The 115,343-nt window shown below is 43.8% G+C and carries 96 protein-coding genes and 1 pseudogene (2 of these 97 cut by a window edge); 46 read left to right on the top strand and 51 right to left on the bottom strand.

Annotated features, from left to right (window positions below; translation table 11 throughout):
• Nucleotides 1-466 carry the 3' portion of a conjugal transfer protein TraF gene (locus OH459_RS12160; RefSeq protein ID WP_005446848.1) on the top strand. The gene continues 662 nt to the left of window position 1, outside the view, so only the last 466 of its 1,128 coding nucleotides appear in the window; its start codon lies beyond the left edge, outside the window; its stop codon occupies nt 464-466.
• A gap of 42 nt (nt 467-508) precedes the next feature.
• Nucleotides 509-664, top strand: coding sequence for a YoaH family protein (locus OH459_RS12165; protein WP_005446846.1), 156 nt, complete (start codon nt 509-511; stop codon nt 662-664).
• A 1,032-nt stretch (nt 665-1,696) separates the two neighbouring features.
• Here the strand turns inward: OH459_RS12165 and OH459_RS12170 are convergent.
• A complete protein-coding gene (locus tag OH459_RS12170) occupies nt 1,697-2,011 on the bottom strand; it encodes a hypothetical protein (RefSeq protein WP_005451803.1) in 315 nt (104 codons plus the stop codon).
• Nucleotides 2,012-2,941: 930 nt separating this feature from the next.
• A pseudogene (locus OH459_RS12175) lies at nt 2,942-3,546 on the bottom strand (ISNCY family transposase); the annotation flags it as partial.
• Nucleotides 3,547-3,993: 447 nt separating this feature from the next.
• Between OH459_RS12175 and OH459_RS12180 the strand changes: the two are divergent.
• Entirely contained in the window at nt 3,994-5,070 is a 1,077-nt protein-coding gene (locus OH459_RS12180; RefSeq protein ID WP_269986960.1) for an acyltransferase family protein, read from the top strand.
• Here the strand turns inward: OH459_RS12180 and yciH are convergent.
• From yciH to OH459_RS12200, 4 genes are all read right to left on the bottom strand, one after another.
• Complete coding sequence (gene yciH, locus OH459_RS12185; protein ID WP_017189053.1) at nt 5,056-5,367, bottom strand: stress response translation initiation inhibitor YciH; 312 nt, start codon at nt 5,365-5,367, stop codon at nt 5,056-5,058. The genes OH459_RS12180 and yciH overlap by 15 nt on opposite strands.
• 4 nt (nt 5,368-5,371) lie before the next feature.
• A complete protein-coding gene (locus OH459_RS12190) occupies nt 5,372-5,755 on the bottom strand; it encodes a DUF3319 domain-containing protein (protein ID WP_005451794.1) in 384 nt (127 codons plus the stop codon).
• 128 nt (nt 5,756-5,883) lie between these two features.
• Nucleotides 5,884-6,873: a D-alanine--D-alanine ligase gene (locus OH459_RS12195; protein WP_269986961.1), complete on the bottom strand. Its 990-nt coding sequence runs from the start codon at nt 6,871-6,873 to the stop codon at nt 5,884-5,886.
• A gap of 149 nt (nt 6,874-7,022) precedes the next feature.
• Nucleotides 7,023-7,592, bottom strand: a complete 570-nt coding sequence (locus tag OH459_RS12200) for an SPOR domain-containing protein (RefSeq protein ID WP_005451792.1) — start codon at nt 7,590-7,592, stop codon at nt 7,023-7,025.
• A gap of 236 nt (nt 7,593-7,828) precedes the next feature.
• Between OH459_RS12200 and OH459_RS12205 the strand changes: the two genes are divergently transcribed.
• Nucleotides 7,829-10,468: a bifunctional acetate--CoA ligase family protein/GNAT family N-acetyltransferase gene (locus tag OH459_RS12205; protein WP_269986962.1), complete on the top strand. Its 2,640-nt coding sequence runs from the start codon at nt 7,829-7,831 to the stop codon at nt 10,466-10,468.
• Between the two features lie 437 nt (nt 10,469-10,905).
• The gene (locus OH459_RS12210; RefSeq protein ID WP_269986963.1) at nt 10,906-12,987 is read left to right on the top strand and encodes a TonB-dependent hemoglobin/transferrin/lactoferrin family receptor; all 2,082 of its coding nucleotides are present in this window, start codon (nt 10,906-10,908) and stop codon (nt 12,985-12,987) included.
• A gap of 52 nt (nt 12,988-13,039) precedes the next feature.
• Here OH459_RS12210 and OH459_RS12215 read toward each other — a convergent pair whose 3' ends face one another.
• Nucleotides 13,040-13,927, bottom strand: a complete 888-nt coding sequence (locus OH459_RS12215) for a LysR family transcriptional regulator (RefSeq protein ID WP_017819613.1) — start codon at nt 13,925-13,927, stop codon at nt 13,040-13,042.
• Between the two features lie 236 nt (nt 13,928-14,163).
• Here OH459_RS12215 and OH459_RS12220 point away from each other — a divergent pair, with 236 nt between their 5' ends.
• Nucleotides 14,164-16,335, top strand: coding sequence for a TonB-dependent hemoglobin/transferrin/lactoferrin family receptor (locus OH459_RS12220; RefSeq protein ID WP_269986964.1), 2,172 nt, complete (start codon nt 14,164-14,166; stop codon nt 16,333-16,335).
• Nucleotides 16,336-16,813: 478 nt separating this feature from the next.
• Here the strand turns inward: OH459_RS12220 and galE are convergent, their stop codons facing one another.
• Nucleotides 16,814-17,830, bottom strand: coding sequence for a UDP-glucose 4-epimerase GalE (gene galE / locus OH459_RS12225; protein WP_049537356.1), 1,017 nt, complete (start codon nt 17,828-17,830; stop codon nt 16,814-16,816).
• Nucleotides 17,831-17,884: 54 nt separating this feature from the next.
• Complete coding sequence (locus OH459_RS12230) at nt 17,885-19,843, bottom strand: diguanylate cyclase domain-containing protein (RefSeq protein ID WP_269986965.1); 1,959 nt, start codon at nt 19,841-19,843, stop codon at nt 17,885-17,887.
• 290 nt (nt 19,844-20,133) lie between these two features.
• Here OH459_RS12230 and OH459_RS12235 point away from each other — a divergent pair, with 290 nt between their 5' ends.
• The 3 genes from OH459_RS12235 to OH459_RS12245 are packed head-to-tail and all read left to right on the top strand — an operon-like array spanning nt 20,134 to nt 22,504.
• Nucleotides 20,134-20,889: a 5-oxoprolinase subunit PxpA gene (locus OH459_RS12235; protein WP_269986966.1), complete on the top strand. Its 756-nt coding sequence runs from the start codon at nt 20,134-20,136 to the stop codon at nt 20,887-20,889.
• Nucleotides 20,889-21,572, top strand: a complete 684-nt coding sequence (locus OH459_RS12240; protein WP_269986967.1) for a 5-oxoprolinase subunit B family protein — start codon at nt 20,889-20,891, stop codon at nt 21,570-21,572. The genes OH459_RS12235 and OH459_RS12240 overlap by 1 nt, the downstream gene beginning before the upstream one ends.
• Complete coding sequence (locus tag OH459_RS12245) at nt 21,569-22,504, top strand: biotin-dependent carboxyltransferase family protein (RefSeq protein WP_269986968.1); 936 nt, start codon at nt 21,569-21,571, stop codon at nt 22,502-22,504. Before OH459_RS12240 ends, OH459_RS12245 begins: the two co-directional genes overlap by 4 nt.
• Nucleotides 22,505-22,537: 33 nt before the next feature.
• Here OH459_RS12245 and OH459_RS12250 read toward each other — a convergent pair whose 3' ends face one another.
• From OH459_RS12250 to OH459_RS12260, 3 genes are all read right to left on the bottom strand, one after another.
• Entirely contained in the window at nt 22,538-23,971 is a 1,434-nt protein-coding gene (locus OH459_RS12250; RefSeq protein WP_047515778.1) for an FAD-dependent oxidoreductase, read from the bottom strand.
• Nucleotides 23,972-24,325: 354 nt separating this feature from the next.
• Nucleotides 24,326-26,782 (bottom strand): ABC transporter permease, encoded by a 2,457-nt coding sequence (locus OH459_RS12255; protein WP_017819606.1) that lies wholly within the window; start codon nt 26,780-26,782, stop codon nt 24,326-24,328.
• Complete coding sequence (locus tag OH459_RS12260) at nt 26,773-27,474, bottom strand: ABC transporter ATP-binding protein (protein WP_005451774.1); 702 nt, start codon at nt 27,472-27,474, stop codon at nt 26,773-26,775. The genes OH459_RS12255 and OH459_RS12260 overlap by 10 nt, the downstream gene beginning before the upstream one ends.
• Here OH459_RS12260 and tesA point away from each other — a divergent pair.
• The 4 genes from tesA to OH459_RS12280 all read left to right on the top strand — a co-directional run bounded on the left by tesA (nt 27,473) and on the right by OH459_RS12280 (nt 33,215).
• Entirely contained in the window at nt 27,473-28,075 is a 603-nt protein-coding gene (gene tesA, locus OH459_RS12265) for a multifunctional acyl-CoA thioesterase I/protease I/lysophospholipase L1 (protein WP_005451772.1), read from the top strand. The genes OH459_RS12260 and tesA overlap by 2 nt on opposite strands.
• Nucleotides 28,076-28,158: 83 nt before the next feature.
• Nucleotides 28,159-29,358, top strand: coding sequence for an enoyl-ACP reductase FabV (fabV, locus tag OH459_RS12270; RefSeq protein ID WP_269986969.1), 1,200 nt, complete (start codon nt 28,159-28,161; stop codon nt 29,356-29,358).
• A 218-nt stretch (nt 29,359-29,576) separates the two neighbouring features.
• Entirely contained in the window at nt 29,577-31,487 is a 1,911-nt protein-coding gene (locus OH459_RS12275) for a bifunctional diguanylate cyclase/phosphodiesterase (RefSeq protein ID WP_009696688.1), read from the top strand.
• A gap of 72 nt (nt 31,488-31,559) precedes the next feature.
• A complete protein-coding gene (locus OH459_RS12280; protein ID WP_269986970.1) occupies nt 31,560-33,215 on the top strand; it encodes an ABC-ATPase domain-containing protein in 1,656 nt (551 codons plus the stop codon).
• A 103-nt stretch (nt 33,216-33,318) separates the two neighbouring features.
• Here OH459_RS12280 and OH459_RS12285 read toward each other — a convergent pair whose 3' ends face one another.
• On the bottom strand, nt 33,319-33,939 hold the full coding sequence (locus tag OH459_RS12285) for a DNA-J related domain-containing protein (RefSeq protein ID WP_017819603.1): 621 nt from the start codon (nt 33,937-33,939) through the stop codon (nt 33,319-33,321).
• A 113-nt stretch (nt 33,940-34,052) separates the two neighbouring features.
• Nucleotides 34,053-34,892: an isopenicillin N synthase family dioxygenase gene (locus OH459_RS12290; protein WP_005451765.1), complete on the bottom strand. Its 840-nt coding sequence runs from the start codon at nt 34,890-34,892 to the stop codon at nt 34,053-34,055.
• Between the two features lie 222 nt (nt 34,893-35,114).
• Here OH459_RS12290 and OH459_RS12295 point away from each other — a divergent pair, with 222 nt between their 5' ends.
• Complete coding sequence (locus tag OH459_RS12295) at nt 35,115-35,711, top strand: DUF2238 domain-containing protein (RefSeq protein ID WP_005451764.1); 597 nt, start codon at nt 35,115-35,117, stop codon at nt 35,709-35,711.
• Here the strand turns inward: OH459_RS12295 and cutA are convergent.
• The 5 genes from cutA to OH459_RS12320 all read right to left on the bottom strand — a co-directional run bounded on the left by cutA (nt 35,673) and on the right by OH459_RS12320 (nt 38,720).
• Nucleotides 35,673-36,005, bottom strand: a complete 333-nt coding sequence (gene cutA / locus OH459_RS12300) for a divalent-cation tolerance protein CutA (RefSeq protein ID WP_017189039.1) — start codon at nt 36,003-36,005, stop codon at nt 35,673-35,675. The two genes, OH459_RS12295 and cutA, sit on opposite strands and share 39 nt — an antisense overlap.
• A gap of 9 nt (nt 36,006-36,014) precedes the next feature.
• The gene (locus tag OH459_RS12305) at nt 36,015-36,266 is read right to left on the bottom strand and encodes a hypothetical protein (protein ID WP_017189038.1); all 252 of its coding nucleotides are present in this window, start codon (nt 36,264-36,266) and stop codon (nt 36,015-36,017) included.
• The gene (locus OH459_RS12310) at nt 36,250-37,956 is read right to left on the bottom strand and encodes an SgrR family transcriptional regulator (RefSeq protein WP_269986971.1); all 1,707 of its coding nucleotides are present in this window, start codon (nt 37,954-37,956) and stop codon (nt 36,250-36,252) included. Before OH459_RS12310 ends, OH459_RS12305 begins: the two co-directional genes overlap by 17 nt.
• Before the next feature lie 79 nt (nt 37,957-38,035).
• Complete coding sequence (locus OH459_RS12315; RefSeq protein WP_009701825.1) at nt 38,036-38,269, bottom strand: DUF3389 domain-containing protein; 234 nt, start codon at nt 38,267-38,269, stop codon at nt 38,036-38,038.
• A 16-nt stretch (nt 38,270-38,285) separates the two neighbouring features.
• Nucleotides 38,286-38,720, bottom strand: a complete 435-nt coding sequence (locus OH459_RS12320) for a hotdog fold thioesterase (protein ID WP_009701824.1) — start codon at nt 38,718-38,720, stop codon at nt 38,286-38,288.
• A 227-nt stretch (nt 38,721-38,947) separates the two neighbouring features.
• Between OH459_RS12320 and OH459_RS12325 the strand changes: the two genes are divergently transcribed.
• Nucleotides 38,948-39,733: a M48 family metallopeptidase gene (locus tag OH459_RS12325; RefSeq protein ID WP_005451756.1), complete on the top strand. Its 786-nt coding sequence runs from the start codon at nt 38,948-38,950 to the stop codon at nt 39,731-39,733.
• A gap of 133 nt (nt 39,734-39,866) precedes the next feature.
• Here OH459_RS12325 and OH459_RS12330 read toward each other — a convergent pair whose 3' ends face one another.
• Nucleotides 39,867-40,949, bottom strand: coding sequence for a site-2 protease family protein (locus tag OH459_RS12330; RefSeq protein WP_422485082.1), 1,083 nt, complete (start codon nt 40,947-40,949; stop codon nt 39,867-39,869).
• A 358-nt stretch (nt 40,950-41,307) separates the two neighbouring features.
• On the opposite strand from OH459_RS12330, the gene OH459_RS12335 reads away from it, so the two are divergent.
• The 5 genes from OH459_RS12335 to OH459_RS12355 all read left to right on the top strand — a co-directional run bounded on the left by OH459_RS12335 (nt 41,308) and on the right by OH459_RS12355 (nt 47,296).
• Nucleotides 41,308-42,558 carry an outer membrane protein transport protein gene (locus OH459_RS12335; protein WP_005451753.1) on the top strand — a complete coding sequence of 417 codons (1,251 nt, stop codon included), beginning with the start codon at nt 41,308-41,310 and terminating at the stop codon, nt 42,556-42,558.
• A gap of 22 nt (nt 42,559-42,580) precedes the next feature.
• Entirely contained in the window at nt 42,581-45,025 is a 2,445-nt protein-coding gene (locus OH459_RS12340; RefSeq protein ID WP_009701341.1) for a VolA/Pla-1 family phospholipase, read from the top strand.
• A 135-nt stretch (nt 45,026-45,160) separates the two neighbouring features.
• Nucleotides 45,161-45,370: a YgdI/YgdR family lipoprotein gene (locus tag OH459_RS12345; RefSeq protein WP_005451749.1), complete on the top strand. Its 210-nt coding sequence runs from the start codon at nt 45,161-45,163 to the stop codon at nt 45,368-45,370.
• 268 nt (nt 45,371-45,638) lie between these two features.
• Nucleotides 45,639-46,196: a PhnA domain-containing protein gene (locus OH459_RS12350; protein ID WP_005451748.1), complete on the top strand. Its 558-nt coding sequence runs from the start codon at nt 45,639-45,641 to the stop codon at nt 46,194-46,196.
• 194 nt (nt 46,197-46,390) lie between these two features.
• Entirely contained in the window at nt 46,391-47,296 is a 906-nt protein-coding gene (locus tag OH459_RS12355; protein ID WP_269986972.1) for a homocysteine S-methyltransferase family protein, read from the top strand.
• Between the two features lie 5 nt (nt 47,297-47,301).
• On the opposite strand, the gene OH459_RS12360 is transcribed toward OH459_RS12355, so the two are convergent.
• The 4 genes from OH459_RS12360 to OH459_RS12375 all read right to left on the bottom strand — a co-directional run bounded on the left by OH459_RS12360 (nt 47,302) and on the right by OH459_RS12375 (nt 51,900).
• On the bottom strand, nt 47,302-48,000 hold the full coding sequence (locus OH459_RS12360) for a DUF1223 domain-containing protein (RefSeq protein WP_049537330.1): 699 nt from the start codon (nt 47,998-48,000) through the stop codon (nt 47,302-47,304).
• A 137-nt stretch (nt 48,001-48,137) separates the two neighbouring features.
• Nucleotides 48,138-48,329 (bottom strand): hypothetical protein, encoded by a 192-nt coding sequence (locus OH459_RS12365; RefSeq protein ID WP_005451745.1) that lies wholly within the window; start codon nt 48,327-48,329, stop codon nt 48,138-48,140.
• 279 nt (nt 48,330-48,608) lie between these two features.
• Nucleotides 48,609-49,628 carry a TerC family protein gene (locus OH459_RS12370; protein WP_017819595.1) on the bottom strand — a complete coding sequence of 340 codons (1,020 nt, stop codon included), beginning with the start codon at nt 49,626-49,628 and terminating at the stop codon, nt 48,609-48,611.
• A gap of 529 nt (nt 49,629-50,157) precedes the next feature.
• Nucleotides 50,158-51,900 carry a bifunctional metallophosphatase/5'-nucleotidase gene (locus OH459_RS12375; protein ID WP_269986973.1) on the bottom strand — a complete coding sequence of 581 codons (1,743 nt, stop codon included), beginning with the start codon at nt 51,898-51,900 and terminating at the stop codon, nt 50,158-50,160.
• Between the two features lie 537 nt (nt 51,901-52,437).
• On the opposite strand from OH459_RS12375, the gene OH459_RS12380 reads away from it, so the two are divergent.
• The gene (locus OH459_RS12380; RefSeq protein ID WP_199449450.1) at nt 52,438-54,072 is read left to right on the top strand and encodes a DUF2813 domain-containing protein; all 1,635 of its coding nucleotides are present in this window, start codon (nt 52,438-52,440) and stop codon (nt 54,070-54,072) included.
• A 127-nt stretch (nt 54,073-54,199) separates the two neighbouring features.
• On the opposite strand, the gene OH459_RS12385 is transcribed toward OH459_RS12380, so the two are convergent.
• Complete coding sequence (locus OH459_RS12385; protein WP_005451739.1) at nt 54,200-54,679, bottom strand: DUF1097 domain-containing protein; 480 nt, start codon at nt 54,677-54,679, stop codon at nt 54,200-54,202.
• 297 nt (nt 54,680-54,976) lie between these two features.
• Nucleotides 54,977-55,882 carry a LysR substrate-binding domain-containing protein gene (locus OH459_RS12390; protein ID WP_005441888.1) on the bottom strand — a complete coding sequence of 302 codons (906 nt, stop codon included), beginning with the start codon at nt 55,880-55,882 and terminating at the stop codon, nt 54,977-54,979.
• A gap of 286 nt (nt 55,883-56,168) precedes the next feature.
• On the opposite strand from OH459_RS12390, the gene focA reads away from it, so the two are divergent.
• A complete protein-coding gene (gene focA, locus OH459_RS12395) occupies nt 56,169-57,620 on the top strand; it encodes a formate transporter FocA (protein ID WP_005451736.1) in 1,452 nt (483 codons plus the stop codon).
• Between the two features lie 97 nt (nt 57,621-57,717).
• On the opposite strand, the gene OH459_RS12400 is transcribed toward focA, so the two are convergent.
• The 3 genes from OH459_RS12400 to OH459_RS12410 form a co-directional block, all read right to left on the bottom strand.
• Nucleotides 57,718-58,287 (bottom strand): YceI family protein, encoded by a 570-nt coding sequence (locus tag OH459_RS12400; protein ID WP_005451734.1) that lies wholly within the window; start codon nt 58,285-58,287, stop codon nt 57,718-57,720.
• Nucleotides 58,284-58,823 (bottom strand): cytochrome b, encoded by a 540-nt coding sequence (locus tag OH459_RS12405; RefSeq protein ID WP_053052789.1) that lies wholly within the window; start codon nt 58,821-58,823, stop codon nt 58,284-58,286. Before OH459_RS12405 ends, OH459_RS12400 begins: the two co-directional genes overlap by 4 nt.
• A 174-nt stretch (nt 58,824-58,997) precedes the next feature.
• On the bottom strand, nt 58,998-59,240 hold the full coding sequence (locus OH459_RS12410; protein ID WP_009696700.1) for a DUF2164 domain-containing protein: 243 nt from the start codon (nt 59,238-59,240) through the stop codon (nt 58,998-59,000).
• A 130-nt stretch (nt 59,241-59,370) separates the two neighbouring features.
• On the opposite strand from OH459_RS12410, the gene OH459_RS12415 reads away from it, so the two are divergent.
• Nucleotides 59,371-60,003, top strand: coding sequence for a hypothetical protein (locus OH459_RS12415; RefSeq protein WP_005451726.1), 633 nt, complete (start codon nt 59,371-59,373; stop codon nt 60,001-60,003).
• A gap of 197 nt (nt 60,004-60,200) precedes the next feature.
• On the top strand, nt 60,201-60,989 hold the full coding sequence (locus OH459_RS12420; RefSeq protein ID WP_009696701.1) for an EAL domain-containing protein: 789 nt from the start codon (nt 60,201-60,203) through the stop codon (nt 60,987-60,989).
• A gap of 36 nt (nt 60,990-61,025) precedes the next feature.
• Here OH459_RS12420 and OH459_RS12425 read toward each other — a convergent pair whose 3' ends face one another.
• Together OH459_RS12425 and OH459_RS12430 are read right to left on the bottom strand one after the other, a co-directional pair.
• Nucleotides 61,026-62,276: a DEAD/DEAH box helicase gene (locus OH459_RS12425; RefSeq protein WP_269986974.1), complete on the bottom strand. Its 1,251-nt coding sequence runs from the start codon at nt 62,274-62,276 to the stop codon at nt 61,026-61,028.
• A 75-nt stretch (nt 62,277-62,351) separates the two neighbouring features.
• The gene (locus OH459_RS12430) at nt 62,352-62,948 is read right to left on the bottom strand and encodes an acyl carrier protein phosphodiesterase (RefSeq protein ID WP_009696702.1); all 597 of its coding nucleotides are present in this window, start codon (nt 62,946-62,948) and stop codon (nt 62,352-62,354) included.
• Nucleotides 62,949-63,557: 609 nt separating this feature from the next.
• On the opposite strand from OH459_RS12430, the gene OH459_RS12435 reads away from it, so the two are divergent.
• The gene (locus OH459_RS12435; RefSeq protein ID WP_269986975.1) at nt 63,558-64,988 is read left to right on the top strand and encodes a methyl-accepting chemotaxis protein; all 1,431 of its coding nucleotides are present in this window, start codon (nt 63,558-63,560) and stop codon (nt 64,986-64,988) included.
• Between the two features lie 550 nt (nt 64,989-65,538).
• On the opposite strand, the gene OH459_RS12445 is transcribed toward OH459_RS12435, so the two are convergent.
• From OH459_RS12445 to OH459_RS12455, 3 genes are all read right to left on the bottom strand, one after another.
• Entirely contained in the window at nt 65,539-66,207 is a 669-nt protein-coding gene (locus OH459_RS12445) for an HAD-IA family hydrolase (RefSeq protein WP_026000203.1), read from the bottom strand.
• Nucleotides 66,208-66,447: 240 nt separating this feature from the next.
• Entirely contained in the window at nt 66,448-68,202 is a 1,755-nt protein-coding gene (locus tag OH459_RS12450) for an HD domain-containing phosphohydrolase (RefSeq protein ID WP_199479568.1), read from the bottom strand.
• 72 nt (nt 68,203-68,274) lie between these two features.
• Nucleotides 68,275-68,784 (bottom strand): hypothetical protein, encoded by a 510-nt coding sequence (locus OH459_RS12455; RefSeq protein ID WP_009696706.1) that lies wholly within the window; start codon nt 68,782-68,784, stop codon nt 68,275-68,277.
• 213 nt (nt 68,785-68,997) lie between these two features.
• On the opposite strand from OH459_RS12455, the gene OH459_RS12460 reads away from it, so the two are divergent.
• The 4 genes from OH459_RS12460 (at nt 68,998) to glgC (ending at nt 74,494) form a co-directional block, all read left to right on the top strand.
• On the top strand, nt 68,998-69,471 hold the full coding sequence (locus OH459_RS12460) for a CreA family protein (protein ID WP_005451711.1): 474 nt from the start codon (nt 68,998-69,000) through the stop codon (nt 69,469-69,471).
• Nucleotides 69,472-69,601: 130 nt separating this feature from the next.
• Complete coding sequence (locus OH459_RS12465) at nt 69,602-70,906, top strand: inosine/guanosine kinase (protein WP_009700365.1); 1,305 nt, start codon at nt 69,602-69,604, stop codon at nt 70,904-70,906.
• Between the two features lie 237 nt (nt 70,907-71,143).
• Nucleotides 71,144-72,892, top strand: a complete 1,749-nt coding sequence (locus tag OH459_RS12470) for a formate--tetrahydrofolate ligase (protein WP_050937805.1) — start codon at nt 71,144-71,146, stop codon at nt 72,890-72,892.
• A 387-nt stretch (nt 72,893-73,279) separates the two neighbouring features.
• Entirely contained in the window at nt 73,280-74,494 is a 1,215-nt protein-coding gene (glgC, locus tag OH459_RS12475) for a glucose-1-phosphate adenylyltransferase (protein WP_005451706.1), read from the top strand.
• A 102-nt stretch (nt 74,495-74,596) separates the two neighbouring features.
• Here glgC and OH459_RS12480 read toward each other — a convergent pair whose 3' ends face one another.
• Both OH459_RS12480 and OH459_RS12485 read right to left on the bottom strand, forming a co-directional pair.
• Nucleotides 74,597-77,761 carry a chitinase C-terminal domain-containing protein gene (locus OH459_RS12480; RefSeq protein WP_269986976.1) on the bottom strand — a complete coding sequence of 1,055 codons (3,165 nt, stop codon included), beginning with the start codon at nt 77,759-77,761 and terminating at the stop codon, nt 74,597-74,599.
• Nucleotides 77,762-78,038: 277 nt separating this feature from the next.
• Entirely contained in the window at nt 78,039-78,920 is an 882-nt protein-coding gene (locus OH459_RS12485) for an AraC family transcriptional regulator (protein ID WP_005451701.1), read from the bottom strand.
• 181 nt (nt 78,921-79,101) lie between these two features.
• On the opposite strand from OH459_RS12485, the gene OH459_RS12490 reads away from it, so the two are divergent.
• The 7 genes from OH459_RS12490 (at nt 79,102) to OH459_RS12520 (ending at nt 85,565) form a co-directional block, all read left to right on the top strand.
• Nucleotides 79,102-80,250, top strand: a complete 1,149-nt coding sequence (locus tag OH459_RS12490; protein ID WP_269986977.1) for an iron-containing alcohol dehydrogenase — start codon at nt 79,102-79,104, stop codon at nt 80,248-80,250.
• Between the two features lie 266 nt (nt 80,251-80,516).
• Nucleotides 80,517-81,155: a lysoplasmalogenase gene (locus tag OH459_RS12495; protein WP_005451697.1), complete on the top strand. Its 639-nt coding sequence runs from the start codon at nt 80,517-80,519 to the stop codon at nt 81,153-81,155.
• A gap of 135 nt (nt 81,156-81,290) precedes the next feature.
• A complete protein-coding gene (locus OH459_RS12500) occupies nt 81,291-82,025 on the top strand; it encodes an amino acid ABC transporter ATP-binding protein (RefSeq protein ID WP_005451695.1) in 735 nt (244 codons plus the stop codon).
• Between the two features lie 3 nt (nt 82,026-82,028).
• Nucleotides 82,029-82,826 (top strand): amino acid ABC transporter permease, encoded by a 798-nt coding sequence (locus tag OH459_RS12505; protein ID WP_009703114.1) that lies wholly within the window; start codon nt 82,029-82,031, stop codon nt 82,824-82,826.
• Between the two features lie 9 nt (nt 82,827-82,835).
• Nucleotides 82,836-83,654 (top strand): transporter substrate-binding domain-containing protein, encoded by an 819-nt coding sequence (locus OH459_RS12510; RefSeq protein WP_005451692.1) that lies wholly within the window; start codon nt 82,836-82,838, stop codon nt 83,652-83,654.
• 78 nt (nt 83,655-83,732) lie between these two features.
• Entirely contained in the window at nt 83,733-84,653 is a 921-nt protein-coding gene (locus OH459_RS12515) for an amino acid ABC transporter permease (RefSeq protein ID WP_269986978.1), read from the top strand.
• Between the two features lie 93 nt (nt 84,654-84,746).
• Nucleotides 84,747-85,565, top strand: a complete 819-nt coding sequence (locus OH459_RS12520; RefSeq protein ID WP_269986979.1) for an EAL domain-containing protein — start codon at nt 84,747-84,749, stop codon at nt 85,563-85,565.
• A 115-nt stretch (nt 85,566-85,680) separates the two neighbouring features.
• Here OH459_RS12520 and OH459_RS12525 read toward each other — a convergent pair whose 3' ends face one another.
• Nucleotides 85,681-86,217 carry an RNA-binding S4 domain-containing protein gene (locus OH459_RS12525; protein WP_050908757.1) on the bottom strand — a complete coding sequence of 179 codons (537 nt, stop codon included), beginning with the start codon at nt 86,215-86,217 and terminating at the stop codon, nt 85,681-85,683.
• A 126-nt stretch (nt 86,218-86,343) separates the two neighbouring features.
• Between OH459_RS12525 and OH459_RS12530 the strand changes: the two genes are divergently transcribed.
• Nucleotides 86,344-87,297 (top strand): endonuclease/exonuclease/phosphatase family protein, encoded by a 954-nt coding sequence (locus OH459_RS12530; protein WP_269986980.1) that lies wholly within the window; start codon nt 86,344-86,346, stop codon nt 87,295-87,297.
• On the opposite strand, the gene cra is transcribed toward OH459_RS12530, so the two are convergent.
• Nucleotides 87,287-88,282 (bottom strand): catabolite repressor/activator, encoded by a 996-nt coding sequence (gene cra / locus OH459_RS12535; protein WP_005451680.1) that lies wholly within the window; start codon nt 88,280-88,282, stop codon nt 87,287-87,289. The two genes, OH459_RS12530 and cra, sit on opposite strands and share 11 nt — an antisense overlap.
• 418 nt (nt 88,283-88,700) lie before the next feature.
• Here cra and fruB point away from each other — a divergent pair, with 418 nt between their 5' ends.
• The 3 genes from fruB to fruA are packed head-to-tail and all read left to right on the top strand — an operon-like array spanning nt 88,701 to nt 92,588.
• On the top strand, nt 88,701-89,834 hold the full coding sequence (gene fruB, locus OH459_RS12540) for a fused PTS fructose transporter subunit IIA/HPr protein (RefSeq protein WP_050936418.1): 1,134 nt from the start codon (nt 88,701-88,703) through the stop codon (nt 89,832-89,834).
• Nucleotides 89,835-89,845: 11 nt separating this feature from the next.
• On the top strand, nt 89,846-90,835 hold the full coding sequence (gene pfkB / locus OH459_RS12545) for a 1-phosphofructokinase (protein WP_269986981.1): 990 nt from the start codon (nt 89,846-89,848) through the stop codon (nt 90,833-90,835).
• Between the two features lie 19 nt (nt 90,836-90,854).
• A complete protein-coding gene (gene fruA / locus OH459_RS12550) occupies nt 90,855-92,588 on the top strand; it encodes a PTS fructose transporter subunit IIBC (protein ID WP_269986982.1) in 1,734 nt (577 codons plus the stop codon).
• A 175-nt stretch (nt 92,589-92,763) separates the two neighbouring features.
• Here the strand turns inward: fruA and OH459_RS12555 are convergent, their stop codons facing one another.
• Nucleotides 92,764-93,258: a hypothetical protein gene (locus OH459_RS12555; RefSeq protein ID WP_050925465.1), complete on the bottom strand. Its 495-nt coding sequence runs from the start codon at nt 93,256-93,258 to the stop codon at nt 92,764-92,766.
• Nucleotides 93,249-94,061 carry a winged helix-turn-helix domain-containing protein gene (locus OH459_RS12560; protein WP_269986983.1) on the bottom strand — a complete coding sequence of 271 codons (813 nt, stop codon included), beginning with the start codon at nt 94,059-94,061 and terminating at the stop codon, nt 93,249-93,251. The genes OH459_RS12555 and OH459_RS12560 overlap by 10 nt, the downstream gene beginning before the upstream one ends.
• 321 nt (nt 94,062-94,382) lie before the next feature.
• On the opposite strand from OH459_RS12560, the gene OH459_RS12565 reads away from it, so the two are divergent.
• The gene (locus OH459_RS12565) at nt 94,383-94,946 is read left to right on the top strand and encodes a porin family protein (RefSeq protein WP_005451662.1); all 564 of its coding nucleotides are present in this window, start codon (nt 94,383-94,385) and stop codon (nt 94,944-94,946) included.
• 126 nt (nt 94,947-95,072) lie between these two features.
• Here OH459_RS12565 and OH459_RS12570 read toward each other — a convergent pair whose 3' ends face one another.
• The 4 genes from OH459_RS12570 to OH459_RS12585 all read right to left on the bottom strand — a co-directional run bounded on the left by OH459_RS12570 (nt 95,073) and on the right by OH459_RS12585 (nt 101,222).
• Nucleotides 95,073-95,789: a hypothetical protein gene (locus OH459_RS12570; RefSeq protein ID WP_269986984.1), complete on the bottom strand. Its 717-nt coding sequence runs from the start codon at nt 95,787-95,789 to the stop codon at nt 95,073-95,075.
• A gap of 239 nt (nt 95,790-96,028) precedes the next feature.
• Nucleotides 96,029-99,088: a multidrug efflux RND transporter permease subunit VmeV gene (gene vmeV, locus OH459_RS12575; RefSeq protein ID WP_269986985.1), complete on the bottom strand. Its 3,060-nt coding sequence runs from the start codon at nt 99,086-99,088 to the stop codon at nt 96,029-96,031.
• Nucleotides 99,088-100,149, bottom strand: coding sequence for an efflux RND transporter periplasmic adaptor subunit (locus OH459_RS12580; RefSeq protein ID WP_009702013.1), 1,062 nt, complete (start codon nt 100,147-100,149; stop codon nt 99,088-99,090). Before OH459_RS12580 ends, vmeV begins: the two co-directional genes overlap by 1 nt.
• The gene (locus tag OH459_RS12585; RefSeq protein ID WP_017189012.1) at nt 100,149-101,222 is read right to left on the bottom strand and encodes an efflux RND transporter periplasmic adaptor subunit; all 1,074 of its coding nucleotides are present in this window, start codon (nt 101,220-101,222) and stop codon (nt 100,149-100,151) included. Before OH459_RS12585 ends, OH459_RS12580 begins: the two co-directional genes overlap by 1 nt.
• 163 nt (nt 101,223-101,385) lie before the next feature.
• Between OH459_RS12585 and OH459_RS12590 the strand changes: the two genes are divergently transcribed.
• Nucleotides 101,386-102,111: a TetR/AcrR family transcriptional regulator gene (locus OH459_RS12590; protein ID WP_005451652.1), complete on the top strand. Its 726-nt coding sequence runs from the start codon at nt 101,386-101,388 to the stop codon at nt 102,109-102,111.
• A gap of 194 nt (nt 102,112-102,305) precedes the next feature.
• Here OH459_RS12590 and gcvT read toward each other — a convergent pair whose 3' ends face one another.
• Nucleotides 102,306-103,424: a glycine cleavage system aminomethyltransferase GcvT gene (gcvT, locus tag OH459_RS12595; protein ID WP_009696728.1), complete on the bottom strand. Its 1,119-nt coding sequence runs from the start codon at nt 103,422-103,424 to the stop codon at nt 102,306-102,308.
• 260 nt (nt 103,425-103,684) lie between these two features.
• Nucleotides 103,685-104,308 carry a helix-turn-helix domain-containing protein gene (locus OH459_RS12600; protein WP_005431308.1) on the bottom strand — a complete coding sequence of 208 codons (624 nt, stop codon included), beginning with the start codon at nt 104,306-104,308 and terminating at the stop codon, nt 103,685-103,687.
• Nucleotides 104,309-104,687: 379 nt separating this feature from the next.
• Between OH459_RS12600 and OH459_RS12605 the strand changes: the two genes are divergently transcribed.
• From OH459_RS12605 to gcvP, 3 genes are all read left to right on the top strand, one after another.
• Entirely contained in the window at nt 104,688-105,983 is a 1,296-nt protein-coding gene (locus OH459_RS12605; RefSeq protein WP_005451650.1) for a serine hydroxymethyltransferase, read from the top strand.
• Nucleotides 105,984-106,034: 51 nt separating this feature from the next.
• Nucleotides 106,035-106,415 (top strand): glycine cleavage system protein GcvH, encoded by a 381-nt coding sequence (gcvH, locus tag OH459_RS12610; RefSeq protein WP_005451648.1) that lies wholly within the window; start codon nt 106,035-106,037, stop codon nt 106,413-106,415.
• 129 nt (nt 106,416-106,544) lie between these two features.
• Nucleotides 106,545-109,409, top strand: coding sequence for an aminomethyl-transferring glycine dehydrogenase (gcvP, locus tag OH459_RS12615; protein ID WP_269986986.1), 2,865 nt, complete (start codon nt 106,545-106,547; stop codon nt 109,407-109,409).
• 209 nt (nt 109,410-109,618) lie between these two features.
• Here gcvP and OH459_RS12620 read toward each other — a convergent pair whose 3' ends face one another.
• From OH459_RS12620 to OH459_RS12640, 5 genes are all read right to left on the bottom strand, one after another.
• On the bottom strand, nt 109,619-110,689 hold the full coding sequence (locus tag OH459_RS12620) for a hypothetical protein (RefSeq protein WP_199479581.1): 1,071 nt from the start codon (nt 110,687-110,689) through the stop codon (nt 109,619-109,621).
• The gene (locus OH459_RS12625; protein ID WP_199479582.1) at nt 110,676-111,119 is read right to left on the bottom strand and encodes a hypothetical protein; all 444 of its coding nucleotides are present in this window, start codon (nt 111,117-111,119) and stop codon (nt 110,676-110,678) included. The genes OH459_RS12620 and OH459_RS12625 overlap by 14 nt, the downstream gene beginning before the upstream one ends.
• A 297-nt stretch (nt 111,120-111,416) precedes the next feature.
• The gene (locus OH459_RS12630; protein WP_114092231.1) at nt 111,417-113,897 is read right to left on the bottom strand and encodes a DEAD/DEAH box helicase family protein; all 2,481 of its coding nucleotides are present in this window, start codon (nt 113,895-113,897) and stop codon (nt 111,417-111,419) included.
• A 98-nt stretch (nt 113,898-113,995) separates the two neighbouring features.
• A complete protein-coding gene (locus OH459_RS12635) occupies nt 113,996-114,220 on the bottom strand; it encodes a hypothetical protein (protein ID WP_269986987.1) in 225 nt (74 codons plus the stop codon).
• A gap of 285 nt (nt 114,221-114,505) precedes the next feature.
• A complete protein-coding gene (locus OH459_RS12640) occupies nt 114,506-114,649 on the bottom strand; it encodes a hypothetical protein (RefSeq protein ID WP_244663332.1) in 144 nt (47 codons plus the stop codon).
• Nucleotides 114,650-115,118: 469 nt separating this feature from the next.
• Between OH459_RS12640 and OH459_RS12645 the strand changes: the two genes are divergently transcribed.
• On the top strand, nt 115,119-115,343 hold part of the coding region annotated (locus OH459_RS12645; RefSeq protein WP_269986988.1) for a hypothetical protein (this coding region is incomplete at its 3' end). Its footprint extends 201 nt past the window's final position; 225 of 426 annotated nt are visible.

A 115,343-nucleotide genomic window follows, 5' to 3' on the forward strand; every position in this document is an offset into this window, starting at 1 on the left:
AGATGCCGGTGCATTGTGGTTCTTCGGTCCTTACCGATTAGGTATTTCAGCTAAAAACTTGATTGGTCGTGATGTGAAAACAAAAGCGTTTACGTTCACTCAGGGCGGGAATAATTACAACATCAATTCATATGAGTACAGCATGCGTCCGCTTTACACTGTGGGTGCAGGCTACGTAGCGGACTACTTTAGCTTCAGCGTTGACTACGATTTGAATGAAGAGAAAAAGTTCTCTACGTTCGATGACAACACTCAAATGATTCGTGCCGGTTTCGAAATCGATGTACTGCGTCAACTAGCTCTGCGTGGCGGTTACATGAAAAACCTAGCGCGTTCAGATGACGAAGGCACAATTACTGCAGGTATCGGACTGTCACCGTTAAATCTAATCGAAGTAGATATCGCCGCACAGTACACTAACGAAGACGCAATGGGGGCTTCAATTAATTTCCTTGCGACCTACTAAGTGAATCGTTATAGTCAGCTCCTCACAATGAGGAGCTTTTTTATGTTTGACGATTTACCACCTCTGTCCCACGAAGAACAACAACAAGCTGTTGAGCGCATCCAAGAATTGATGACGAAAGGGACGAGCACAGCAGAAGCAATCAAGATTGTTGCAGAGCAGATTCGAGCCGAATACGCAGCAAAGCAACAAAGCTAAGAAAATTCCAAAGAGCAGGGCAATGACCCTGCTTTTTTGTATCTATCGAAAATCAAATCCTCCCGCAGCAATAGTCCCGCCAATCAATTAAGATTAGACGTTACCACGTCACTAAAAACAAGCGCAAAACAACTGTTACCACTAGAGTAATGAGTTGGTAAAATTTTACTAATTTATATTAACCATCACGCGCCCAGGTTGGGGTAAATGTATAGCAATTACATAAAAATAAAGCAAATAGTTTGTATTTCAATGAGTTACGAAAGAATAATTCCCCACGACGAACAATACCAAACAACCATTGTGTAATTTAATTACAGACCAATTATTTGTGAATAATTTGGGTAGTGATTTATGCTGTAAAAATCTAAAAGAGACAGCGTCACAACAAATTTGCAGAGATTAGCTTTTGAATACCGGTCGATTAGAGAACAGTAGGCGCTTGCGAACAAAATTTGGTCGAGACACAAATTCCCGCCTTGAAATAAGGCGACATCAAAAAACAATCGGATTAGGGGTATGAAGAAATAAAATCTAAAGCAGTAGAATCAATGTAAATGATCTTCAAGTTACATCTATGCGTGTCTATGGAGGGGTAAGCGTTTTACTAAGTAGTTACCGCGTCACAGCGAAAGACTGGAACAGAGCCAAGTGTAGATTCACGTTCTCGTTCAAATCGCCGTAGTAGGCTACTACCATCTCTAAATGGTCACACGGAGCAGTGAAAAAAAGAACCAGGAAGAAACGAGACTAAGAAGTTTGAATTACATTATTTCGAGAAAGGAATGTATTACCCGTCTAAGCATCATGTACAAACATTAAGCCAAAAACTTAAACCTTGCGACGAGCTTCAGACCTACACTAATGATGATTTACATACTGGCAATCGACTCGCTACCTTTGTCATGTCTATTGACCTAGACAGGCTTCAAGAAAGTTAAGTTTTACGTACCAATGATCAGTGAGAAGCCTATTAAAAAGCCGAACCCTTGGCGATGGGGTTCGGCTTTTTTGCATGAAGCAGAGAGAAAGTTAGAAGTTGTATTGCGAAATTTGAGTTGGGGTACCAATGTCAGTCATTGGTTGTGATGCTTTAATCGTGTTGATCTTCATTTGACCACGGTTGAACCAAAATTCAACTCGTTCACCATTAGTTAGCTTTAAGCGATAACGGGTCTCTAAGCGCTGAAAAGAGCCATTGCATTCAAAGTCCTCATATTGGATGTCTAACCCAACAACCTGATCTTGCTGATGACCATTGTTAAAATAGAAATGGTTGGTTTTGAAATCTGCCTGTTTTAATAAATCCAGCATCAATGCTAGCGAATCCGCTGTGAAAATAACCATACGATGGTTCTCCTACCTGTCTTGTCTTATTTATATTGTTTTATTTAGAGCTGCGAAAGAATATATAGGAGAGACTTATTGATGTATGTAAGGAATAGTAAGGAGCAGTAATCCTAAACGTACCTTTGTTAACAGTGCGTTAGATGGGTAGGGAGTCAGCTTCAATTGGTTGCTTAGTCTTTTCGCTCAGTGTCAAAGAGGATTCCAACAACGGGCAGGGAGCCAATACATTTGGCAGGTTGATTGACTTCGGCTGGCTTCCTGTTCATTTGCGATTCACTTTCGAATCAGAGTTTGAGTCAACTAACGATTATAAATACAAGAGTAGTCTTGGCAAGCCATATAGTGCACTTTTAGAGAGCCAAGGTTGGAAGTTAGATGGACTATTTAGAAACTCTATACGCAGTAAGGTAGTCACTTTAACACTCTTATATCCGGTGTTTATGTTGAGTGATACCGTTCGCCGCAGCTCGAATAAGCGAAACGTCTGAGGGTGAAGAAGCGGAACATCTTTGGTACGTTCACACAAGGCTTCAACGTTAAGTGTTGTTGACTTGATATGTAAGCTTACTTACACTTGATTTGAATTTGGACTTTTTTGGTCCACAACCTCTGAAGTGAGTGTGATCACCTCAAAGGTTTGGAGGTTTAGCGCTTGCTCTTAAGCGCAAGGATTAGTGTTCCTAGTGAACCAATAATAGCTGCAACACCTTGGAGCGTATCCGGATCCATAAGTTCTCCTTATTGTGAAAAATGAAAGCCCTGAGTTGCCGCTCGGGGCTTTTTTACGAGATAAGAATCTCGTCGTTTTCAATCATCTCACTGGAATAGCGACTCCGGCAAGACCGCCCAAAATTTAATTTATTAACTTGATTTTGAGATGTTATCTAACGGGGAACTTAAAAGGTTTTTTCACTTTTCCTGATTCCCCCGAAAAATCGAATGCTTATCGCTGTAGAACGCTACGGGTTTGTCGTGTTTATTAAGATATTGTCTCGTTGTTAGCACGTAATCAAAGACCGATTCGGTTTCGCTGAACCTTAAGTTCATCAGACGGCCAGTCGCATCATCGATGAAGACCAGTAATCAACATTTATCAGCGCATCCTTCAAACCAATCGTGGTGAGAGCCATCAATTTGAACGAGCTCGCCTAAACAATCACGTCGGTAGCGAGGTTGGTAAACTTTAGGCTTGCGTTGCGAATGCGGTGTCCATAAACCATCTGCAATCATCCAACTTCGTAAGGTCTCGTTAGATACTGGAAGACTATGTAACTCCGTTAGTTTTTCTCTGGCAAGTGTTTAAGTGATCACGAATCAGTTTTAAAACTGTGTCTCGGTAGTCACTGGGATAGCGGTTATTACTTGGCTTACCTCAAGCTTGGTGAGTTAATCCTACAGCACCGAATTCTCTCAGGCGATTCGTAAGCCTCTGAACTTGGCAAACACTCAAATCAGGGATGTCTGCCGCGTCGACTCCTACGATCGCAAACATCTTGGATTACTTTAAAACGATTGATATCAAAATCATTCATAGTAACTAGCATCTTAAACGCATCCTTAGCTGGTTGTAAGCAAAGCTTAGTGACTACGAACTAAAGAGACATTTTAACTTTGGTAAATAGTGACATTACAACTTTGCGCCTACAAATTCAGTGCGCATTATATGTGTTATGTTAAATGGAATATCAACGTACGCCAATTCTTTCTTCGTTTGGGCTCCTATCCCTCTCAGATTTTAAAATATGAGGCTTTTTATGAGTGTCATTAAACATAACCGCGATTTACCATAAAATAGCTAATATGGATCTATCAATCTGCGATTGCTTGCTCTGCTATTAGCACACTCTTTGATTTTTAGAAAAGTATGAGTTCTAGTCAGTATTCAATATTGATTATCTACTGAGATTGCATCCATCTAGTACAATCGTTTGGCTGACAGTGTTAGTTTGCGCTTTTAAGTATAATCACGCGGGAACATTATGCGTCAGCATTTACAATCTATCGAAAACTATCGAGGGTTCGCCATTATTTGTATTGTCGCAGTACATTGCTTTCATTATGGCATGAGCACTACTTCTGGACCTTGGTTGGCTTTTCAGAGCTTTTTCTATGGCTCAACTTCCTTGTTTGTATTTATTTCGGGATACATGTTTCATCATGTCTTTTACCAACGTGGGACAAAAACAACTGACTTTTATTTGAATAAGTTCAAGGCAGTTGTTTTGCCTTATTTATTCTTGGGCTCTCTAGCGACCATGTTATTGTTCGCTACAAAAACAGGATATTTCGAACCTGGCGTAGAAATTGATTCACGGATGCTCTTCAGTTCTGACGATTCTGTGTTCGCAACCGCAGTTAAGTACATTTTGACAGGACGTATGTTAACGGCTTACTGGTACATTCCTTTTGCTGTATTGCTATTTGCGTCTGCGCCTTTACATACTAAGTTCCTCAGACTTAAAGCGTACCAGCAAGTATCGATACTCGTTTTACTATGTTTAGCGTCTCTGTTTATTCATCGTTCATACGAAAACACGAACCCACTTCAAATGTTTATTTATTTCACGCCAATCTATCTCATTGGTTGTAGTGTTTCTCAACATAGAAGTTCATTGCTAGTAAATGCTAAATCTAAGCTCCTGATTTTAGGAATAATAGTGCTCTGCTTATGTATTTATGAAGCATCTGTTGGTCATCGAGGAAATTACATTAAGGAAATGCTGGTTTATGGCGGGGTTGATACAATGTTCTTACAAAAACTATGTCTCGTGATCGCGTTATTTTACTTCTTCGAAGCCTTTCAGTTCAAATCACACTTGTTATCTCTGTTGGCAAAAACAAGTTTTGGCGTGTTCTTCATTCACCCATGGGTGCTTACTGTACTTAAAAGAACGCCGCTTTACCAATATGCAGAAACTCAAGATACCGACCTCCTACTCTTTCTGTTGACTCTTGGCTTTACACTCCGGGAAAAAACGATATTCCCAATACATTACTGGATATTAAAAAAAAGAAGCCCTCAAAGGGCTTCTTTTTTACTATTAACCGCCGGCTAACTTGACTGTCATGCCTTTCTTTTCAAGGTACGCTTTAATCTTATCACGCGCATCTCCTTGAATTTCAATGCTTCCATCTTTCACTGAGCCACCACAGCCGCAAACTTTTTTCAGTTCAGCTGCCAGTAGCTTTAATGGCGCGTCATCCAAATCTAAACCAGTTACGATACAAACGCCTTTGCCTTTACGACCTTTAGTTTGGCGTTGAATGCGAACAATACCATCACCTTTAGGACGTTCGATCTTCTCTTCTTCAGGTTTGATTCGACCAGTTTCTGTTGAATATACGAGTGTCATATTCTTATTTCTTTTGTTGTTGAGCTTGTAGCGCTTTCTGTTTTGCAACTAAATACGCTTCGATATGGCGCTGAATCGCAGCTTTGCCGCCTTTGATTAGTTTGCCATTGAACATACAATACCAAGCGTTTGGCTCGCCAGTGTCGTTCTTTATCGTGTAGCCGTTAAATATTTCAGTTTGTGGACTGTTAGTGCTTTGTGCGCGTTGACCTAAAGTTGCAAACTCTTTTGGATCAATAATAGACGCGGTATCGCACCACCAATCTATGCTCTTTTTTACCGCCGTCAAACTGCCTTGTAAAACGTGGTTTTTGATTTTTACCTTCCAAACGCTACCATCAGGTCCGCCTGATTGCAGGTTAAAACCTCTATAATTTGAAATTGCCATACCACTGAGCCATCTATTTAGTGCTTTTTTACAATCATAATTACAACTGAGCAATAATCAAACATTAATGTTGTTATATCGCTCAGTTATGCCTATTTCTACCACAAAACAAACGACGGTAACGTTATTTAGATTGCAGTATTAATACAATCTGCTAAAAACTCGTGGAACTTGTGACCGTTGTTCTGCAGCATTTTAGGGAACATAGAGATTGGAGTCATACCTGGGAAGGTGTTGACTTCATTCAGATAAATCTCATCATCTTCTGTTAAGAAGAAGTCAATGCGAGATAAGTGACGCAGATTCATCTGTTTAAAGACGGTTTCAGAAGCAATTTGAATCGCTTCAACTTGTTCTGCTGTTAAGTTCTTTGCTTCAACCTCTGTCAAAGAGTGGCTTGAGCTGCTGTACTTCTCATCATAAGAATAAAACGCGCCATCTGGAGCAATGACCTCTCCGGGCTTAGTAATGAACAGTTGACCATTCATTTCGTACGCTGCGACTTCTAGCTCACGCGGCTTCACAGACTTTTCAACTAAAACTTGCTCAGAGTAGCCAAATGCATCGTTAACGGCTTGAATTACACCATCCCTTTCAGTGACACTGTAACAGCCGACAGATGAACCTTGTCGTGCAGCTTTGACAAAAACTTTACCCCATTTATCAAACGCTTGTAATGCTTGCGCATGAGCTTGCTCGTCGTTACGAGTCAAGAATAAGTAAGGTGTATTTGGGATGCCAATCGCGTCGTACCATAGTTTCGAAGTAATTTTGTTGAAGCTGTTACTGCTTGCTTCTGGTCCACAACCTAAATATGGAATGCCTGCGATTTCGAACATAGACTGGATATCACCGGTTTCGCCAGGAAAACCATGGATACAAGGGACAATGAAATCGACTTCTAAGCTTAAGTTGTCAGAACACAATTTTTTGGTGTTGAGATCTAAGTAAACCAACTCACCTTGGTTAGTCACCCAACCTTCATTTTTAATTTCTACACGCGTAACGTTCACGTTTTCGATGAGGTTTAGCTGCTGCTCAACAAAATTAGCAGATAACAGTGAAATTTCGTGCTCAGAAGAGCCGCCACCGCATAGTAAAAGGATATTTTTAATCATGAATCAATCTTTCCGTGATCTCCAAAAGATACTATTCAGTATGATAAACCTTTGAGTAGTAACGTACAGTTATTTTACTGTGAGGAATGCTGTTCGAATAGGATTTGACCAAAAAAGAAGGGAGCATTTCGCTCCCTTCTCTTCGTAAATTAATTTAGCTTATTAAGCGTAGGATATGCCGAGTTCTTAATGGCATCGATACTCTTCACAAATGGCTTAAGCTGTTGAAAATGACCAGGCAGAGAAGAAATTGCCTGCTTTGCTTCTGCACTTGTTGCGTAGTCACCGTAAAGTACCGAGAACCACTTAGTACCGTTCACTACTTTGTAGTTTTCCCAAATTGGCTGACCATTTTGAGGAAGCTGGCGAGCGAACTGATCCACTTTAGCTTGGCTTCCAACCGCGACAACTTGAATGGTATAACCAAAACGCTGGATACCCGCTTGTTTCTTGCTTGGCGGAACGATCTTAACTGGTTTTACCTGCTCTTTCGGTGTCAGCTTAACTACCTTTTTCTCTTCAGGCTTCGCAGTCATTTTAACAACTGTTGGTTCTACGTCTTTCTCTACTACAGCGCTTTCAGACGACATAATAGGTTTTGAAACTGAAGGAGTTTGGTAGTCCTCACGGTAGCTTTCTGAGGTTACATCTGTGATGTAAGTTTCCGAAGCACAAGCAGAAAGCAGTACTGATAAGCCGATGATTGCGATTTTTTTCATGGAGTAACAAACGCTCTAAATAAATATTACGATAAATCATGCCGATAGCAGGTCATTTTATCAAGCACCAAACACAATAAACTGTGATTTTCATGTGATGAGTGACACAAACTCTGTACGCTTGGCTCACTTTTGAGCCAATGTCTGCTTTGTCCATATTTAAAGAGATGCTTATTCGTTTATGATTGTATGAGGAGTGACCAACCGTTCTAGGCGTAAGAGGCCAAGGAGAAAGAATGAATAAATTACAAAAACTCTTCAAACCTAATTCTGTTGCGGTAATCGGCGCCTCTCAAAAAGAGTTACGCGCAGGGCAAATAGTAATGCGGAATCTTCTTCAAAGCGGGTTCGGTGGTGCAATCATGCCCGTGACACCGAAATATAAGTCTGTATCTGGTGTTATCGCATACCCTAACGTCGCCTCCCTGCCCTATACCCCAGATATCGCCATTCTTTGTACCAATGTGTCACGCAATAAACAACTGCTTGTTGAATTAGATCAGCGCGGCACGGAGTTTGCCATCGTCATTTCAGATGACGTTGAAAGTATCGATTTCTCTGATCTAAACATAAGAGTCTTAGGACCAAATAGCCTCGGGATAATTCTTCCTTGGCATAACTTCAACTGCTCCTTTTCTCCCGTGGCAGCGCAACCGGGTAAAATTGCGTTCATCTCTCAATCCGCTGCAGTGTGTACCACGGTTCTTGATTGGGCAAACGACAAGAATATTGGTTTTTCTTCTTTTATCTCAATCGGTCAAGGGCAAGACATCGACTTTGCAGAACTGCTTGATTATTTGAGCATGGATGCAAAGACCGAAGCCATTCTTCTCTATGTTGATTCAATTAAAGATGCTCGACGCTTTATGTCGGCAGCACGTGCAGCGTCACGAAACCGTCGTATCTTGGTTCTCAAAGCAGGTAGATCATCACAAGCTCGCCCATTTAGCGATGGCAACACTGATTCATTGGATGTTATCTACGATTCTGCGATAAGAAGAACGGGTATGCTGCGTGTGGGTAATACGCACGAGTTATTTGCGGCAGTAGAAACGTTGACACATTCGGTTCCGCTTCGAGGCGAACGCCTAGCTATCGTAACCAATGGCGGCGGTCCTGCAATCATGGCCGTCGATACTCTATTTGAAAGAGGCGGCAAGCTCGCAACATTAAATGAAGAGTCTGTCCAACAACTAAAGTCCGCATTGCCTGTTAGTTGGCGTGGTGTTAACCCTATTGATCTTGCAGGAGATGCAACAAAGAAACGTTATGTCGATACCATAAACGCGCTGATGAACGGAGACTGCGCTGATGCCATCTTAATAATGCATAGCCCTTCAGCGGTGTCGGATTCATTAGAAACCGCGAACGCTGTGATTGAAGCAATTCAAGCTCATCCCCGACATAAGCATTTCAATATATTAACCAATTGGTCTGGTGAGCAGACATCAAGAGAGGCTCGGCTAACCTTTACACGTGCGGGCATTCCAACTTATAGAACACCTGAAAGTGCTGTCGTTGCTTACATGCATTTGGTCGAATACCGACGAAATCAAAAACAATTGATGGAAACTCCAACAACCGCTGAACCTTTACACTCCGGTAGCGTGAGTTCAGCTCGTGAATGGGTAAACGAACAATTACTAGACAAAAAAACAGTAATGCTGGATACGCATCAAACCAGCCCTTTGTTTGAACAGTTTGGCTTTAATATTCTTCCGACTTGGATCGCTTCCGAAGTTACTGAAGCGGTCCATATGGCGGAAAATATTGGCTACCCGGTCGCGGTAAAGCTTCGCTCTCCCGATATTCCTCATAAGTCTGATGTACATGGTGTTGCACTCAATTTGCGTAATAGCCAAGAGGTATCTAGCGCCGCGCAAGCCATTCTCGACACCGCAAAGCTGAGCTATCCAGCGGCGAACCTACAAGGGTTGCTGGTCCAAGGAATGGCGAAACTAGGTAGCGCTGAGGAGCTCAGAATTAGCATCGCGGTTGATAAAGTATTCGGTCCAGTGATTTTGCTCGGGCAAGGAGGCTCAGATTGGAACATCACTCAAGATGCGGTTGCGGCATTGCCACCACTGAATATGAACCTAGCTCGTTATTTAGTGGTAATTGCGTTGAAATCAGGGAAAGTTCGCTTGCAAAAGCATAAAGACGCGATTGATGTGAACGAACTGTCAAAGTTTCTGGTTCGCATATCTCAAATGGCGGTTGAACTACCAGAAATAGAAAGCCTGGATATACATCCAGTATTGGTGTCAGGTAGTGAATTAACCATAATCGACGCAGACGTGACACTCAAAAAGTATCAAGGAGATGCGCAGGAACGCTTAGCTATTCGTCCTTTCCCCGCAGAGTTTGTTGAGACAGTGACATTACGTGACGGGCAACCTATTCTGTTGCGCCCAATTCTTCCTGAGGATGAGCCAATTCACGCTCAATTTATAAATAGCGTATCTAAAGAAGATCTCTACAATCGGTTTTTCTCCGATGTTGGGGAGTTCAATCATGAGGCACTCGCAAATTTAACCCAAATTGATTACGACCGTGAAATGGCATTTGTTGCTGTTGCCTTTGATGACAATGGACCTTCCATTATTGGTGTATCTCGTGCTCTTATAACACCGGATAATAGTGATGCAGAGTTTGCGATTTTGGTCCGATCAGATTTAAAAGGTAAAGGTCTGGGCAAAGTACTGATGCAAAAAATCATTAGTTACTGCCAAGCAAAAGGCACCAAGCAGATTTCCGGAATGACAATGCCAACCAATCGAGGCATGCTGTCACTCGCACAAAGTTTAGGATTTGAGTTGGACGTACAATTTGCAGATGGCACTGCAGATATGGTGTTACCACTCAAACGAAAATGATATCTGATAAAGCAAAGATTTGGGCTGTAAGTTTTCAGCCCTACCTATTCTCCTAACTTCAGACTTTGTTGGATAACCTGAGTAAACATTTCATAAAATAATAAACCAATCGCAAATCATGCATAACTACCGCCATAACCCATACACCACAACAATACGTAAACACCAATAAATCACACTGGCACATGCCTACTTTTTCATCAAACTGCAATTTACGTGACCGACATCTCATTTGCTAATTTTATAGAACTTATCGTCGAGCTTATGTCATAAAAAGCTATCTTGTTGAATTTTATGTGCTAAATACAAAAAGGTCATTTCTCTTACATACCTAACCACCACTTTAGTGATAACAATAATGATAGTAATTATCATTTGCGTGAAATAATATATCGCCCGTTGTTATTGCCTATCATGGATATAAGGTGTTAGAACCAATGTATAAAAAATCAATTCTGTCAGCATCAATTTTATTAGCTCTAGCTCACGGTGCACAAGCAGAAGAACACTCAACTTTTAACGAAGTCGTTGTTACTGCGACACGTACAAATAGCCAACTCGAGGATACTGCAGCGTCAGTTGCAGTCGTCACAGACCAAGACATCGAAGATGGCATGATTACCGGTCTTGATGATCTATTTAAATACACGCCAGGAGTTACCGTCGAGACGAATGCCCGACAAGGTGTTCAAAGTATCAACATTCGTGGTATCGAAGGCAACCGAATTAAAGTTCTAGTTGATGGTGTTGCTCAAGGTAACCAGTTCGATTCAGGCAATAACTTTATTAACTCTTCTCGTGTTGAAGTTGACACCGATCTTGTTAAAGCAGTGGAAATCGTAAAAGGTGCAGCATCATCTTTGCATGGTTCTGACGCAATTGGTGGCATTGTAGCTTTCGAAACGAAAGACCCTTCGGACTTCTTAAAGGGTCGTGATTTTGGTGGTCATGCGAAATTTAATTACTCTTCAGAAGACAATACATTCAGCGAATCGGTAGCACTTGCAAACAAAACCGGGGACCTTGAGTCTTTAGTTGCTTACACTCGCCGTGATGGTAGCGAGCTTGATAACTTTGGTGATTTAGCGGATGCCGATACCTCTGCCAATAACCTTTTAGTGAAATTACAATATCAGTTAAACGAAGCACATAGACTTGAATTTAGCGGTAACTACATTCGCAATGAAGGTGATGGCATTCAATCATATGATGGCTACACGGATGGACGAAGCGAAGATACAACTGAACAATATCAAGTCGGTATTAAGCATATTTGGGATGCTCAAGCATCAATTGCTGACACATTAACGTGGCAACTAGATTACTTAAGTAAAGACGAAACTGGCATAACACATCGTGTCAAAGGCTTGAACAATCAACGCAAAGATTACACCTACAGCGATGAAGGCTTCCAGTTCGACGTGCAGTTAGATAAGTACCTAACGCTTGGTAGCACTGAACATTACATCGTTTATGGTGCGTCTTACTTAGATAAAGACATTAAGAACATAAACAAAGAGTTCAATAGCGCTGGGACGGATAAAGAGATCTTCTACATCCCATCGGCAAGTGAACGTCGTTACGGAGTCTTCCTACAAGACGAGATTACCGTCGGCAACTTCATCATCACTCCTGGTGTTCGTTACGACTCATTCGAAACCGATCCTGGCAACGCTAGCGACAACCCAAGTGGTAACCCTGATAACGAATACAAAAAGTTCTCTGACTCCGCGTTTACTGCTCGTTTAGGCACGATCTACAAACTAAACGAACAACACCGTTTGTTTGCCCAGATAAGCCAAGGTTTCCGCGCACCTGATTTTCAAGAGCTGTATTACTCGTTTGGTAACCCGATGCACGGTTACATAAACAAACCAAACCCAGACTTGAAAGCAGAAGAAAGCATTTCTTACGAGTTTGGCTGGCGCCACAACAACGATATTTCAAGCAGTGAAGTCGCGGTATTCTACAGTGACTACGATAACTTTATCGAGCGACAACAAGTTTCAGGCAGCTTCATTCCAGGTATCGACCCTGCGGTTTACCAATCCGTGAACATTGGTAAAGCAACAATCAAAGGTATTGAATTTTCCAACCAACTGTCTTGGGATAAATTCATGCCAGTAAAAGGCTTTAGTTCTCGAGTTGCTGCAGCCTATACTGAAGGTGAAGACGGAAACAACGATCCATTAAACAGTGTTAACCCATGGAATCTAGTTGCTGGCTTCAACTACGACTCTGAACAAAACTGGGGTTCTTCACTAACGGTTAACTACACTGCGTCGAAAGACAGCAGTGATATCAATGGTGATGACATCCTACCAATTTCTTCAGCAACTGTTGTTGACGTAACTGCATACTACAAGCCAATTAAAGATCTCACCCTGCGAGCGGGAGTATTTAATGTGGCAGACGAAGAATACTACAGTTGGAATGATGTAAGCGGAATGAAAACTGAGAATAAAGACCTAACACAAGCCGGTCGTAACTGGGCTATTACAGCGAAGTACGAATTTTAGTTATCAACACACTTCTTAACGAAAAATCCCAGCATCATATGCTGGGATTTTTTTATTTGAGACGCCAATTTTTCTTAAGGTATTGTACGCACCAAGATTTGGCTTCGCCCATCGTATTTCTGCGCCACGCTAAAATAATATCAATTGGCTGTTCTTCCGTACCTTCAATGCGTTTAAGAACGCCACTCTCAATTAAAGGTTCCGCGATTTGACTTGGTAGCGTCCCAATACCTAACCCGGAAGTTAGTGCTTCAACTTTGGCAGGGAAATTGGTCACTGTGAGTCTTGGCTGTTTTTGCATTACATTGATTGATAGCGCTGGCTGCTCTCTTGCCGTATCAGCAATCGCAATAACGCGATATTTTTCTCGGGCATTGTCATCAAACTCCCCACTTCGCTTATGCACATAATGATCAGAAGCGGCGACCCAAACCATACTCATTTTACCAATTTTTTCGGACTTAACATCTTGCGGAAGTGTATCGAGAGCCGGACATATCAATAAGTCTGCCCTTCCGGTATTTAGCGACTCCCAACTTCCCGCAAGAATCTCTTCTTGTAACCTCACCCTTGTACTACTCACGTTAGATAGCGCATCTACCATTGGGAAGAAATTTGAAATAGGAATAATTCCATCAAAAGCCACCGTAATATCAAGTTCCCAACCATTGGCCAGGAGCGTTGCATCATTAACAAGCTTCTCACTAGCTTGCAGAATTGCCCTACCACGCTCAAGAATTAACTTCCCGGCTTCTGTGAAATGTGCTTTGTGACCTGAACGATCGAAAATGATGATATCGAGATCTTGTTCCAGTTTCTGAATTTGATAGCTAAGCGAAGAAGGCGCGCGATCTAATTCGTTCGCAGCAGCAGCAAAACTTCCTCTTCTATCAATAGCATCCAAGATATGAAGTGCTTCTAAAGTGATTGGGCTCTGCACTATAGCTCCCTATTTGCGTGATTTAAATCACAGTAGTGGTATTTAAAAATTTATACTAGAAAATGACTTTAAACAATATAACAGATTGATAAATAAAGACTAGGTTGCGCATAGCACAAATTTCCATTGACAAAAATAACACTAAATAACAATAGTAATGATAGTAATTACCATTTGTATAAACTAAGATACCGCACGTTGTTATTGCCTATTATGGATTTAAGGTATTGAAGCCAATGTATAAAAAATCAATTTTGTCAGCCTCTATTCTCATTGCCCTATCACAAGGTGCATACGCAGAAGAAAGCTCAACTTTCAATGAAGTTGTCGTCTCTGCAACTCGTACCGAACAAAACGTTAATGATGTTTCAGCTTCAGTTGAGACCGTATCGTCAAAAGATATTGACCGCACACTTTCAAAGAACCTTTATGATGCCGTTCAATATACCCCTGGAGTGGAAGCAACGACTTCCGGTCGTTTTGGCATTTCGGGCTTTAACATTCGCGGCATGGAAGGCGACCGCGTGAAAGTTGTGATTGATGGCGTTCAGCAAGCTACTCCTTTCAATCCAGGTGGCGGTGCGGTTCAAGCAATTTATCCGAACGCGATTGAACTCGACACACTGACCAGTATAGAGATTAACAAGGGTCCATCCTCTACCCTATATGGCTCTGATGCAATGGGTGGCGTTGTTGTTCTTAAGACAAAAGATCCTTCAGACGTTCTAAAAACTGACGGTGACGAGACTCGTTTTGGCATTAAATCGAGCTACTTCTCTGCAGACGAACAATTCAAGAACACGTTAACTTGGGCAATGCGCCGTGGCAAGTTTGAAACACTATTGATGGGAACTTACTCTACCGGCAGCGAGCTTGAAACCTACGGTGATGGTTCCGACATTGATGGTTCAGCACGTGGTCTTGAGAACCCAGCAGACAAAGATCTAAATAACATTTTGGCAAAAGCTTATTACAACATTAACGATGTCAACAAACTCGGCTTTGTCTTCGAACGCTATAACTACAACTACGATGAAAACGATCGTCGTGGCAACTACACACTTAATTTTGGTCCAAGACCTGGCGTTACTTATGCTAACGCAAAAGCTAGTGATGAAATGACACGTACGCGTTATGGCGTAAACTACGAACTCACTAAAGCAAATGCAGCTTTCGACTCAATGAAATTAGACCTTAATTATCAGGTCACAGAGAGCGAAAACTCTAACTTCGCTAATGTCACTGACCATTTAGGTTACATTGGCTATAACGGGGATCGCACTCGCCTACGTCAAGCTGAAGACGAGTCACTTCAGTTTGATGCTCAGTTCGACAAGGTAATCACAACCGGAAATGCAATTCACGAACTGACCTACGGTCTAAATTCTGTGGTGACAGATTTTAGTCTAACGAATGTGGATATTTACCACGACAATGGGACTAGTAAACCTGGCTCAACGACAATCCCTGATGCCACCGTCACCGAATGGGGTATTTTCCTTCAAGACAATGCATTCTTACTTAACGATACACTAGTACTAAATGCGGGCATCCGTTACGATTCATTTGAAGCGGATCCAACATCTGACGCAGGCTTTACTACCGAACGAGGTAAGAACAGTAATGACGCATTTACTGGGAAACTGGGCGCGGTTTACCACCTTAACGACAAACTAAGTACTTTTGCCCAAATCAGTCAGGGCTTTAAGGCACCTACAGTTGAGCAGCTTTACTATGAATACGACACTGGTGCTGAATTCGTTCCTAACCCAGATTTAGAAGCCGAGAAAAGCCTTTCTTACGAAATTGGCTTCCGTGGTCAAAACGACTTTGCGCAGTTTGAACTTACAGGCTTTATCACTCAGTACAAAGACTTTATCGACTCAGAAGAACTACCAAAAATCGATCCAAATAAAGACCGATTCACGATCGTAAACCGAGATGAAGTCGATATTTCTGGTGTTGAATTTAGTTCTACACTTTTGCTAGATGAAGCTTTTGACGCCCCTAAAGGTATGTACACGAAAGTATCTGTGACATACCTAGATGGTGAAGATAAAACAACAGGTAAAGCACTAGATAGTGTCGCTCCTTTGTCTTCTGTACTTGGTTTAGGTTACGACAACGTCGAGCATCATTTTGGTGGTCTTGCGTCTCTTAAGCTTGCAGCTAAGAAAGACGACTGGTCTAGTGATGACCAAATTGATTCGGCAGGTTACGGTGTAATGGACTTAACCGCATATTACATGCCTATCAAAGACCTAACGCTGACAGCAGGCTTGTTCAATGCATTTGATAAGAAATACTGGACATACCAAGATGTTCGCGGTCTCGAAAGTACGGACAACAAAGACTTCCATAGCTTACCGGGTCGTAACTGGGCAATTTCTGTAGATTACCAATTCTAAGCGACATCAATTTATAAAACTGTTCGTAAAGCACCCGCTTAGTTGGGTGCTTTTTTGTTTTTCCACTTTCAAGCAAAGCTAACTATCTGCAGCGACATCGCGAAAATGAGTGATAAATGAGTCATAAACGAAGAACTTGCGCTACAAAAACAAAAAAGCCAGCAATATGCTGACTTTTTTACGCGTTTTCATTTCAAAAATGTTAAGAAAAGAATGAAAAATGAAAACTTACTGCTTTGCCATCTCTTTTTTCACCATGATTGCTGCTGCCACGATGAAAGCGATGATTAGACCAAGTTCCATGAACTACCCCGATAGTCTTAAGAAAATTTACGACCTAAATTAAGAGTCGGACATAGTTTAGCAGTTCTATTTATCTAAGCTACCTTTTAACCAGTAATTTACGAATTTTTCCGATTTAGATCAAAAAAGGCGCAGAAGTGCGCCTTTATGTTATTAATATGTAAAACTTGATTTTTTAAGCGTCAGGGTAACCTTGAGGGTTATTTGCCTGCCAACGCCAAGTATCACCTGTCATTTCTTCTAACGTCCGCTCAGCCTTCCAACCAAGTTCGTTTGCAGCTTTTGAAGGGTCAGCCCAACATTCCGCGATATCACCAGGGCGGCGATCAACTAACTTAAACGGCACTTCTTTGCCAGATGCGTTTTCAAATGCTTTAACCATTTCAAGAACGCTATAACCATTACCGGTACCCAGGTTGTAAATATGCAGACCAGCTTTATTGCCAACTTTTTCAAGAGCGGCTACATGACCATCAGATAGATCCATTACATGGATGTAGTCACGCACACCAGTACCGTCTTTTGTTGGGTAGTCACTACCAAACACAGATAAAAACTCACGACGACCTACTGCGACTTGCGAGACAAAAGGCATTAGGTTGTTTGGGATGCCTTGAGGATCTTCACCTAGCTCACCCGTTGGATGAGAACCAACAGGGTTGAAGTAGCGGAGAAGCGTAATACTCCAATCTGGGTTCGCTTTTTGGAAGTCTGTTAGACACTCTTCAACCATTAACTTACTACGACCGTAAGGGTTAGTTGCGCTAGTTGGGAAGTCTTCAGTGATAGGCACAGATGCAGGATCACCATATACTGTCGCTGAAGAACTAAATACGATGGATTTAACTCCTGCTTCACGCATAGCATCAACAAGCACTAGCGTACCATTAACGTTGTTATCGTAGTACTCAAGCGGTTTTTCTACCGACTCGCCCACTGCTTTTAAACCGGCGAAGTGAATAACAGCTTCAATGTTGTGCGCTCTCATTGCTTCAACAAGCGCGGCTTTGTCGCGGATGTCCGCTTCAATAAACTCAGGTCTTGCACCACAAACCTTTTCAATGCGCTCAAGCACTGTAGGTTTGCTGTTGTATAGGTTATCAAGGATCACTGGCGTCATACCAGCTTCGATCATTTGAATACAAGTGTGGCTGCCAATGTAGCCCATACCACCCGTAACAAGTACTTTCATGTTATATATCCTTCTGACGCGAATCGGGCTAGTCTAAAGGTTTTTAGCCCACAGTTAAACAGTCTCTGGGGATTCGCAACCCATTAAAATTGCTTGACCTTTACCTGCTTTCTTAGCTTGGTACATTGCTGTATCGGCACTCTTAAGAATACGCGTCGCGTCACGCTCGTTAACGCCAACCAGTTTCACACCAATGCTCACGCCAACTTTAAGCAGGGATCCTCGGTATTCAATTGGAGAGCAAACCGTTTCAAGTAACTGTTCTGCAATCCTTGTTACGACCTTCTGATTTGCTGGGTTGACCAACATGACAAATTCATCTCCCGATAAACGAGCAATCAAATCGCTATGTCGAGTTGCCGCAGCCATCCGGTCTGCCACTTGTTTGAGCACTTCGTCACCTGCATCATGACCATAAGTGTCATTGATATTCTTAAAGCCATCTAAATCCAAGTAAAGTACCGCGAATTCGTCGCGCAAATAGCCTGATCTTTGTACCAATTCTTCGAGCTCTAGGTGGAACTTAGAACGATTTGCCAACCCGGTTAAGGCGTCGTGATGTGCAAGATACTCCAAACGCTCCATCTCTTTTGCACTTGATAGGTCGGTTAGAATGATGACCATGTCATAAGTGTTTTGGTCATCGCTCTTGTTAATGCAATTAACCTTTGCAAACATTGGTACGAGTTGACCTAGATGGTTCTTCTCAATCACTTCTCCTTGCCACATACCATAGTTTTCAATAGATTCTTGAATGCTCGGCATCATAGCTTGTAGCTTTCTCCAGCGAATTGATTTGATGAGCGGCTTACCCACTAATTGGTCAGCTTCTACACCGACCAGCTTCGTCACTGCTGGATTAACCATGGTAATAATACCTTGGTGGTTCAACACCACTAAGCCATCTTGACTGCTTTCAAATACACGACCTGCTACTCTTTGGCGATTCATTGCTTCTTCAATCTCTGTGATGTCCTGAATTACGAAAAGCATATAGCCGTTTTTCGCTAAGCGTCGGCTGGTTAAACTTAGCTGTTGCTTCCCTTCACCACTTTCCAGGTGGATATCATCACATTCAAGCCCTCGGCTTAGTATTTGTCCAAGCTCGTTTGGCGTCTTGGTCTGGATTAGATCGCAAATGTTTGCCGTTTCTATCCCTTGGTAAGTATGTTCAAAAATACGTTGCGTAGCAGTATTACAATGAATCACTCTCCCTAAGTTGTCCGTTACTATTAACGAATCCTGAATAGAATCAATCACTTCTTCGGCGAACACCTTACGGCGCTCTAGCACTTCCAAGCTATGTTTGCGCTGCTTTTCAAGTCGCTGCTGTTTTTCAACCATAAAGTTGAAAGAAGCGACCAATGCACCGACCTCGTCTTTTGATTTATGGTGAATCCTTCCACTAAGGTGATGCCCGTTAGCTAAATCTTGCAACGCTCGATTGACTTCCTCTATGGGACGAAGAACTCGTCGTTCAACCCCAAAGTAGAACATAACTCCACCAGCTAAAAGAATGACTAAGAACAGACCACCGTCTTGTAGCAATGCATCTCGTACTTCGAACAATGGAATTCGTGACAACGTCACCCTAATCGATCCGATGACTTGTCCTTCGTGAATAATAGGCTCAAAAACGTACAGAAAGTGTGCAGATAGTGCGTATCCTACTTCATGCAGACGACTTCGCTCTTTAACTGTCGGCGAAGGTGCAGCAAAGCCATCCAAAGCAAATACAGCGAATGGATTATTGTCTTTGTCGTAAAGCTTTACGCGTGATACGTTTGGCTTCTTAAGCAGATCAGCCAAAATGGTTTGCGCTTTTGGCTTGTTCTTTGTTGCAAGCGCATCTTTAATTGAGTGAGAAGCATCATTGATCAGAACTTTGGTCTGTTCGACCAATTCATGTTTGGCGGACTGATAAGTGTTATATGACGTGTAACTTTGAGATGTAACAAAGATGACCGTGATGAAAGCGAGAATCGGCCATATTAGCTTTGCTCGTAATGACATATATATTCCTGTCGCAGAAAGCAATCAAAATAACGAAAGGATTGCTATGCAAACTATCACACAAAAAAGAAGAGCCAAGACTAACACGACAAATCTTGAAATGAAGCCGTAAATCTCAATTATTAGACTGATTAGTCATGATTTTCTTAAAATTTCGGATCATTTCAAAGAACACGACGATCTTTTCACCACTTCATTTGATAATCTTCTTCTTGAAGAATGAAGTTAGTCACTGAACTTAAACGTAATTTCCTGCATTTTTAAAGCACACTTTGGACTTTTATAAACGTATGACATTGAATAACCAGCAACTGACACTGAATTGCGACATGGGCGAAAGCTATGGCGCGTGGAAAATGGGTGCCGATGAGAGCGTAATGCCTCACATTGACATGGCGAACATCGCTTGTGGATTTCACGCATCTGATCCTAATGTCATGCACGATACGGTTACTCTCGCTAACCAACACGACGTTGAAATTGGTGCTCATCCTGGTTATCCCGACCTACAAGGCTTTGGTCGTCGGAGCTTAAAAATGACCAATGATGAAATTACCAACATGGTGATTTATCAAGTTGGCGCGTTACAAGCTTTGTGCAAAGCGCAGTATACCGACATAGGATATATCAAACCCCATGGTGCGCTTTATAACGATATGATGCAAAGCGATGGCGTTTTTCTCGCCGTAGTGAAAGCAGCGGCACTTTTTAAAGTTCCACTAATGATCCTCGCCTCTCAAGAAAATGAAAAGTATCTCGAAATAGCAGATGATTTTGATGTACCTCTGTTATTTGAAGCCTTTGCGGACCGTCTGTATCAAGATGATGGAATGCTCACACCCAGAACACAACCTAATGCGGTCTTAAACAGCGAACACGCTATATTAGAACAAGTCAAAATGCTTGCTGAATCAGGAAGAGTCAAAACGGCATCGGGTCAATATATTTTGTTAGAAGCTGACACAATTTGTGTCCACGGAGATAATGACGAATCCATCGCATTGATTAAAAAGATTCGCCAAAGTCTCTACACCGGAGGAAATTAATGAATCAAGGGCAGTTTTCAATCTCTCCTATCTCTGAATGCAGTATTCTGATTCGCTTTCATGAAGCGGTGACCGTCGAACACATTGGTGAGTTAGCACATCAGATTGCCGATAAACTTAACCTCATAATCATGAATGTTGTTCCGTCATACCGAACTATTTTGATCGATTACCTGCCCTTTAGAATTAACGAATCCATCATCCTCAAAGAATTGAACCAACTCGTTACTCGTTTTGATGTCCGCTCGATGGATAATAAGCAACCTAACTACATTTCCATTCCGGTTTACTACTCAGAAGAGACCGCGCTCGATTTAGAACGATTCAACGATGCTGGTTTGCCGTTGGCTGAATTGATCGAGCTGCATACCAAAACGGTTTACACGGTATCAGCAATCGGCTTTGCGCCAGGCTTCGCGTTTCTTTCAGACTTACCAAAGGCATTACACATGCCACGACACAATACCCCCCGCACTCACGTTCCAGCCGGCAGCGTCGCGATAGCGGACAGTAAAACCGCTGTCTACCCTTCAGATAGCCCTGGAGGCTGGAACATCATAGGTCGAACACCCATCTCGTTGTTCACTGATACGCTTCCTTTTATTCCTTTTGAAGTTGGTGACAAGGTCACTTTTGGTTCAATCACAAGACAGGAATACATCAATTTAGGGGGCAAATTATGAGTTTTTCAGGTTTAATCGTAGAGAAACCAGGTCCACTCTCATTGATTCAAGATTTCGGTCGTTTTGGGCTCGCTCATATTGGTATTACGCAAGGCGGTCCGGTTGATGATTACGCTTACAGTTGGGCAAATCATCTATTAAAGAATCCTGTAAATTGCTCAGTCATTGAAATTACGCTTGGGAATGCCAGCTTCAAAGCACTAGAAGACTGTCACCTTTCTATTTGTGGGGGCGATTTAAACGCTTCTATTGACGGAATAGCACTCACCAATTGGTCTGACTTTTCGTTAAAAAAAGGACAAACACTTAAGTTTGGAATGCCACGCAATGGTCTTCGAGCTTACTTAGCCGTGAAAGGCGGTTTTAATGTCGAGAAACATTTAGGGAGTTCATCAACAGTATTAAGAGAATCCTTAGGAGGCATCGAACAAAATGGCTTGGCATTGAAAGCTGGAGACATCTTAAGTTTCAACCCACACGCACTCCCTAGCCGAAAGTCCAAGCAAATGACTTTTCGTTTTAAGCCTGATTATAACCTTCCTATCAAGCTTCGCGTTATTGAGGGTTATCAATACAACGACTTCTCTCAAGAAGCGATCGACCGTTTCTATTCCACGATATTTGAAATATCGCCAAACTCGAATCGCATGGGTTATCGCCTAGAAGGTGAAACTATCACTCCTCCTTACGATGGCATTTTATCTGAGGGTATTGCGCTTGGGTCTATCCAAATACCAAACGACGGGAAACCAATCATTTTGTTAAATGATCATCAGACTATTGGGGGGTATCCTAAGTTTGGCTGCGTCGCTAGGATTGATTTGCCGCGCTTGGCTCAGGCAAAACCGGGACAATCCGTGAGCTTTACACGAGGAGATAGACAAGGTCTACAAGATGTATGGTGTCAGTGGGCTCAATTTTTTGGTTATTGAGCCCTTCTAGTAGTTTAGTATCAAGCGCGGATGTTACATACCGTAGCGCTCTGCTAATGCTTGCGGATAACCACGCTCATAGGTCAGTTTGATCGCACAATCCTCTACTTCTTGATCAGTCCAATGGACAGTCACAGGATGCTGCTGCTCGACGTTATCGCTAGGTTCAATATCAAACCAATATTGCGCCATTTTCTGCGCAGCGAGTAATGTAGACGACGCTTTAACCACTTCGATACGCGCGTAGTTATTTTCTTCAAACGTGACGTCCGCGGCTCGCAGTACTGGATCTGTCCCTGGGATCTGCTGAGCACCAAATAACGCCTTACCACCTCTTACTGCCGTGTGATAATCTGGAATGAACTGAGCCATGTGTGCTATCGCATTGTCGGTACGTTCATCAAGTATCTCTTGACGCCAACCATGACGTATTTTCGACAACAAACTTGTCGGTAGTTCTGGCTGCGCAGAAGCCTGTGAACTTTCGACTAAGCCATCGTCAAACAACGTAATACCTTTGGTCATCCCATGTAGTTGAAAATAACCATCGCCATAAGGTGTTAATTGAGCCATGCCCTTATCAGTACCACGAGGACCATGGAAAATAACCTCTGGCCATTGTTGAGTACATTCGTTCCAACGAGTGACGTATGCTGCCTTAAACTCAACAAGACGTTCACGCCGGACACCTACCTTGTCGTCCACGACTCCGGTTTCAAAACCGCACGCATTCACTAAGAAGTCGCAGTTCAACGCATGTTCAGAACCATCTTTTGTATAAGCCAAAGTCCAAGCAGAACCATTCCAATGAGACTCCACCAATTCCGCTTGTGTAATTACATCGACGTTTGGCATCTGCTCTAAAGTCATGTTCGCGATTGCAGCAAGACGGAATACGCTCCAACCATACTCTTGAACCGCCACAACCGGGTATTTAAGCTCATCTAGATCGGCATGCTGAGCAAATGGGATGCACCATTCATCAATGCTTTGAGGCTGTTCTGGTTGAGCTTGGCTCGCAAGTTGTAGTAACGCTTCCTTCGAGTAGAGTTTGTAGTACTCATCAGGTTCACCTAGAACTTGGTTTCGAGAGTCTTGGGCAACCAGCGTTTGGTAAGCACGTTTAATCACTTCCAGTCGTGGTAACAAAGTTTCTGGATCACCACCGTCTGAATACGGAACAGCAATAATAGTCGGACGAATATTCAGTGAATGGGGATACAAGCGAATCGTCTCAATAGACTGGCTTAGAAGATCTAAACATTGTTGTTCAGAAATCTCTCGATACAGGTTGCCGCCGGCATGCAAATGGCATATTGGGGGACCATTCACCAACGATACCCCTTTTTCGATTACGGACACTTTAAAACCTAACTCGGCAAAGTGAATCGCAGCAGTTGAACCTGCTACGCCACCACCAACGATAGCGATGTGTTTATCTTTACGATTTGGAAACTCAGACTTCATTGCTTCACTGAAAATTTTATAAGGAGAAATCTTTACTTAGTGTCGATTCTACTCGGGTTTGAGTATGATTAAAATCACAAAAAGTTCATGGGTTTGCGTTTGTTAACGGTATACGTCAAAAGTTACTTTTGAGAGCAAAAAATTTCCGAAAAAAGTGCTTGACGAGGTTGTTAGGAAAGCGTGTTTTTGACCCTGTGTGAATAATATTTTTACGCTAACACCCATGGCATAAAGCCTGCGGAAACACCCCACTTTACTAACGACTCAGTTATCCCAAAAGTTATCCACCGTTTTTGTGGATAACTAAAATAAAACTGTCATGGAGTGCATCCGCGGTAGTTAAACGGAGGCTAATTAAGTGTTTACTGGCGTTAACAATCTTTTCAAAAGGCTCATTACCACTAAAGCAAGAACAACAAACGTAGCGAAAGGTAAAGCTATCCACAATTCAGGGTGGATCTGCGCATTAAGCTCAAAGCCATATTTCATCACAGCAGCGACACAGACCTCTGCTGCAAACACTGCAACGCCACTCGCCACCATTGCCATAATGCCGTATTCAGCCCATAACGTAGTGTTGATACGCTTCTTACTTGACCCCAATGTTCGATAGAGTCGAATTTCCTGCTGGCGTTGAGACAAACTCAAACGAAGCAATGTAAATATCAGCAAAAGACCAGCCACTACACCAAGCAATGCCAATATGGTGATTGCCGATACAATTTGTTGGATAAGTGTTTGGATTTTGTCACCCATGGTTCGAATATCGAGTACGGAGACCGTCGGATGTGCACGTGACATCGACGTCAACAATGCATTGTTATCATCGTCGATACGATAACTGATCAAATAAGAGCCTGGTAAGCTTGCCATCACGTCAGACGAAAAGATGAAATAGAAGTTAGGCTTCATATCACGCCACTCAACATGACGAATGCTATCAACAGTGGCATCGAAGTTTTGGCTGTTAATAACAAACCGCAATTTGTCACCAAGTTCGATACCCAGTTCATCTGCAACCTGTGCTTCTACCGATACACTGGCTTTGTTTTTCCACTCACCAGATATGACATCGTTGTACTCAGGAAGTGTCTCCCCCCAAGTGAGGTTAAGTTCACGACTCACGGCATCTGAGCCTTGCCCCTCTGATTTAATCTCTTTAACGCTTACATCATTAATTTCTGCTAATCGACCACGAATGATTGGGAAAGCTCGTGACCGCGTCACGTTGTTTTTGTCCAATGTTTCTAGATAACTGTCTAGTTCGTAATCAGCGATATTCAAAGCAAATACGTTAGGTGCGTCCGCAGGAAGTGTTCTCGACCAATCAGCAAGAATATCGCTACGCACTAACCAAATTATCGAAAGTAACATCAGAGAAAGCGATAAAGCACCAAACTGCAAACCACTGGTAACTGGTGTGCGATTGATTCGACTGAGTGCAAGCTTCATTGCTGGTCGAGTAGAAACTCGAGCAAATAACTTAGTGAGCGCAACGCTCGTTGCCGCAAGCACGACAAATAACATCGCAATGCCCGCAAGTACAATCCAAACCAGAGTGTTGTTTGCATAAAGGATAAGCAAAGGCACGACGGGCACTAAGATAAGCCACATGCGTTTCCAAGAGCGTTTGCCAGAACCTTGTTGAAGAACTTCTAGAGCAGGTGTTTTGATTAATCCGAGTAAGGGAATCCCAAGCGCTGGAACAGTAATAAGAACCGCTGATACAACTGAAATCAAGATAGGAGTGACACCGTAACTAGGCAGTGGATTAGGCAACAAATCCCTGAGGGGAATTCGCAACAAATATTCCAAACCACTACCTAATAGCAGACCAACAATACTGGCACTAAGCAGCAAAATGGTGACTTGAATCAAAAGCCACTTTTCAATCCAGCGGCGACTCGCCCCCAAGCTTTTCAACATTGCGATGGTTTGCGTTCGGCTGTTCACGTAGCTTTGGCAAGTCAAAACCAACGTCGTTGCCGCCATGATGATAACAATAGCAACCGTCAAAGACAGGTATTGAGTTGTTCGTTCGAAGACTTCGTTACTTCGACTTGCAGTATCTTGCGTTCTCCAGCGATCACTTGGTGACAATTCAGTACTGTCTTGCAGTTGCGTTAATGTTGCATCGTCGCCTTTTAAAAACAAACGATATTGAACACGGCTCCCCAACTGGATTGCCCCTGTTTTTTCAACATCGCTTTGATGAATATAGGCTGAAGGCATTTGTTGGAATGGGTTAAAGCTCAAACCTGGTTCCATCAAAACTGCACCTGAAACGATAAAGTCCGCATCGCCAATGGTGACAGCGTCACCCTTTTTAACATCAAGCTGCGCCATGATGCGTTCATCAAGCCATAGCTGGTTTTCTTTGACGTGGCCGGCTGAGTTATTGTCCAAGACTAATTCACCCATCAGAGGGTACTGCTCATCAACGGCACGAACAGAGATAAGCTGCATGCCAGTATCACTGAATGCCATGGTAGCGAATCGTGTCATGGTAGAGCGTGGCATCTCGTCGGTAGCAGCCAACAAAGTATTTGGTATAGGATTAGCAGACACAAAAACAGCATCTGCTGTTAACGCATCTTTACCTTGCTTAACGATCACCTGCTCCATTCTTTCTGCCAGAGCCGAGAGCGCAAAGATACTGGCAATCACGAGAATTAAGGCAACACTGATCGGCCATAAATTTCCTTGACGGATTTCACCGAAACTCCAACGTACTAAGCTTTTGTTTGGCGATTGTTTAGCCTGCTTAGGCATCTGAGTTGAGTCTTGCTCACTTGAAGAGATCACGGACATATCACCTCCTCCTGCAACTCGCCTGCTTCCATTCGATATACACGGTCACAACGACTGGCTAAATGACTGTCGTGAGTAACCAGTATTAACGTTGTGCCATGCTGTTCATTCAAATCAAACAGAAGCTCGATGACTCTTTCGGCGGTTTGATGGTCGAGGTTTCCCGTTGGTTCATCGGCAAACAGCAGTTCTGGCTGAGTCATAAATGCCCGTGCAAGAGCGACACGCTGTTGTTCTCCCCCCGATAATTGACTTGGTAAGTGGTCGAGACGCTTTTCCAGCCCAACCGCTGTCAGCAATGCTTTTGCTCTTGCATCATCTTCAGCTTCACCACGTAGAAGACAAGGTAACGTGACATTTCGTAATGCGCTCAAACTTGGAATGAGAAGAAAGCTTTGAAATACGAAACCCAACGAGTCCGCACGAATTTTTGCACGAGCTTCATCGTCTAACTTTGAAAGCTCATGCCCTAATAAGGTGATTTCGCCTGAGGTTGGTGTATCTAATCCAGCGAGCAGTGTCATCAATGTAGACTTGCCCGCGCCAGAGGTACCAACGATGGCAATCTTCTCACCCTTTCGAATGTCAACATTTACATTTTTAAGGATTGTTAAATGTTCTTGATTAGTAGAGACTTGTTTAGAAACTAAATTAGCTTGAACAATAGGTGCTTTAAGTACAGGTGTTTGCATGATTCGTATACTTTCCTTAGTTCTTTTTTTCTGTCTTTCCGTTTCTGCGCAGGCGAACGAAAAGTTGCTTGTTTTGGGTGACAGCCTAAGCGCTGGCTATCAAATGCCAATCGAAGAGAGTTGGCCTAGCTTACTTCCTGATGCGTTACTAGAACATGGTCAAGATGTAAAAGTTGTAAATGGCAGTATCTCAGGGGACACCACAGGTAACGGTCTTGCGCGTTTGCCAGCTCTCCTTGAGCAGCACACTCCTGACGTCGTCCTTATTGAACTCGGTGCCAACGATGGTCTTCGTGGATTCCCACCTAAACTTATTACGTCGAACTTATCGAAAATGATTACCATGATCAAAGATTCTGGTGCGGATGTTGTGATGATGCAAATCCGTGTGCCACCAAACTACGGTAAGCGCTATAGCGATATGTTCTACGATATTTACCCTAAGCTTGCTGAACACCAAAAAGTGGCTCTGATGCCCTTCTTCTTAGAGCACGTCATCATTAAACCTGAATGGATGATGGATGATGGTCTGCACCCAAAACCAGAAGCTCAGCCTTTTATCGCAGACTTCGTTGCGCAAGAATTGGTTAAACATCTCTAATTTTGATGGTCTAGCTCAATAAGTTTTACCAAACTTTACGTTACTCTACTCGGCATCTTATTCACCAAGGTTAGATAATAACAATGCAAATAGAACCGTTAATTCAAGGTGTTGTAGCTCGATCGGCACATCCGTATGGGTGCCGCACTTCCATCAAAGAGCAAATTAATTACGTAAAACAAGCTCCGCAGATCCAAAATGGTCCCAAACGGGTTTTGATCATCGGTGCGTCTTCCGGCTTCGGATTGGCTGCTCGCATCGCCCTCACCTTTGGCGGCGCTGAGGCCGACACGATCGGCGTTTCATTCGAGCGTGGACCATCTGATAAGGGCGTTGGTAGTGCTGGTTGGTACAACAACATTTACTTTAAAGAAGAAGCGACTCATCACGGTCGAACAGCAGTAAACATCGTGGGCGATGCTTTTTCTGATTCTGTGCGCAACCAAGTAATCGAAGCTATCGAAACTCACTTTGAAGGTGAAGTAGATTTAGTCATTTACAGCTTGGCGACTGGTGTTCGTCCGAAGGCAGAATCTGACGAGTTTTGGCGCAGTGTCATCAAACCTATTGGTGAATCTGTCACTGGTGCATCGATTATGCTGGAAAACGATCAGTGGATAGACTCCACTCTTGCTCCAGCATCAGAGGAAGAAGCTGAAGCAACAATTAAGGTGATGGGCGGAGAAGATTGGGAAAGCTGGATCGATACGCTGATCAACTCTGAATCGGTGGCAAAAGGCTGCAAAACGATCGCCTTCTCTTACATGGGACCCGAAGTCACACACCCAATTTATCTTGATGGCACGCTAGGTCGTGCAAAAGTAGATTTACACCAAACCAGTCATGCATTGAACATAAAGATGGCAAACTTTGGTGGTGGCGCTTACGCGACCGTGTGTAAAGCGCTTGTCACAAAAGCGAGTGTGTTTATTCCTGCTCTCAGTCCTTACCTACTCGCTCTGTATCGTGTGATGAAGGAAAAAGGCACCCACGAACGTTGTATCGAGCAAATGCAACGTCTGTTCACGACGAAGTTGTACGACCAAGAAAAAGTACCTGTCGATGGTGAACGTTTGATTCGAATCGATGATCTGGAGTTAGATCCCCAAGTTCAGAAAGAAGTCAGTGAACTTCTTTTACAAATGAACGCAGATAACTTCAAACAAGTGGGTGACTATGCTGGATTCAAAGACGAATTTATGAAGCTAAATGGCTTCAACTTTGAAGGTGTCGATTACTCTCAAGATATATCGATGAAAGCACTCAAGGCGCTCAAGCCATAGGCTTGCACTTGGATTCTAGCGTCTCACTACTGAGATAGTGCCAAGTATTTCAAAGTCCTGAAAGGTTTTCAGGACTTTTTTTTGTTTCGGGTTCTGCCGCCCCTATACTTAAACTAAACGAATGGTTAAATAACTACTCAACAACAAGAATAAGCTCACATAAAAATTACAACGACTTTCATTCACAGGACGTGAACTTACGGGAAAGGATTACCTTTATGGGCACATTGCAAACCTTGGATTATGAGATCCCCGATTCAATGCGGAGAAGTTGGCAAAACATCGTCAACTTGTTAGCCCGCATTGCGGATGTTCCCACTACGCTTATCATGCGTGTGCATCCAGAGCATATCGAAGTCAATACCTCTAGCGAAACGGAAAATAACCCCTATAAAGTGGGTGACAAAGAAGCCCTTGGACATGGTCTGTATTGTGAACATGTCATTCAACACAAGCGCGAACTCCTGGTCTCGAATGCACTCAAAGACCAGGAATGGAAAGACAACCCGGATATCAAACTTGGTATGATCTCCTATTGTGGGCTGCCTTTGTACTGGCCGAACGGTGAAACCTTCGGTACCATCTGTATGCTAGATACTAAAGAGAACCAATACAGCGATACCTACCGTGAGTTATTAAGTTCTTTCAAAGAATCTATCGAGGCACAACTTGCGGTTGTATTCCAGCAACACAAATTAGTAAGGCTAAATAGCGAACTAAAAAACAGAGTCGAAACGCGCACTACCGACCTTGCGCAACTCAGTTATTCATTGACGAAAGAGATCGACAGACGCAAAGCTGCCGAGAAACAAGTCAACTATCAACAAACTCATGACCAAGGCACTGGCTTTCTTAACCGCGCTGCTTTAGAAGAACAACTAGACGAAGTCATTGAGTCCATCAACCATGACGAGCAATCTTTGGTCGTGATTAACATTGGATTCAGTAACGCCCGTAGCATCCAAACCAAATACGGATTCGAAGCTTTCGACGAAGTGTTGAAGGAGTTTCGCTTTCGTCTTGGTCACAGTGAATCCAGTTATTTTGTCACAGGGCGACCAAGCTCCAACGATCTTGTGCTCATTGTTTCAGGCGAAGATATCGAGCCGAAAGTCCAACATTTACTCGACGAAATTACTCATGTGAGCGTTGGCAATTTTTATATCGATGACAATGAAGTGCATCTTCATTCTTACATTGGTGTCGTCCAAGCTCATCGAAACAGCCATGCCAAGCAACTGCTGCAAAATGCTTGCTATGCAATGTTGTTGTGCAAAGAGTCTGGCGAGTCATACAATTATTTCTGCGAAAGTCATACGCAAGATCTCAACAACCACAATCAATTAGAAAGCTATCTTCTACAGGCAGTTCGTAATGATGACCTGATGTTGTACTTCCAACCTAAGGTGCTTCCCCACACGCACAAATGGATAGGTGCAGAAGCGCTGTTACGTTGGCGTCATCCTGTCTTGGGTGATGTCTCAAATGAAGCGCTAATTCATATGGCAGAGCAAAATGGCTTGATCTTTGAGGTGGGTTCATTCGTTTTACGCACAGCCATAGACAAAGCCAAACAATGGTCTGAGTTAGTAGATAACTTCAAAATTGCCGTTAATGTTTCACCTATACAATTGCAAAACGTTAACTTTGCCGAACAGATAGAACATCTACTTGAAACCTTCCATCTACCAGCACACTTCCTTGAGCTAGAAGTGACTGAGAGCGCTTTAATCGCAGATGAAGTCGTTGCACGTAACACATTGAATAAACTACACAAGCTTGGCGTTACACTGTCACTAGATGACTTTGGGACAGGCTATGCCTCTTTCAGTTACTTGAAGAAATACCCTTTTGACGCGATTAAAATTGATAAAAGCTTTGTTCAGCAGATGGAAAAATCTGACGATGACAGAGCCATCATTTGTTCCATTATCCATATTGCTAAAAAGCTTGATCTCCAAGTTGTCATTGAAGGTATTGAATCCAGCCAACAAGAGCAGTTTCTAATTGGTGAAGGCTGCGATATCGGACAAGGTTTTTTGTATGGTAAGCCAATGCCTTGTAATGAATTCGAACAAAGTTTGTTTAATCAAAACCTATTAGGTGGCCAATACACCTATTCTTCCTAAGCATTTCCTTTACTCTGTTGGCGGTGGTTTCTATAATCGCCGCCCGCTTCCAATAAAAAGGCCATTATCTTCATGGATCAGTTGACTGCCACGCTTAAGAAAATCGAAAAGCAGAACTACCGCGCATACCAACAAATCAAAGGTCAATACGACTTCGGTGATTTCGACTTGTACATCGACTACGTACAAGGTGACCCGTACGCATCTGCTTCTCGCCTACGTGCAACTCGCGCGTGGTCTTTGACCGGTCTCGAATGGCTAAAAGATGAATCTCCAGCATTCCAGCGTGCAGCTCGTGACTTCATTGCGCGTAGCTTTGATGAGTTTGCAAAGCAAGAGAATACCGTAGCTATCTCACTTAGCGGTCAAACCGTTTTGGACAATACGGCAGTACTTTTCACTGAAGAAGGTATTGAGCTTCGCTTCCGTGTTAACCTGCCTGCCGAAGGTCGCTCTGTTCTTGGCAAAAAAGCGAATAACATTCTGACTTTCTACTTGCCGAAGTTTATTCGTCGCGCAACATTAGAGCGCGAGCTGAACAAAGACGCATTGATTGAGCACTGTAAAGTGGTTGAGGACCAAGCATCTCTGCGCGAGCAACTTGAAGCAAACAACCTAGTCGCTTTTGTGGCGAATGGCAGCATCCTTCCGCGTATTGCAGGTAACTGTGACTTGCCGATGAAAGACGCGGTTGAATTTAAAGCGCCAGAGTCACTTCAAGTAACTTTGCATGCGCCAAACAAAGGTTACGTAACAGGTTTGGGTATTCCAAAAGGCATCACATTGATTGTTGGTGGTGGCTTCCATGGTAAATCAACGTTGCTAAATGCGATTGAACGCTCTATTTACGATCACATTCCTGGTGATGGTCGCGAATACATCGTCACTGATGCGAACGCGATGAAGATTCGTGCAGAAGATGGTCGCTGTGTTCATCACTTGAATTTATCTAACTACATCAACCATTTACCAATGGGTAAAGATACGGCAGATTTCTCTACGCAAGACACTTCTGGTTCAACCTCTCAAGCCGCTTGGTTGCAAGAATCTATCGAGGCCGGCGCTAGTTCACTGCTTATTGATGAAGATACGTCAGCAACTAACTTTATGATTCGTGATGAACGTATGCAGGCATTGGTTGCCAAAGGCGACGAGCCTATCACACCTTTGGTAGATCGCATCGGACAATTGCGTGATGAGCTTGAAATCTCGACCATCATCGTTATGGGTGGCTCAGGTGACTACCTAGACGTTGCAGATACCGTTATCCAAATGCACGATTACCAAGCAGTTGATGTAACAGAAAAAGCGAAGCAAGTTATTGCACAGCATCCGACTCAGCGCCACAACGAGTCAGAAGAAAGCTTGCAAACATTCCGCCCTCGTGCGTTAAACCGTGTAGCGCTAATGAACATCCTGACAGACGGCAAGTTCCGTGTGAATGCAAAAGGCAAAGATTCTCTTCGCTTCGGTAAAGAATTCGCAGATCTAAGTGCGCTTGAGCAACTTGAGTCAGCGGATGAAGTAAACACGATTGGTTGGTTGTGGTTCCAAATTGCTCAACTTCCGGGTTGGTGTAACCACCCTGCAAAAGAAATCGAAGACATGCTTACTGGTGAATGGTACGCGACCTTGCCTAAACAAGGCGACTTAGCGAAACCTCGTACATTGGACGTAATGGCAGCGCTGAACCGTATGCGTAAGTCTCAGTTCAAACCTTCTCGTTAATACCCAACGAGCAGCTAACAAAAGGCAGCGATAAACACTGCCTTTTTAATCTTGTACGAATCATGACGTTCATCACGTGACAATGTAACTTAAAATGAATTCATTATCCGTTTCGAAGTACGTTCCAAGCATTGCATAGCACTCTAAACCTATCTGCATTACCGTTCTCTCGGTCTGGGTGCCAACGTAATGCCAGCTTACGCCATTGTCGGCGAATCTCAGTTCGGGTTGCGTCTGCATCTAGCTCAAATAAATGTAGTGCTTTACTTCGGTCTAGGTCATCAGAGACATTTCCCCCGATGTAACGTTGATATCGACTCCAGAAATCATTAAGTAGTCGGCGCACCTCGCCTTCGTCCGCTTCGTAGTTCTTCCAATCAAGGTAATACTCTCTTAGAGGATCATTGGTATCAACGCTGTGGCGAGAGGCTTCTATGGAGGACATAAGCACAATATTCATTGCTTCGACTTGCAACCAACCATCGGGATAAAGCGTTTCTTGCAATTGATAGAGCGCGTTCATTAATAAGAAATTTCGCTTGAAAAGATCTTTATCCGGAGATTCATCTAACTGTTGTATGTAGCCCTTTTGGCTGAGCTCATGAGCTAAAGTATGCACCTTCCAATTTGAAGGCTGCTTTCTGAGGATGTCTAAAATGGGCCACAATAATGGGTTTTCCATGTATTGCTGACTGTTTTGGCAAACATTGAGTTGTTCGTCCATGTATCCCCTAACCGTTTAAGTACCTGTTATATAAAGCTAGTCAATTTGTACCATAAACACAAAAAGGCTGACAGTCATAAACCATCAGCCTTTTGAAGCAAGATCTCGTTAACTTAAATAACGCCTAATTCTCTTAAACGTTCCATCAGGTAGCTGTGCGCAGTGTAACGCTCTGAAAGTACCGTATCTGGTTTCGGGTGCAAGAAAAGCGGAAGCGAAATACGTGACTTTTCTTGGCGACCGCCGGTTGGGTTAATCACGCGGTGCGTTGTTGACGGGAAGTAGCCACCAGACGCCTCTTGCAGCATATCACCGATGTTAATGATCAAGTTACCGAAGTCACATGGCACATCTAACCAGTCACCTTCTTTGCTCATTACTTGCAGACCAGGTTCGTTTGCTGCTGGCAGAACCGTTAGTAAGTTAATGTCTTCGTGCGCGGCAGCACGAATTGCGCCAGGCTCTTCTTCACCCGTCATTGGTGGATAGTGAAGAACACGAAGTAGCGTTTTATCGCTGTTGTTAATCATCTCTGACAGCGCAATTGAGAATTTCTCTTGAACGTCTTTTGGTGCGTATTCTTCTACCCAACCAAGCAGTTCTTGAGCGAATGCATTAGCGCGCTCGTAGTACTCTAGAATCTCTTCTCTTAGCTGTTCTGGCATCTGACCCCAAGGGTACACGTGAAAGTACTCTTTGATGTCTTTGACTGAATGACCTTTCGCAACTTCAGAAACTGATGGTGGAAAATATCCGTCTTGTGTTTCAACATTGAAGTGGAAATCGTTCTTTTGCTCTGAGCAGAAAAACTCGTACCAGTTTTTGTAAATAGATTCGACCAGCTCTTGAGGAATTGGATGGTTCTTAAGAACACCAAAACCCGTTTCGCGCAGTGAGGTGACGAACTGTTGAGCAGCATCGTCAGCAAGATAATCGACAGTTTCCAGTTTCATGACTTTACTTCTTTTTTATTAGACTGAACGGTGAATTCTATGGATGGGTATGTTGTAAATCAAACTTTAATGAAATGTTTACGCGCAAACGTTTTATTGTTGAGCAGTTTGGCAATATATCAACATAAAAAGTAATCATCTCCTTGTTAAATTTATTAATTGCACACCGTTCAATTAAGTGTAATCATAGAGCCAGTATTTAATTGAAGGATCAATTTCTGTATGAAAAGCACTTCTACCCTGTTGGGTTTGACCATTTTCTACGCCATCGTTTTTCTATATTCTGCTCTCGAGCCAAGTTCACGCGCAGTTTGGTTCGCGGAAATCGTACCAGCTATAGGTATTCTTATTGCCATTTGGGCACTGTCTATTCGCTATCAGTTTAGTAACACAGCCTATGTACTGATGTTTATTTGGTTATGCCTTCATACGATCGGCGCAAAATATACCTTCGCAGAAGTCCCATTTGATTGGTTTAATAACTTAATTGGCTCTGAGCGTAATAACTTTGACCGCGTCGCTCACTTTTCTATCGGCTTGTATGCCTATCCTATTGCTGAATATCTAATTAACAAGAAAAGGATCAGTTCCGGATTTGCATCTTGGTTTGCGTTGTTTGCGATTATGTCACTCGCAGCTGGTTACGAAATCATTGAATGGTGGTATGCGGCAATAGCTGGTGGTGATGAGGGTATTGCCTTTCTGGGTTCACAGGGTGATATATGGGATGCCCAGAAAGACATGTTGTGCGACACCATGGGAGCAATTGTGTCGTTACTTTTACTGACAACTCAGCGTCGACTGGCGAAGCCATTCTAAATACGGGTTAAAACCTTCGACAATTGGGACCTGTACGATTTGAGCGACCTCATACTCGTGCAGGTCTTTTATTTTATCTTCTACTAATGCATAGAGATCTTTGCGTGTCTTGATGATCAACAACCATTCATTGTCGCTGCAGACTTCACCTTTCCACACATAATGACTCTCTATTGCCATCGTCTGAATGCAAGCGGCTAACTGCCCTTCCAGTAGCCCTTTGATGATTTCGTCCCGGTTCTTCTCTGTACCAGAAGTACTCAAGACCATACAGTATTCGTGTTGTTCGCTCATAACTTACTCTTACTTCATCGTAACCTTACCACCAATCATCTTGTAGGCAGGCGTTCCTCTTACTAAGGTGTCTCTTGCAAACTCTTGTTCACAACCAGGGCAAATGCAAGGCGTGCTGGTAAAGTCTTCGACAATACGTTCCTTAAAACATTTAACGAGGGCACCTTTGCCGCCCTTGCGGTACTTGAACAGCTGCGCTTTACATTTGGCGCAATATATCTCGACGGTTTTAGTCGGTTGCTTCTTATTCGGTTTCGCCATCTTTCTTTATTTTTGGTTTTACCCATACGTTGCTGAAATCGAACCACCCTAGCGCGTTGCATTTGGCGTTTTGTAGCGCACCACTATGGTCTTTGTTTACGCCTAGCCAACAATGGAACATAGGGATCACTTGGCAGCTCTTCACAAGTTGCCTACCTAACTCACGAGCCGGGAAATCGCTGTGTTGACCAGCACGCCATTGATCCACCAGCCCTGCCCAACCAGAGAAATCATATCCAGCACTGAATTTGTCAATGTCACTGTAATCTAACAACCATCCTGCGAGCGCATCGTTACGGTTGGTGGCGATCCCCATTGCTTTGATCCAAATATCCACTTCTTCTGGTGACGGTGGTTGCGTGTCATAACGGATGAACTCAACCTCAACACCATGTGGCTTTAGCAAGGTTTTGATCGCTTTAGCAATAACAGGAAACATTGGGTGCTTCTTTTGGTAAGCGACGCAAATGACTTTATCTTTCTGAGGTACTCCCCCCGCAGCACTTGGTCTCAGATCGATCCAGCCCGGCTTCAAACCAAAGGCTTGTAACACACCCAGCTCTATGATTTTGTCTTGAGGTACATGAGCATACACCTGGTAACTGTTTAATGTTTGACTAAGAAACTCAGCCCAACGTGGGTTTTTTGCAACACCTGTATTTTTATTCAGTAGTAAGAAGGTGCAACCGGGATCCAGCTCAACCTCGTCAGTAGAGGCTTGTTTATCCATTTGGGGTTTGGTCAAACTTGGGTAAACCATTGACGAATAGGCTTCATCGATCACCCACACCTCTACTTGGTCTAACAGAGGACGTAACCCAAAGTAGCCATCAAACGCAGTCAAAATTAAGCGCTTGTCGTCATTTACTTTAACTTGGAATGGTCCAGTCCCTACTGGCTTTCTATCGAATTCTTCCGAACGCAGCGTGCTCGGTAAGAGTACTTTTGCTTGGGATTCACTCAGAGCAAGTGGTAAGTATTTATCTGGACGAACAAGATGAATATCCACCGTCCAAGGCTCTGGCGACATTACATTTTCGATATGAGAGAAAAGATTCAACTCGCTTAACGCACTAATACTCTCAATGACACAGTCGGTGGTCAGTAGTTCACCGTTATGAAAACGAACACCTCGACGTAAATAGAAACGCCAATGAGTGTCTGAAAGCGCTTCCCAATAATGCGCCAAATCCGGTTGGAGGTGTTCATTATCATCCAGTCTAGTTAATCCACTGAATACCTGACGTGCGATATGCTGCTCAGAACGGCGCATCGGCTTTTGAGGGTTCAACATCGCAAGTGGTCGGTAGTACGGCAAACGCACAACTTGCTCACCTTGACGATGTTGGAGACCAAGATAACCTTGAATAACTTGGGTAAGCTTGGCGGCGTCATTATCTAGCGCCTCCAACGCTTGACCAATTTTACCTTCATCTAGATAACGGCGTGCGAGGTTCTCGCTAACATCACTGCGATTACGTTTAAAAATGAGTGTAGAAAGCTTTCCTCGACCAGCGGCAGGATGCCATTCAATCCACCCTTCTTCCTCTAATTTATTGAGGACGATTCGAGCGTTTCGGCGAGTACAGAAAAGTGCTTCGGTAATATCTTCGAGTTGAACTTCCGTGTTATTACCAGAGAATTTTTCAAACAGTGTTTCGAATTGAACACGTAAACGAGGGCTACTCATAAAGAGGAAATTTTAGTTTTCATAACGATAAACTAAGTTTCCTCATTTTTTGCAAAAAGTGCAAACCTAGACATGCAAATTATTGAATGTCGATACCAATTTCTTGCGCTAGTTGGCGTAATTGATCTTCATCATCGAGTTTGATCGACCATTTTGTTTCTGCACCATGTGCCAAAACAACGTTTGCACCACGACCAAGTAACTGAATCGCATCAACTTGTGCTTGCATTGTAACCATGCCGTTACCATTGAGTTTAATAACGACTTCTCGCTGCGTTGCGATGATTTTACCAAGAGAAAATTCAATAACCATGTTCGTCTTCTACTCGTTAATGTGACTTTTCTTTTTGGTGTTTCACGGCGATCGTCAGTCGACTGGTGCAAACTAATCGACCTCGTTCATCAGCGATGTCGATTTGCCACACCTGAGTTGAGACGCCGAGATGAACGGGCTTTGCAGTGCCAATGACATAGCCGCTGCGCATTGCACGGACGTGGTTAGCATTAATATCTAATCCAACGCAATAACTGCCTTCTCCAACACAAAAGTTTGCAGCGAGCGAGCCTAAAGTCTCTGCCAAGACGACAGACGCACCACCATGAAGCATACCCAGTGGCTGATGTGTAAAACTGCAAACAGGCATGGTTGCTGATAACGAATCATCAGTAAAATCGGTGTAAACGATTTGCAGGTGTTCCATCATGGTATTTTTTGATGTGGCGTTAAGAATGTCCAAGTCGATTGGCTTTTTCCAGATACTCATTTGTTCGCTCTTATCTCATCCAGTATTGCACTGGTGTTCAGTCTTTAAAAGTGCGTCTAGCATAGACCTGAATGCATCGTTACTTCAAGGCGCAACGCATCACATAATGTGATTTATGTATTCCCAAATAACCTAGAGATACGTCGTTAAGCGAGAATGGCTTAAAGTTTCTTTACTAAGCGTTATACTATTGGTACAAAACAGAAAAAATACTTATGGACCCCATTATGAGAACATGGATTAAAGCCTCAATTCTTATGACCGTTGCTGGCTTAACAGCATGTAGCGCTTCACCGACAGGTCGAAACCAAATCTTGATGTTTTCCGACCAAGAGATGTCTTCTCTCGGTGCCAAATCTTTCGAGCAAATGAAGAAAGAAATACCGATTAGCAAAGACAAAAAGACCAACGCTTATGTTCAATGCGTGGCGAAGCAAATCACAGACACTATCCCTCCTCAGCCGGGCTTTAAAGATTGGGAAGTGGTGGTTTTTGATAGTGACCAAGTCAACGCCTTCGCCCTTCCTGGAGGGAAGATTGGTGTATACACGGGCTTATTGAAAGTGGCGAAGAACCAAGATCAGCTAGCGACCGTAATTGGTCACGAGGTTGCACACGTACTTGCTGACCACAGTAATGAGCGTCTGTCTCAAAGCCAATTAGCAAATGCTGGATTGTCTCTAGCCAATGTCGCAATTGGTGCATCTGAATATAAACAATACCAACAAATGACAATGGCAGCGCTTGGTGTTGGCGTGCAATATGGGGTAATTTTACCTTACGGTCGTACGCAAGAGTCCGAAGCAGATATCGTGGGTTTAGGGTACATGGCGAAAGCAGGTTTCGATCCAAATCAAAGCGTCGATCTTTGGAAAAATATGAGCGCGGCTGGTGGCGCCCAACCGCCAGAATTTTTCTCTACTCACCCATCACACAGCACACGTATTCGTGATTTGCAGGCGACGATTAAAACGCTGCCTGCTTCAAACGTAAAAGCACCGAAATGTGGTTAAATTGCTTAGCCAATCTAGTGTAAGCAACCTACTACTCTCTAGCTCGCTTTCTCAAACGAGTTAAACGAGCAAATAGAAGTCAAAAAGAAAGCTCCATTGGGAGCTTTCTTTTTATTTAATTCGCATTAGCTCTTTACGTACCAAGGATTTGCAGTGGCAGGCTTAACAGGCTGTCGCCAAGACCCGCAAAATACCAAATGATAGCAATGAAGCCTCCAATGGACACTAGATACCAAGCGAAAGAGAAAAGCTGCCCATATCGAGTTAAAGGCAACAAATGACTATGGTGTCTTGTGCGCCACTCCACCACAACTTCCAACATCCCCATGATGAGCAAGAATCCCAACAACGTTAAACCGAATGCGTAGCTAATATAGATACCCAATGCTGCAGTCGCGACGCTACCGGCTAGACCAATCCATGAGTTCATGGAGAAAGTAATACTCTTCAGTACATGTCCACCGTCTAGAGGTAAAATCGGCAATAGGTTAAAGAGGTTTAGTAAGGCGTTAAATACCGCAAGGCCGGCAAAGATCATCTCTCCCGTCACCCAGTACAAAATTGTAAATACAATACTCAACACCAATCCAAAGAAAGGTCCCATGATCGAGATAACAACGTCTTGCCAGCGTGTATTGATCTTTTCATCGCTTAGCGCCAACCCGCCCAAAAAAGGAATGAGATATATCCCCTTCGTTTTCATACCGAAGTATTTCATTGCACGGATGTGCCCGTATTCGTGGAAGACCAGGCATGCAACGAGAGCAAGCGCAAACTCTATCGAGAACAGCCATGAGTAGGCAGCTAAACTCGCAGACGCTAACGCAACCTTAATCACTTTCGCACTCTTAAGCGCTTTCATTCCCAGCGACACAAGACCAATGATGCTAAAGCGCTTTTCTGTTGGTGGCGGCTCAACTGGAACTTGTTGCTCAATATCCTTTTCATTGCGAGTTCCTTCAGCCACAAGAGCCTCATTAACCGTAGCTTGATATTTGAAGTCAAAAGGTTGCCAATTTAACTCACAGCTCAGTTGGCAGTTCAATACCTGCTCTCCAGAAGAAAGTTTGAATTGATGTTGCGTCTTGCCGGAATCATCATCACTAGCATCAATTTGTGATACCAGAGTGTTATCCCAAAACAGTTGTTGCCAACCCGCCATAGAACCTTTCAGCCTAAGCGATTTCCCCAAAAATTCGATGTGTAGTAATTCCAACGCGATTTCCAATGCGATAAACACAAAGTGGGAATTATGCCTGTAATGGAATAGAACGCAAAGCATGTTAACAACAGGTGTTTGGTTAGCGATTAACCATAAGATTTACAAAACAAGTCTGGTCGTACCATTTACTATAAAAATATCACCATAATACATGACCTTATTAATTGCTGTTTGACCTATGCATCAAATTTAAAACGCAATATACGTCTAATCTTTGACAAGATAATAAATATACAATTAACATTATATTTACATTGCAGTTGTAATTCTAACCGACAGCAACTGGTGTAAAAGGCATACAACAAATACAAAGACTTCGGTCTAACATAATGACACCCTAGGAGGGTCAAGGATGAACAAGAAGCACTGCTCTCTGCTTACAATTTCAATATTGTTTGCGTGTAATGCCCAATCTGCGGGCTTTCAGGTTGCTGAACACTCGGCATCTGGTCTTGGTAGAGCATTTTCAGGTGAAGGCGCGGTTGCGGATAACGCAAGCGTTTTAGCGCGTAACCCGGCTGCGATGACACTTTTTAAAGAAGCTCAGTTTTCAGGTGCGCTATCCATCGTCGATCCTGAAGTTAACGTCTACGACACTTACCATAAAGAACATGCAAAAGACGTAGCTCCGCTGCAAATCGTTCCTGCTGGCTACTACATTAGCCCTATTAACGATCAATGGGCTTGGGGTCTTGGTATGTTCACAACCTACGGTGTTGCCACTGACTACCCGAATGATATCTCTGCCGGTGATATGGCAGGCGATACTTCTTTGCTGTCTGTAAATATCAACCCAAACATTGCTTACCGCATCAATGAACAATTCAGTGTTGGTGGTGGTATTAACCTTGTCTACGCGCAAGCGGAATTGACTCGTCATAAAGGTGCCCTAGCTCCCCTATTTGGTCCTGGTAGTAAAAAGTCTGACAACCTAATTGGTATGGAAGGCGATACGTTTGCCTGGGGCTGGAACATCGGTGCGCTATATGAGTACAACGAAAATAACCGCTTTGGTTTCGGCTATCGCTCTAAAGTGGATTTAGACTTCGACAATGGTGAGTTCAGTAGCTATGACTCTGGCATCGCAACAGCACCAAAAGTCGATGGTCGACTACAAATTTCGCTTCCTTCTATCATCGAACTCTCAGCATTCCACCAGCTAAACGACAAGTGGGCTATCCACTACGGTTGGCAGCAAACAGATTGGAGCACATTTAAAGAACTAAAAGCGACGAGCCCACAATGTAACGACGGCACCGCTGGTCAATGTTTCTTTAAACCTGAGAAATACGAAGACAATAACCGCTACTCTTTCGGTGGTACATATACTCTGAACAATCAATGGACATTACGCGCTGGTATCGCATTTGACGAACAAGCGGGTAAAGCGACGTTGAGTATTCCTGATAGCGACCGTTTCTGGTACAGCGCGGGGGTGACTTATGTAATGCAAGAAAACTTAAGCTTCGATGCTGGTTTTGCCTTTGTTAAGAGTAAGTCTGGCTCGTTCACTGAAACAAACGCAGCAGATCAAGAGATCACATTTGATTCAGAAGGTACGGCTTACATCAGTGCTGTACAGATGAACTACACCTTCAAATAATCAGGATTAACGGAGTAAACCAATGAAACATACGTTTAAATTATCACTGCTTTGTTCTGCAATCCTACTTGCAGGTTGTGGTGACGACACTTCTAGCTCAGGCACTTCAGATACCGCAACGTTTGAACCTGCGGTTCAGGCACTACTTGACCGTAACACGTCGGTTAGTTTCACGGTTCAAGGTTCGAATGCTGATGTACCAGCGCCTTCTTACTTGCTAATGGATAAAACAGATGGCACGCTCGGTCTGCCGACTGGTGGTGATGATGCGCTAACCAACCCTCGCGCCGCCATGAACACCATGGATGGTTGGTCAACATCAATGCCAATCGTTCTGAATTTCAACGGTGCAGGATTCGCTGATGGTTTAGTAACGTCGGGTATTAGCGTTATTAAGCTAAATCAACGCATCACCGATTGGGATGGTAAGACAAACCCAATCGAAAAAGTTTTAAAGATCCAAGATGGCGCAACTGCTGATGCAGACTTCCAAGTCGTATCAAGTGGTAAGAGTCTTTACATCCAATTCGCAGACTCATTCGATGAATCAAGCGAATACATTTTTGCAGTGACTCAAGCAGTAAAAGATGTAAATGGTGACGCAATCGGTACATCCGGTAGTTACGCGACGGCAAAATCGAAAGAAGTCGTATACGAATCTGGTGATCTTGCTTCTCTACAAGCTGCAACAACGGCGGTTGAAGGAATCTTTGGTCTTGCTACTCAATCTGGCTTACTAAACGTTGTACCTTCAGACATCATCTACTCATCATGGTTTAGCACACAGTCGGTAGGTGACACACTTGCAGCAGTGAAAGGCGTAACCGCAACCGGTTTTGCTACCGGAGCAAACACGCTCAACACGGTTTACAAGAATGACACTAACCCAGGTTCGGTCGACCTTGCGACTGCATACACGATGTCATTGGGTGCGACTCAAGACTTCATTACTGCGTTAGACGCAGATGAAGACTTCAACAAATACATCAGTGACTTAGACTCAACAAAGACCGCAATAAAAGGGCTTTACACGAATGCCGGTGTTTCAGTCAACGTAACTCAGGGTGTGGTGAGACTACCTTACTATCTAGAGAAAGGTGCTGACTGGAACATGCAGCCAATGGTTTCAGCAATGCCAAGCCTTGTGAAACTGCAAGCCGCTTTATCAAACAAAGATGAACAAGCAGGCATAATTCAGCAGTTGTCTAGTGGTGAATTTGCAAATGACCCTGTTGATGTGAGCAAGCTCGCTACTGATCCTACAGAGCAGCTAAAACTTGTTGGCGCCAATCTAAAACTATCTGACGGCACTCCACTGGATAGTGACCGAGTGATCACTCGATACTCACCAGTGCCAGCGGTTAAGTCTCTAGAAGATGTCGAGTTCCTGTTGTTCACTCCAGAAACTGGCACGCCGACCAACGTTGTGATTTATCAACATGGTATTACTTCAGCAAAAGAAAATGCTTACGCTTTTGCCTTTAACATGGTTAAAGCTGGCGTAGCGGTGATCGCTATCGACTTACCAATTCATGGCACTCGTAGCTTGGATGACCAACGTTCTGCGAATTCAAACGTGTTAGCATATTTGAACTTGTCTAACTTGGCAGTAGCGCGTGATAACCTTCGCCAAAGTGTCCTTGACGTATTAGGCCTTCGCGCAAGTCTTGTGGTTTCTGCTCAAGCGGGTCTTCTTGCGAATAGCCCACTTAAAGGGTTTAACCCAGCAACTGGCTCAAAAGTTAAGATGCTTGGTCACTCATTAGGAGGCATCGTTGGTACGTCAGCCGTTGCAGCGGCAAACAACTCTCTGGGCTCAGTATCAGCAGATGCGTTGTACAACTTCAGTAGTGCATCTATCCAAAACTCTGGTGGTCAAATCGGTAACTTACTGCTTGGCTCTTCCAACTTTGGTCCGCAAATCAAACATAACCTAGCGTACGCAGCGTCCGCAGACTATGCGAGTTATGCAGATGCATCTTGTGCAGAACTTAGCGACAAAGTGTGTTACGAAACGTTTGAGAAAGGCGCAAGCCCTGAAGCTCTGGCTCAATTAAACGCTGGTTTCTCTAGCTTTATCTATGCTGCGCAAACAACACTTGATACCGTTGACCCGTTCACAAATGCTGCTGACCTTATGAAGACTGGTTCGTTATCAACACCATTCTTCATGACAGAAGTAGATGGTGATGCAACCGTTCCAAACAACGTACCTAATGCGCCATTTGCAGGTACCGAGCCACTTGCGAAGAAGCTAGGCTTGAAAACGGTTAACAGCTCAGACACTGCTGTGAATGCAACAGCAAGCTTTGTCCAATTTAACGCAACGGCATCACACAGCACGTTTGCCTCTCCGGCAGGTACGTTGGCAGACCTTCCTCACCACGCAGAAATGCAGGCTGAGAATGCTGATTTTGTAGTGGATGATGCACTAAGCAAAGTAAGTAATGCGACAGTACTAAAATAATCTTGTACATCCCCTCAAAGCCCAGTTTCTACTGGGCTTTTTTGTTTCTATGCCTTTCAGATCCACTCATAGTTTCCTCTGCTATAGTTAAAACGATGTCTTTGTCTAACTCACTTGTTTGAAAAGGAAAACTCTATGCGCGTATTGACCGTGATTGCCACTGCACTACTTCTTGCCGCTTGCGGCAGCAGCCAATATCTTATGTCAACGAATGAAGGGAAAATCATCACCTCGTATGGCAAACCAGATCTCAATGAAGATACTGGCATGTACGAGTATGAAGACGTGGATGGCAAAGAAATGAGTATCTCACAAGACCAAATCGTACAAATTATCGAACGTTAGATCCTTTGCCTCCTGTCAAGTCAGGGGGCATTTTCAATCAATCTCCCTACCATCGATAACATTCATCAATGCAACTGATTCATCATTCAAAACAATCAACACCCTTATTTATATTCTAGATATTATTTGTTTAGCCAATATTTTACATCTTCACTCCTTTCAGGTTGGAATATTGTAAAATCTCGCCTTTAATTCTCTAACACCCTTTTATTTCTCAGGATAAAGTGGATAATACCGCCACCAAAAAACATTACTAAGGTGAGTCCTTATGTCTATCGAAGCTACTCTGCTTGCTCGCTGCGAGTCAAAATGTGAACTGTGTTCTTCTGAAACTCAACTAACTGCTTACGCTGTGCCACCACACGGCAACGTAACGGTTGATACTGCTATCATGGTTTGTGATAAGTGTCATGGTGAGATCGAAGACCCTAAAGACATTAACCACTGGCGCTGCTTGAACGACAGCATGTGGAGTCAGGTTCCTGCAGTACAAGTAACTGCATGGCGCCAACTTACTCGCCTAAACACAGAAAGCTGGGCTCAAGATGCTCTTGACATGATGTACATGGAAGAAGAGCAAATGAACTGGGCAATGAAAGGTATGTCTGCTGACGATAAAACTGTTGACTGCAACGGCACTGAACTTAAGAAAGGTGACGATGTAACAGTAATCAAAGACCTACCAGTTAAAGGTACAAACCAAGTAATCAAACAAGGTACTGTTATTCGCGGTATCAGCCTTGGTGATGATCCTAAACTTGTTTCAGGTAAGGCAAACGGTGGTCAGTCAATGTACGTGATCGCTGAGTACTGCCGTAAGAAGTAATCCCAACATTACTTTCGAATTGAACGGGGTTCCAGTTGGAACCCCGTTTTCGTTTCTGCAGTCCGCACCTTTTGTCTTATCTAGCTCACGACTAATCTACCCACCTACACGACCTATCCTTTTCCGCTCGTCACTTTCGCTCATAGCCATTTTCATTTAAGGTTCAACAAGGAAGAATTAAGATGGACTGTAGTATGAAAAAGTTAACCATCCTTGATGGCGGTATGGGAAGAGAGCTGAAACGCATGGGAGCCCCATTCTCTCAACCACTTTGGAGCGCACAAACACTGATTGAATCGCCAGAATTCGTTTACCAAGCGCATAACAACTTTATCCACGCTGGCGCAGAGATCATCATTGCCAACAGCTATGCTTGTGTACCATTCCATCTGGGACAAGAACTTTACGAACAACAAGGTAGTGAACTAGCACGCTTTGCAGCCCAAATTGCTCGTGAATGTGCAGATAAGTCACCGGAACGCGTTCTAGTAGCTGGTTGTATTCCACCAGCGTTTGGTAGTTATCGACCAGATCTGTTCGAACCCAAATTAGGTGAAATCATTTCCAAGACTTTGTTTGAAGCTCAAGAAGATTATGTAGACCTTTGGCTAGCGGAGACCATATGCAGTTTAGAGGAGCTAAAGTGTTTACAAAGAGTCTTCACAAGCAGCACCAAACCTACTGCGTATGCCTTTTCTTTAAGTGATGACTCATTGGAAACCGCGTTGTTGCGCTCTGGGGAAACCGTTATCCAAGCCATTGAGCATATTGCACAAAGTGCGGACAACACCAATACCATCAGCGTTTACTTTAACTGCTCGGTACCTGAAGTAATGGCAAAAGCGGTCAGTGATACCAAAGCAGTTTTAGACCAACACAAGCTAGATATTGAAATTGGGGTTTACGCGAACAACTTCACCGCAATCAAATCTAATCACGAAGCCAACAGCGCATTACAAGCGATGCGAGAACTCTCACCAAAAGAGTACTTAACTTTTGCACAAAAATGGCATCGGTGCGGGGCAACCATTATAGGTGGGTGCTGCGGTATTGGACCAGAACACATCAAAGCGCTTTCGGATTGGAAGGCATCCCTTTAGTTCATTTATCGAATCTCACCCGCGACAGTCTGCACACGATTAAAAGTCCCTGGCTCAGTCACCCACGCCGCAACAGCATCAATGTTGTTGATGGGCTGATTGAGCTTAAACGTCCACTCTCCACTCTTTGAGCGACCTTGTTGTTTCTCCAATGCAACGAAGTCATGCTCTAGTACTTTCCCTCGGTTTTCACCGCGCTTAACCGGTGTGGTTTCATTACTTGAGAGAAACACAATCGTTGCATCATACGAGCCTTTCTCTTCAAACCGTAAAGAGAATTGGTTGCCAGAGCGCTCTAGTGTCAATGATTGGGCTTTTACGTTGTCGTTGCTGGGTAATACGCGCTTGCGCCAATTAAAAAAGCCACGCCATTCTTCACTATCAACGACAAATGCTGGAGTATAGACACTCCCTACCGCGCCATAAGCGCGATACAAACGTTGCAGCTGAGAGAATTCAGGCTTTGCAAATTTGTCTTTCCAACCAAGATAGTCCCAATAATCAACGTGGTATGCGACAGGAATGTACTTTTCCCACAAATCAGGGCTGGATTGAAACGTAGAAAGGTATTTGTCTGCAGGTGGGCAACTTGAACAGCCTTCTGAAGTAAATAGCTCTATCACTTGTGCGGGCTGTCCTTCATGAACCCAACTTTGTGATGCAGAAAGACTGGTAATAGCAGCAAGTGCAATCGCGTTAATCATAGGCAGCTCCTTTTCTTTGATACTGACTATGACCGTACGAGCAAGAGATAGCTTTCAATGCGGTCTTAGGTGTAGCGATTTCAGATACAAAAATGCCGGCGATTAAGCCGGCATTTCGAATTCGCTTTCCATTCAGATTAACGGTACATACCGATGTCTTTCTGAATGTGTGCAGATAGGTCTTCTGCGTAGTAGCTGCGAGGTGCAGAGTTATCTACGAAAAGAATATCCAGTAAGTGAGCAATCAATCCTTTGAAGTTAACCGCGTAGGTCTTCTTATCCATAGAGGTTGGTAAAGCTACATTTGTCATTTGCATTGCTTGTGCCATGATTGCCTCTCTTTAAAAGCAGTAAATTGTTTTGTTGGTCGTATATTAGTCATTTTTTCTCTGAGCAAAAAATGACAAAATTTGGTTATTCAGATTAGTTTTTCTTATAAAACAATTCCGTTACAAACCATAAGAATACAAAATCCAACTAACCGCATACTTATTCAACAAAGCGAATCTTTAGTTGAATAACTTGGATTTACACAGGTAAACCCAAGTTTATTTGCAACATTTAATTAACCAAATATTCTTTTAAAGGATTTTGAATTTACAAAATACTTAAGAGTTTTGATTAGTAATTTTAACGCTAGAGCTATTGGTTTCTTTGTTCTTATAGATAGAAGCAATAACCGCTGTCGTCATCACTGTCACTAGGAAAGTTAATGACCAAACCGTTGGGATTTCGTATTGCGTGCCAACCAGTAGCATCTTCACACCAATGAACATCATGATCACTGACAGCGCTGGTTTTAGGTACACAAACTTGTCCAACATTGCTTGCAGTACAAAGTACAGAGAACGTAAACCAAGCAGAGCAAACACGTTAGCCGCTAATACTAAGAACGGTTCACGCGTTACTGCAAAGATTGCAGGGATAGAATCCAGTGCGAACATCACGTCCATCACTGCTATCACACCAACAACGATCAGCATTGGCGTTGCAACCCACTTACCTGCTTGTTTCAAGATCAAGTGGTTACCTTGATACTCTTCTGTCACTGGTAAGAATTTACGAATGAACTGCTCAGGGTATGGGTTCACCTCTTCTTCTTCGCCTTTATCTCGCGCCAGTTTAATACCCGTCCAAATTAGGAACGCAGCGAACAGATAAAGTACCCAGTGGTACTGAGCAAGCAATTGAGCCCCCACAGCAATCATGATTGCACGTAAAACCAATGCACCAATCACACCCCACAATAGAGCGCGTGGACGCAAATGCTCAGGCACCTTGTATTGCGCAAAGATGATTGCAAACACAAACAAGTTATCGACACTTAACGATTTCTCAAGCAAGTAACCAGTTAAGAATGATATGGTCGCTTTTTCGTGAGTATAAACGCTATGAGGCGCGTAATAATCCCAAAAGAAATAGATAGAGCCTGCAAAGACAAACGCTAATAAGAACCAGAATACGCTCCAACCAATTGCTTTTTTCATGGTAATCACGCCGCCACGAGTCTGATAGATATCGAGAGCGACTAAAACCAAAGTAAATAGGCCGAATGCACCGTACATTGTCAGTGATTCTTGTAGTGGAACAGACTGGGATAATTGGGTGGTATTTTCGATAAGAGACATGCTTCCTCCCACGCGGAAGGACATTATTCGGGCTGACCTTCCGCAAACAATACAAACCAGCAGTCACATTACCCATGTGTCTGCTAGCCAATGAATGCGTTGGTCTCGTTGAAGTGATCACGTGATGAATCAAGTGACACCTTTATTTACCGGATAAGCTGATGCTTAACGAGATGACGATAAATAAACTTGCGCTAACTACTCCCCAAACGCCGCCATCATACCCCTGCTTGCGTCGATCTCCAACAAAAAATCGTTATCGATAAAAACAAAGTATTTTGTGAAGAATGTTTATCAACATCATGAATTCAAGCCGGTTCAGATACAAAAAAGGAGCACTTATGCGCCCCTCATTTGTTGAATAGTCGATCTTTAAAAACCAGTTAGCGGTACAAAGTAAACCAGTGTTGACCAAACTGCGACCCAAGCAACGACAACCGCTGCGTCAGCCCAATCTTTTTTCCACATACTCTCTTCCCTCTTCATCGCATGTGCATTAGGGAGTGAGCAAAAAAGATACCAATAACGGTTATTGACTCTTCTGCGAGTAAAGTTTGTGACTTTGGTTCAAACAGTTTGGTTCGTCCGTTAGTAGTTCAACAAAGCAATCTGCCATGGAAAGATTACTGACAAAGCCTTCACCTTTCATATCCAGCAACGCTTCATAACCTTCTTTACCTTTCATAGTATAAGCAGACGAAGTACCACGGTACCAAAGCTCTTCTTCCATCTCACACCAACGCTTACCATCAAAAATTTCTAGGTTTTTAATGCGTTGTCCTTTTGGCGCATCGGCTTGATATTCAAAGTTCAAATTATGTGTGTATGGGTAGCTACCAGAACCAGTGCCTTCAACACCATTGTTAAGTGCATTATTGATCGCGCCTTCCAATGCTAAACGAACAACTTTGCCTTGTACGTCATAAAAACCGATAGGAACGGCAAATGGCAACAATCGTCCGGCAACGTCTGCCACGGTAATATTTCCCGGATTGAGAGAAGTACGCACACCTCCCGCATTATGAATGGCAAATTGAACCTTGTGCCCACGCTTGTTAAGCACATACAAGAATGAATGCGCTACTGCTGGAGCAAGTTCGCTTCCGCCAAATTCGTCAGGAATACGTACATGGCGCTTCTTCTCTGCCACATTTGCAATTACTTGTGATTGAAGCTTACGCACTCTTGGGATGTACTTATCATTTAAGATCGCTTGTGTCTCTGGGTGCTTTTTACAAACAACTACGTTTGGTTGACCATGAATAAAGTCACACGCTTCTTCAAATACACCTTGGTCAAGCTGCTCATTTAGTGTCGAATCCCAGAAAATGCGTCTTCCGAGTAGCAATTCATTTTGACCACTTAACATGGTCGCGGTGCCATTTTCATCAAATTCAAGAACACAATGGCCCATGGTTAATGCGTGGTAACCAGCTTGAACGACATAAGTATCGTTTACCTTGACGCCATATGGGTCATCTTCGCCTAAGCCAATAGCGGCAAAGTTACCTTGTAACCTATGACTGTGACCACCAACTATGATGCCAATGCCATCCACTTGAGCTGCAAGCTCGAGATCCCCTTCATAACCTAAGTGGCTTAAAAGGATGATGTTTTTAATACCTGCTTGGTGGATGTTTTCAACAGTATGTTTTGCTGTTTCTATTGCAGAGATAAATGGTGTGTCGGCATCTGGGTTGGCAATATCGCTCATCTTGTCGATAGACAAGCCAAAGATGGCAACTTTCTCTCCGTGAAATTCTTTCACCAGATATTGCGCGCTTTGAGTCTCAGTGTCGAAGCTCAATACGTTATCGCAATCGCCCATGCGGTGATCTTTAGTTGGCAATTCATTGGATAAGTCCCAGTTACCTGCAAGCAACGGGAAGTTGGTACGCTGACAAAACAAAGCAACCGGTTCATTACCCATATCAAGTTCATGATTGCCCAGAGCCATCGCATCGATGTTAAGCGCGTTTAATAGGTCGGCGTTTGCTTTGCCTTTGAATAACGAGAAGTACAGAGTGCCCTGAAAACAGTCGCCAGCGTGTAAAAACAACATGCCTTGACCTTGACGTTGGGCATCATCACGAAGCTGTTCTACGCGTGTTGCGATACGTGAAAACCCACCAGCGCTCACGTAAGGCTCTAGTGTGCGTTCGTTATCAATATTGAGTTTTAGCTGTAATGACGTTGGCTCAAAGTAGGAATGAGTGTCATTGATGTGTGCCAGTTTGATTCTGACTGGCTTATGATTTTTATTCATTGTCATCTTCTCTCTTTTCATTCCGAAATGCCCAAGTGACCTCAAGACGCAGTATTCAGAGCGATGTCACTGATTTAAGTTCAAGGACAACGATGCAGCGTAATAGTCATCTATTTCCCAATTGTTTGACAAAGAAATTGAATCAGTGACACGCTCCCTTCGGGCGAGTTGACTTGGTTTGTATACGTTGTTAACGCTTTTTAACTTAGGGTCACTAGGTTTTCAAATCGTTGCCTAGTCTACAAACCAAGTCATTCTCGCTGAACTAAGCATCTCGAGGTTACTTGGACATTATTATTAGAACTGAATCATGACAGAATCATGAATTTTATGAAACAGAGAAATTGTCATTTCATTTTTACGTGATCAAGATTCATTTTGCGTACAAGTTTGAAAGTGACTTTACGCCTAAACGGTCTCTATTCATAGGATGAATGCTCTTAAATTTGTGAACTGAGCTTAACTTGCCATGATCAATTTCATATATGCTTATGAGGAGCAAAAGAACTCTCGATAATTCAAATAATTGCAAGGAGGAGTGAGATGAGACTAGAACGCATCGAAATCTCTGGGTTTAGAGGCATTAAACGCCTTTCACTCTCTTTTGACGAACTGACGACCTTAATCGGTGAGAACACTTGGGGTAAATCCTCCCTACTCGACGCCCTGTCTCTCGCCTTACCTGCAGATGGCTCTCTCTATCAATTTGAAATGACGGACTTCCACGTCGACTATTCCATCTCGCACCCACAAACACAGCATCTTCAAATCGTACTCTGTTTTAAATCTCAAGATAAACAAGAAGTGAATGCTGGACGTTATCGTCGCATTAAGCCTACATGGTGCATCAACGAAGACAACGAACACGTCATTTATTACCGTTTAAGTGCCAGTAGAGATGGCCATCACATCACAACCAAGTACGCATTCTTGGACTGTGATGGCGAAGCGAAGCAACTGCATCATGCAGAGAAACTCGCAATTGAACTGATGACCCTTCACCCAGTAATCCGATTACGCGACTCACGCCGTTTCCCCGAACCCAATCACATTAATGGTGACAACAAAAATGCTCGTATAGAAAAACGCATTAACAATACCTGCCGTCGCCTGTTTGCTATGCCTGGTCATGTGAACAAAGGTGAAGTTCGCAGCAGTCTTGATTCAATGCACACGTTAGTCGAGCACTATTTTGCATTTCGAAGCGTGAAGAAAGGTCACCCGAGAAAACCGCGAGACGGTCTGTTCTATGCCAGCCCTTCTGCTGAAAAAGGGTTATCGCAGTTTTTGAAAGAGACGAATAACAAGCAAACTCGCTTACTACTTATGGGATTGTTAAACGCGTACCTACAAGCCAAAGGCCCGACAGATTTAAGACGTTGTGCACGTCCCATCTTGATCATTGAAGATCCAGAGGGTCGTTTACATCCTACTCATCTATCCCGCGCTTGGAGCTTGTTGCAACTGCTTCCGATGCAGAAGATTCTCACCACAAACAGTGCCCGTTTACTCGGCTCTGTACCGTTGGCATCGATTCGTCGATTAGTTCGTTTGTCAGATCGAACCATTGCAAAGTCACTCAACACAAGCCGCTTTAGTGTCGACCAACTCCGTCGGATTGGCTTCCACATTCGTTTTCATCGTGCTGGTGCCCTATTTGCTCGTTGCTGGCTATTGGTTGAGGGTGAAACAGAAGTTTGGTTATTTAACGAACTGGCACGTCAATGCGGGTATGACTTAGCGGCAGAAGGCGTACAAATCGTTGAATTTGCCCAGTCTGGGTTGAAGTCTCTGATCAAAGTCGCCAAAGAATTTGGGATAGATTGGCACGTCGTCACTGACGGAGATCCTGCGGGTAAGAAATACGCTCATACAGTAAGAGCGCATTTGGATAACGACCAAGAACGCCATCGCTTAACGGAATTACCTGACAGAGACATCGAGCATTTTCTCTATAACAATGGTTTCGAACTTTTCTTTAAGGACATTATCAAAGTTCCTCATGAGCACCCAATCCCAGCAAAGAAAGTCGTAAATCGCGTTCTGAAGAAACAAGCAAAACCCGATCTCGCCTTAGCGATTGTCGCTCATTGTGAGGAACGAGGTGTAGATTGCATCCCTGTGCTACTGCGCTGGACGTTGAAACGTGTCGTTACCATGGCAAACGGAAACACCTAACAAGCGTATAAATAAAAAAAAGCACACCAACCTGGTGTGCTTGTATCAAGAATCAGTAATTTTGATTAACTGTATTGAGCGGGATAAGTCTCAACACACAGCGGATACAAATAAGATCGGGGGTTCACTACTGTACTTGCTCAGCGAGCGAAGAAGTAGCGGCTGATTTCGCATGTAACCAAAGTCCTGTTGCTTTCATTAAGTAGCCAAACACGCCACCTAAAATCAGCGATGGCACTACAAGTTGCCAATTGCCGTCTGCAGCAAAAGTGGCGCATGAGCCAATGAAAGTGCCAGGGATGTACGCTAGCCAAGCTTGTTTCGCTTGAATACACATAAAGAACGCAACTACAGCAGTAATTACATAACCGATAATCTCTACACCTACGTAAGTTGAACCGTAAATGATTACCAACGCCCAAAATACGCCTGTCATATTGGTGATCAAACTTTCTGCTAGCCCTTTTAAGCCACTTGTCGGGGATGCAAAGTAACTTGTACAGCCAAGAAAGCCTGCCCAAGACAACAGACCAAGGGAGATAGCGATCCAGCCCCATACGCCAGAGAGAATGCCAGTTGTAATTGAAATTGCTAAAAGTGTGGTCATGGTATTCTTACCCGCTTGACTAGTTTCGTACCACTTGGTTCGAAAACTGCCTTCATACATTGAAATCAGGCAGTCAATACTAGGCACATCCCTCATTGACTTCGGTGATCAAGATCGCATTAACATCCAATAACGTTGCATGTTTTACACGTTAAATTTGACGCAACCGATAAATCAACAGATTTCGAAAATAACAAAATCACAATAAATTGGGCGAAATAAGCAATAGATGACAAAAAAGGCCCTGCACAATGCAGAGCCTTTACTAAGATGCGATCATTTTGTTTCGAATATCGCTTAAAGCACTGAAGGTTTGCCTTTCATCATGCGTAAGCCTTCACGTTTGATGCAGTCAACCAATGGGTTTTCCGCCATATCAGCACGCCATATAAACGATAATGTTCGATCCATCTTCAGATCAGGTACGTTCAGCGCAACCAAATCACCAGCTTCAATGTAACGTTCTACATCAAGATAAGGCAGACACGTCAAATACTGGCCATTGGATACCAAGCTTCTTAGAACGGGAACGTGCTCGTATTCACGCCACACGTCCAAATCTTCAATAAGATGGTGAATCGAACTATCAAAAATCTTGCGAGTACCAGAACCATGTTCTCGCAACACCCATTTCGCTTGTTCAAGTTGAGCTAAGCTCACTGATGAGTTACGCGCAAATGGATGGTGGGACGCTGCGACTACAGTAAGATGGTCTCGACACCAAATCTCTTGGTGTAAACGGTTATCGTCACAGCGACCTTCAATCACGCCCAGATCGTATTTGTAATCCAAGACACCATCGATGACGGCCTGAGTACTCTGTACGCCTAAGGAGATACGCATCTCTGGAAAATCATTATCAATGATACTGATAAGGTCAGGAACTAGGTGTTCTGCAGGTGTTTGACTCGCGCCTAATCGAATGTGCCCACTCAACAAGTGTTGCTCGTAAAAACCCATTTCAATTTGTAGCGCGTCTTGCAGTAAACGCTTTGCTTTTGGTCTTAACCACATCCCCCAATGTGTTAAAGCCATTTGTTTGCCTTGCCTTTCAAATAAAGGTCTACCAAGCATTTTTTCCAACTGAGCAAGCGACATGCTCGTCGCCGATTGTGTCAGAGCCAGTTTATCCGCGGCCTGGCTTACACTGCCGGTATCTGCAACAGCGTCAAAAACCGCTAATTGCTTAAGTGAGTAGCGCAAAGTGTCCTCCCTAATTGGCGAGTATTCCCCATACTCTCGCAACCCAAAAATACATGCGTCAATACGCAATGAGGTTCATTTTACCTGCCTTTAAGAACTTATCAAATAATTTGATGAGGATTCTAAATATTATCAATTTTACCTGTAGCCCTGACCTGCTTAACCTGGATATGCGGTTCGGGAACACCGCAACAAAAAACAATAACACCTTCTCTTTCGAGTACAGAAAACGTCTCGATTTCATTAACCAAGGAGTTCATATGAAACCACAGACTAAGGAGTCATTATGGCGGTGACCAGCTCTCAAAATATCCAGTATTTCTCTCCAAAAGAAATGATGGCTGAAGCTGAGAAGTTTGCACTTAGTAAAGCAAACAAAACCAGCGGCATGACACTGGGTTTGGCAATTATGGCAGGCGCATTCATCGGTTTAGCATTCTTGTTCTACATCACAGTGACAACAGGTAGTGCGGATGCAGGTTGGGGGCTTAGCCGTCTTGCTGGTGGTTTAGCATTCAGTATGGGTTTGATACTCATCGTCATTTGCGGTGGTGAGTTGTTTACCAGCTCAGTGCTTTCGAGCATCTCATGGGCAAACAAACAAATCTCATTCGGCAAAATGTTGTCGATTTGGGGCAAGGTTTATGTAGGTAACTTCATCGGTGCAATGTTTTTACTTGCATTGGTAAGTGCGGCGGGCTTGTACCAAATGGATGCAGGTCAATGGGGCTTAAACGCACTCAACATCGCACAGCACAAACTACACCATACATTGGTACAAGCTTTTGCATTAGGCATTTTATGTAACTTATTGGTTTGTCTTGCAATCTGGCTGACATTCAGCTCGGCAAACGCTATGACAAAAGCAGCAATGACCATCATGCCAGTAGCGATGTTCGTTAGCAGTGGTTTTGAACACTGTGTGGCAAACATGTTCATGGTACCGCTAGGTATCGTTATCGCAAACTTCGCACCGGAATCTTTCTGGACTGCGGTTGGTGTACCAGCTTCTCAATATGCAGATTTGAATGTCGGTCACTTCATCACTGCAAACCTAATTCCAGTGACTCTAGGCAATATCGTTGGTGGTGCAGTATTGGTTGGTTTAGCTAACTGGTGCATTTACCGTCGACCAGAACTTAAAGCAGCAAAAGTTGCATCAATTACAAACACTACAACACTCACGTCAGTTAAGGAACGCACTATGAAAAACGCATCGATTGTAAAAGAGATCATGAACCCGAGCCCAGTTACTCTGAGCGTAGAAATGCCAGTATCAACTGCACTAGATACCCTGTTGGACAACAATCTAATCAGTGCTCCTGTTGTTGACATTGAAAACCGTTTGGTTGGTTTCTTCTCAGCACACGACGTAATGGTTGAATTATGGTGCCAAGATTACATCCCAGCTCAAGAACAAAAAGTTGTCGATTTGATGAGCCGTGACGTAGTAGCAATTGATGCAAATGACCGCTTAGTCGACGTTGTTGAGTTCTTATGTATCGATAAAGAACAACTTTACCCAACGACGAGCATGGGCATGGCGACTCGCTTTACTTCTCTTTCTTTAGAAGAACGCGCGAAAAGTATCAAAGTAAGCAAGCCTCAAGTGCTGCCTGTACTAGAAAACGGTCTGATGGTTGGCGTGGTGACACGTAGTGAAGTTCTTAAAGCTCTTCGTCCGGTATATGGCGAGCGTCTAAACCTAGTTGAAGATAACGTTCTAGAAACAGCATAAAACTATTACAACTAACAACTAACAACAAAAGTTGGCACCAATAAAAAAGCGCTCTATTTAGAGCGCTTTCTTTATTTATACGCACAAGAGCAAGAAATTACTTCTTAATACCTTCGATGTGCAATTCCATATCAACGTAGCTCGATGAGCCCATTACAGGGATTTCGAAATCAGCAAGCTCAAGACGGGTTTGACCAATGAAGCCCGCACGCTCACCACCCCATGGGTCGTTACCCGCGCCAACAAACTCTGCTTCGATTGTGATTGGCTTAGTGACACCGTGAAGAGTGAGGTCACCTGTTACATCTAGCTTACCGTTGCCTTTGTCTACAACTTTTGTACTCTTAAACGTCGCTTCGCTGTATTTACCTGCATCGATGAAATCACCGCTACGGATGTGTTTATCACGCTCTGCATGGTTTGAATCAAGGCTAGTTGTATCAACCACTACGTTTACTTTCGAATCAGCAATGTTGTTTTCATCAAAAGAAAAGTCACCAGAAAATGTATTAAAACGACCTTTGATGAAACTGTAACCTAAGTGGCTTACTTTAAAGTTAATAGATGCGTGAGCGCCTTTCGTATCGATAACGTAATCTGCAGCGTTAGCACCAAACGGTAGTGCCATAGCGATTGCTAGTCCTGTAGCGAAAAGTGACTTTTTCATTTTGAAGCTCCTAACATTTTTCTTAATGTGTTGTCTTTATCGATAAAGTGATGTTTTAGTGCAGCAGCAGCATGCAAACCAGCCATTAGGATTACAGCCCAAGCTGCATAGAAGTGAATTTCACCCGCAATATCTGATTGACCAGGAAATAACTCCCCTGCGCCTGGTACCGTAAACCAATTAAAGACTTCGATACCGCGACCATCAGATGTTGAGATGAGGTAACCTGAAATAAAGATAGTGATGAGCAATAAGTACATCACACCATGTGCCGCCTTTGCTGCAGCTACTTCATAAGGTTTACCTTCTACTTTTGGTGACGCCGTCACATGTTTCCACACGATGCGAGCCAAAGTAAGTACTGCCAATAGAATGCCCACAGAGCGGTGATAATGTGGCGCCGTACGATACCATTCGCTGTAGTAGCTAAGGTCGACCATCCACAAACCCACAGCAAACAAACCGATGATGCAAAGTGCTGATAACCAATGCATAAATCGTGCAGGTAGGTTGTAGTTCTTTACCAGTGTTTCCATCTCACGTTCCTAGATATGTTCCTAAGTTGATGTTGAGCAAGAAACACAACATTAACTTATTTACCTTGTATGAAACAGATTATTTACCATCATTTACATCTAACCAATATTGCTTGTTAAAACATCTTGTTCGAAAAATTTGAAGGAACTTAAAATCGTTTGTAAAACGTAAACCTAGATCTGAACTTCTTGTTCTATTTCATACAGTTCATCGCTCATTTCTAACATACGCCGTTCAATTACTGTTTTTGCATCTTCAATCCCTTTGTTGTAATAGATCGGTGCGAGTTTTTCTGTGATGAAATCAATCAAAAATTCGCTGTCAAATTGCCCGATTTCAAGACTCAGTTCGTCCTGCATGTAATCTTGAATGGCTGTCGCCAATGTTTCTTTTTGCGCTCTTTCTAGTTTGATCATATTTTACCTACGGAACTCTATTCTCAATTTTGATGTTTAGATCAAGAAGTTGCCTATCTAAATTAGTCTATCCTAAAAGGACTATGCTAACCTTTCGCCGTTCATATTGTTAACCGTTAAGGGATATTCTTTGCTACTCGACTTAGTCATTCAAAGTGTCAATGATTTTCAGGACGATTGTCTCAAACTGTGTGAGAAGCATTATCCTGCGGTACATAACCAAGGTATGAGTGAACACCATCTCGGTCTTGCATTTGCACGACGTATGGAGCACACATTTCGTCACTTTGGTTACAGTAGTATCATCAAACCAATTGAAGTACTTGATGCCCCAGATTTACCTCACCATTATCGCATCTCATCTGAAATTGGTACGGTCTGGGTATTAAGCCATCATATGGTCAGTGCAGGCAATTCATGCCGCGAAAACCTACTTTCTTCTATCACTGAATGGCAAAGTGAGTACGGCTATGCATTGCAGCCGAATGACTTACTATTTTTGGTGAGCGATCATTGGATCAGCCGTAGTAAAACCAGTCGAGAGTTATTACATTGGTGGATGGGTGAGCTACCTGAGCCAATTAATGAATATACCGAGCAAGGCATCACATTGTTTACCAGCGAGTCACAGCTTACCCATTCCCTGGATACGCGCTTTGGTATCAGCCCTTGCTACATTAAATTTGGACATCCTTTGCGCCGCTCAAACAAGCAACAACTGGTCAGAAAGTACCTTCAACTGTACGCGGTTTTACAGTGGTAACATCAAATTGCAACAGGTAGATTATCAGCCTATTCATCTATTTGTTTGAGGCTGATCGATATTTCCATTCAATACAAGCTAACTCTCTTGCCTTGACCCCTTCAGCACAATTAGATTCGACTTACTGAAGTAAAACTAGATGCACAACAATCAGTTAGGCATCAGTGAAAGTGTCTTGGTCTAGGTTACAAACAATAATGATGAGTATCTCGCAGCTACTGGGCTGCATTTCAAAACAATTAGATGGGCAATACGTCGCACAATATAAGCAACTGACGTTGAGAAGCGTATTTCAACCCATCTATCAGAAAGATCTTTCTATCATCGGTCTTGAGGCGCTGGTACGTATCAGCAATCAAGATGGGCTCATGATTAGACCAGACCAATTCTTTCACTCAACGAGCATCCCCAGTGAAGATCAAATCAATGTTGAGCGCTTAAGTCGACTCATTCACATCAGCAATTTCGGTCAGTCCAAGTTTAGCAATAAAAAGCTGTTCTTAAATGTCTTACCAAAAGCAGCAGAGATGCTGGCAAAAGACATGTCTTATAGTAATTTGTTAAATCAATCCATCGTCGAAGCCGGCTTGCGCCGAAAGCAAATCGTCATGGAGTTAGTTGAACTTGATGCAAGTGATGAAAACTTCCTCTACAAAGCTACGAAAGAGCTCAGTGATAATGGCTATATGCTTGCCATTGATGATTACGGAATTGATGCCTCAACGATTGAGCGCGTTAGATGCGTAAAACCGAACATCATAAAAATAGATCGGTCATTGCTATTGAGGTACGAAAATGGCGACTTTTCGTGTTTGATGGAGGCACTCTCGCTAGCGAGAGATGTGAACTCAAAAACCGTTATTGAAGGAATTGAAACCGAGCATCAACTTAACTTAATGAAAAAACTCGGTTTCGATATGTATCAAGGCTACTTATTAGCGATGCCTCAAACGCTTGAAGCGTACCAAGAAGCAAAGACTGCGTAATCAAGGTTATTGATAATCGCAATCACCTTTTTATTTTCAGTTTTTTCCGCGGTTTTTATGGATTGCCAGTTTTGCCTTCATCTTACGTTTTTCTGCAGAACGACTCTTACGACGACCACCACCACTATTACGTTCAGGTTCAATTTCTTCTATTAAGCTTGGTTCAAAGCCTTCTAACCACTCTTGCGGTAAGCGTTGGTCAAGCAGGTTTTCAATGGCATGCAATAGATACTCTTCATCACGACTCATCAAAGAAACCGCAAGACCAGATTTACCCGCACGTCCCGTACGACCAATACGGTGGACGTAATCTTCCGCCTTAAATGGCATATCGAAGTTAACGACTTGCTCAAGTTGTTGAATATCTAAACCGCGAGCGGCAACATCAGTTGCAATTAACGCACGTACTTTACCTTCTTTGAACTCGTCAAGCGCACGTTGACGAGCACCTTGAGATTTATCTCCATTGATAGAGACCGCTTTAATGCCATCCAGTTTAAGCTCTTTAGCCAATTCGTCACTGCCTTGCTTAGTCTTGGTAAATACCAATACCTGCTGCCAGTTACGTGAACCAATTAAGTACGCTAGCAGTTCGCGTTTACGCTTCTTATCGACTGGGTAAACCATTTGTTTCACTGTTTCTGCCGTCGTATTTGCTGGTGATACTTCCACCTCGACCGGAGAATCCATCAATTTGTAAGCAATGGTTTTAATGCGCTTCTCAAACGTCGCTGAGAAAAGCATGATCTGTTTCGTTTGTGGTAAACGACGAAGGATACGTTGCAGATCAGGCCAAAAACCCATATCCAACATACGATCCGCTTCATCCAAAACAAGGATGCCTGTTTTAGAAATGTTTACGTTGCCATTAAACAAATGGTCAAGTAAGCGCCCCGGTGTTGCGATAAGGATGTCTATGCCCTCTTCAAGCTTTTTCTTTTGTACGCCAATACTCGTGCCACCGTAAACACACACTATTTTAAGATCAGTATTTGCTGAGTATTGCGTGAGGTTGTCCATCACTTGCTGAGCCAGTTCTCGAGTCGGCACGAGAATCAGTGCTTGCGGCGTGCCATTACGTTTCTGTTGCTGAACAGTCTGGATGATTGGCAAGCCAAATGCCGCTGTCTTACCTGTACCGGTTTGTGCAGCAGCAAGCAGATCTTTACCTTCCAGTACGTGTGGAATCGATTTTTCCTGAACAGGAGTCGGCGTAACAATATTCAAACCACCTAGGGTCTCAACCAACGGTTGTTCAATGCCAAGATCAGCGAAATTAACGGACATGATAAACCTCTTAATTTTTGGAGCGCAGAGTTTACCAGAGCGCCTTTGGGCATACTACCTTTAGCAGTCAATGCGTTATGAATTAATTAGCTGTTGATGATACTCAGCAGATTGACTCAACACATCTCGATACAGCGCAGCAAACTTCCCTTCCAATTGTTCATATTCATTATCCAGAACCTCAAACGTCGTCGTGAGGTCTGCCATACGCGGCGTTCTTTGTGACATCCGATGAAGGGCAAATTCGATGTTTTCTAAGTATTGATAAGACTGCAACCAACCACCACTCCACATACGACTATGTAATAACAAAAATCGTGGAGGAAGTTGTTCTGATATTTGTTCATTCACTTGAAGATAAGCATATTGAACAAAGGAATCTAAAGATTGCTCGCTAAATGAATACCAATGCTTGGCTAAACAGTGGTCCCAAAACATATCAAGAGCGATAGGTGCAAAGCGTCGTGCAACGCCAGTAAAGTGTGGTTTGCATTCTTCGACAATAGCGTGGTGATCGGTGATACGATCCACAAAACGATGGAGTTTAATACCATTGGAAATATCAGCTTGATATTGCTTGCTTGGATCTCCCTTTACGAAATCTCCAAGCAAGTTTCCCATTAAATGGCTATTACAGTGATCTGCAATATGCAGGTGGGCTAGAAAGTTCATTAGACGCTGTGAGTGGCCTTTTGGCTCGTCTTACATGAACTTAGTATAACGTCTGTAGTGACGCGGTGAGAGTACTAATTGTACTTATTCGGCTTCTTCTTCTGAGCCAATGTAGTCCGACAAGATAATACCGATTTCGAGTGCATCAAGCATCTCAAGGCATTCGTCGTTTTGGTATTGGTCGCTCATTGTGACCTCCTTTGTTTTACATCTCCTGAAGCATTCATGCTTCGATTCTACTGCCATAACTTCTTCTTTATCGATGACAGCAACTCCTTTTTATAGCCTTTATATGACACATTCATGACAGCGAAAAGTAAAGTTTTGGAAAGCTATGACAGAAATCATAAGTAAACGTTTGCGGTCAATATTCCCAAAAAACCAGACACCAACGCCAAAGCACTACCATTTCATATGCATGCAATTGTCAGATTTTAATTAGTTTTCTGTCATTAATGGATATGATGTACCGTTATAGGTAGCTTCAGATCTCATATTTTGAAATCGATTAGCCACTTGTTACATATTTTGCTGATAAGCCGCGCATATTTTGTTTCGATATAACTATAAGTTTGTTCAACACCGTTTTCATCTCAAATGGAGCTATAAATGAGAGAAGTTGAGTTTAGAACGATAGACAGGTTGTTTATCAAAATGTCTATCAACGACAAAATGTGGGTCATTTTCCTTCTGTTCCTAGTGACTTTAACTTCAGTGGCAGGCAGCCGCTATTTCAATGACATTCAACAATTTGAGCAGCAGTCGATCATTGCTGCGCAAGCTCGGCTTTCGGGTGTGGTCGAATCACAACCAGATAGCCTACGCAGCATCAATGGCGTTGTGAACGTAAGCTCGGTCAACGATGCGAAGTTTGAAAACGGTACGGTGACCGTTTATTCTTCATTAAAATCAGGTCAAGCTATTCAATTCACTGAAAACTTATCTAGCCAATATCAACAAGCGAAGTCAGGGGCTTTAACTACGTTCCTTCTAAGCTTACTTTGGGCTGTACCGTTCGCCCTATTCTCTTATTGGGTAGCAACCTTTATTGGTGGTGCTTTGTGGGTGTTGTACACAACAACTGAAAAGATTGGCGACGGCGATTTAACGTCACGATTAGGTTTTCATCCAGGGCGCGATGAGTTCGGCACTATCGGTTGTGCGCTCGATAAGTCAATGGATACTCTGACCGAGCTAGTAAACAGCGTAAAAGATAACGCAAATACCCTAAGCGAAACATCGGCCTCCTTCGAACAAGACATGAAGCTAAGCGAAACGCAAATCGCACATCAATACCAGACATTAGATTCTGTTGCGACGGCAATGGAAGAAATGACAGCATCAGCCAAAGAAGTATCGAGTGTTTCTCAGCAAGCAACGCTTCAATCAGACCAAGATGCGCAACAGATTGAGAACAGTCGTAACCGCGTACAGAGTGTTATCACCGAAATTGAAACTTTATCGAGCTACATTGAGCAAGCGTCAGCTTCTGTTGGCAGCTTGAACGAAAACACAACGCAAATTAACGACGTTATCACCACCATCAATGCGATCTCTGAGCAAACCAACCTACTCGCACTAAATGCAGCCATTGAAGCGGCTCGCGCTGGCGAACAAGGTCGTGGCTTCGCTGTGGTTGCTGATGAGGTTCGAACACTTGCAAGTCGCACCCAACAGGCAACGGTTGAAATTCAAGCTATGATTGAGAAGCTCCAGGTCGAGAGCCAAAACATAGCTTCTATTACAGATCGTACCGTTCAACAAGCGCAAACTAGTAGCCAACTGATTGATGAAATCGGTGGTGATGTAACAGCGATTGCTGACTCAGCACGTTCACTGATGGATATGAGTATTCAAATCTCAACCTCTGCGGAAGAACAAAGCGCAGTAGCAAACGACATTGCATCTGAACTGTCAGACATTCGTTCTCAATCTAATACGATCAGAGAAGTAGCAGAACAATCAACAAGTGGGGTTGCTGCGTTAACGCAAGCGTCTGTCTCGCTTGGTGAAGTATTGAAACGCTACCGCACAGCATAACCGAAATTAAGACAAAAAAGGGCTCCGAGTAAGGAGCCCTTTTTATTTGTTGTGGATTTTATTGTTATACCCAAGTGACTTCAAGATGCAGGGTTCAGAGCGTTGTCATTGATTCGAGAGCAAGAAAAACAACGCAAGGTACTATGTAACCTGGATGCACTTGTAACCTTGATGCACTTGAGTATACAAATTTTGCTAATCAAGCATTATCTGGATATCAAATCACTTTACTTTGAAGTGAATCGAAATAATTCTCTGAACTTGATGAAAGAATGTTCAAAGGTTAGACGTTCCGCTATTCTAGATATTGCCAATAAAATTTGCTGCTGGTGAACAATATGAATAATTACAACAAAACAAAAGACACTGATGATCTTCAGTGTCCCCTATGCCAATGCGATGAATATATGATTTCATCAGATGGCGAAAAATTCACATGTGCTTCTTGTGGATTCCATACAAAAAACTTTTCATCTATCCAATGCTTGCATCAAACCCCGTTATTACAAACTAAATTCAAACACATCCATAGTTTAAGCAATGTTTGTCACTAAACTGAGCAGCCTAAGAGCTGCTCTTTTAGTTCATCAAGGTGTGAAATTTGAATAACGCGCTCATCGTTTACTAGATTAATCGGTGCGCCGTTATAAAGCTGAATGGTTCTTACGCCTGCATTTAAACCAGCTTCCACTCCTTTAGGCGTATCGTCAATGTACAAGCAATCACTAGGGAGAAAGCCCATATTCATTGCGCTGTACATAATGAGATCCGGTTCCGGCTTCCAACTGTTCGCATCAAATGCAGAGAATACTTTGCCTTTAAATGCGTCCAATAGCCCTGTCAGCTCTAGTGAATACTCAATCTTGTCTTTAGGACCATTAGAAGCAACACAATATTCAATGTTGTGTGAATCTAAGAACTGAATGAGTCGTTTTGCCCCGTCCATTGGTTGCAAGTGACGCACAAATAGCTTTTGTAACTCTTCTCTATATTGCGGTTCAAGAACATCAATAGAGGCATTTACGCTCATCAACTCTTTCGCATCACGGAGAATGTCTGCCAACTTACCGCCTTTAAAATGCTCGACACACTCATCGAAGCTCATTTCAGCGCCATACTGGCTAAACACGTTCACCAATGCTTGGCAGCACAAACGTTCACTGTCTACCAAGGTCCCATCACAATCGAATATGACGCATTTAATATTGTTAATAGCCATACGCCAGTCCCCCGCCAACGAATATTACACACTCTGCTGTTCAATTAAGTTTGAACTTATTGACTTATTTATTTGTACTAAATATGTATACTCATGATAGGTAAGTTTAGAAATGTTTAAACGACAGACTTGGCATTTCGTAGAAATGAGAAAGAGCAATTAACATTTTTTTAAGCAAGATCACCGAATGAAGCCCCAAAATTAAGAAAGATGAAACTTCATTTAGCGTGGTAATTAGCATTAAACTTCGTTATCTGGGTACAAATAACGCACTTCTATAAAATCATCCAAATTATTTAACAGAAGCTGAGTCAAGACAGGGTCGAAGTGTTTGCCCTTTTCTTGCCTGAACAGCTCGACGACCTCTTCAGTTGTCCATGCGCGTTTGTAACATCGCTCGGTAAATAGAGCGTCAAAGACATCTGCAATCGCAACAATGCGCGCAAACAAGTGGATATCTTCACCTTTTAAGCCATTTGGATACCCAGTTCCATCCCAACGCTCGTGATGTTCGTGTGCGACGATGGCTGCAAGTTTGGTGATTTCACCTTCACGATTATTGAGCAACTCAAAGCCTTTCGTAGTGTGACGCTTCATGATCTCCCATTCATCTGCATCCAACTTACCTTTTTTATCTAGGATGGATTCAGGTACAGAGATTTTCCCCACATCATGCATTGGGCTTATGACTTCAATCATTTCCACTTCGCGATGGCTAAGACCATAAAATTCCGCCAGAGTGGCAGATAGTCTCGCGACGCGCTTTACGTGCTGCCCAGTTTCCCCAGATCGGCATTCAATCGCCTCGCCCAATATGTGAATCATTTCCTTTTGAACACTCAACGTTCGCTTTTGTAGCGTTACGATCTTTCGATTCTTTTGGTCAATGACTTTACGTTGGCGCATGGTCATAAACTGACTGACGATGACCAGAAACAACAGAATAATCAGCGCACAAGCAAACAAGAGCAATTTGATGTTTACTTGAATCGCCGGTGGTGGCGCATTAATGATGTGTGCGCTTTCAGGAATATCGTAACGGCTGATTTCGTATTTTTGGATAGCAGTAAAATCGAGAACGGCCTCGGATATCAGCTCATCATCCACTTTGGTCATGGACAACCCCAATTTCCCAGCCATCAACTCAGCAGCCTCGTAGCCGTATTGTTCAGAGCGGTTGACAAAACCACCTAAAATGCCCGGTTCTTCGAGGTACATTTCCCACAGAACAAAAACTGGAGCGGCGCTTTTTGCACCAATAACATGCGCCACTTGTTGATAAGAGTGGTAATGCCCTTGCTCTGCCTCTGTATTAAAATGAGTGAGTAGAACCGCATCATTTGGGCTTATGTTCTCTAGTTGCTTTGATGCGTCATCAAGGGTTTCATCACGTAACTCGATTAGGTTGATCTGAGGAAACTTTTTCATTTCCGCAACGACACGCTCATGAATGAGCTCAGACGTCATGCTACGATCAGCTAAGTAATAAAGGTTCTTGATTTGAGGACGTAGCTGGTTGATAAGCAGAATATTTTCGGCGACTCGGTCTTGTTCATAAAGCACGCTACCAGAAGAACTCAACGTATCAAGCGTGGCGTCCGCGTCATTTATTCCAACCGCTACGAGAGGGGTAAAACGTTCATCATTCGCAAGGTATCGCTTTGCAAACTGCAATGCGGCATCGTCAGAAATGATGACACCATCAAATTCATAGTCTTTGTATTTTAACTTAAGGTAATTGGCCATCCGTCTAAAATAGCCATCGGTATGCACTCGCTTTGCATCCAAATATTCAATCGACAGCTTTACTTCGCTGTTCGTTTGTTTGAAGCCCTCTTCTATGCCTTTTTGAATATCACTGGTCCATTGATATGAAGGCTCATAGGAGTGTAACACCAGTACTCGTTCGATTTCCCAATCAGTATTGTCAGCATTGACTGCGGCCGTCCCTAGGCACAACAAAAGACCCAATAAACGCGTCAAACGCTTAAACATGTTTTACCCAGCCGAGAAAAAGAAGATTTTGCACATTCTAAACATCGATTCCCTTCAGGGAACCGATATCGATCAATTTTCAATGACTATTGTTTCACTCAACTTTTGATCGTGGTTCAGCTTTTTTCCTAAATCACAGACAAACTGGCGTTTATCTAAATTTTGAGAAACCACTAAATCAGAAATAAGGGTGTTGCCTTCATATTGACTTACAATCGCGGCACCAACCGGCTCCCCTTCTTTAAATCCGACATACAACTCAAATTCTGGTGTAAGGATGATTTGGGTAAGGAACTCAACAATCATTTCTTGTTCGTGCTTGTCTGCCCAACGCTGCGATTGAAGAATTGAAAACATCACGGTAAGTCGATGAAAATCAACTAAGAATATGTCTTCTACCGATAAGTTTGACTCATTGTCTAAGAGCAACGTATTACTACTCACCTCGTAGGTTTTCTGCTCAAGCATACGATTGTAAATTTCACGACCTTCCAAACTTTCTTTAGTAGGGAATTCAACTTCTACTAAATCATGCAGCCACTCGTTTTTTCTTTTAATGCTTTCTAACTGTTGTTCGTTCATTTTCTTACCTTAAGCGCTGCTAGTTCAATTTTGGACAGCGTAAAAAAGACAGGACTTTGATTAGAAATGTAGTGCTCACCTGCTCTGGAGCGGTACATTAGCATGAAGCCTCTTACAAACCTAGCTAAACTCCTGAGGTAACGCCAAATTTTGTTTTAATCGTGTGCGTCTGATAAATTGAATCAATAAATTAGCCTATTTAAGGGATGAAAAATGAAAAAAAGCTTGCTTGCTTTAGGTTTGGTAACGGTCTTGGCTGGGTGTAGTGATAATGAAGTGGGCGACGTCTCACTAGGCATGTTCACAATGAAAGACATTAAAATTGGTCACCTACAAGATGAAGTAGTAACTGGCGTAACTTGTCATATTGCTTCTATTGAAGCGAACCTAAGTTTGTCTGATCCGAGTGACAGCTCAATCTCTTGTCGTCAAACCGGTGATATCACACCAGAAATGATTGCAAAAATAGACAAGAGCAAGTCAGGGGAAGTGGTATTCAAAAAATCGAAAAGTATCTTCTTTAAAACGATGAAAGTGCGTCGAATCTACGATCCAGAGAATCAGACGTTACTTTACTTATCATACACCACGAAAGAGACCGAAGGCAGCTTCAAACATAGCTTGTCAACGGTGCCATTATGGGGCACGAAAGCTTACGTCGAACCGACTGTAACTCCTACAAATTAACCCCAAATCGCTGCTAAAAACACCAGCCCGCTGCATTTTTCAGCGGGCGAATTTCTTTGTAATAAAACACAACGATTTTCAAAATTTTGTGATACAATCCCGCCTCTTTTTTTCTCACTCAAGAACAAGCATGAAGTTTCCTGGACAGCGTAAATCTAAACACTACTTCCCAACTCACGCTCGAGATCCATTAGTCAACCAAATTCGACAGGCGCCTAAGCTGTACCGCCCTACGATTGTCGGCGTTGGTCAAACCATCGTAGATATCGAAGCGCGCGTAGACGATGCGTTTTTAGAAAAATACAACCTTAGCAAAGGTCATTCTCTCGTTCTTGAAGAGAGCAAAGCAGACGCACTATATGAAGAGTTAGTAGAGCAAGGTCTGATTACTCATCAATACCCAGGCGATACTATCGGTAACACTCTGCACAACTACTCTGTATTGGCAGACAGCAAATCTGTACTACTTGGTGTTATGTCTAAGAACATTCAAGTCGGTTCTTTCGCATACCGTTACCTGTGCCGCACCTCTTCACGCATGAACCTTAACCACCTGCAAACTGTAGATGGTCCTATTGGTCGCTGCTACACCCTAATTTCTCAAGATGGTGAACGTACTTTCGCAATTAACGAAGGTCACATGAACCAACTAGCTCCTGACAGCATTCCTGAAGAGGTGTTTGAAAAAGCCTCTGCTCTTGTCGTTTCATCTTACCTAATGCGTGGTAAAGAAGATGACCCAATGCCAAAAGCCGTTCAAAAAGCGATCGACTTTGCTAAGAAGCACGACGTCCCTGTTGTACTAACGCTGGGTACAAAATACGTGATCGAAGGCAACGCTGAGTGGTGGCAAGAGTACATTCGAGACAACGTATCTGTTGTTGCAATGAACGAGGAAGAAGGCGCTGCGCTTACTGGAGAAACTGATCCACTTGCTGCCGCAGACAAAGCACTCGAGTGGGTAGACCTGGTTTTGTGTACTGCTGGTCCTGATGGTCTATACATGGCTGGTTACACCGAAGAACAAGTGAAACGCGAAACAACGCACGATATCCTTGAAGGCTCAATTGATGAGTTCAACAAGTTCGAATTTAGCCGTGCTATGCGCAAAGAAGACTGTAAACAGCCGATGAAAGTGTACTCTCATATCGGTCCTTACCTAGGTGGACCACTTGAGATTAAGAATACCAACGGTGCTGGTGATGCAGCGCTATCTGCTCTTCTGCACGACATGGCTGCCAACTCTTTCCACCAGAAAGAAGTTCCTAACTCAGAAAAACACGAAGTACGTTGTCTGACTTACTCTTCGCTATCTCAAATTTGTAAGTACGCTAACCGTGTAAGTTACGAAGTGCTAACCCAACACTCTCCTCGCCTATCCCGTGCTCTACCAGAGCGTGAAGATAGCCTAGAAGAAACCTACTGGGATCGCTAAGAACCAAGCACTTAGAGCGAAAAATATGCGAAGGTCACCGTTTGGTGACCTTTTTGTTTTGATCTAGCGCAGTATTTAGTGTTTTTTGTTATTATGTAGCACGCTAAGGCGCACGAACTGCTTTACACCTCTTATTTTACCAGTATTATTCTCGCGCAAACGTTTGCGCAACAGCAATACAGTCTTTCGATTGCTTGATGTTGAACGCCACGTGTTAGCCATTTTTTTGGAGTATCCATGCAGTCTGATATTGAAATTTGCCGAAACACACCGTTGTCTTCTATCGCTACTGTCGCAGCAAATGCAGGGCTTTTGCCGCACGAATTTGATACACACGGAAAACACAAAGCTAAAGTTCATCCCCAATGTCTTGAACGCCTCAATACAAATCAAGACGGGAAGTTAGTGTTGGTCACTGCGATTACCCCTACTCCTTTGGGTGAAGGTAAGACCGTTACAACAATCGGCTTATCTCAAGGGCTATCTAAAATCAATCAATCGGTCATGGCATGTATTCGTCAACCGTCAATGGGTCCAGTATTTGGCGTTAAAGGTGGGGCTGCTGGCGGCGGTTACTCTCAAGTTGCACCAATGGAGGAATTGAACCTGCACCTCACTGGTGATATCCACGCGGTTACCGCAGCGCATAACCTTGCGTCCGCCGCGCTTGACGCTCGTCTCTATCACGAGCAACGAGAAGGCTACGCGGCGTTCGAGACACGAACTGGACTAAAAGCACTTAAAATCGATGTTGACCGAATCACGTGGAAACGTGTAATGGACCACAACGATCGTGCACTACGCATGGTGAAGATTGGTCTGAATGAAGAAGGCAAGACCATTAACGGTTTTGAACGTAGTGAAGGTTTTGATATCTCCGCAGCCTCTGAGCTTATGGCTATCCTTGCCCTAGCAAAAGATCTTAAAGACTTACGTCAGCGTATTGGGCGTATTGTCGTGGCATACGATATCGAGGGACAACCGGTTACCACAGAAGACTTGCAAGTCGCAGGTGCAATGGCTGTCACTCTCAAAGAGACAATAGCTCCAACATTAATGCAGACCCTAGAAGGTGTGCCAACCCTTATTCATGCAGGTCCATTTGCTAATATCGCTCACGGTAATTCCTCTATCATTGCAGACGAAATTGCTCTTAAACTATCTAGTTACGTTGTCACTGAGGCGGGTTTTGGTTCCGACATGGGGTTCGAAAAAGCTTGTAATATAAAAGCGGCGGCGGCTGGTCGAGCTCCTGATTGTGTTGTGATTGTTGCGACATTACGCGGCCTAAAAGCAAACTCCGGTCACTACGATTTGCGTCCGGGCATGGCTATTCCGGATTCGATTTTCAACCCCGATCAAATGGCATTAGAAGCAGGGTTTGAAAACCTGAAATGGCACATCAATAATGTTCATAAATACGGTATTCCTGCTGTCGTTGCGATCAACCAATTTCCGCAAGATTCTATAGAAGAGTTGTCTGAATTAGAGTCTTTAATAGAACGCTTTAATCCTGAAGTAAAAGTTGCCATCAGCACCGCATTTGCAAAAGGCGGTGACGGTGCCGTTGAGCTTGCTAAGCATGTTGTTGAAGCATGCGAGAATCCATCGGAGTTCACCCCTCTTTACACGAAAGAGCAATCATTGAAAGAAAAGCTGATGGCGGTCTGTGAAGCTGGTTATGGTGCATCAAATATCGAGATGAGCGATCTAGCAAAACAGCAGCTCAAGCACTTTGAAACGCTTGGCTTTGACGGCTTAGCTGTGTGCATTGCTAAAACGCCGTTGTCGCTCAGTACAGATTCAGCAATTAAAGGCGCACCTAGTGGCTTTAACGTTCCGATTCGCGAACTTCGCTTGTGTGCCGGAGCAGGCTTTGTATACGCACTTTCAGGAAACGTCATGACCATGCCAGGGCTACCAGACAAACCTGCATTTATGAACTTAGACCTTGATGATCAAGGTAACATCATCGGTCTGTCATAGCCTCACTGCTGTTTTCTACAATGGACAGGAGCCTTTGAGCTCCTGTTTTAATTTCTGCCCGTCCCCCGTTACCTCATTGTTTTAACGCCGCTTTACATTGTAAATCGGGTTATAGACAACCTTTGGTCACTCCGGTCTCACCAATTTAGTGCACGACATATTTCCCCACTCCCTAATATAGTGCAAAGTTAACGCTTCATTTATCAAAATGTATTGATTTCATTGATAAAATTCTATGGCTCGAATCTTGTACTAGGGTATATAACAAAACGATTTCTAAAAAACAAAGGACACTCACTGTGCACATCGAATAGCAATCAGCAGTTGGCTAACTCCTCAGGCTTTAGAGCGCTTTCGAGGCACGTAAGATAAGGGAAAGGGAAGATTATGCAAGATGCACTCGCGGTAATTTTAGCCGGTGGTATGGGGTCAAGGTTAAGCCCTCTCACCGATGATAGAGCCAAGCCAGCGGTTCCTTTTGGCGGTAAGTATCGTATCATTGATTTCACGCTAACTAACTGTCTTCATTCAGGTTTACGCAAGATATTGGTTCTCACTCAATACAAATCACATTCACTACAGAAACACTTGCGAGATGGTTGGTCCATCTTTAATCCCGAACTTGGTGAGTACATAACGGCAGTTCCACCTCAAATGCGCAAAGGTGGTGCATGGTACGAAGGTACAGCCGATGCGATCTACCACAATATGTGGCTACTTTCGCGAAACGATGCAAAGTACGTCGTCGTTCTTTCTGGTGACCATATCTACCGCATGGATTACGCAGCGATGCTCGAAGAGCATAAAGAAAACGGTGCGAAGTTAACGGTCGCTTGTATGGATGTTCCTGTTGAAGATGCAACCGCCTTTGGGGTCATGGGCATCAAAGAGAATGGTTTAGTCGAATCTTTCGTCGAAAAACCAGAAAACCCACCTACTCTGCCAGATGATCCAACTCAAAGCTTGGCTTCTATGGGTATCTATATTTTTGATATGGACGTACTACAAGACGCTCTTGAAGAAGATGCGAAACTCGACGATTCCAACCATGACTTTGGCAAAGACATAATCCCAAAGCTCATCGATACTCAATCCGTTTACGCTTATAAATTCTGTGGCAGTAAAGGTCGTGTAGACAAAGATTGCTACTGGCGCGATGTAGGTACGATTGACTCTTTCTATGAAGCCAATATGGACCTTTTAGAACCCGTACCACCAATGAATTTGTATCAGCCTAACTGGGCGATTCGCACTTATGAAGCGCAATTTCCACCAGCAAGAACCGTTTCATCAGCCACAGGTAATGAAGGTATTTTTATAAACTCAATCATCGCCAATGGCGTTATCAATTCGGGAGGGTCTGTTCAGCACTCAGTGATAGCATCAAATGTGCGCATTCATGATAGTGCAACTGTCGTAGATAGCATTATTTTTGATGATGTCGAAGTTGGAGAAGGCTGTCAGTTGGTGAGTTGTATTATCGACAAGCACGTTCGAATTCCCCCTCATACTCAAATTGGAATAAACAAAATTGAAGACGCAAAGCGATTCCATGTTTCTGAAAAAGGCATCGTAGTTATTCCGGAAGGTTACCAGTTCTAGCTTTTTTGCTCTCATGTAATCATCAATAGAGAAAAACCAAGCTCACCAAATAAAAAAGCGCGCGATGTAAATCGCGCGCTTTTGTCATCCACTCAATTTGGATTAGATATTACATACTGTTGTCCAGCTACCATCACTACCCGGCTCTGATGCAGTCCACCAGTTTGCTTGGTATACCACACCATTGTGAATCACTTTGTCACCTTGGTTAGCGTGGCTTGGGTTACCTTGCCAATCAGTTTGTGGCAGGTCTGGGTAAGTAACTAACCCTGCAGTGTCACAAGTACCAGGCTCAGTACCGCCACCACCACCGGTGCCAGAGTTTAAGTCACCAATTGGTAGATCTGGTTGCTCAAACTTAAACGCAAACTCTTTACCGCCAGAAATTACGGTGTAATTAGCAGGCCCAGAGATTGGTAGGTAGTAAACCATATCGAGCTCGTAAGTACCGCCTGCTGGTAAGTCTTTCCATGCAGGTAGAGAGAAAGATACGCGATGCATAACACCATCTAGACCACCGATGTTGTTTGCACGAGTGTGACCAGAAGCAATCACACTTAGACCACCACCAGATTGATCTTTCGCGTTATCCGGTGCTGATACAGGAATATCAAACTGGAATTCTGTACCACCAGGAATCGCTTGACCAGTGTTGTTCGTAAACGTGATCTTAGGATTGATTGGGTAGTTTTGGTCACCAACTTTAAAGCCACCAACGCTAACAGCGATGTCTACTGCTTCTGTTGGAATCGGACCTGTCGCGATCTTGTTTCCGTAAGGTGTTGCAGACTTAAACTTATCGTAAATCGCCTTGGTCATCGTGTTACCCATGTGGTACTCACCATTACCTGCAGCACACGCTTGTTCAGTTGCATCTATCGTTGTACGGTTGCCGTTCGCATCTAGTACGTAACAGTTGTAGTCACCCGCAAGCTCCCAGAACATGATACCGCCGATCTCTTTATCGATAACGTAGTCCGCTTTCACTTCAACAGACGCTTTATCTTCTGTTGAAAGGAATACGCTCTTCTCTGCGTTCCATAGCCATGGAGCTACCGCAACATCATCATAGTTACGCGTGTAGGTACCAACCAATTGGTCTGAAGGGTCGTTAACTGGATCTAGACCATACGCTTGAGCATAGGAACCCCAAATGCCTTTCTCTAGGTTCTTCGCGTGCCACATTGGGTTAGAACCTGCGCCCATTTCGTTGCCTTTAGGGTCAGTATCGTGCCACATGTTATCGATACCTAGAGCACCGTGACCACAGTTGTTCTTCTCACCTTCACCTGTACCAGGCGCACATTCAGACTGGTTTGGTAATGCTGCACGACCCCAAAGGCCGTTTTCACCACCTGTCACACCTTGCCAACCACGAGTATAGTAAGGAACACCAATGTTAATACGACCAGCCGGCATTGAACCGCGGAAATAATGGTATGCCCAATCCGTGTTCAAGTAGCCGATACCACCGTAAGCCGCAGTGCCATATACATTCCACTGTGCTAGCTCAGAGTCTTTACCTGTATCGAACAGTGCCGCGTTATGACCAACGTGGTCGTTCCAAGCACCGTGTAAGTCGTAAGACATGATGTTTACGTAATCTAGGTACTTAGTAACGTCGAAGGTTTCCATACCACGTAGCAAGTAACCTGAAGAAGGCGCTGCAATCGTTAGCATGTAGTGATGACCATCTTGTGCTGATGCTGCATCCAACTTCTCACGAAGCACTTTCATAAGTTCTTGGTAAGACGCCCACAAGTATGGACGACGTGGTTCCATGAAGTCTTTATCGTAAGGATTACCCGCTCCTGCCATAGAAGTTGGGTACTCGTAGTCAATGTCTAGACCGTCGAACTTGTATGTACGCATCATTTCAACAGCAGATGTCGCAAACTTCTCGATACCCGCATGGTTGATTGAACCGTCTGCGTTAGTCGTCATCGTGTAGAAGCCACCGTCAGCAACACGGTTACCGTCTGCACCGAAGTGACCACCCGTTTCAGCCCAGCCACCAATAGAAATCAACGTCTTAACATCGTGTTTCTGTTTGTAAGTCGCTAATGCACCAAAATGACCTTTAAAGCCTAGCGCTGGATCTACTTCAACACCCGGCCACGTTTTGCCCGTCGCAGGGTTAGTTGGATCATTCACATCCCCAACATTAACTTTACCGTCAGAGCCGATGCTTACGAACGCGTAGTTGATGTGAGTTAGTTGGTCCCAAGGGATGTCTTTAACTAGATATGCTGCTTGTGGGTCATCACCACTACGCCAGCTAGTAAAGTAACCGATGACACGACGTGGGTGATCGGCACCCATTTTTTCACGACCTTCTTCGTCGTAAATAGTACAGTAAGGAACATCTAGACCCGCTGTTTGGTACAGACCGTCAGGACGACAGTTCGACGTCACTGCGCCGCCATTGACGGTCAATGAAACAAGTGAAGAATCTGTTGTTGCGCCAGCATCGTCCGTTGCTTTCGCGTAAACAGATACACTACCCGCTTGTGCAGGCATAAAGTCAACGGCATAAGGTGCTGCTGTTGCGGTGCCGATCAACGCACCCGCAGCGAAGAATTCAACTTTAGCGACTGTGCCATCTGCATCAGCAGCATTCGCAGTTACCGTGACTGAGCCACCAAGTTCGATAGAAGTTGCAGATAGAGCAACATCAACGGTTGGGGCTTCGTTGCCTGGCTGACCTGCATTTACATTAAGAGTGACAGCACTAACCGCACTCACTGCATTTTTGTCATCATACGCTTTGGTAGAGAACTCGTGAGCACCTTCAGTTGCCGTCCATGAAGCCGTGAAAGGCGCAGCTGTTGCAGTGCCAACCAGCGCACCATCAACAAAGAACTCAACTTTACTGATTGTGCCGTCAGTATCTAAGGCATCCGCAGCTAAGTTAACCACGTCACCGGCGGTGATCGAAGCCGACGCAGAAGGTGATGTTAACGTAACCGTCGGTACTTCATTCACAGGTGGATCGATAGGTCCCGTATCACCACATGCGCCTAGGTTTTCCCATTCACCCCACTGACCTGATTGCGCAGGGTTGTTGTTTTGGGTCCAATAACGCGCTTTGTAAGCGTTGTTTTCGTGTTGAACTTGGTCACCGCCATTGTAAACCTTTGACGAGTCCCAAACTTCTAGAGGGGCACAATCAACCGCCGCATAGGTGTTGAAAGCCATTAGACAAGATGCAGTTAACGTACTGAGTGTAAATACACTCTTCACTGCTTTCCCGTTTCTAAGGTGCATATTGCTCTTCCTTAAGTTATTGTTAATACAATACAAAATACGCTTAACTACCGCGCACCATTACTTTTGTTTCGACGTAAAATAACTTAAGTACAACTACAGAGTTTCACACTATATATTTATAAATTTTCAGCAACACCTCTCAAGAATCCACTAAAACGTTGCAACAAAAGACATCTTATTTTGCACCAATAACTAATTTTATTACTCAAATAAATATGTCGATCGCAATTTATTAAAAAAGACGAAAAAAGTCGTAATTTTGAAATAAAGATCACTAAGCCTTTGTTGATCTTGGAGTTTCGTTAAAGTGGCGCTTGTACTCTCGACTGAACTGTGATGGGCTACTGTAACCAACTAAACGTGCTGCATCGTTTACCCGTCTTCCTTCTAACTGAATTAATTCGCGTGCTTTATTTAAGCGAACCTTTTTGATGTATTGCAGAGGTGATTCAAGCGTTACGCTTCGAAAGGCTTGATGAAACGCTGAAACACTCATGTTCGCTTCTTCAGCTAGCGTCTGAACATTCAGTTGTTCATGGTACTCTTGATGAACGCGGTTAAGCGCTTTCGCCACGCGCGCGTATGACCCTTCTTGATGTGCTAATTCGAACAAAACATGCCCTGACTCACTCACTAATGTTCGATAGACAATCTCTTCCAATAACATGTCGCCAAGCATTGCAACTTCAAGGTCATCGCACAAAGCCGTCATCAAACGTTTACACGCATCCAGCATCTGCTCATTCATTCGAACTGACTTCAAACCACAACGGGTCTCGTCTTCACATACATTACTATAGCGTTGCGATTCCAGTTTCTTTACCAGCTTTTGCAGCATCGCAGGCGAGATATCAATTGAAATCCCGAGCAACGGCTCATTATCGACAGCAATGGCTTCACATTCTAAAGGCATAGGAACTCCAACCACCAAATAGTCATCTGGTCCATAGCGAACTGGCGTCTGACCGATATGGATGTTCTTGTGTCCCTGCCCGAGAACAATGATTCCAGATTGATAAACAAAAGGTTGGCGGTTGTTGCCTTTGCTACTGCGGTAAAACCACACGCCGTCAATAGCGGTTTCTTTAATGCCTTCTAATTTATCCAAATCAAATTTAGTGGCGTACTGTTGCATGATCTGAGCAAGTGTCTTCATTGTGTCACTCCAATAACTTTCCACGCACTATACTTGGAGTTCTGATTACAGTTCCAGCACAACGAACACACATTTGTAGAAATAGGCAAAAAAATTACAGAAATCGACCTACTAAGGCGCATCGACGCGTACTAATATGCATGTATTCACTCTCCTCACAATGGAAGCAAGAGGTCTAATAATGAACTTTTCATACGTCAACCCAACTCAAATCTTCTTCGGACAAGGTCAAATCGCCGCAATTACAAACGCGATCCCTACCGGTCAAAAAGTACTTGTCATTTATGGTGGCGGTTCAATTAAGAAGAACGGTGTTTACGACCAAGTCGCGCAAGCTCTAGAAGGTCGCGAGTGGCTTGAGTTCTCAGGTGTAGAGCCAAATCCAACCAAAGAAACGCTAGATAAAGCCGTTGCAATCGTAAAAGAACAAAACGTTGATTTTATCCTTGCCGTAGGTGGTGGTTCGGTTATTGATGGTTCTAAGTACGTTGCAGCATCGGCAAAATACGACGGTGATGGCTGGGACATCATGGTTGGCAAACATCAAGTGACAGAAGCGACACCACTAGCCGCGATTTTGACACTTCCAGCTACTGGCTCAGAATCAAACATGGGCGCAGTTATCACCAAAAAGGAAACTCAAGATAAATTGGCGTTTCTTGCTCCTGCCGTGCAGCCTAAATTTGCGGTCCTTGATCCTGATGTAATGAAAACACTCCCAGAGCGTCAGTTGATCAACGGTGTCGTAGATGCATGGGTACACGTTTGTGAGCAGTACCTAACACTGCCTACTGGTGCAATGGTTCAAGACGGCTATGCAGAAGCACTACTGAAAAACCTAAAAGTTCTGGGCGAACAGTTTGAAGAATGTGACAACGACCAATGGCGCGCAAACCTGATGTGGACAGCAAACCAAGCACTCAACGGTCTAATTGGTAGTGGTGTTCCACAAGACTGGGCAACGCATATGATCGGTCACGAACTTACAGCATTGTGGCATGTTGACCACGCTCGTTCACTTGCAATCATTCAACCATCCCTACTTCGCAACCAAATGCAATTTAAGCGTCCTAAGCTTGAGCAAATGGGTCGCAACGTATTTGGTTTGTCTGATGGTGATGATTTGGCAGAGCGCACGATCCAAGCGATCGAAACTTTCTACCACCAACTAGGTGTAGCAACCCAATTAGAAGGTTACGGTGATGACCGCGAAGCAGCAATTGACTCAGTGATCGCACAACTGAGCAAACATGGCATGACTGTTCTTGGTGAAAACCAAGCAATCGATCTTGAAAGCAGCCGCCAGATTCTTGACCTAGCAGTCGCTTAACGACTCAATCTATCAAAATACTGCCTTTTTTAACGGTATTGTGTCCTCGTAGACACAATACCGTTTTTTTATGTTAATTTAGCCGAACACTGACAATGCAATAAATATTGAACTTTTCTGCTAGAAAAATAACAAATAGGCGATAGTTCGATGTGTTTATGTAAGCCAATGACTAAAAACAAACCAAGTGCTTACTATTCGAAGTGTCCTTTTTAGCTTGCTCATCAAACATTGAGCGTAATGTCGTCTATTCAAGAGTTAATCGTATGTGGCTGATTGTCATTGCTTGTGCGCTCATACATATCATCAGCATTAAGACTGGTCCAAAGTGGCTGTTCTTTCTGACCAAACCACTGCCACTCATCGCGATGATTGGCATGTTACTCATGTCTCCAGCCAGTCACCTTCCCTACACAAAGTGGGTAATCTCCGGACTTTCGTTGTCTCTGATCGGTGATTTAATCATGATGCACCCAAAAGATAAGTTTGTTTTTGGGATCAAACTGTTTTGTCTCGCACAGATCAGTTACGCCTTGGGCTTCATTAATATGGCAGCCTGGCATTTCACCCCTTGGCTCCCATTTGCTGTATTCGGTGCTGGACTTTGCGCTTACTCGTTCTTTAAGCCCGACTTGGGTAAAGAGAAATGGTCCGTTGCTAGCTACATCTTTGTTTTGATGACGATGCTATGGATGGCGATGGAGTATTACGCAAGTGGTAAAACACAATCGTCAGCTTTCGCGGTGCTTGGCAGTTTCATCTTCACTATGTCTGGCGTTGTGCTAGCCTTTGAGCGCTTTGGCAGCACTTCGATATTTTCACGTCAAGTCGTCATGACAACCTACTATTCAGCTCAGTTTCTGATCACCATGTCTGTCTTCGCGATAGTGATCCGTTTTCTTTAAAATTGACTACATTGTCAGGTAGTTTTGTAATGAGTTATTTGCTCACCAGTTGGACAGTTTAACCCTTATAAACAGGTGCAATACGGTTAATAACTTGTTATTGTAGAAAGAAATTTATTCTAAAAGTTGGCAGCCTTGAAAGAAAAAAATATCGTTGTTGAATTCAGCGGCGTAAACAAGTGGTATGGAGAATACCACGCACTTAAAGATATTAATTTTTCAGTACATACCGGTGAAATCGTTGTTGTTTGTGGTCCTTCCGGTTCAGGTAAATCCACTCTTATTCGTTGTATCAATCACTTAGAATCTATCCAAGAAGGTGAACTCAACGTCTTTGAGCAACCAGCTAACGCCAAAACCCATAAGCCGGGTAAAGTCGGCATGGTGTTTCAACACTTCCATCTATTCCCGCATCTGACCGTTTTAGAAAACCTTACTCTCGCGCCAATTCGTACATTAAAACTGTCGAAGCAAGAAGCAGAAGAGCGAGCGATGCACTACCTCAAGCGCGTCAACATTGAAGAGCAAGCAAACAAATATCCGATTCAACTATCAGGCGGTCAGCAGCAACGTGTTGCCATTGCCCGTTCGCTTTGTATGGAGCCGGACCTTCTCTTATTTGACGAACCAACATCAGCACTTGATCCAGAGATGATCAACGAAGTATTAGATGTCATGGTAGAACTGGCGCAGAGCGGCATGACCATGATTTGTGTGACGCATGAAATGGGCTTTGCAAAGAAAGTAGCGAATCGTGTTGTGTTTATGGACGAAGGTGAAATCATCGAGATGAACTCCCCCGTTGCACTATTTGAAACACCACAACACCCACGTACGCAAGCATTCTTAAATCAAATCCTGAGCTACTAGCCTATGGTTGTTCGAATCCTTAAACCGGTCTTACAAGCCATATTACAAATCGCGATTCTTTTGATTGCGATTATTTGGGTGCTCGATTCAGGAGCTCAAGCCATGGGCTACCAATGGCAATGGGAGCGCGTGCCCGACTACATTGCCTTCTACGAAGATGGTGAATGGTGGCCAGCAGAATTGGTCGATGGTCTCATCGTTACCTTAAAAATCTCTGCCATTAGTCTATTCTTCACTTTGGTCATTGGTTTAATCACCGCTTTATTGCGTTTGAGCAATTCCAAAGTAGGCAACGCGATTGGCACAGCTTATGTGGAACTGATTCGTAATACGCCGCTGTTGGTACAAATTTACCTGCTCTACTTTGTGTTCGGACCAGTCATTGGTTTAGATCGATTCAGCACTGCGGTGTTGGCGTTGTCGCTTTTCCAAGGTGCATATACGGCAGAGATCTTCCGAGCAGGCTTGAACAGCATTCCAAAAGGTCAATTTGAAGCAGCGAAGACCTTAGGTTTATCGCCTTTCTTTGCATACAAAGACGTGATCCTACCGCAGGTGCTTCAGCGCACCCTGCCGCCATTGACGAACGAAGTCGTGTCATTGATTAAAAACTCTTCGATTGTGAGTGTTATGGCAATATTCGACTTAACGACCGAGGCAAGAAACATCGTATCGGAAACGGCGATGCCATTTGAAATTTGGTTTACTGTGGCAGCAATCTACCTTGCTCTCACATTATCACTTTCTGGCTTATCCGCTTGGCTAGAACACAAACTAGGAGCCAGTTGGCGCAAATTATAAGGAGATAACATGAAGTTATTCAAAGCGACCATTACTGCATTATTGGGGCTTGCGATTGCTCTACCTTCGTTAGCCAATGAGCAAGCAGCAACACCAAACGTAGATCAAATCAAGGAACGAGGCACACTTCGCGTTGGTATGTCGACATTCGTACCTTGGGCAATGCGAAATAAACAAGGCGAACTGATTGGCTTTGAAATTGATGTCGCTAAACGCCTAGCCGCAGATTCTGGTCTGAAGGTTGAGTTCGTACCAACAGCATGGGACGGTATCATCCCTGCTCTACTAGCCAAGAAATTTGACGTTATCATTGGCGGTATGTCGATTACTCCAGAACGTTCTAAGAGCGTACTGTTCACTGAACCTTACTCACACTCAGGTGTTCAAGTTGCAGCGAACAAAGAACTGGCAGCTGGCTTTAGCGAGTTTTCTGACTTTGATTCTCGCCGAGTGAAAATTGCAGCTCGTCGTGGTGCTTTTACCGTTCAAGTAGCGCGTGAAACATTCCCGAAAGCAAAAATCCTTCAATTTGATGATGACGCACAAGCATTCCAAGAAGTTCTAAACGGCAATGCACATGCGGTGATTGCATCGAGCCCTAAACCTGAGCATGAAGCGATCAAACACGCGGATAAGTTGTTCATTCCATTTACTGAGCGTCTATCCAAAGGTAACGAAGCCTTTGCCGTTCGCTTAGGTGAAGAAGACAAAAAAGCCTTCTTCAACAAATGGATTGAAGCACGTACCCAAGACGGTTGGTTAGATGAGCGCTACGAATACTGGTTCTCAACACTGGATTGGCAAGACCAAGTAGCACACGGTCAATAAACGCAAAAACTAATACATCGAATACACAGACCGACTCGAATGAAGGGTCGGTCCTCGCTTTACTATCGGAGTCAAACCTTGAGCGGACAAACCACCACTCGTGTTGCACTAACCAAAACAAAGTCAGGCTTTTTCTTAAACCGTTTTAACCTACTTGATTGGGTGTTGCTTGCCATCTGCGCGTTAGTTGGGGTTTGGCTTTACCACCGCTCCACCGTAGGGGTGAACTACATCTGGCATTGGAAAGAAGCCATTGATTTGTTGTTTACTCCGCGTGCTGATGGTGGGCTGCCATATTTTTTTCAAGGCTTGATTTCAACGTTACGCCTGAGTTTATGGGGCATTAGCTTCGCACTTATATTAGGCACCCTACTTGGCTTAGCCCGCTTCTCGGAATCGGCTTGGTTTCGCACACCTGCCAACGCGTTTATTCAGTTGGTGAGAAATATTCCACCATTGGTATTCGTCTTTATTTTCTACTTTTTTATTTCAAACCAATTAATCCCGTTACTTGGGTTAGAAGATCTACTTCGCAACTATCGCGGCGAACCCAATGCACTACAAAGCTTCTTCTTTGGTCCGGCGAATTTGTGGGAGAACCTAGCGTCAGGAGTTCTCTGCGTAGGCTTGCTCTCTTCCGCTTACATTGCTGAGGTGGTTCGTGCTGGTTTACAAAGTGTCGATAAAGGACAGTGGGAAGCCGCAGATTCTCTCGGTTTATCTCGTTGGGTCAAATATCGCTTTATCATTGCCCCACAAGTGCTCAAAGCTATTACGCCAGCATTGGCAGGCCAAACTATCTCCTTAGTCAAAGACACATCTATTGTCTCACTGATTTCGATTCAAGAAATGACCTTTGTTGGTACCGAGATGGCAAACTCTTCCGGTTACATTTTTGAAATTTGGCTAATTGTGGGCTTGGTTTACTTTCTGATTTGTTTCGGTCTATCAATGTTTTTTAGATACATCGAGAAAAAATCGGAATCTATTTCAAATTAACTCAAAGGGCTTCAAAATTAAGACAGCCTAGCGCTTCAAATCCGAATTCCATCCTGTTACATTCGCTCTCATGCTATTTTTTTGGCGTTTTTCATGGAGTTAAAGAAGCAGTCCGATTACGAGCAATACATAAGGCAGGACAGCCTTGGCGAATATTACGTCGTGCTCAATCAATATACTTTCCATAGTGTTTATCAACCAATCTTCGATAAACACCAAAACATGATCGGTATGGAAGCCCTATTGCGCATTCGAGGCGCAGACGGAGCCAACATTCGTCCAGATCTTTTCTTTACCGATGCCAGCATAGATACCTACTTCCGACTTTGTATGGAGTTTCTATCTCGGGCAATTCATATCCGAAACTTTGCACGTCATTTCGCAGGTTCGCCGATAAAACTATTTCTAAACGTCATGCCGCAAACCTTATTAACACTGACCAAAGACATGGGTTTTAAAGATAACGGTTTGCTGTATAAGCGGTTGCATGAGCTAGGTATGGAACCTTCTGATGTGGTCTTTGAGGTGGTTGAAGAGTCGTGTGGTGATACTGAATTACTGATCCAAGCGGTACAACTAATGCGAGCTAATGGCTTTCTTTTCGCCATTGATGACTTTGGTTCCCACCATTCCGATATGTCACGCGTTAAGCAACTTTGTCCCGACATTATCAAGATAGACCGTTCTTACCTTCTTGATTACTGCTCTGGCGATACGCTTGCGATTGCCAATGCAGTTGAACTGGCCGAAGAGATGAATGCGAAAGTTGTTATTGAAGGGGTTGAGGAAAACATGCAGCTCTCCGCTATGCAAGCGCTTAATCTTGATTACTACCAAGGCTTTTACCTAGCTAAGCCAAACTCGATTAACCACTGGACCAAACACGCGCAAAACAGCGAAGTTTTACACTAACCAATCAGCCCCAAATTCTTATCAGTCAAATCCACAACCGCAAAATACAAAAGCGCCGCCTTGGTCAATAACCGAAGCGGCGCTTGTGAAATTATCCGTGTTATAGGTAAATCACTTAGAAGAAGTCGATAGAGTTACGCCCACTCTTTGGATCGCGACTCACTTGAGGCTTGTCTTCTTTCTTACCTTTCTTGGCAGATTGAGACAATGCTTCTTTCTGTGCCTTACGCTCTTTGTGCGACGCTTTACGACCCGTCGATTGAGGACCTTTAGCTTTTCTCTCATTCTTATTCGAACGAGATTTTTCTTTACGCGCGTTTTGCGCGTCCTTCTTCGCCTTCTTCTCTGCCTTTTGTTCCGCAGTTTCTGGCTCAGTTACTGGCGCATCGCACACAACAACATAGTATTCTTGGTTGAACTCGAAGAAATCGCCGTCGTACATCTTGCGACGTTTGCGCGTTTCTAGCTCACCATTTACCGCAACATAACCTTCTTCGATGATGTGTTTTGCTTCACCACCGCCACTCACCAAGTTTGCGATTTTGAAAAGCTTGTACAGTTCAATTGGGTGCGCGTCGACGTCGATACCGATCGCTTCGATCTCAATCTCTTCGCCTTCTAAATACTCTTCGTGTTCGTAATCTTGGGTCATGTTCGTTACTCATTTTTCTTGATGAACGGAGTTTAAACGGAATGCGTACAAATAGAAACGTGATCTTCACTCAACTTGTCCAATTGGGTATATACTCACCCAATAACTCCTTGAACGAGCAATATTTTGTCTAATAAGAACTGCATTACCTTTGCCACCGCCAATCTGTTCAACTTTGTTGCTCCACCTGGCGCGTATTATGACTTCGAGAACATTTACTCCCTCGACGACTGGCAGGACAAACTCACTTGGACAAAATCACAGCTCGAGCAACTCGCCCCGGATGTCATCGGCTTACAAGAAGTGTTCAGCATTGAAGAAACCAAAGCCTTCTTTACTACAATGGGATATCAGCACTTTGCCAGTGTCGATACACCGCATATTGAGGGTGACTACATCTACTCTCGTCCTGTAGTGGCAATCGCGTCCCGCTTCCCAATTGAAAGTTATGAAGCCGTCACTTTCGATAAAGAAACGCTCAACGCCTTCGGTGATTTCTCTGCGCCCCCTTTCAGCCGAAAACCAATTCGAGCAATCATCGTTCACCCTATCATTGGGCATATTGCAATTTATGTTACGCATTTAAAATCACAAAGACCGGCTGATTCAGAGGCACCTGCAGATGCAAGCAAACCAATTGCGCGCTGGCTATCAACACAACAACGCGGTTGGGAAGCAGCCATGCTACGCGACGCAATGCAAAAGCAGTATGCACGCGACTCAATGCCCACCGTGTTAATGGGAGACATGAACCAAGCAATCACATCCACAAGCGTTAACAAGGTTTTGATTGAACATTACGGTGACAGCGTCACTGATTTGCAACTAAATGACGGATGGGAATTGCAAGTAGCGCCTACTCTGGAGCCACGCCCAGCAACGCATTACCACTTTGCAAAAGGAAATGTGTTGGACTACATCTTGCTATCGCAGGAATTCGATGCTCATGCAGACATATCGATAGCGGAAGTGACGAGATATGAAGTGCTGGATGCGCACTTAATTAACCCCTCTTTTGAGCGAGATAAAAACGCCAGCGACCACGCGTTTGTGGCGCTGACGATAGAAATTAAGCTTTAGCGTCGATGTGGCGTTTCACAATCTTACGTGGAATCAACTCAACCCCAGCCTTGTAGCGTTTTGCAGACGCATTAAGCGCCAACTCCATCGCGCTGTCGGCAATGAGTTCAAACTGCTGCGGTAAAGAATTGATTTTGATTGGCAAAAAGTCCAATAGACGGTTATCACCAAAGGTTGCTAAACGCACTTTCGCCATCAGCTCCGGCTTTTCTAACATAACGTCTAACACCCCTTCGAGTAAGGTGTATGACATAGTCACTAACGCATCAGGTAATTCGTCATTCGCAATCCAACTTTCTAGCACTTTCTTACCTTCTTCTCGCGAGAAATGCTGACCATATCCTACCAGCACATCTTTGCTTTCTTGTTGGCAAGCAGAACGAAAACCCAATTCACGCTCTTTAGAAACTTGAAGTTCTGCTAAAGCGCCAATAAGCCCAATCGATTTGATTTCAGAGGACAAAACCGACTCAGTCAACTCAAATGCCGCGTCAAAATCTTCACTGATCACACAGCAAAAATGCTCATCATCCATTGGCCGGTCAAGTGCAATAACGGGCGTGCCCGAGTTTTGCAGCTTTAAGTAATACTCACTGGCAGCCGGCATGCTACTTGCGACAAACAATGCGTCAATACGACGGCTAACCAATGCCTCAGCCACTTTCTCTTCCGTTTGCGGGTTATCATCCGAGCAACCAATCAGGATTTGGTAACCTGCTTTACGAGAGTTTTGCTCAATCAGTTTTGCTAAACGTGCGTAACTGGTGTTCTCTAGGTCTGGAATGATCAAACCGAACGAACGCGAGTTTCCCGCACGTAAAGAAGAAGCCGCGTGATCCGGTTTGTAATTATGCTGCTCTACCACCGCCATGACTTTCTTTTGAGTCTTTTCGCTGATGCGGTATTTCTGCGCTTTCCCGTTAATCACATAGCTTGCTGTCGTCTTTGAAACCCCAGCTAATTTCGCTATTTCATCCAGTGTCATATTCTAAGCCCTATTCTGTGCGCAGGATCATATTAATACATCAACGATCCTTCGATAAGTTGAATTATATGCTGAACCGATTCAGTATAAAAGCTGAAAGGATTCAGCAAAACTTAAAAATTGACGAGAATCACCAAAAAACAGCAAGTGAGGTTTGCTTTGCTAGGCTTTAGAGGCAATCAATCACTGGATGATTAAGTTTTGATTTTAAAAACAGTTTCGCTGAGTGTTTTAAAAATTTGATCAATTGCTGAATCGATTCAGTTTATTGTTAAGGTTAAGCAGTTTCGTAGCAAACAATACTGGTTAACAGGAACAGCGGTTCAGCAAAGAATAGATAAACAAGGTTACGTATCGAAGAACGAGCCGCGTAGCCAAGATGAATTAGAAATAGATACCTTAAGGCTGGAGAAGCACCATGCTTAAGCTAAGTAAGAACGACATTACCCTATCTCAATCCGCTACAGATAAGTTTGAAGCGATTAAAAACATCGCTCAAAGCCTGACAGACAAAGGTCTGGTAGAACAAGGCTATGTAGAGGGCATGCTAAACCGTGAAAACCAAAACTCAACATTCTTGGGTAACGGCATCGCGATTCCTCACGGCACCACAGACACACGCTCAATGGTTAAAACCACGGGTGTTGCGGTTCACCACTTCCCACAAGGTGTTGAATGGGGTGACGGCAATAAGGTTTTCGTCGCTATTGGTATCGCGGCAAAATCAGATGAGCACTTGGGCATCCTAAAGCAGCTAACAAAAGTATTGGGCGCAGACGGTGTTGAAGAGCGCTTACGCAATGCGAAAAGCGAAGATGACATCATTGCCCTACTTCATGGTGACGTTCAGCTAGAAGCAGATTTCGATGCCTCTCTAATTCAACTTCTCTTCCCTGCAAGCGACATGGTTCAGATGAGCGCGGTTGCGGGTGGTCTACTTAAGAATACAGGTTGTGCTGGTGCAGAATTCGTTGCGGATCTTGTGACGAAAACACCGACGCACCTTGGTCAAGGTCTGTGGCTAGTCGGTAGCGATAAGCAAGTAACTCGCACTGGTGTTTCTTTTGTATCAACAGCGAATGACTGTGAGTTTGAAGGCGAGAAAGTTCGTGCTCTAGTTGCGTTTGCTGCTTGCAATAACGCGCACCAATCGATCCTAAGCACAATTTCAAAGCTTGTGTTTAACAACGAACACAACAAGTTACTTGATGCTTCTGCAGAGCAAGTTCTAGCGTTATTCAAAGGCGAAGAAGTAGCAAGCGAAGCATCTGAAGATGGCAACACTGCAGTGTTCAAGATTAAGAACGCGCACGGTTTGCACGCTCGTCCGGGCGCAATGCTGGTCGCGGAAGCGAAGAAATTCGAATCAACCATCCGTGTTGCTAACTTAGATGGCGACGCTAAACCAGTAAACGCAAAGAGCCTAATGAAAGTTATTGCGCTTGGTGTAAAACACGGTCACCAGCTTCAATTCTCTGCTGAAGGTCCAGACGCAGCACAAGCTCTCGAATCCATCGGTAAAGCAATCGCTTCTGGTCTTGGTGAAGGTTAAGGGACGGATTCATGACAGCAACAATTTCATCGACAAAAGCAACAAACAAAGTCGTGACCATTACGCTTAACCCTGCCCTTGACCTAACGGGTTCACTGGATTCACTAAAAGTGGGATCGGTCAGCCTAGTAGAAAAGAGCAACCTGCATGCTGCTGGTAAAGGCGTAAATGTCGCCAAAGTTCTGAGTGACTTAGGTGCGGACGTGACAGTGACTGGCTTTCTAGGCAAAGACAATCCTGAACTGTTCCACCAGCTTTTCGACGACATCAAGGTTCACAACGAGTTTGTTGAAGTCGAAGGCGCAACGCGCATCAACGTAAAACTGGTTGAGGCAGATGGTCAAGTCAGCGATATCAACTTCCCTGGTGTGCAAGTCACGCCAGAAGAAATCGCTCGCTTTGAACAAACCCTATTCCGCCTTGCAGAAACACACGATTACTTTGTTCTTGCCGGCAGCGTACCTGGCGGCGTAAGCGCAGAGCAATGCGCAACGTGGATTGAAGCGCTGCACCAACAAGGTAAGAAAGTGCTTTTTGATAGCAGTAAAGCCGCATTACGTGCAGGCATCGAAGCGTATCCTTGGTTAATCAAGCCAAACGATGAAGAACTCAGTGATTTTGTTGGCGAACACCTAGCCACACCAGAACAATGCCAAATCGCGGCGCAAACACTTAGCGATAAAGGCATTGAGAACATCGTTGTGTCAATGGGCGCTGACGGTGTGATGTGGCTTAACCAAGGTGAATGGCTACGCGCACAACCACCAAGAATGAATGTTGTAAGCACTGTTGGCGCAGGCGATACGCTTGTTGCGGGCTTGTGCTGGGGTCACATGCAAGTGATGCCGAAAAACGATTTACTCCGCTTCGCTACCGCGCTTTCTGCTCTTGCAGTTAGCCAAGTTGGCGTAGGCATAACCAGTCAGGAAGAACTGGAGAACATCAAGCTCCAAACACAAGTAACCGAGCTTTACCCTAATACTAACTTAGACAAAAACTAAGGAACAGAAGGTTATCAGTATGAATATTGCCATCATTACAGCTTGTCCAAGTGGTGTTGCGAACAGCATCATTGCGGCAGGTCTACTAGAACAAGCAGCCGCTAAGTTAGGTTGGAATGCGAAGATTGAATGCCAATCAAGCGTGATTGAACCAACTCGACTAACAGACGCTGACATTGAACAAGCAGAAGCGATCGTAATTGCGGCTAACACTCCAGTTGATACTTCTCGTTTCGTAGGTAAAAAAGTCTACTTATCAGATATCAGCGACGTAGCTAAAGACGCATCTGCTTTCCTACAAACTGCAGTAGAAAGCGCAGCAACCTTAGCGCAAGCAACAAATGTTGCGGCACCAGTTGAAAGTGCATCAGCGACGAAGAAAATCGTTGCAATTACGGCATGTCCAACAGGCGTAGCGCATACCTTCATGGCGGCGGAAGCACTGGAAGAAGAAGGTAAACGCCGCGGTCACCAAATCAAAGTGGAGACTCGTGGTTCAGTAGGTGCGAAAAACCAACTCACTGACCAAGAAATCGCAGACGCAGATTTGGTAATCATCGCTGCCGACATCGAAGTGCCACTAGACCGCTTCAACGGCAAGAAGATGTACCGCACTAAAACAGGTCCAGCTCTGAAGAAAACCGCAGAAGAGATGGACAAAGCGTTTGAACAAGCAACCGTATACCAACATTCTGGCTCGTCAAGCGCGTCATCAGCGACTGAAGAGAAGAAAGGCGCATACAAACACCTAATGACAGGTGTATCGCACATGCTCCCTGTGGTTGTTGCTGGTGGTTTGATCATCGCCCTATCCTTCGTATTTGGTATCGAAGCGTTTAAAGAAGAAGGCACATTAGCGGCTGCTCTGATGAACATTGGTGGCGGCTCCGCTTTTGCTCTGATGATTCCTGTACTTGCAGGTTACATCGCATTCTCAATTGCTGACCGCCCAGGTCTGGCTCCGGGTCTTGTCGGCGGTATGCTTGCAAGCTCTACTGGCGCTGGTTTCCTTGGTGGTATCGCTGCGGGTTTTATTGCTGGTTATGCCGCGAAGTTCCTTGCAGATAAAGTGAAACTTCCACAATCGATGGAAGCACTTAAACCGATTCTGATCATCCCATTTGTGGCAACCTTGTTCACTGGTCTAGTTATGATTTACATCGTAGGTGGTCCGGTATCAGGCATCATGAACGGTCTGACAGACTTCCTAAACAACATGGGTTCTGACAGTGCTGTACTACTAGGTATTATCCTTGGCGCAATGATGTGTTTCGACTTAGGTGGTCCAGTAAACAAAGCAGCTTACGCATTCGGTGTAGGTCTATTGGCTTCTCAAACTTACGCTCCTATGGCTGCAATCATGGCGGCAGGCATGGTCCCAGCACTTGGTATGGGTCTTGCGACATTTATTGCGAAAAACAAATTTGAACAAAGCGAGCGTGAAGCAGGTAAAGCATCATTCGTTCTTGGTTTGTGCTTTATCTCTGAAGGTGCAATCCCATTTGCAGCGAAAGATCCAATGCGTGTAATCCCATCATGTATGGCGGGTGGTGCACTAACGGGTGCACTATCTATGCTGTTCGGTGCAAAACTAATGGCACCACACGGTGGTCTGTTCGTACTGTTAATCCCTAATGCAATTTCTCCGGTATTAATGTACTTGGTAGCAATCGCAGCAGGTACAGCGGTAACGGGTTTCACTTACGCGTTCCTAAAGAACAAAGCAGAAGCGAAACAACAAGCCGCTGCTTAATCGTCAACGGTCAGCTTGTGCTCACCTAGGCAACGATTGATTAACGATTAACAATGCCTCCCTCGATTTGGCATTCGACACCTCCCTCTGCTTCGGCATTGGGAGGTGTTTTTTATTGTAGAGAGGCGAACAGAAGCGTGGTCAGATAACTAAATATGAAAAAACGAATGGATGACTAAATTCGGTAACAAACAAAGTTACTTTCCTCTGCTTCGCTTTGATTGAAAAAGAACAAACGGTCATTTTCAACTTTATAAATAAAGTCCGTTTTCGTTCCAACATACGAGTTCATGTCGCGGATAAACACTTCGCTTTCTGTCGGTTGGTGATTCCAGCTTACCTTTTGATAATCCACTGATAACTCATGTCCATCGACCTTATACTTACCATTGAAAATCATTTCGTATTCTTTACTTTCACCCGTCTTAGTTAGAAGTGAACCTTTTTGAAAGATATACATATCCCTATCGGAGCTAAACACCACTACAGAGCGATCTTTGATGTGCTCATATCGTCGATAGCCTTTCGTGATAAAGTCCTCTTCATAGGTCGCACAAGCCCAGCGGGACCCAGTAATCTCATCCGACTGAAAGTACTTTTGATGTACGGCAACGCCAACTAAAGCGAGTGTCAATCCGATATTAAGCACGGCGAGTTTGTTTATTTGCATATTGCGTCCGCCCTCCTCATGCTCTCCAAGATGGTCTCTTTTAACGACTCAATCTCAAGTGAGAAGTTAATGTAGTTGACGTTCTTATTGCTATTTTTAGCAAACGCAAAGGCACGCAAAATGTACGCACCTTCTTGATAAGCTGATTCGGAAACGCGTAAATAAACAATTGCCGGACAGACAGGAAATGAATCCTCATTCAGACTGGTTGCCAAAGCCGAAAGATTAAGCTCATCATGTTTGAGGTCGTAAAAATAAAAGTCCGTTTCAGAGACGGAAAAGTCGTCATATTCAGAATTATTGAGGAAATCAGGATGTGGTGCGAAAGGACGAAAATACAATACTGAACCAAGTGCTAAAACAAGTATCAAGCTCAGCATTGGTGCCAAGTTCAATGCCTTATCTCGCGATTCAGTTGGTCTTTGAACGGAAGTTCTAACCGTTTCGGTGGACTCTGGTTCCAATGTTTCTAAATCCGGAATTTGTACTTTTTGTTTAGTGGGTTTAGCGTCGTCATCAATTTCTAATAAATAACCAATTTTGCTAACGGTTTTTATCTTTACGCCTTTTGCATCCAACTGCCCTAGCTTCTTTCTCAAGCCCGAGATGACATTAGTTAGTGCTTGATCCGTGACTACCGAACCATCCCAACACGTTTCAAATAACTCCTCTCGAGTGACATGAACACCCTGTTTTTCAATCAACAGGTTCAACACTTGATAAGGGAGCGGCCTTAACGGTACATCACTGCCTCGTGAATTGGACAATTTCCTTGTCGTCGGATCGAGGATTAAATTGGCCAAATAGATTCTATGCATACAGTCTCACTATTTTCTCAACTCCTTGAATTATAGGTTAGGTTTGCAAAATCAAATCAGAAAACTCTCAGTGTTCACAATTCACACCATCGCACTGAATCACCCAGCAGCTCTGCATTGCATCATCAATAAATTGCGATGAACAGCCTCTGATTACACAAAAAACACACAATTTCGTAAGTATCTAAATCGATTGAAATTATTTGTTTTTTGTGTACTTTTTGTTTAGTTTTTCATCGTCTCACTCGGATAATGAACACTGTTTTAAACACAACAAGACAGACAGTAATACAGAGGTAAATAACAATGAAAAAAGCAGTCATCCTTCTTCTAGCACTAGGCAGTATTCAAGCCCAAGCAAATGACTCAAAAGACGTGTCCGGTTTTTATTTGGGAGGTGGTATCGGTAATACTACCTATAGCGATGATGACCCATTCACACAGCTCGATGGTGACGGTACAACCTTTAAACTTATCGGAGGGTATCAGTTCAATCGTATCGTTGGTGTTGAAGCACAATACACAGATTATGGTGATATTAAGCTTAAGCACACCCCGTTAGATTTGGATGTAAACAGTGTCTCCGTCGCGGCAAATATTGGTTATACCTTCGACAACGGTTTGCGACCATTTGCGACATTAGGCTTGGGATATATCTCGGTTGATATCCCGGAAGGGTTAGGACCTGACGAAGACGAGTTATTACTTCGCGTCGGCGCTGGTCTTGAATATACACCACATCAGCTTAGCAACATCACTTTCCGTGCGGCGTATGAGATGGACCACTTCAACGTCGATTCAACCCGTTCGAGCAAAGATACCGACATCCAGATCGGCTCTTTCTATGCGGGCGCAACGTACAAGTTCTAATAATCAAAGAAAAAGCAAACACATAGAAACCACAAAGGGCGACACTAATTTTAATAGCTGTCGCCCTTTTCTTGTTCGGGTCTGTTTAACCGATACTTATTTTTTCATCATGTACTTTTGTACGACCTACTTCTGCATCGGTACCGCTTCAATATCGACATCCCCCGTGTTCATGTCTACCGTCGCTTGGTAGACACTGTGTGGGTCGCCGTAATGCTTAAACGTAAAATGATAAACATTGGCTGGCGTCCAAATTTCTTGGTCTTCTGCCGGCATAATGTCATAACCATCTTGCTGGTAAAGTTCAGTTGCCATCACATAAGCAAGCGCAGTCTGTACCTTAGTATCACGGTCAATTTTTGGCTCTAACGACGGGTTACTTGGGTAAGTGTTACCATTGAAGCTCATTTGACGATATGCGCCGTTGCTCCACACAATAAAGTCTTGCCAACCATTGCTGTAACTGTCAGCCAAAACAACAGGCGTTCTAGTAACTGACATGCGGTTAAGAACCTTGCCGTTGTTGTCAAACATATACGCGCTACAACCGCCACTGCCACAGAAATAGCGATCTTGAAGCAATACAAAGTGCTCCGCTACTCCATCGCTATTTAAATCCGCTGAGCCTGTTAGGTAACGAATTTTATCTTTTTCTAAAGAAAGCCCTTCAGGGTTCAAAATGCTTTGGTCGATCCAAGTTGCGATAGTTGCCGCATCGACACTTTTGATTTCCACAGGTGCTTCAGGAGCTGTGGTATTTGTAGAAACACTGTCTGTAGAAGAACAGCCAATAAGCGTTAATGAACCTAGAAGGAAGAGTCCGTGTAATCCACGATTTATCATTTGCGTTCGCTCTTTTAATCATGATGTTTTGTTAGTATACGCATCATTTATCAATCGCTTGCAAGAAAATCATAAAAATCCGTTAAGTGTTCACCAAACCACCCGCTTTGTCTTTTTCGCCTTTATCTACTCTTTTTCTTCTCAAATCTCGTTTCTCATCCCTATACGCCAAGATCAAAAAAGCCCTGAGGAAAATCCCCAGGGCTAGGCAGGAATCTGACAGAAGTCAGGTTGGTCCCTTATGCAGTGGTTGGTTTGATCTTAAACAGAATTGCAAACATGACTGGAACGACAATCAATGTTAGCACTGTAGCAAAACCAAGGCCTGCCATAATCGTAATCGCCATTGAACCGAAGAAAGCATCAAACACGAGTGGAATCATACCCAGAATCGTTGTCAGTGCTGCCATACTTACTGGACGAACACGGCTAATCGCACTATCAACAATGGCTAAGTAAGGATCCTTGCCCGATTCTAGCTCAAGGTTAATCTGGTCTAGAAGTACGATACCGTTTTTCAGAATCATACCGCTTAAGCTCAGCAGACCAAGGAAAGCAGTAAAGCTGAATGGCATGTTTGTCGTCAGAAGACCAAACGCCACACCGATGATAGACAACGGCACCGTGAACCAAATAACCAGTGGTTTCTTTAATGAGTTAAACAGAAGCATCGTAATGATGAACATTAATAGGTAACCCATTGGCAATGAGCCAAACAGCCCTTCTTGCGCATCTTTTGATGACTCGTATTCACCACCCCAAGTAATTTCGTACCCTTCTGGAATGTGTAGCGCCATCACTTTTGGTTGTACACGAGCAAACAAGCTTGCCGCGGTATCGTCACTCAATACGTCGTGGTCAGCCAGTACCGTTAGAGTACGTTTACGGTCACGACGTTGAATCAACGGCTCATCCCAATCCAATTTCACACCGTCAATCACTTGATCAACTGGGATGTACGTCTGTAACGATGGACTCCAAATGTTCACGTTTTGCAGCGATTCAAAGTCAACACGCTCCGCTTCTGGTAGACGCGTCATGATAGGCAGAATATGCGTACCATCGCGCAAGAAGCCTAGTGTGCTACCGCCAAACGCCATTTGTAGCGTACTTGAAAGATCTTGCTTCGAAATACCTAAGCGACGCGCTTTCGATTCGTTAAATACCGGTACAAGCTCTTTAGTACGCTCACGCCAATCATGACGAATATTGCGAGCGCCTGGGTCAGTGTGCAGAATGTCTTCTACTTGTACTGCTAGCTCACGCAGCACTTGTGGATCTGGACCAGTAATACGTGCCTCAATCTTAGAAGCTGGCGACGGACCAAACTCCATCAGCTTGAACTGAAACGTTGGCTTATCAAACGTCTTCGCTAGATTGTCGTCTAGCTTGTGCAGAAGCTTGAACATGTTGTCACGGTCCGTAGTACGAACTTGGAACTGTGCGTAAGCTTCGTAACTCTTTTCCGGCTGGTAAGTCAGAGCGAAACGCTGCAAACCTTGACCAATCGAGGCAGAAACAAAATCAATATCATCTTGCGTACGAATGTAGCTTTCTACTTCTTCTGCTTTCTTGATGGTTTCACGAATATCTGTGCCTTCTGGCATCCACATATCAACGTAGAACATCGGTGTATTTGAAGGTGGGAAGAACTGTTGCTTAACACTACCAAACGCAACCACCGCACCCACAAGTAACGCCACCATGCCGGCAACGGTTAACCAACGGAAACGAAGTGCAAGCTTCAAAGACGCACCAAATGCAACGAACAACCAGCCTTTGTATGGGTCTTCATCTTCAGAGTTCGCGCCTTTGTCTTCTTCTTTCAATAGAAGATCTGCTAGAAACGGCGTTAGCGTAATTGCAGTAATCCAGCTTAAAAATAGCGAGAAACACAATACCCAGAACAACGAACCCATAAACTCACCCGTCGCGTCTTGAGATAAACCGATAGGTGCGAAAGCAGTGATCGCAATAACGGTAGCACCAAGTAATGGCCACTGGGTTTGTTTTACAATATCCGTTGCCGCTTGAACTTTAGTACGACCCTTCTTAAGACCAACCAATATCCCTTCGACAACAACAATGGCATTATCCACCAGCATACCGAGGGCAATGATAAGTGCCCCCAGCGAGATACGGTGCAGCTCGATATTGTTGTAGTTCATTAATATGAAGGTACCGAATACCGTCAACAGCAGAACCAAACCAATGATCAAACCACTACGCAGCCCCATGGTGAACAACAGTACAATAATTACGATCGCAACCGCTTCTGCCAAGCTAATAACAAACGCTTTTACCGAGTCATCCACTTCTTGTGACTGGTTGTAGAAATAGTTCATATCGATACCAGCAGGCTTGATCGTTTCAAGGCTTGCCAGTTCCGCTTCAATACGTTGCCCCACTTCTACCACGTTTACACCTGATGCAAACGAGATACCAATGTTGATCGCTTTCTTACCGTTGAACAATAGAACATTACCCGGCTTTTCTTGAATGCCACGGCTGATGGTTGCAACATCTTTTAGGCGGATCAGATTACCTGTATCACGACCGTGAATAATCAGGTTTTCCAAGGCTTCTACGGTGTTTAGCGTGCCGCTAGGACGAATAATTAGACTCTCGCCGTTCACCATCACTTCACCAGCAGAAACCACATTGTTCTGTTGGTTCAGCAAACCAGAGATCACGTTCATGTCGAGGTTAAGCGCAGCTAAACGATCAAGAGATATTTCAACGAAAAGCATCTCTTGCTGATCACCAGCAATGTCCACTTTGCCCACACCGTCGATAAGTTCAAGCTCACGCGTAAGTTGGTCCGCGTAACGCTTTAGTTCGATGTAATCGTAGTCATCACCTGTGAGCATTAACATCACGCCGTACACGTCGCCAAAGTCATCAATGATTTGCAGAGATTGAACACCTTGCGGCAAAGTTGGTTGCAAATCGTTGATCTTACGACGCATTTCATCCCAGATCTGCGGCAGTTCATCAGGACCGTAGTCCATCTTCATGCTCACCATAATCTGTGACATACCACTCGAAGACGTTGACGTGATCTTATCGATATAAGGCAACTTACGGATCTCTTTTTCAAGCGGATAAGTTAGTTCTTCTTCCACTTCTTTAGAGGTCGCGCCCGGATAAGTCGCAATCACCATCGCATCCTTAATGGTAAATGCCGGGTCTTCTAATCGACCAAGTTCTAAGAACGACGTTACACCGCCGATCGCAAGAATAACGATAAACAGCCAGCTGATGACTTTGTTCTTAATTGAGTATTCAGCAATGCTCATTATTGTACTTTCTCCACCACGTCCACATGCTTACCTTCACGAAGTTTGCGTAAGCTGGAATTCACTAATACATCGCCTTGAGCAACACCCGAGGACACAATCGCACCTTCACCATTAACTTGATTGATGGTCACGGCAACTTTTGTGACCGCGTCACCATTTAATTTCCAAACGAAAAACTCACCGTCATGGCTGCCCGCTTGCAGCGCTGTCATTGGGATGTTGTAACCATCAATAGACGTAATGCCTGCCGCTACCATATCAACCGACACGCTTACGCTTGTGCCCGGCAAAATCTCTTGCTCAGGCTGAGGCATCGTCAGGTACATTTGGTAAGTTTGTGTTTGCGCATTTGGCTCACTGGTGTGCTCCAAGTAGTTCAGCTGATACCGCTTTTCATCACCAGAGAACGTTGCTTGAGGTTGGTAACTCATGCTTTGAGTGTTTGGATTCACCATTGCTAATACGTTATCTGACAGCTCAATACGAACGTACACTTTGTCACTTTGATAAAGGTTTAGAACCGGCTCACCAATTGCAACACGCTCGAAACGCTCTTTAAATACGTCAGAAACTTTGCCTGCAAACGGGGCAAACAAACGGGTGTAATTCAACTGGTTTGTCGCGTTATAGAAGTTCGCTTCTGCCAGCTCCTTGTTTGCCGTTAGTTCGTCTAGCTCCGCTTTCGAAATCATTTGGCGGCTGTGCAACTCTTCCCCACGTTTAAGCTGACGAATAGCAAGCGTGTATTGCGCCTCGGCATCATTGACTGCTTGCTTCTCTTTACTGTCATCAAGCTTAGCGATCATCTGACCTTCTTTTACTGTGTCACCAGCTTTCACCAACACATGTTGCACCTCACCGGCTCGACGAAACGCAATCGGAGTTTGTTCAGCAGGCACCACTTGTCCCTTAAAGGTACGGAACTGGCTCTTTACTGGAACATCGACAGAGACCGTCGACACATACAAAGGTTGTTCAACAGCTGCTTCTTCGTTGCTGTTACAACCAGTCAGCACTGCAAGCGCAACAGCAGAAACTGTAAATAGTGAACGTTTCATTAAATACCTTCCTCACGGACCCAAGCTTTCACCACTTGACCTTCAACTAGGCGCTCAACACCCGCGATGACAACATAATCGTTCTTGTCTAGACCCGACTCCACACCACCGTTTTCATTTAGTGACAAGGTCACTTTATTCACCTGTTGTGTTTCACTGTCCATCACCCATACTTCGCCTTGAGTTTCGCTTTTGCTTACCCACGCCGCGCTTGGCAGCATCACAGCATCCGAAACATTTTGCTTAGCGATATGAACTTGACCTGTCATGCCCGTCAGCAAGTTACGATCAGACGGACGAGTAATGGTCACAATCGCCTCATAACTGTTAGTGTCTGCGTTTGGCTGAGTCGAAATCTCTTTAAATGTGCCTTGAATGCGATTGTTTGGTTCGCTGTCCATCGTTACCCACATTTCCGCGTCTTTTAATGTGTTCAGTGACACCGCTTCTGCATACGTGACGGGCAAAGTGAACGACACATCTAACGTGGTATTGTCGATAAGGTTTAGAATTTCTTGCTTCGCCGCGACAACTTGGTACGGCTTCACGTAGGTGTAAGAAACAACACCATCAAACGGTGCATGAATCTCTGTGTAGCTTAAGTCTGTTTTTGCTTGCTCAAGGTTTGCCAGTGCGGCTTTGTACTGGGTTTCTTGCTGGTCATAGCTATCAGTACTGATCAGCTTCTTGTTGTACAAACTTTTCGAGCGTTCCCATTGGGTTTTCGCTAACGAATATTGCGCTTGCGACGCATCAAGCGCCAATTGCAGATCTTTTGGGTCTAGCGTTGCAAGGACATCGCCCTGCTTCACTTCCTCGCCCATTCTGACGATCAACTTCTCAATTTCGCCACCAACCTGAAATGAAAGTTGGGCTCTGTACGTTGCATCTATTCGCGCAAGGAATGCATCGGAATCGGCAACAGTCAGATCATTAACAGCAAGTAATTTTACAGGTTTGATTAATGGCTCGGACGGTTCTGATACGGCTTTGTTACACCCTGTCAGCATCGTAGCGAGGCTCAATGCCACCGCTGCTCCGACAAATGTGCGCTTTAGGTATTGTTTTCGCACTGGCTTTCTCCATCGACTTTTTATTTACTACACAGCCGTGCAGTATAAGAACAATGAAAAAATGATCAACATATTTTCCACATGGATAATAAAATAATTAGTCAAATCGTCCGGTTTCTGGTAAAAATAAGCGCGTTGAATAATATTCGGGAAAATTCGAACTATGACAGAGAGAAAGCAAGGCCGTAGGAGTGCTGAAGCCGCTGAGCAAACTAAGTGCCTGATTCTTAGAGTCGCGGCAGATATGTTCTGTGAGTTAGGTTATGAACGAGTTTCGCTTCGAAACATCAGTGAAAAGGCTGGTGTCTCCCATAGTTTGATTCGCCACCACTTCGGAAGCAAAGAGAAAATCTGGCAAGCCGTAAGTGATGCCATGGACGAGTTCATGCAGGGTTACATGGCGCAGCTGGTTAACGAAATGCCAGCAAACACCCCGTCTAATCAAAAGATTTACCTATTCATGGTAAGAATGCTTGCGTTCGCGCTGGTTAACCCTCACCCAGTGCAGATGATTGCTGACGCGATTCGCCAGGGCGATGATGCGCTACTGCAATACTTCTTAAGATCGAAAGACGAATTTGCAGCGATTTTTACCGACCTCTTTGCTGACTACAATGTTGAATACCCTGAATACCAAATCGATCAGTGGGAATCAAAATGGCAAATGCTGGTATTTGCTCATGGCGCGATTAGCCTAGCTCCAATGATGCAAGAGACATGGCCAGAAGACGCAAACAACCGCGACAAGATGCTGATCAGACACTGGGAATTGTTTAACACCATCATGGCAAGCCAATTTAGTGTGAATAAAGAAGACATGATTCACCCAGACAAATTGAGTGAAGTGGTTATCGATATGTGTTGCCCGATTGAAGAATTAAGCGCGTAATCAACACCTTCAGAATAACGTAAAAATGCCGAGCAATTTGCTCGGCATTTTTGTTTATGCTTTTCGTTTCAAAGAGGAAACGAAATGGAACCTACTTAATAGTTGCTTATTCCTAAACGCGACACTATAGCTATACAGCGCGTGGGAAGTAGATTCCTAGTCTCGCTTTGGCTCGCTGGAATGACGAGCTTTAATTAACCACGGTAGTAGCGTTGCGGTACGAAAGGCATTTTTTCTACCGTCATTGGTAGCATCTTGCCGCGTACTTCTGCAAATAGCTCAGTACCGATAGCCGCAAGATCGGCGCGCACGTAACCCATAGAAACTGGCTTACCAGCATTTGGACCTGCTGTACCACTGGTTACTACACCAATCTTGTTGCCGTCTGCATCGTACAGTTCTGCACCTTCACGCACAGGCGCTTTTGTTTGACCAACCAAGCCAATACGCTTACGAGCAACGTCTTTTGTTTCGATCTGCTTAAGAATGATGTCTGCACCAGGGAAACCGCCCGCACGCTCACCATCAGCGCGGCGTACTTTTTGGATGCCCCATAGCAGGCTTGCTTCAACAGGAGTCGTCGTTGTATCTAAGTCATGACCGTATAGACACAGACCACATTCAAGACGAAGTGAATCACGAGCACCAAGGCCAATCCACTCTACTTCCTCTTCGCCAGTTAGCTTACGAGCAAGCTCTTCTGCTTTGTCAGCCGGTACCGAGATTTCGTAACCGTCTTCGCCAGTGTAACCACTACGAGAAACAATGCACTCAACGCCTAGTAGTTCAACTTTACGAACATCCATAAACAGCATCTCTGCTACTTCAGGAGCAAAACGCGCTAGTACTTCTGCTGCTTTAGGACCTTGAATCGCAAGCAGTGCACGATCATCGATGATTTCCAGCTCAACGCCGGAAGGAAGATGCGCTTGAAGGTGTGCAATGTCTTGCTCTTTACATGCTGCGTTCACAACCACAAACAGATGGTCACCAAGGTTCGCGACCATCAAGTCATCCATGATGCCGCCCTGCTCATTAGTGAAGAACGCATAACGTTGCTTGCCTGCGCCTAGATCTACGATATCAACAGGAACTAACGTCTCTAGGAAAGCTGCCGCACCATCGCCAATCAAACGAAGTTGACCCATGTGAGAAACATCGAACAGACCTGCTGCATCACGTGTGTGTAAGTGTTCTTTCTTAACGCCTAGTGGGTATTGAACTGGCATGTCGTAACCCGCGAACGGGACCATCTTTGCGCCTACTTCAACATGAAGTGCATGCAGTGGTGTTTTCAGAAGTTCTTGAGTCATTTTCGTCTCCATTTAGATAGACCCGAGAATGCTGTCGGCATTCAATGTGTTTCCAATAATAAACACGCTTGATTCAATTTTGCACGAACAAGACATCGCTCGACTTTCAAAAGTGTGACTTTTAACATTTTAATCACAACAAAACGCACAAAAAAGGCGCTCTGTTGAGTGAGATATCATCAACAGAGCGCCATCATAACGCATTCAAAACAGATAGCAATCGTTTGCTTTCACTATAGGAAATTTACAACTATTTATCACTATTTGGCAGTCACCCACAAAATGTGCGCGTCTTCCTCACTCACACTGGTCAACATATGACCCATGTTCGCATCGTAATACACACTGTCGCCTTCGCTTAATACAACGGGCTCATAGAACTCAGAATAAAACATAACCTCACCTGATAAGATGAGTAAAAACTCTTCCCCATCATGGCGAACCCAGTCTTTGTATTCATCAAAACTGCGCGCACGGATTTGACTCTTAAAAGGCATCATTTTCTTATTGGAAAGTTGAGTCGCCAGCAGCTCGTGCTCGTAAGTTTGGGTTGGGTGCGGTTTGCCCTCTTTCTTTTTGGTCACATCGCGACGCCCAGTTGCCACCTTTTTCCTTGGCGGTTCAAATAGTTGTGGCATATCGATCTGCAATCCGTGAGCTAGCTTTTGCATCGCTTGGAAGGTAGGAGAAATCTGTTCATTCTCGATCTTACTTAGCGTAGAACGCGCAAGTCCAGTACGTTGGCTCGCCTCTTCCAAAGTGATACCAAGTTTAGAGCGGATATCTTTAATGCGCTGACCGAGCTTAAGCGGTTCAATATTTTGGTCTTGTTGCTCTTTCGCCAACGTCATTGACGGGTATTCATCGTAAATGCTTTCTGCCATAAATCCCTCTGTAAATATCCTTTATTCCTTCCTATTAGCATTGTGCATGAACCCTATAATGGATAAAAGTCCACCGAGTTAATTAAAGCGTGCTCTTGTTAACAAAACCAGAAATCTCGTTTCCTATAGGAAATTTTTGGTTGATTGTTCGTTCCGCAAGCGCTATGTTACCAACTTGTTAGATGTAGAGATGCACATTTCCGTAAGAGATTGGACAAGAGAAACCACAATCCGACGGAGTTTTAACCCACTTATTCGGGTCGAAAGTCACTCTGTTCTGCTATGCAGTTCAGCTGTTTTGAGGACAAATGAGCCACCATCGCAATCAAACAACTATTTCTACTGCGGGTTCATTTTCAGATTTGGAAGGTCAACTACCATGAACAAGAGTTACCCTAACCACAGCTTGGAAAACTTTTTCTCTACCAACCTCTCCGCGACAGATGACGCTGTCTTTGCTGGAATTCAGGCAGAATTCGCTCGCCAAAATGAACAAATCGAACTTATCGCTTCTGAGAACATCGTGTCTAAAGCGGTAATGCAAGCTCAAGGCACATGCCTAACAAACAAATACGCTGAAGGTTACCCAGGTCGCCGTTACTATGGTGGTTGTGAGCACGTAGATACAGTGGAAGCCATTGCTATCGAACGCGCGAAAAAACTTTTCAATTGTGAATACGCAAACGTTCAACCACACTCAGGCGCACAAGCAAACGGCGCAGTAAAACTGGCACTGCTTCAACCTGGCGACACTATTCTTGGTATGTCTCTGGACGCAGGTGGTCACCTAACACACGGTGCACGCCCTGCACTTTCTGGTAAGTGGTTTAACGCAGTTCAATATGGCGTTGACCGCGAAACGCTAGAAATCAACTATGAAGACGTTCGCCAACTAGCACTTGAGCACCAACCGAAAATGATCATCGCAGGCGGTAGTGCTATTCCACGTACTATCGACTTCGCAAAATTCCGTGAAATCGCAGACGAAGTAAACGCGATTCTTATGGTCGACATGGCGCACATCGCCGGTCTTATCGCAACAGGCGCGCACCCTAGCCCGCTTCCTCACGCACACGTGGTTACGACTACAACCCACAAAACACTGCGTGGTCCACGTGGCGGTATGATTCTGACCAATCACGAAGACATCATTAAGAAAATTAACTCAGCGGTATTCCCAGGCCTGCAAGGCGGTCCACTGATGCACGTGATTGCGTCTAAAGCAGTCGCGTTCGGTGAGGCGCTTGGTCCTGAATTCAAAACTTATATTGATTCAGTGATCAACAACGCAAAAGTTCTAGCGGAAGTATTGCAAACTCGCGGTTGCGACATCGTAACCGGTGGTACAGACACGCACTTGATGCTGGTTGACCTTCGCCCTAAAGGCTTAAAAGGTAACAAAGCAGAAGAAGCACTAGAGCGTGCAGGTATCACGTGTAACAAAAATGGCATCCCATTCGACACAGAGAAGCCTATGATTACATCGGGCATCCGTTTAGGAACGCCTGCGGGTACAAGCCGCGGCTTTGGCGCTGAAGAATTCAAACTCATCGGTAATTGGATTGGTGACGTACTGGACGGTTTGGTGAACAACCCAGAAGGTGACGCAGAAGTAGAAAAACGCGTACGCAAGCAAGTGAAAGAGCTTTGCAGTCGTTACCCTCTTTACCAATAAAAGATTTATTAAATCAGAAACTATCCTGACAAGTTATTTGGAGATTAAGCAATGGACAAAACACTGAAGTTTACAGATAGCCACGAGTGGGTACGTGACAACGGTGACGGCACAGTAACTATCGGTATTTCAGAGCACGCTCAAGAGATGCTAGGTGACGTAGTTTTCGTTGACCTACCAGACGTGGAAGATGAAGTCGAAGCGGGCGAAAGCTTTTCTTTGGTTGAGTCAGTAAAAGCCGCTTCAGACATCTACTCACCAATCACTGGCGAAGTAGTTGAAATCAACGAAGAGCTAGAAGACAGCCCAGAGCTAATCAACGAAGAACCATACGAAGGTGGTTGGATTGTGAAAGTGAAGCTTTCAAACCCATCTGAGTTGGATGACTTAAAAGATGCGGAAGAATACCTAAGCTCTATCGAAGAAGAGTAATTAGGATGAGACGAAAGCTGTCCCCTAGCATAACGATTAGTGGACAGCTTTTTTTCTAGGTTCGGACGTATAATTTAGATTATCAGTAGCGTAAATCCGTTACCCGAACCAAGGAGTAGGTAAAGGACAATGACTGAATTACTTCAAAGCCTCAGCACACAGAATGAGTTCGTTGCTCGCCACAATGGACCAAACAAATCTGACCAACAAAAAATGTTGGAAGCGATCAACGCAGTAAGCCTTGATGCGCTTATCGACGAAACCGTACCAGCGCAAATTCGCCTAGAGCAGCCAATGAGCTTGGCAGAAGCGAAAAGCGAAGCAGACATGCTGGCAGCAATGCGTAAGTTCGCCGATCAGAACCAAGTTAAACGTACATTCATTGGTCAGGGTTACTACAACACCTTCACGCCAAACGTAATTCTGCGTAACGTGATGGAAAACCCGGGCTGGTACACCGCTTACACTCCTTACCAACCAGAGATCTCACAAGGTCGTCTAGAAGCACTTCTAAACTACCAACAAATGGTGATGGATCTTACTGGTATGGAAATCGCGAACGCGTCATTGCTCGATGAAGCAACGGCAGCAGCAGAAGCGATGACACTTTGTAAGCGTGCGGGTAAGAGCAAGAGTAACGTATTCTTCGTTGCTGACGACGTTCACCCACAAACCATCGAAGTGGTAAAAACTCGTGCGAAATTCATCGGCTTTGAAGTACTCGTTGGTTCTCTAGAATCACTACCAGAGCAAGACGTATTCGGCGCGCTAGTTCAATACCCAGGCACAACGGGTGAAGTTCGTGACCTAACGGACATCATCGCAAAAGCGCAAGCAAACAAAACGCTGGTAACGGTAGCGACTGACCTATTGGCTTCTGCCCTACTAAAACCTGCGGGTGAAATGGGCGCAGACGTAGCAATCGGCTCGGCACAACGTTTCGGCGTTCCTATGGGTTATGGTGGTCCACACGCAGCCTTCATGGCAACACGTGACAAGCACAAGCGCACTATGCCAGGTCGTGTTATCGGTGTTTCTATCGATACCAACGGCAACCAAGCTCTTCGCATGGCAATGCAAACGCGTGAGCAGCACATCCGTCGTGAAAAAGCGACATCAAACATCTGTACCGCTCAAGCACTACTAGCGAATATGGCGTCTTTCTACGCGGTTTACCACGGCGCAGAAGGTCTACGCACGATTGCTCGTCGTACGCACCACATGACAGCCATCCTAGCTGCTGGTTTAACTAAAGGCGGCTTCGAGCTTGCTCACAACAGCTTCTTCGACACCATCACCATCAATACTGGTGCACAAACTGAAGAGTTATACGCAAAAGCACTAGCGGCAGACATCAACCTACGTAAGTTGGGTACTCAGCTAGGTGTAAGCTTCGACGAAACCACAACCGTGGCAGACGTAGAAGCCCTATTCGCAGTATTCGGCGTGAAAGAGGAAGTCGCAGCACTATCAACTGAAATTGCTGGCAACGAATTTGCAGCGATTCCAGAAGCACTGCGCCGCACAACAGAATACCTAACGCACCCTGTGTTTAACACGCACCACAGCGAAACACAGATGATGCGTTACCTAAAACAGCTAGAGAACAAAGACTTCTCACTAACGCACGGCATGATCCCACTGGGCAGCTGTACGATGAAGCTGAACGCAGCAGCAGAGATGATTCCAGTAACTTGGCCTGAGTTTGGTTCGATCCACCCGTTCGCACCAGCAGAACAAGCAGCCGGTTACGCCGCACTAGCAAAAGATCTTAAAGAGAAGCTATGTGAAATCACAGGCTACGACGCATTCTCACTACAACCAAACTCTGGTGCATCAGGTGAGTACGCAGGTCTTATCGCGATTCAACGCTACCACGAAAGCCGTGGCGAAGGTCACCGCAACGTATGTTTGATCCCAAGCTCTGCGCACGGTACTAACCCTGCGACAGCATCTATGGTGTCAATGAAAGTGGTTGTTGTTAAGTGTGATGAAGAAGGTAACATCGACGTCACCGACCTAGCAGCGAAAATCGAGAAGCACAAAGACAACCTATCAAGCATCATGATCACTTACCCTTCTACGCACGGCGTATACGAAGAGCAAGTGAAAGAAGTATGTGAAATGGTTCATGCCGCAGGCGGTCAGGTTTACCTAGACGGCGCAAACATGAACGCACAGGTTGGTCTAACAACGCCGGGCTTCATCGGCTCAGACGTTTCTCACCTAAACCTACACAAAACCTTCTGTATCCCACACGGTGGTGGCGGTCCGGGTATGGGTCCTATCGGTGTGAAATCGCACCTAGCGCCTTTCCTACCGGGTCACATTGAAAACGGTGCAGACGGCGAAAACTTCGCAGTATCGGCAGCGGATATGGGTAGCGCGTCTATCCTGCCTATCTCTTGGGCTTACATCGCAATGATGGGCGAAGCTGGCCTAACAGACGCAACAAAAGTAGCGATTCTGAACGCGAACTACGTGATGGAGCAATTGCGCCCTCACTACCCTGTTCTTTACCGTGGCTCAAACGGCCGTGTAGCGCACGAATGTATTATCGACATTCGTCCACTAAAAGAAGAAACAGGTATCAGCGAAGAAGACATCGCGAAGCGTTTAATGGACTACGGTTTCCACGCTCCAACTATGTCGTTCCCTGTAGCAGGCACGCTAATGGTTGAGCCAACAGAATCGGAAGACTTAGAAGAGCTAGACCGCTTCTGTGATGCAATGATCGCAATCCGTGAAGAGATGGCGAAGGTTAAGAACGGTGAATGGCCGCTAGATAACAACCCGCTTGTTAATGCGCCACACACTCAAGTTGACCTAGCGAAAGAAGAATGGGATCGCCCTTACTCTCGTGAGCTTGGCTGCTTCCCTTCTAAAGCAACCAAATCTTGGAAGTACTGGCCAACAGTAAACCGCGTAGATAACGTATACGGTGACCGTAACCTAATCTGCTCGTGCCCAAGCATTGATAACTACGAAGATTAATTTTTGTAGCATCTAAATAGACAAAGGCGAACCGATTGGTTCGCCTTTTTTGTTTAGGGCAAGACTTTTAAAACTTGTTTATGGACAGATATGAGCTAGTGAATTCACTCCTACCTATTTAGGTGGGATTAGAAAAATTGAGTCAAATATTAGGAGGCAAAACGCAAAATTTTACCCTGTTTGTTCCCGATCTAGTTTGTATATTGAGTTCAGCTTAATTGTTCAATTATTTCATTGGCTACTTTGTGATATTGTGACGATTCTGGATTTAAGACAAATTTGTGACAGTCGGCAAGAAGCACAACTTTAAGCTGTTCTTGAGTTTTCTCATTACCTAGTAGGTCTAAGACATTGTGAAGGGTCATAGTGTAAATCATGCACTGATGAATAAGGGCGACGTTAGAATGTTCTCTATCATTAAGGAAGCACAAGTATTTTGCACATGCCTCATACGTTTTTAAATAATCTTGTTCTTTGTTGATTACGTAACTCTGGTTCTGGTTTCTGATATAATACATTATAAATGCGTTTGTAAATGGGCCGTCAGTTTCCCTTTTCAAGGGAATATGATCTAACCCCGCAAAATGAAGTAAATGTGATAGTATCTCACGAGTCTGATTTAGCTCACTGTACGCATCAATAGTATTAAAAAGTTTCCTTGGCTCTGCAATACCAACATTATAAAAATAAACATCCCCAAAAGTTCTTTTGTCAACGCGCTTCATGTGTAATTTAATTTGAAGTTCATCTATTTTTCGAGAAAAGTTATTGTTGAACTCTTCTGCATCGAAAGTCGAATTGTTTGTTTGAGTGTGGAGGTTAACACATAACTCATTCCACAGATTTACAACGTCCAACAAAGATGAGTTTTCTTTATTAGCATGGAGGTCTGTGTTAGAAAAAGAATTATCTGGAAAGATACTACGATAAAGAGGTAGCTTAGAGATGAATTTGATCTTATTATTTACCACACCCTCTATATCATCTAGTAACTGGTAGAACTCTGCTTTATGCGATTGGTACTGTTGTACTTTTTGTAACTCTTGTTGCTGCTCATGTTGGTGAGTTAAAAACTTAATTGTGCTACGAGTAAATATAGCAGCAGCTATTGCACCCGCAGAAGCTACGCCACTAAAAATAGCGCCGAACCACATAGCCCAATTCCCAAACTCAATAGAGCCATAAGGGAAAATAAAACCTGAAAGCATCAATATTACAAACGTAGATGTAGCGCCTAGTATAATAGCCGAAGTAGTAAAAGCAATTTTATGAGTTTTCATCTTTATGGTTCTCTATTTCAACGCTGTGATTACTGGTATGTTTATAATTCTGTAACTCATCGAGCAATAACTTGGTATTAAACTGAATGTAATTTAGCTTTTCATTAATAACTTTTAGCTTCTTTATTTCTAAGTTCTTTGATATCAAACTTTCTCTTAGCTTCAATATTTCATTATTCTTTATTGAAAGCTCTTCGTTTAGTGCTTCTACTTTTCGAATAAGGTTATCTGTGTTATTTAACTTATCGACAATGGCTTCATCATGAGTGTTCAGTAGTTTATATGTTTCAACTTGTAAGCGAAGACTGGAAATCTCATCTTGCTTTATTTTCCATGGAACCGTTACCACTAATACAGCAATGAAGCCCAATATCGTGCCAATTATTAGCTCATGCTTCGAGTTTTTAACTTTATCTAAAAATTCAATCATGGTATTTAAGCTTATGTTAGGAAAATGATATTATACATGAAATGAGTATTGGCTTAACGTTTGGTGATTAATTTCTATCGGTTTGAGACTATGACCGACATTCTATATTTGAATGGAACGAACAGGGTCAGGTCTTCCGTTTTGCTCCCCTTTACCATTAGCTCATGTATTACACAAACATATTATCGTGTCTGTGTTCCTCGTCGATACTAACTTGTTTTGGGGCAATTCTGAGTTAGTGACTTTGCTACTGCCGTACACCTAAGGAAGCGTCAGCTCCCTTAGGTGTCATTGATGCTATCCTTTAAAAGGTACAGTATAGTGTTCAACTATATCCTGACCTCGAAGCTTGTAGGTTGCCAACTTTTCACGTATTGCATCAACATTATTAATCTCGTTATGAGTAGAGATAGACTCAAAGAAGCTGAGAGCGTTGTGACGAAGTTCTTGTAACTTTTGGTCATTGACAATACGGATAGTCGGCTTAGGTGAAGATGCGTATTCAAACTGCACCGAAGGGTGAACCATTATCGGCGTATGCTGACTCGTAAAATCATACTGGTTTTCAAACCATGTGGAAGAACCATTTAATTGATTACAGTAGCTTTTGTTTATTGTGTCAGAAGTAGCTTCATTTTTACACTCAATAACCAAATACTGCTGATTCCCAATAGACCAGAGGTTATCTGGTCCTTTGTTATAAGCAAGTTCTGGGCGTTGACTATTGAAGCCTAACATTTTGGCTAGGTTATCCATTGCAGCTTCAAACTTATTCGCTGACTTAGGTTTGAAATACAAGTCGTCGATAACAGCATTTGCAGCGATAATCATTTTGTTTTTTATCAAGAACTTACTACTTAAATAGCTTGAGCACTGCTCTGCTTGTTCTTGAGTTAAACCATTGACTTTAGTGTAGCTAAGTCCAGATAATGGCTTTAAAAGCCTTTGGTTATAGGTGTTTGCATTAAGCAGTATCAACTGAGCCTGACTTTCATCATTGATGTTCGTATATTCAGCTAATACTTGCTTTAGGTATCCTTTTAAAGCGTTATCGTCGCAAGTATTCGCTGTAGCTTCAATTATGCGACATGCGCCATTAACATCACCACGAATCGCTGATAAGTAGGCATCATAAAGCGAAAGCTTAATTGGTTTACTTTCGGTTCGTTCTTCATAAGTCAACTGAGCGAGTTGCCCTTTACTAAACCCTACCCACTGCGCATCTTGAAGTAAACAGTAGTCCATTAACTTTTCCAACTCTGAAGCAGGTTTATCTGCGACCTGCGCTGCAACACTTTCCGATATGTTCATCTGTGCACGAGTAGCTGGTGAAAAGTTTTCGATAGCATTATCTGTATAGATGGTGCTTGTCAGTCCCTTGCCAGTTAGTAAAACCACACAATAGTCATCGCTTGAACGGACCCCACGCCCCATACCTTGCTCGATACGTTGAATCTTCTCAACATTGTCATAGTTACTGGACATAAGTGAAGACTGCTTCACTCTATCGATCAAATTTCTAGCATCAGGTAAACCGTCTATAACTAAGAGCCTACAGGCCGTTTGAGGTAGGTCAATGCCATCATAACGGTTATTTAGAACCACTAAGCCAACGTGTTGAGCTTTCAATCTAGCAACCCCTTCACTAATATTGCTTGAACTCAATGTCAGATCAGCAACATCTTCCCATTGTTTAGCGCGATATGTAGACGGAGCAATAACTACCACATTGTGTTTTTTAGACACGCTTGTGCATAGTTGTTGTATATCTTCGTCTGTTATTTGTGGGTTAATAACTTGAGGAAGCAAGATCATGCGGTCACCGACATCTCCGGCACTATCAGGAGTTATCGGATTGGATAGTTCATTAGGTCTCACTCCGAAATGAGTAGAAAGAATACTATCGTCTGCAAGCGTTGCAGTCATAAAGATCTTACGTGTTGCTTGTCCCAATGCTGGTATTACAGAAATAGGGATGAAATGAGGAGAAATCTCGACCTTCTCTGCACTAAACACGCAGTTTGCTAACTGGAGGTGGTTCTTAAGCAGTGGGTATGAAAACTCGATGACACGTTCATTTTTGTATTTTACAAGTGATTGTGTAACTACTGCCTGTTGCTTTTGCCAGCTCCAGAAAGGTACTTGCAAGAAAGCACTTGGGTCACCGCTTAAGATCTCATGATATTTAGCATAATTCTGCCTTTCCAGAACGCTGTCAAATGTAGAACGTAGTTCATTGTATAAAGGAGAAGTACTGGGGATCTCCATTGTAAATTGCTGGTCAACAGTATCTAAGCATGCATGAGCATCATCAATAATGATACTTCCAATTGGCACTTTAATGCCTTCATCATCAACGCCAAAAACAGAACGTCCATTCACAAGCTTATGAATATTAATCACAAGTATACTATTACCTGATAGATATCTCGGGTCATGCGGATTTTTTGTCGTATCAATGCCAAGTTCTTTGGCTTCCGATACTACTTGATCTACAAGATAGTTATCAGGTACGACATAGACCGCAGGTCCTTTCTTTTCATTCAAACAACTTTTTAACACAAGTAGACCCACTGACGTTTTACCACCGCCAGTATTCATCTTGATCACTAAGTTGTTAGTATCCCTTCTGTCATACCACTTCGTCCAAACTTGACTTTGAACATCACGTGGGTACTGAAACTTTCCGCTAACTTTGGGCAAAGCCTGAAAGATCTCTCGTGGATTGAAAGAGCTATCAACAGGGTTCGTGCCGCCTAACTGACTAAAATCTAACATTTATTTACCTTATTGCACGCTAGTGTTTAGCCAACTATATTCATATAAGAGTGACAGTACAACGATCAGCTTCACAGCCATTCCAAATGTTTTTGAAGTTAAAGCTGATTGCGGCAACGAATCGCCGTCAAATGACTAGAGATCACACAGCCCATACATGGTTGATCAAGTGTGTATAAATTCATTACCAAAATTAGAGTAAGTAGCCACTCAAGCAGGACTAATAAAAGAGACCATAAATCATTTTGGGGCAGAACTAAGCGAGAGAAACCGTAAGACAGTATCAACATCGAATAGATGTATTCGTCGTAATTCCGTTTCACTTTTTTGGGTTCATTTTAAACACTAACTCCACAGCGCGCTTCGAGAGATTCCTAGTCTCGCCTAGTCTCGCCTAGGCTCGCTGGAATGACTCGGCTGAAAGAGCCGAGTGTAGTGGTTCAGCTTGTGTGTCTAAATTTGAGTAATCCACTATCACCAAGCTTCAAGATCGAAAAAGGCGAATCGTGTGGTTCGTCTTTTAGTATTGGATTGGATGACTGACTTGAGGCTGAGATGTTTAGGGTGCTAAACCGAAATCAATCAAGGGCAACTTGTTCCGACCTCCCCTAATCACCAGTCAGGTTATTGCTCTTTACCACCGCGACGTAGTTCTCAATCACTGGGTGAGCAAACTGTTCCGGTTCGTACATCACCCAGCGTTGCGCTACGGTGAGATCAGTAAACGAACCATCCTTGAAATCACCACGCAACGTACATCAAATTGTTCAGCATACTTACCTTCGCTTAGGTAAGAGACTTCAATACTCCCGATATCGTGGTCGTCAGACAACAATAAGTCATGTATCCAATTATGTGATTCCATAAATTCATTTTAAGCGAGGCTTTAGTTTGAAGACGAACTTCGCTGCCCACACTACAGTTGTATCAGCCGTCAAGCCAAAGACTTCGATGTGAGTTTTAAAGCGAAAATGGGCTTGGTATGGCTAAAACTTGCCGTGTTGGCTTACTATCAATCTAAATAAGACTGCTCGGCTTCGACAACGAATTACGCAGCAAAGCCAACCATGAAAGTAATGGACATATTATTTACATTATTTTTTAAAGTGCGCCTAGATATACGATTTAGCATGACTTAATTTGAAAACTGGGGCAGCCTTAGGCTAGCACTTGAGATCATTAGGACATAGTATCGCCTCACGCGTGGGAATGAGTTGACCTGTGTACGATATTGGCAAGCGAATGGTCAAAATACTGGTTTTCCTTATGAGTGCCACAATATTATTGCTCTCAACAGGTTGTAACGCAGATATGTTTAATTTCTTCAAATCAAAAAAGTTTCAATACACACTTAGCTCAGAGATCACTGGCAGCTTATACTTAGGCGGGAAAGCGTTTACTAGCGAGGTAGTTTATCTACACACGGCTTTTTCTAACAACCGTTAT

Origin of the sequence: Vibrio sp. MM46 (assembly GCF_027587135.1) — a bacterium.
Classification (GTDB): domain Bacteria; phylum Pseudomonadota; class Gammaproteobacteria; order Enterobacterales; family Vibrionaceae; genus Vibrio; species Vibrio harveyi.

Coding starts and splice junctions, on each gene's coding strand:
- OH459_RS12165 (WP_005446846.1), top strand. CDS start 509: ATGTTTGACGATTTACCACCTCTGTCCCACGAAGAACAACAACAAGCT.
- OH459_RS12450 (WP_199479568.1), bottom strand. CDS start 68,202: ATGTTTAAGCGTTTGACGCGTTTATTGGGTCTTTTGTTGTGCCTAGGG.
- fruA (WP_269986982.1), top strand. CDS start 90,855: ATGAATATTGCCATCATTACAGCTTGTCCAAGTGGTGTTGCGAACAGC.
- OH459_RS12565 (WP_005451662.1), top strand. CDS start 94,383: ATGAAAAAAGCAGTCATCCTTCTTCTAGCACTAGGCAGTATTCAAGCC.
- OH459_RS12630 (WP_114092231.1), bottom strand. CDS start 113,897: ATGTTAGATTTTAGTCAGTTAGGCGGCACGAACCCTGTTGATAGCTCT.
- OH459_RS12430 (WP_009696702.1), bottom strand. CDS start 62,948: ATGAACTTTCTAGCCCACCTGCATATTGCAGATCACTGTAATAGCCAT.
- OH459_RS12295 (WP_005451764.1), top strand. CDS start 35,115: ATGAAAAGCACTTCTACCCTGTTGGGTTTGACCATTTTCTACGCCATC.
- OH459_RS12180 (WP_269986960.1), top strand. CDS start 3,994: ATGCGTCAGCATTTACAATCTATCGAAAACTATCGAGGGTTCGCCATT.
- OH459_RS12460 (WP_005451711.1), top strand. CDS start 68,998: ATGAAAAAAAGCTTGCTTGCTTTAGGTTTGGTAACGGTCTTGGCTGGG.
- cutA (WP_017189039.1), bottom strand. CDS start 36,005: ATGAGCGAACAACACGAATACTGTATGGTCTTGAGTACTTCTGGTACA.
- OH459_RS12525 (WP_050908757.1), bottom strand. CDS start 86,217: ATGACCCAAGATTACGAACACGAAGAGTATTTAGAAGGCGAAGAGATT.
- OH459_RS12375 (WP_269986973.1), bottom strand. CDS start 51,900: ATGACAATGAATAAAAATCATAAGCCAGTCAGAATCAAACTGGCACAC.
- OH459_RS12370 (WP_017819595.1), bottom strand. CDS start 49,628: ATGTCTCTTATCGAAAATACCACCCAATTATCCCAGTCTGTTCCACTA.
- cra (WP_005451680.1), bottom strand. CDS start 88,282: ATGACACTGGATGAAATAGCGAAATTAGCTGGGGTTTCAAAGACGACA.
- OH459_RS12325 (WP_005451756.1), top strand. CDS start 38,948: ATGAGAACATGGATTAAAGCCTCAATTCTTATGACCGTTGCTGGCTTA.
- OH459_RS12625 (WP_199479582.1), bottom strand. CDS start 111,119: ATGATTGAATTTTTAGATAAAGTTAAAAACTCGAAGCATGAGCTAATA.
- OH459_RS12190 (WP_005451794.1), bottom strand. CDS start 5,755: ATGGCAATTTCAAATTATAGAGGTTTTAACCTGCAATCAGGCGGACCT.
- OH459_RS12285 (WP_017819603.1), bottom strand. CDS start 33,939: ATGGACGAACAACTCAATGTTTGCCAAAACAGTCAGCAATACATGGAA.
- OH459_RS12350 (WP_005451748.1), top strand. CDS start 45,639: ATGTCTATCGAAGCTACTCTGCTTGCTCGCTGCGAGTCAAAATGTGAA.
- OH459_RS12425 (WP_269986974.1), bottom strand. CDS start 62,276: ATGTCCGTTAATTTCGCTGATCTTGGCATTGAACAACCGTTGGTTGAG.
- OH459_RS12605 (WP_005451650.1), top strand. CDS start 104,688: ATGAACAAGAGTTACCCTAACCACAGCTTGGAAAACTTTTTCTCTACC.
- gcvT (WP_009696728.1), bottom strand. CDS start 103,424: ATGACTCAAGAACTTCTGAAAACACCACTGCATGCACTTCATGTTGAA.
- OH459_RS12420 (WP_009696701.1), top strand. CDS start 60,201: ATGATGAGTATCTCGCAGCTACTGGGCTGCATTTCAAAACAATTAGAT.
- OH459_RS12205 (WP_269986962.1), top strand. CDS start 7,829: ATGAATAAATTACAAAAACTCTTCAAACCTAATTCTGTTGCGGTAATC.
- OH459_RS12555 (WP_050925465.1), bottom strand. CDS start 93,258: ATGCAAATAAACAAACTCGCCGTGCTTAATATCGGATTGACACTCGCT.
- OH459_RS12580 (WP_009702013.1), bottom strand. CDS start 100,149: ATGAAACGTTCACTATTTACAGTTTCTGCTGTTGCGCTTGCAGTGCTG.
- OH459_RS12280 (WP_269986970.1), top strand. CDS start 31,560: ATGGATCAGTTGACTGCCACGCTTAAGAAAATCGAAAAGCAGAACTAC.
- OH459_RS12240 (WP_269986967.1), top strand. CDS start 20,889: ATGAATCAAGGGCAGTTTTCAATCTCTCCTATCTCTGAATGCAGTATT.
- OH459_RS12590 (WP_005451652.1), top strand. CDS start 101,386: ATGACAGAGAGAAAGCAAGGCCGTAGGAGTGCTGAAGCCGCTGAGCAA.
- OH459_RS12170 (WP_005451803.1), bottom strand. CDS start 2,011: ATGGTTATTTTCACAGCGGATTCGCTAGCATTGATGCTGGATTTATTA.
- tesA (WP_005451772.1), top strand. CDS start 27,473: ATGATTCGTATACTTTCCTTAGTTCTTTTTTTCTGTCTTTCCGTTTCT.
- OH459_RS12345 (WP_005451749.1), top strand. CDS start 45,161: ATGCGCGTATTGACCGTGATTGCCACTGCACTACTTCTTGCCGCTTGC.
- fruB (WP_050936418.1), top strand. CDS start 88,701: ATGCTTAAGCTAAGTAAGAACGACATTACCCTATCTCAATCCGCTACA.
- OH459_RS12340 (WP_009701341.1), top strand. CDS start 42,581: ATGAAACATACGTTTAAATTATCACTGCTTTGTTCTGCAATCCTACTT.
- pfkB (WP_269986981.1), top strand. CDS start 89,846: ATGACAGCAACAATTTCATCGACAAAAGCAACAAACAAAGTCGTGACC.
- OH459_RS12310 (WP_269986971.1), bottom strand. CDS start 37,956: ATGAGTAGCCCTCGTTTACGTGTTCAATTCGAAACACTGTTTGAAAAA.
- OH459_RS12230 (WP_269986965.1), bottom strand. CDS start 19,843: ATGTCATTACGAGCAAAGCTAATATGGCCGATTCTCGCTTTCATCACG.
- fabV (WP_269986969.1), top strand. CDS start 28,159: ATGCAAATAGAACCGTTAATTCAAGGTGTTGTAGCTCGATCGGCACAT.
- OH459_RS12320 (WP_009701824.1), bottom strand. CDS start 38,720: ATGAGTATCTGGAAAAAGCCAATCGACTTGGACATTCTTAACGCCACA.
- OH459_RS12485 (WP_005451701.1), bottom strand. CDS start 78,920: ATGAAGACACTTGCTCAGATCATGCAACAGTACGCCACTAAATTTGAT.
- OH459_RS12335 (WP_005451753.1), top strand. CDS start 41,308: ATGAACAAGAAGCACTGCTCTCTGCTTACAATTTCAATATTGTTTGCG.
- OH459_RS12275 (WP_009696688.1), top strand. CDS start 29,577: ATGGGCACATTGCAAACCTTGGATTATGAGATCCCCGATTCAATGCGG.
- OH459_RS12210 (WP_269986963.1), top strand. CDS start 10,906: ATGTATAAAAAATCAATTCTGTCAGCATCAATTTTATTAGCTCTAGCT.
- gcvP (WP_269986986.1), top strand. CDS start 106,545: ATGACTGAATTACTTCAAAGCCTCAGCACACAGAATGAGTTCGTTGCT.
- OH459_RS12195 (WP_269986961.1), bottom strand. CDS start 6,873: ATGATTAAAAATATCCTTTTACTATGCGGTGGCGGCTCTTCTGAGCAC.
- OH459_RS12435 (WP_269986975.1), top strand. CDS start 63,558: ATGAGAGAAGTTGAGTTTAGAACGATAGACAGGTTGTTTATCAAAATG.
- OH459_RS12355 (WP_269986972.1), top strand. CDS start 46,391: ATGAAAAAGTTAACCATCCTTGATGGCGGTATGGGAAGAGAGCTGAAA.
- vmeV (WP_269986985.1), bottom strand. CDS start 99,088: ATGAGCATTGCTGAATACTCAATTAAGAACAAAGTCATCAGCTGGCTG.
- OH459_RS12570 (WP_269986984.1), bottom strand. CDS start 95,789: ATGATAAATCGTGGATTACACGGACTCTTCCTTCTAGGTTCATTAACG.
- OH459_RS12505 (WP_009703114.1), top strand. CDS start 82,029: ATGGTTGTTCGAATCCTTAAACCGGTCTTACAAGCCATATTACAAATC.
- OH459_RS12315 (WP_009701825.1), bottom strand. CDS start 38,269: ATGGTTATTGAATTTTCTCTTGGTAAAATCATCGCAACGCAGCGAGAA.
- OH459_RS12405 (WP_053052789.1), bottom strand. CDS start 58,823: ATGGAAACACTGGTAAAGAACTACAACCTACCTGCACGATTTATGCAT.
- OH459_RS12620 (WP_199479581.1), bottom strand. CDS start 110,689: ATGAAAACTCATAAAATTGCTTTTACTACTTCGGCTATTATACTAGGC.
- OH459_RS12200 (WP_005451792.1), bottom strand. CDS start 7,592: ATGAAAAAAATCGCAATCATCGGCTTATCAGTACTGCTTTCTGCTTGT.
- gcvH (WP_005451648.1), top strand. CDS start 106,035: ATGGACAAAACACTGAAGTTTACAGATAGCCACGAGTGGGTACGTGAC.
- OH459_RS12250 (WP_047515778.1), bottom strand. CDS start 23,971: ATGAAGTCTGAGTTTCCAAATCGTAAAGATAAACACATCGCTATCGTT.
- yciH (WP_017189053.1), bottom strand. CDS start 5,367: ATGACACTCGTATATTCAACAGAAACTGGTCGAATCAAACCTGAAGAA.
- OH459_RS12465 (WP_009700365.1), top strand. CDS start 69,602: ATGAAGTTTCCTGGACAGCGTAAATCTAAACACTACTTCCCAACTCAC.
- OH459_RS12235 (WP_269986966.1), top strand. CDS start 20,134: ATGACATTGAATAACCAGCAACTGACACTGAATTGCGACATGGGCGAA.
- OH459_RS12365 (WP_005451745.1), bottom strand. CDS start 48,329: ATGGCACAAGCAATGCAAATGACAAATGTAGCTTTACCAACCTCTATG.
- OH459_RS12455 (WP_009696706.1), bottom strand. CDS start 68,784: ATGAACGAACAACAGTTAGAAAGCATTAAAAGAAAAAACGAGTGGCTG.
- OH459_RS12290 (WP_005451765.1), bottom strand. CDS start 34,892: ATGAAACTGGAAACTGTCGATTATCTTGCTGACGATGCTGCTCAACAG.
- OH459_RS12305 (WP_017189038.1), bottom strand. CDS start 36,266: ATGGCGAAACCGAATAAGAAGCAACCGACTAAAACCGTCGAGATATAT.
- OH459_RS12490 (WP_269986977.1), top strand. CDS start 79,102: ATGAACTTTTCATACGTCAACCCAACTCAAATCTTCTTCGGACAAGGT.
- glgC (WP_005451706.1), top strand. CDS start 73,280: ATGCAAGATGCACTCGCGGTAATTTTAGCCGGTGGTATGGGGTCAAGG.
- OH459_RS12255 (WP_017819606.1), bottom strand. CDS start 26,782: ATGTCCGTGATCTCTTCAAGTGAGCAAGACTCAACTCAGATGCCTAAG.
- OH459_RS12600 (WP_005431308.1), bottom strand. CDS start 104,308: ATGGCAGAAAGCATTTACGATGAATACCCGTCAATGACGTTGGCGAAA.
- OH459_RS12380 (WP_199449450.1), top strand. CDS start 52,438: ATGAGACTAGAACGCATCGAAATCTCTGGGTTTAGAGGCATTAAACGC.
- OH459_RS12385 (WP_005451739.1), bottom strand. CDS start 54,679: ATGACCACACTTTTAGCAATTTCAATTACAACTGGCATTCTCTCTGGC.
- OH459_RS12510 (WP_005451692.1), top strand. CDS start 82,836: ATGAAGTTATTCAAAGCGACCATTACTGCATTATTGGGGCTTGCGATT.
- OH459_RS12445 (WP_026000203.1), bottom strand. CDS start 66,207: ATGGCTATTAACAATATTAAATGCGTCATATTCGATTGTGATGGGACC.
- OH459_RS12220 (WP_269986964.1), top strand. CDS start 14,164: ATGTATAAAAAATCAATTTTGTCAGCCTCTATTCTCATTGCCCTATCA.
- focA (WP_005451736.1), top strand. CDS start 56,169: ATGGCGGTGACCAGCTCTCAAAATATCCAGTATTTCTCTCCAAAAGAA.
- galE (WP_049537356.1), bottom strand. CDS start 17,830: ATGAAAGTACTTGTTACGGGTGGTATGGGCTACATTGGCAGCCACACT.
- OH459_RS12410 (WP_009696700.1), bottom strand. CDS start 59,240: ATGATCAAACTAGAAAGAGCGCAAAAAGAAACATTGGCGACAGCCATT.
- OH459_RS12245 (WP_269986968.1), top strand. CDS start 21,569: ATGAGTTTTTCAGGTTTAATCGTAGAGAAACCAGGTCCACTCTCATTG.
- OH459_RS12260 (WP_005451774.1), bottom strand. CDS start 27,474: ATGCAAACACCTGTACTTAAAGCACCTATTGTTCAAGCTAATTTAGTT.
- OH459_RS12480 (WP_269986976.1), bottom strand. CDS start 77,761: ATGCACCTTAGAAACGGGAAAGCAGTGAAGAGTGTATTTACACTCAGT.
- OH459_RS12495 (WP_005451697.1), top strand. CDS start 80,517: ATGTGGCTGATTGTCATTGCTTGTGCGCTCATACATATCATCAGCATT.
- OH459_RS12520 (WP_269986979.1), top strand. CDS start 84,747: ATGGAGTTAAAGAAGCAGTCCGATTACGAGCAATACATAAGGCAGGAC.
- OH459_RS12400 (WP_005451734.1), bottom strand. CDS start 58,287: ATGAAAAAGTCACTTTTCGCTACAGGACTAGCAATCGCTATGGCACTA.
- OH459_RS12470 (WP_050937805.1), top strand. CDS start 71,144: ATGCAGTCTGATATTGAAATTTGCCGAAACACACCGTTGTCTTCTATC.
- OH459_RS12360 (WP_049537330.1), bottom strand. CDS start 48,000: ATGATTAACGCGATTGCACTTGCTGCTATTACCAGTCTTTCTGCATCA.